The following is a 115,343-nucleotide window of genomic DNA, read 5'->3' on the forward strand; positions in this document are numbered from 1 at the left end:
CTGCCAGCTCTCGGCGATCCGGGTCCAGAGCCTGAGTACGACCTCGGCGAACAGTTCGATCGCGCGGCGAGTTCCTGCACCGGGCCTGCGTAGGAATGACAGCAGGCCGGCGCGGCGGAACTCCGCCTGCGCATCGGTGCTGCGCTCGAGTTCCGCCCAGACCGCGGGGTCTGCTCCCCACACTCGTGCGTCGTGATCGGCTACCTGCTCGCGAGTGCGCTGCAGTCCCGCGTAGATCAGGTGACCCGTCACGACCAGCGCGCCGACAAAAATGACCTCGTGCAGCGGGCGCACAGCGCCGTTCGGCCAGTGGTGAGAGTAGGCGCCTGTCGCGGCGAGGCCGGTCGACAACCAGAGATGCACTGTGGCAGTGGGTAGGACGACACCGAGGACGAACGTCAGCCACAGGGCGCGCGCACCGTATCCGATCATGATGTCCCGGTTGTGCACATGAGCCAGTTCATGGAGCACGACCGCCCGGAAGGTGTCGGGCCCGCGCTCCCGCCTGCTCTGTCGACTCCTGCCCAACCCCTCTTTGACCAGGCCCGCGCCGAGGCAGATCGTGGGTCGGCGCGCACGGCGGATGGTGACGGCATCCTTGCTGCGATCGAAGACCGCGACAACGAAGTTGGGTGGGCGCGAGGCGAGTCCGGCGATCTCTACGAGTGCGTCGAGCGTGGCCCGCATCGGAGCGGGCACTGCCCCGAACGCCGTACGTCGAGCCCACAGTGGTCCGATCCGGTAGCTTATCAACGCCACGATCAGCACCGCGGCAGTCCACCAGAGCGCCGGCCGGACCGCGTGGGACACGGTTTCCGGGTAACAATGCGAGTATCGGCCGATCTCGATGGAAAGCCGCAGAAACGCCACGTCCCATGGGGCGGCCGGATCGAATCCGGCTGCGTCCAGGCAACGTCGGTAGACGGCTTCACCCTGTAATGCCAGCAGCATCCGGGTGGACAGGATGAGCGACCAAGCCGGAATCACCGCCAGCAGCAGGACGAAACGGCGCCGGGAACCCCAGGCGAGGAAGCCGCGATGCCTACGCGAATCGTCGGCTGTTCTGGTCACTGCCCGATATCCGGCTCGATCTCCCGGAGTTGGGCGACGACCTCCTCGGCCAGTTCCTCCGCCCGCGCGCTGTCGAATCCGCGCGCGATCGCGCCATCGATGATTCGGTTCCGCACGCGCCGCAACGTCTCCGGGCTGACCGGAGATACTGTCCGATCCGGCACCGGCCGCCTGCCGATCATGGCGCGCACACGAGTACCGATTCTCTTCGTGGCGGCATCGACCGCCTTACCGGTCGCATGGTCCGAGAGTTGCTCCACCACCATCCAGACCAGCGGCACCACGAACGGTGCGGCGTCGGGAATGCCGAAGCGCAGCGGTCCCCGCCAGCGCGCACCGGCGCGGCGCAGCGAACGGCTCACCTGCTCGTCGTCCAAGGGATCCAAACTTTCCAGCAGCCACCGTTCTTCCGGAACCTTGCTTCCTACGACCTCCCACACGATCTGACGCACCGTGGTGACCATGAGCTCCCCCTGTTCGTCGAGTTCGCCGAAACTGCGATAGTACCGATCGAGCACATCGCCCGCGGTTTCGCCGATGACCGTATCGGTTCGGTGGAGAACGACGAGAAAGCCAGGCACAGTGTCGGATTCGAGCCCGTGTTCGGGGTGTCAGGTCCTGGATCGCTTCCGCGGGACGGCTCCGAGTGGCATCTCGGCAAGGGCGGCGGCGTGGTTGCGGCCGGAGAATCCGCAGATCGCCTCCGGGGCAGCGGCGGACGAAACGGGCACGGGCGGATGGCGGCATGGGCCGGTACCCTGGATTCAGGGTTGCCGCGAGAAACGTTAAGTTACTGCGAGTTTCCCTGATACTACCCGCGATGTACTCGGTATTGTGTACCGTATGTTATCGCAGGTTCGCCCCCTTCGGGGCGGGTCGGGGTCGAATGCGCGGCCCCGCAGAAGGACTCCGTTGTCCGTGCGGAAGCATTCGTCCCGAGACGCGGACGACGTCGAGGATTGGGTGTGGCCGAATGCGTGTATCTGCTCCGATAACGGTCTCGGCTTTGGTTGTTGCTGGTGCGGTGGTGAGTGGTTCGGGGGTGCAGGCATCGGTGCCTGCTCCGGCGCCGCGGGCGCCGGAAGTGCTGGCAGCGGCGAACAAAGGTGTGGAGAGCGAACAATCGCGGGTGGTGGGGTTGTTGCCGGTGGCGGCGGAGGGCCCGCGGCGGTTGCGGGCGGTGACGCCGTTCGCGGGCGTGGTCCCGTTGCAGGAGGTTTCGCTCCCCGGGGTGGGCGGTGCGTTGGGGATTCCGGAGGTGGTGTTGGCGGCGTATCGGAATGCGGAGTTGGCGTTGGCGTCCTCGACGCCGGGGTGTGGGTTGTCGTGGAGTTTGCTGGCGGGGATCGGGCGGATCGAGTCGGGGCATGCTCGTGGTGGGCGCATGGATGCGGCGGGGACGACGGTGGCGCCGATCTTCGGTCCGGCGTTGGATGGGAGTCTGCCGGGTAACGAGGTGATCAAGGCGGCGGACGGGGGGTATGTGCGGGCGTTGGGTCCGATGCAGTTCCTGCCCGGGACCTGGAGTGCTTACGGGGCGGACGGGAACGGGGACGGGGTGGCCGATCCGCACAATGTGTTCGATGCGGCGTTGGCGGCGGGGAAGTATCTGTGTTCGGGGGGTTCGGATCTGCGGGATGGGTCGCAGGAGTTGCGGGCGGTGTTGCGGTACAACAACTCGATGGCGTACGCGGCGAATGTGCTGAGCTGGTCGGCGGCGTATCGGACGGGGGGTTCGCCGACGCAGGTGCGGATCTCGCCGGATCTGGTGGCGCCGGGCACGCTCGCGCCGGTGGGTCCTGGTTCGGAGATGACGGCGGTGACCACGGCGGTGCCTGCACCGGTCGAGTCGCCGCGCGTGCCCGCGCCGCAGCAGCAAGCGCCGACGCAGGTGATGATCACGATCCCGGGCCTGCCGCCGATCCCGTGCGTCATCTTCTGCCCGCCGCCCCCGCCCGTGAATCCCTGTGTCGCGCAACCCGTTCCCGCGCCGATGCCACAACCGGGGCAGCCCGGCATCGCGCGCATCCCGCTCGCGCCGGGGCAATCCTACGGCGCGGCGCCCGGGCAGCTACCGAACCCCGGCGCGAACAGCCTCGATGCGTCCGGCAACCCGGATAGTGGCGCCGCACCAGCCGACGCCCGAGTGGCCGAATGCGCGCAACCCGAGACGGACGCCGCCACCGGCCCGGCAACTGGCGCGCCGGAGCAGGAAGCCGAACCGCACGAGCCCGAACCGCGTAACCCCGGACCAGCCGTCACCACACCGCCCGCGCCGGAACCCGAACCGGTTCCGGATGCCGCGCCCGCGCCGACGCCGCCGCCCGGGATCACCCTGCCGTTCGGCATCGTCATCCCGCTCCCGGCCCCACCGCAACCGCCGCCTGCCGGCTGATCCCACCGCGCCGGTCAGCCGTGTCTCGCCTTCGGGCTGCTGCTTCGGTGCAGGGCGGGCCGAGGTGGCGCAGGGACAGGCTGGGCTGCGGGGGCCTCCACGCCGACCGCGGTCCGGCCGAAGTCGCGGGCGTAGTCGAGGCAACAATTCGGAGGACAACCGGGGCCGATGCAGCGTGGCCGCCACGGCGGAGCCCGGCATGAGGGTGGCTGGTGCGGTCACTCGGGACCTACGAACTGGCCGACGAATGAACACCGCTCACTTCCCCCGACCCGAACGCGGCACGGTCCCGGTGTCAGGGGTCGTTCACCGCCGCCCAGTCATTTCGCCGAGATCGTTCTCGTATCCCGTCCGACGCTGCCTCGAAGCCGTATCCGGACCGCGAGAACAGACGTATTCTGATCGTTAGCTAACACGTGGCATCTACCAGCGGCGCCAAGGAGGCCAGGCACTTCTGAGCACGCCCGCACCTACCGGTCAGGGCTCGCTCTCGTGGTCTTCGACAGCGTCATCTCGTGCGGCGGGCGTTCGGCGAGCGTGTGGCCCGGATCCGAACCCGGACCGATCGCCGGCGGCCGCGGTGACGAATTCCGTCCGAGACCGGTCGAGCAGAGGTGATCTCATGAGGGCCACAGTCGGAATATCAGCTGAACAGGCCGTGGTGCGTGGCGTCATGATCGCGTCGACGGCGCCACGGGGTACCCGGCCGGACGTGCTGCGGGACATCGCACAGCCGGTCGAACACTCGACCGCCGCCGCGGTGGCCGCCGCGCTCGACGCGTTGACGGACGAAGCCGGGGCCGGTACCGACATCGATGACGTAGCCGTGGCCTACCGGACGGTGGCCGAGCGGCGGGCAATTGTCTCGCAACTGTCGTCGGTGTCGTGGCGATCATCGTCGCTCGTCTCGACGAAAACCGCGCTGCTGGCGCTGCTCCAGGACTTCCCGGACGTGGCGCGGTACGACACCCTGCTGGTGCTGGAGGTCGTCGGATACCACACGTCCTATCTCGTCACCGGCTCGGATCGCCACCAGATCCGCACCTCCGGCGCGTGGTCGTCCGGTGTCGTCGACGCCGATAGCGCGGATCTGGCGATCGACCGGATCCGGCCCGCGCTGGCGGCGGCCGAGCTGTCGCCGGATGCGGTGGTCCTCTGTGGCTCCTCGGCGGGAAACCCGGACGTCGTGGCCGCGGTGCGGCGCGGACTCGCCGTACCGGTCATCGTGGCGCCCGACCATGCCAACGCTGCCGCCTACGGCGCGGCCTTGGTCGCCGCGGCTCCGTTCCGGAGTACATCGGCGGCGCCGGCGGCGTCGGATCGCCGACATCCCGGACGCGTCATTCTTGCCGGGGCAGCCGCGGCCGCGGTGCTGGGCGGAGCGGCGATCGCGGTCGCACAGGCACGGGAGGGCCGACCGGCCGACGCCGAGGTCCGCGGTCCCGGGCAGGCGCCGATCTCCGCCGCCCAGCCCGTCGTCCCGAACCCGGCGGCGGCCCCACCTGCCGCCGCGGGCGAGCAAGCCCCGATCGCCGTCCTGCCCGGCCCGGCAGCCCCTCCCGAGCCGTATCCTGGACCGCCCGCGCCACCTGCGCCCGCGCCGTACCCCCTCGACGACGAGGCGCAAGCGCCGGCCGCGCAACCCCTGCCGCCGGCTCCGGTTCCACCGCAGGTCGAGCCGCAACCTTCCCAGGAGCGGCACCGGCCGACCACCACCACATATTCGCCCGAACCGCCCGGCCCGTCGCCGACCACCGCCGCGGTCCCCGATGACACCTACCTCTTCCCCGGCGAATCTCCGCCGCCGCCGTGGAACGCCGACCCCGCGGCCGTCCAGGCATGGTGGGACAACCACTGGAAACTGAAGGAGAGCTGGCTGCACGGCCGCTGACACCGGCTCGTCAGCACCCGCGGCGAGTCCGCATACCGGGACCGGTACACCCGTCCGTGCCACTGCCTGCGTCGGCGAGCATGGGGACGGCACGCCCCACCATGGCGCCGCGCACGTCGTCGCGGCCGGCCACTCACCAGTGGCCCAGCCGTTCTCCCTCGCAGGGCCGCCACTGACCGCGATCCGACGCGTGGCCAACCCGTTCGACCGCGACGGCGCACGGCTGTACCGATCCGGGGACTCGGGGCCGGTGGCGGAAGTCGGCGAGCGGGCCGGAGTTGGTGGATGGCGGCGGCGCTCAGGTGCGAGGTCGCTGCACAGGGGAGTCGCTGCGCCCTCTTCGGCCGCTCGATGCGCGAGGCTGCCGACGCGGCCTCGACGCGCGCTCGAGTTCGACGCGGCGTGTCCTGGGACCACCACACCGCCCAGGACCTCTTCGACCAGTGGTGGCAGTCGGCGCCGCTGTGAGCCGTGTTCGACGCCCACCCACGTTCGATTCGTGTCGCGGGGAGAACCTTTTGCCGCAGTGCGGGCTCTTCGGCGCACCCGGCCGGTTGGCAGCGCGGGTATGAGCGGCATCAGCGACGGACCCTCCGGCAGATACCGCTCGTGGTGTCGACACCGGCATCGTGATGAGGAGCGCCGCTGGCCCTGCCCGACTGGCGCCCCGCGCACGCCGATGTCACCACCGGCCCTCCCGCCTCCGCGCGCGCCGATGCACCGGGCCGATGCGCAATCCCGCACCGTTCGTGGCGTCGAGGTCACCTGGCCCGGAGTGACCGGCGCGATCGTCGGAGCCCTGATGCCCCGACCAGGGGGACTTGTTACCGTGGCTTATGACCAGCGAATCCGTGCCGCGACGCCGTGAGTTGCTACGTGACTTCCTGCGCGCCAGGCGGGCGCGGCTGAGGCCGGAGGATGTCGGCATCCCGGCGACGGGCCGGCGGCGCACGCCTGGGTTGCGACGGGAAGAGGTCGCCGTGCTGGCCGGGGTCGGAGTGTCCTGGTACACCTGGTTGGAGCAGGGGCGCGACATCACCGTCTCCGACGAGGTGCTCGATGCGATCGCCCGGGTCCTGATGCTGAGTGAACCGGAACGGATCCATCTGTACCTGCTGGCAGGACTCAATCCGCCTCCTGTCGACTGCGCGCCGGGAACAGCCGTCACGCCGGAAGTGCGGCAGCTGATCGATGCTTGGGACGGTCGGCCTGCGGTGCTGCGCGACCGGTACTGGAATGTGCTCACCTTCAACGACACCGCGCGGGCGGTATTCGGCTACGGCGACGGCGAACACAATTGCCTGCTCACCTATTTCACGAACCCTCGCTATCGCGCGATGGACGAAGTATGGGCGGACAATGCCCCCGCTATCGTCGCCGCTTATCGGGCAAGTGCCGCTATTTGTCCTGGTGACACCGATTTCCGCAGGGTGGTGGACAGTCTCCGGTCGGTGAGCCCGGAATTCGCCGCACTCTGGGAGCGGCAGGAAGTCGGAGTGCCGGCGCAGGCGGTGAACGCGCTGCGTCATCCCGACCTCGGTGAATTGTTCTTCGACGCGACGACGCTGACGGTCGCAGACCATCCCGAATGGCAACTGGTGCTGTACAACCCGCGGCCGGGCACCGCCACCGCGGAGCGCCTGGAACGGTTGCATCGCTTGCGCGTCGCGTCGTCCGCCTGACGCCGCAGCGTGGTGGTGCCACACCCCCCATAAATGCGCACTGTTCGCTCCGGGGCAGCGTCGGCACGCTGGAGCCATGACGCACGACAGTTCCCGATACCACGGCAAGATCGCACTCGTCACCGGCGGCACCAGCGGCATGGGCCTGGCCACCGCGCACCGGCTCATCGCCGAAGGAGCGCGGGTGATCGTCACCGGGCGCGACATGGCCCGGCTCGACGCGGCGGTCGACGAACTCGGGGATCAGGCACTCGGAATTGCCGGTGACGCAGCCGATCTCACCGATCTCGAAACTGTGGCCAGCACTGTCCGCGCCCGGTTCGGCCGGCTGGACGTGGTGTTCGCGAACGCCGGCATCGGCGCGTTCCAGACCCTCGATGCGGTCACCGAAAGTGAGTTCTACCGCGTCCTCGACATCAATCTCAAGGCCGCGTTCTTCACCATCCAGAAGACGCTGCCCCTCCTGCCGGACGGGGCGGCGATCGTCATCAACGCATCCTTCGCCGCGTACCGCGGCGCGCCCGCCGCGGCCCTCTACACCGCGAGCAAAGCCGCGGTGCAGAGTCTGGCCCGAACCTTCGCCGCCGATCTGACGGCCCGGCGCATCCGCGTCAACTCGGTGAGCCCGGGGTACATCGACACCCCGGCCTTCCAAGCCGAAGCATCCGCCGAGGTCAAGTCCGCGATCGCCACCACGGTCGCCGTCGGCCGGGTCGGAACTCCGGAGGACGTCGCGGCGGCGGTCGCCTTCCTCGCGTCGGACGAAGCGTCCTACATCAACGGGCAGGACATCCTCGTCGACGGCGGACTGATCTCGGTCATCCCGGCAGCGATGCTGTAGCCGACTCGACCCCACACTCGCTGCCCGATCCCGGCCGGAGCACACCGTCTCCGTCCGGGAGCCCGGTTTCCCGGCCGGCTGGTCGGTAGCGTGCACGCCTGGTCGGGCCAGGTATGGCCGGGCAAATCTCTAGACCGGCCGGCACTTCGGTTCCCCGGTCATCGGCGGATGTGGCCTGCGGTGACCCGAGCGGCATTGCCGGTCGTTTTCCGCCCTCGCCGCCGCTGAACCCTGTGCAGGGCGCAGATCGGCGACAGGCCGGAGCGGAACGGCGGACGGCCCGGCAACCGGTGCCGGGCCGTCGCGCTGCCTGCGCGGCGATTTCGTGCGGTGTGGGCCCGGGCACTGAAAGCGTCCTGACCAGCATCAAGAATCGCGCGGCCGCGGTCGTAGAATGACGAGGTGCGGCGCCTTGCAGTGACCGATGCCTCGCGTGTCGTGGTTCTCGGGTCCGGGTTCGCGGGTCTGTGGGCGGCGCTCGCGGCTGCCCGGCGGCTCGACGAACTCGGAGTGGCGGTCGGAACCGTGGATATCACGACGATCAGCGCCACGCCTTATCACGACATTCGCGTGCGCGACTACGAAGCCGATCTGAGCACATCCCGTATCCCGCTGAGCGCCCTTCTCGATCCGGTCGGAGTCGAGCACATCGTCGGCGAAGTGACCACGATCGATGCCGCGGCGCGGGTAGTGGAATCCACTGCGGGCGCGCACGGCTACGACCGGCTGGTGCTCGCGTTGGGCAGCCAGGTGGTCAAGCCCGATATCCCCGGCCTGCGAGAATTCGGTTTCGACATCGACACCTACGACGCGGCGACCCGACTGCAAGCCCACCTGCGCCGGCTCGCCGAGGGCCCCGCCGACCCGGCGGCCGCGACAGTAGTCGTCGTCGGGGCGGGTTTGACGGGGATCGAGGAGGCGACCGAGCTGCCCGCGTTGCTCGCCGAGACCTTCGCCGCGCGTGCCGTCGCACCGCGGGTCGTCCTGATCGACCGTAACCCGTTCGTCGGCTCGGACATGGGCGCATCGGCGCGCCCGGTCATCGAGGCGGCGCTGGCCTACGCCGGGATCGAAACCAAGGTGGGCGTCGGGGTCGTCGCCGTCGACGGGCGCGGCGTGACGCTCTCCTCGGGTGAAGTGGTGCCCGCCGCTACTGTCGTCTGGTGTGCCGGTATGCGGGCCAATCCGATAACCGCGGATTTCGGGGTCGACCGTGACCGGCTGGGCCGACTCCCCGTCGACGATTATCTGCGGGTCCGCGGTGTTCCCGGGGTGTTCGCCGCCGGTGACGTCGCTGTCGCGAAAATGGACGACGAGCACATGTCGGTGATGTCCTGCCAGCACAGCCGCCCGATGGGACGATACGCGGGATACAACGTCATCGGCGATCTTCTGGGCGAGCCGATGAAGCCGCTGCGGATCCCTTGGTATGTCACGGTTCTCGATCTCGGACCGGCAGGAGCGGTCTATACCGAGGGCTGGGACCGCCACGTGGTCGCGTCCGGCGAGCAGGCCAAAGTCACCAAGCGCGCCATCAACACCCGGCGTATCTATCCTCCGTCGAACCGTGACCGCGACGCATTGCTGGCCGCCGCCGCACCCGAATTGCAGGCCGCGCCCGGGCGCTAGTCCGCCCACGCGCTCCGCGACGGAGGTTCTCGCACCTGTCGGTCAGTGCCTGGCTGCCGCGGATGGGACCGCGGGTCGGCGCTGTGCGATATCGCGGCGGCAGTGGCGCGTTCGTCGGCACCCTGGTCGATCGCGATGATGAGCGATCGGAACCCGTAGCACGCCAGCCTGCCGACGGTGTCGGCGTGCGACGCGGCGGCGGTGTGCGGCTGAGGATTGTCGTCGACGTTTCGTTACGCCGTCTGTGCAGCTCTGGAACGGCGAGATCAGCCGACGCCGTGGTGGCCGGAGCATCGCCATTCTTGTCGTCAGTTGACGGCGAGCCCGCTCAGTAGCGCCCGTGCGAGGGCGGCGGCCTCGGCGCGGCCTTTCTCGGTGTCGTCGGATTCGGCGATGGTCAGTGACATCTCGGTCAAGGCGCCGTAGAAGGCGCTGGCGAGGAGTGCCGGTGGATGGGGCTGGATCAGGCCGGCGTCCAGCAGGTCGCGGGCAGCCTCGAGTACCAGGCTGCTGAGGTGGCGCTGGTCCACTTCTCGCCAGCGGCGCCAGCCCAGCGCGATCGGGCCTTGGAGCAGCACGATGTGGCGGTAATCGGGCTCCGCGCAGATGTCGAGGAAAGCCCCGAGGCTGCGGTCGACGCGTTCGAAGGGGTCTGTCGCGGAGTCGATGGCAGCTCTGATGCGTTGCGCCGCACGGTCTTCCAGCTCGTCGACGACGGCTTCGAACAGTCCTTTCTTGCCGTCGAAGTGGTGGTACAGCGCGCCTCGGGTCAACCCCGCGGCGCGCACCAGCTCCTCGGCGGACAGGTCGGCGTATTCCCGCTCGGCGAACAGCCGGGCCGCGGTCTCGAGCAGCGTCCGGCGGGTGTTCTCGATGTGCCTGTCACGCAGCGACTCCATACTGTATGTTTATCACATACATGATGTATGCTAGATGCATAGCGTACGAACCCGAAGGATCGAGATGGGCAGAACAGTGGATGTCGTCACCGTCGGTGCGGGCATAGCGGGCCTTGTCGCCGCCCGCGACCTGATGCGCACCGGCCATGAGGTCCTGGTGCTCGAAGCGCGTGACCGGGTGGGTGGGCGTCTGCTCAACGCCGAGTTGCCCGGTGGTGAGCTCATCGAGGTCGGCGGGCAGTGGGTCGGTCCGACACAGCATGCGGCGATGGCGTTGATCAATGAACTCGGCTTGCAGACTCATCCGACCCATACCGCCGGCCGCCACATCGCCGAACTCGGCGGATCTCGTTCGGAGTACGCCGGCCGGATTCCCCGGATGAACCCGCTGGCCTTGGCCGACATCGCCCAGGCGCAATGGCGGTTGGACCGCATCGGACGGCAGGTGTCGCGGACCGAGCCGTGGCGGGCGGATCGTGCCGAAGCGCTGGACTCGCAAACCTTCGACACCTGGCTGCGCCGCGCCACCCACACCGCGCAAGGGCGGGCGTTCTTCCGGGTGGTCACCGAGGCGGTGTTCTCCACCGGACCCGAGGACATGTCTGCGCTGTGGGCGAGCTTCTACCTCGGTGCGGGTGGCGGGCTCGACTCCATGATCGGTGTAGCGGGCGGAGCCCAGCAGGATCGGGTAGTCGGTGGCACCCAGGCGATCGCGCTGGCTCTGGCGGAGCAGCTCGGCGATCGGGTGGTTCTCAACAGTCCCGTAACGGAGGTGGACTGGGACGATGCCGGTGTCCGTGTCCGAAGCGGCGGGACCGTCGTGCGGGCGCGTCGCGCGGTGATCGCGGTGCCGCCGCCACTGGCCGCGCGTATCCGCTTCACCCCCGGCCTGCCCGGCGACCGCGATCAGCTCGTCCAGCGGATGCCGATGGGCCGGGTCATCAAGATCAACGTCGTCTACGACGAACCGTTCTGGCGAGCAGACGGGTGGAGCGGTCAGGCCAACAGCGACCATCGACCGCTGGGGACGGTGTTCGACAACACCCCACCCGCAGGATCACCCGGCGTGCTCGTCGGTTTCCTGGAAGGCCGCCACGCCGACGTCGGCTCACGATTGGACCTGGCCGACCGGCGCGCTCAGGTGATCGACGACCTCGTGAGCTACTTCGGTCCGCGCGCCCGTACAACGATCGACTACATCGAAAAAGATTGGGCCGAAGAGGAATACAGCCGCGGCTGTTACGGTGCGTTCACCACACCGGGCACCCTCACCCGATTCGGGCACGCTCTGCGCCCCGCGATCGGCTCGCTGCACTGGGCGGGCACCGAAACCGCCACCCGTTGGGCGGGTTACATCGACGGCGCCGCCGAATCCGGTCACCGCGTCGCCGGGGAGATCGGACTCGCCTTGGTTCCGGCCGCGTCGACGAGCGATTCGGCATGACCGGGTGGCAAGCCGTCTCGCCATATCGTGGATCGGGCGCCCCGTCCGTAGAAGCTACGGAAATCAACGGCCTACCCTTACAGTTCGCTGCGAGTCACGAATCTGGCCACGCCCGCTCCGGCGGCCACATGCATATGAAGATGCCTGTTGTGTTGCTCGTCGCCGAGAGTCGTCAGGACCTGGCAACCGCCATGCTCATGCACGACCTGCTGAGCAACGGCCTGGACAACCTCCAACAGGCGCGCCCCCAAAATTGGATCCAGTTCCAGCAGGGATCGAACGTGCTTCTTCGGCACCACGATCACATGTTCGGCTCCGAAGCCGGGATCGGTGGCCGAAAGGCCAGAACCTGGTCCGTCTCAACCACGATATCCACCTCGGCCAGCTGGGGAATCACTTCATCGCAATACCAATCGGGCTCCCGCACCGCAACGACTCTACGGTTGCATCGGCCGAACTCGGTCGCCGACCATCTGCCGATGGGTGGTGCTTGCCGAGCCCGGACGGGCGCCGAGTCGTCCAGCCACGACAGCAAATCCACCCACGAATGGCTCGAGGGTCACCCCCGGATCAAACATGCCTTCATCCCAGTCGGGCATGCGGGCTCAACCTGCAAGAGCCGTGGTGGCGGATCTTCCGGCGAGAAGCCCTCGCAGGCTGGATCTTCGCCAACCACACCGAGATCGACCAGGCCACCCGCCAAGCCACCGCCGCCCTCAATGCCCGCGCACGACCATGGGTCTGGGAGCGACCAGCCCCGAGACCCAGGACCCTACGCCGCCGTTTTATCTACCACCTTTGAGGGAACGCGGCATTAGCACGAATAGTTAGAGGCGGAACCCGTCTGCGTCGATCGGCAGTGGAATCGTCGGCATCGAGTCCTCCCCATGCGCAACGGCGAGCAGGGCGGGGAACGAGGCAAGTTTGCGCCTCGGCCGTCCCTGAACCGCGCCGAGGTCGCGCTCGGTCCGATCGATCGCCCTCCACTCGTGCACACCGACGGCGGTGGGCTGGCGCTGCCGGACCAGTGCGTCGAGGTCCTGCGGGGTGGTTGCCGGGGTGGGTAGCAATCCTGCGGAATGGTCGGCGAGGAGTGCGGCGACAGTGTCCAGTGCGCATTTCTTGTTGGCGCCGATGCCTCCGGACGGGCCCCGCTTGATCCATCCCGCCGTGTAAACGCCGGGGATGGGTTCGCCGCTCGCGGCGAGGACTCGGCCCAAGTCGTTGGGCAGTACACCGCGGTCATGGTCGAAGGGCAGCCCGGACAGCGCAGCGCCGCGGTAGCCCACCGCCCGGAGTACCAGGCCCGCCTCGATGGTCTCTTCGATTCCGGTCGGGACAGCGCGGACGTCGCCGCCGGGGCCGTGTTCGAGCCGATTGCGAGTCACACGCAGTCCGGTGACTCGTTGATCGCCCAAGATCTCCAGCGGAGAACACAAGTAGCGCAGGACAATACGGCGCGACGCGCCGCGGTGGCATGTGGTGAGTTCCGCGGTGGCCTGCGCTTTGGCCAGCCCGATCGGATCCGATCGAAGTGCGGCGAGCTGGTCGGGATCCACCCTGGCCTCGTCGGACAAGGCGAGAACATCGGCGCCGTCGAGATCGGTCAGTGCGAGCAGCTCGGGAGTGGTGTACGCGGCCTGCGCGGGGCCGCGCCGGCCGAGCACCACGACTTCCTCGATCGTGCCTGCGGCCAGGGCGGCCACCGCGTGGTCGGCCATATCGGTGGCGGCGAGCTCCGCGGGATCGGCGACCAGGAGGCGGGCGATGTCGAGGGCGACGTTGCCGTTGCCGACGACGACCGCACGGCGACAGGAGAGATCGAACGTGCGGTCGATGAAGTCCGGGTGGCCGTTGTACCAGTTCACGAACTCGGTTGCCGACGCGCTGCCCGGCAGGTCCTCGCCGGGAATCCCCAGGCGGCGGTCACCGGAGGCCCCATAGGCATAGACGACGGCGTGGTGCGCTGCGGCCAGCTCGTCGTGGCTGATGTGGGTACCGACCTCGACGTTGAGGTGGAAGCGGAAGCGGCCATTGGCGGCGGCGCGCTCGAATATCTCGGTGACGGATTTGGTGGACGGGTGGTCGGGGGCCACCCCGCCTCGCACCAGACCCCACGGTGTGGGCAGCCGGTCGAACATCGTGACTGTCGCGCCCGGATGCTCGAGCAGCTCGAGTGCGGCATACGCGCCCGCGGGCCCGGAGCCCACCACCGCGACTCGAAGCTCCTCGATCTCGGCCCGCGCAGCGGGCGGCGAGGCGTCGGGGATGCCGGGCGGCAGCGGGTTTCGCTGGTAATAAGCCTCCGCCAGGTCCAAGAACCGGCCTGCGGCGGGCGCGGTGTCGCGGGTGATCGCCCCGACCGGGCACTCGGCGACGCAGGCGCCGCAGTCGATGCAGCCGGCGGGGTCGATGTAGAGGGCTTCGGCGGAGGCGAAGCCCGGTTCGTCGGGGGTGGGATGGATGCAGCCGACCGGGCACACCGGCACGCAGGAGGCGTCGTTGCAGCACGGCTGGGTGATGACGTGGGGCATGGCGTTCCTTGCTAGCGGGAGTCGGGGAGCGGTTCCACGGTGACCGGGATTCCGTTGAGGGCGGCGTTTCCGCTGACGGTGTCCAGGAACAGCGGGTCGGTGACATCGTTGGCGCTCGCGCCCGCGACCCGGGAGGCCACGGACAGCCGGCTTTCCGCCGCCGCGTGCCCGTACCCGTGCGGCAGGCTGACCGTGCCCGCCATGATGTCGGTGGTCTGCCTGACGTCCACCCGCACGGCGCCGGTGCGCGAGCGCAGCACGGCGGGCCCGTCGGCCAGTCCGAGGCGGGCCGCGTCGGCAGGATGCATGAGCAGATGGTGTCGCTGCGGACCGGCGACGAGGCGGGCGTAGTTGTGCATCCAGGAATTGTTGGAGCGCAGGTGCCGTCGGCCGATCAACAGCAGCGACCCTGGATCCGCCGGAGCCGTACCCAGGTCGGAGCGCAGAGTGTCGAGGGCGTCCGCGATCTCCGGTGGCACGAGGTGTAGTCGGCGGTCAGGAGTGCGCAGGCGATGCTCGACGCCTGGCCGCAGCGGGCCCAGGTCGAGCCCGGCCGGGTGAGCGAGCAGTCGCCGCACGCTCAGTTTGTAGCGCCCTGTGCGCAGGAGCAGGTCCACCAGTCGGCGCGGCGGTGTCCGCAGCCGAATCTCGGTGGCCAGGGCGGGCCTACTGAGGCGACGGCGCAATACCTGCATCCGGCCGCCTCCGAGGTGGCGTTGGTAGGCCGAGCCGAGGTCGCGGAAGATCTCCCAGTCGTGCCGCGCGCCGCGCGGCTTGGGCAGCACCGCGGGCGAGTATTTCGCGGTATTGCGCACGGCGAAGGACCGGAAAACCAAGTCGTAGTGGTCTCGTTCCAGCGCGCTGGTCGGCGGCAGGATGACGTCGGCGTGGCGAGTGGTCTCGTTGAGGTAGAAGTCCACGGCCACCATGAAGTCGAGGCCGCCGAGGGCCGTGCCGAGTGCGGCTCCGGCAGGAGTGGACAGCACCGGGTTTCCCGCGATCGTCAACAGCGCCCGGACCTGCCCCTCGCCCGGCGTCGTGATCTCCTCGGCAAGGGCGGCGACCGGAAACTCCCCGGCGAAGGAAGGAAGCCCGCGCACACGGCTGCGGCGGCGACCGAAATGGCCCGGGCTCAGCAGCCGTGTCATGTCGATGGCCGGGTCGGTGAACAGCGTCCCGCCCTCGCGGCCCAGGTTGCCGGTGATGATATTGAGCACCTGGATGGCCCACTGGCACACCGTCCCGTGACGCTGGGTCGACACGCCGAACCTGCCGTAGCAGGCGGCGGGGCCCGCATCGGCGAAGGAGTGGGCGAGGCGGGTGATCGTGGCGGCGGGCACGCCGCTGAAACGGCCGGCGGCTTCCGGCGTGAACTCGGCGACCGCGTCTCGGAGCGCGTCCGCACGCGTGACGTATTCGGGCAGGCGCGGTGCCCGGTCTCGCAAGACGACGTGCACCATGGCCAACAGCACCGCGGCGTCCGTGCCGGGCCGGATGAACACGTGCTCATCGGCGTCCGCGGCTGTCTCCGTGCGGCGCGGGTCTATGACGGTGACCCGCCCGCCGCGCTCGCGGATCTCCCGCAGCCGCCGCGCCATATCCGGCGCGGTCATCAGGCTTCCGTTCGACGCACGCGGGTTGGCGCCGAACATGAGCAGGTGCTGTGTCCGGTCCAGATCCGGCTCCGGCAACAGGAACTGGTGGCCGTATAGCAGTGCCGAAACGACCTGGTGCGGCAACTGGTCGACCGAGGATGCCGAGAAGTGGTTGTGGGTTCGCAGCAATGAGGCGAACGCGGACCCGTGGGTCATCGCGCCGAGGCTGTGGACCGAGGGGTTGCCCAGGTAGACCGCCACCGCATTCGCGCCGTGCCGCCGACGGGCCTGAGCGAGTCCGCGGGCCGCCGCACTGATCGCCTCGGACCAGTCCACCTCCACCCATTCTCCGTCGATCTTGCGCAGCGGCCGCCGTAGCCGGTCCGGGTCGCTGTGCACGTCGGTCATCGCTACGGACTTGGGGCACACGTGGCCGCGGGATAGGGGGTCGTCGCGGTCGCCGCGCACACCGACGGCCCTCCCGCTCTCGATGGTGATCTGGATCCCGCAAATCGCCTCGCACAAGTTGCACGCGGCCTTCGCGGTGCTGCCGCCCCCGGAGCCGCGTATCGCCCGCCCCGCCTTGGTCAACGCATCGACGGCTGCCCCGGTCGCGCTCATGGTGTAGTCGCCTCCGCAAGAGATCCACTGGAACATGAACATGACGTCATGTTATTTTTTTCGTGTCTACCATGGATGCCGTGCCCGACGCCAGCCCCCTCCGCCGCGAACCGGTCCAGCAGCGCAGCCGCGAGCGCGTCCAGCGGATCTTGGACGCCGCCGTGGAGATCATCACGGCGGAGGGAACCGACGCGGCGACGGTCCGTTCCGTGGCGGAACGTGCTGGTGTCCCGGCCGCGACTGTGTACCAGTTCTTCACCAACCGCGACGCCATCTTCGAGCAGCTGCTCGCCCGCGAACTCACGCGCCTCGACAGCGAACTGGAGGAGTCCCTCGCCACCGCCCGGCCACATCCGGACATCGCGGCCGCCGTCGAGGCGTTCATCGCCTTTCACGGCCGCCACTACATGTCCCACCCGGACTTCGTCGCGCTCTACTACGCCTCCCGGCACAACGAGGCTCTCCGCGACGACATCAGAAAGCACCTCGGCAGGCTCACCGACCTGCTTCACCGCCACCTGCTTGCCACCGGCCTGCTCGCGCCCGGCACCAGCCGACGCGTCGTCGAAGTGGCCGTAGAGCTGGGTGACCACGTCTTCGAACTGGCCTACCAGCGCGGCGACGAGAGTGACGCGCTGACCGACGAGGGTCGGATCGCCATCACCCGCTACTTGCAGGTCTATGCGGCCGCCCGCCAGCACGACGAGCCGATCGGGCTCCGTGAGCAGGTGGTCCGTGCCGAGCCGATGGCTGTTTCACAGAGCGCGCAGGCGTCGTCGTAGCGGCGCGCATGCACCGTATGCGCGCCGACACTATTCTCCCTGCCCAGCGGCTGGAGTCGCGCGGCGCGTGGTCCATCGACCACGCGCCGCGCTCGGACGGCAAGCTATTCCCGGTCCGCGCCATGGGAGTGATGCGGTGTCCTCGTCGGCGGCTGCTCACCGACCGATGAGGACTACCCGGGAAACACGTCAGGCACGGTGCGATGAGTTTTCGGCTGACCGGGATCGTCGTCTACTCCGCCTAGTTTGCTCTCCTGACCAATCCTGGCGATATTCCGATATTGATCGACCGACCCGCGACTGTCATGCTCAGCCCCCGATCGGATCAGAGGAGGTCACGCGTGGGCACATGGGGCGTGGTATGCGCGTTCGACGAAGAGAAGTTCCGGACGGCTGTCATCCCGGCCCTGAGGTCGGGGCCTGACCACCCAATCGTCGCGGATGGCATTCGTCGCTGGCGAGCTCACTCCCTCGTGGCGCTCAGCGCGGAGACCCCGGGTGATTTCGAGGGACTGGCTACGGTGATGACCCATGTCGACGACTCGTTCTCTGTCTGCGATCTCGGACGTGACTTCCACGTCGTGAACGGGACGCTCGCCAAGGGGTTCAAGCCGGTTGGCGACGGATCGGATTATGACGGGTCGGTATGGGATTACGTTGATTTCGTCGACCTTGTGGAGTGGATCATCACCCGTGAGTCGCTGCGCGCCTACGCGTGGCTCGGCAGCTGGGGGTCGTATGTCTCGCGGGTCTTCAGTGAGTACCCGCGTCGAGAGCCCACACCTGCCACTGAACTCGACAAACTGCTCGAACGACTGGACTACGGCGCAGCTTACTTGATCGAAGGTGCCAGTGGAGAGGGTATCCACGGCTGGCTCGACGCCGCCGAAACCCGACGCTTGGCCTCCCTGATACCACCGAAACCCGAGGGCGATGTCAGCGAGCTCTCCACGACCGACAAACGCTGGATGCAGGCGCAATTATGGGCGGTCTTGGACTGGGCGATCGACCGCGATCTCGGCCTGCTGTGGGGACGTGACCTCGCGATCCTCTACGACAAACATCCTGAGGCAACATTCTTCGACGAAGGCGACACGATACCGAAAGAGCTATGGCCGTGACCGCCCGAAACGACTCTGAGCCCCTGGCGTCGGCTCCTGGCCGGACTGCGCTGAGCCGCCAATAGCGACGTTATCCGGGCGGCGAGTCATCAGTGGCCGGGCTTTCGTCCATGAAACCGGCAATCCGGAAACCGGCACAGCTGTTTGATCCCGGACAACAGAACCTGATCGTCCGGCGTCTTCGTCAGAATGAGGCGCCCCAGCCGCCCGAGTGACGTCACTTTTCGTCTGGATCGCTCACTGCTCTAGGCAGTCCGTGACGCTCGAATTCGTCTGGAACCAAAACCAGAATCCATCTGCGTGGCCACACTTTACGGCCTCGGTCGCTTTCACCACCTTCCGGCCGCTCCACGCGCAGCCGCGTGAACCTGCCGCTATCTCGAAATCTCAGGAGACACCACGGCTCTCGCGCTCGAAGGGAAGGTCGCCCTCATTACCAGAGGAGCCTCCGACGTCGGTCTGGGGCATTGCCCAGGAATTCACCGACGAGGGCGCGACGGTGGTCATCACCGACCTCGATCGTCGTACGCTCGATGCGGTGACGAAGATCGGCGGCGGTTGTGATTTCAGCGAGCTGCGCATCGCGGTCGAGGGCATCAGCCACAAGATGCTCACCCAGAATCTGCGCATGCTCGAACGCAATGGTCTGGTCAAACGCTGTGTGCATCCGACGGTGCCCCCGCGCGTGGAGTACACCCTGACCGACTCGGGGCAGGCCCTGCGTGTGACCATCGGCGGAATGTGCGAGTGGACCCAGCGCTACCTGGGTGAAATCGAAGCTTCCCGACGGCGTTTCGGCACCTGAGCGCAGCGCGTTCGCGGGATTGTGGGCGGCCCCCGGCACGACGGGGGCCGCCGGAGTGTCACGACAGGGCCGCGACCATGGCGCCGGTGTCGGCGACCGTCTCGAACGAGATCGGCGCACCGTCGGCGAAGCACCAGTGGTGGGTGAACCTGGCGCGCATCGCCCGGCCGGTGGTGCGCGAGACCGCGGTGTAGTGGCCCGTCGCGAACACTCGGTCGGCGACGCCGACGACTTCGTCCGGCAGTACCCGCAATTGGTCCCAGACCACGGTCATTCGGGTGAAGATGTCGGCCACACCGGAGTGCCCCACAGAGATTCCCCCGTAGGGCAGGCCGGGCGGCACGGTCCAGACGATGGAAGGGCTGAACGCGGCGACGAGGGCATCGACGCGGCCCTCGGCCAACAGGGCGTACAACCTGGATGTCAATGCGCTCTCCGGTGTCCCCGGCTTGGTGGATGCGGTGGTGTCGGTCATGAATCATGTCCTCCTGCTGAATGTTTGCGATTCCGACTATCAGCACTCGGGCTCGTCCCCGCATCGGCCGAACAGCCTACGGAATCGGGAGGTGGGGCCGATGGCACCTGGATGCCCGCCATCGAGTGCGAGATGGTCGGGAGGTTCGGTAGGTCGTTCGGCCGATGACGAAGGCGTGCGGGGATCGAGATCATCGAGCCGACGAGCAATCAGGAGGAACGTATGGGATTCGAATCCGCGGAACGGCCGCCGCGCATCGAGGAACCGCCGCTGCGGGTCGCGGAGGTGCTCGCGGCGCTGTCGCTCACCACGGATCTGGCCGCGGGCATGACCTTCGAGAAGGGTTTGCGCGCGTGCGCGGTGGCGACCAGGTTCGCGCAGGACCTGACCGGCAGTGATCCCATCCTGCGCCGCACCGTCTTCGAGACGGCGCTGTTGCGGTCGGTCGGATGCATCTCGTACGCGCCCGAACTGGCTGCGCTGTTCGGCGACGACGTGGCGGTGCAGGCCGCGCTCAAGACGCTCGACCCGGGAGACGAGGCGGTGCTCGCCGGACAGCTGGCCGGATTCGGCGCGTGGGCCGGAGCCGACGCGCCCAGGCAACCGCAATCGGCGGGCGGCGGCCGCGTCGAGACTCACCGGCACCGCACCAATATCGGTCAGCACCGTCTGGGACGTCCAGCCGTTGCGGTTGTTGCCGAACCGCGGTGGGCCGAATCGCCGTTCTCATACCCCCAGATGCTCGGTCAATTCCGCGTCCAGTGCCCGGTTGAGCACTCTCTGGGTCAGCTGCCTCAGCAGCCCGTCCGGTCCCAGTAGCTGCGCGGAATCGGCATCGGCTCGATCCAGCAGCTGCTCGGCCAGAGCATCCACATCCGGCGTGCGCGGGTCGTTGGTTTCGTGCGCCAACGTTGCGGTCCTTCCTGGGCAGCAAGGCATTTCGCCATGCCACCTTGCCAGACCACGAGATCAACTCAGACAAGATCTCGTACACGCCCGACCAGGTGGTGCTTCCGGGGGCGACAGGGTCAAGGGTGAGGGTGAGCGCCGGGGGTGTGGCCGAATGTTTTGCGGAAGGTGTCGATGAAGGCGCTGGCCGAGGCCCAGCCGCAGCGGTGGGCGACGGTCGTGACGGGAGTTTTGTCGGCGAGCAGGATCAGTGCGTGGTGTAGGCGTAGTTGGGTGCGCCATTGGGGGAAGGTCAGGCCGAGGTCGGTGCGGAACAGTCGGGACAGGGTGCGGTCGCTGGCGCCGACGTCGCGGCCGAGTTCGGTCAGGGTGCGGGTGTCGCCGGGGTTGTCGAGCAGCATGCCGCACACCGCACGCAGCAGTGGTGTGGTGGGGGTGGGCAGGTGCAGGGGTTGTTGGGGTGAGGCGCGCAGCTGGTCGAGCAGGACCGCGCGCAGCCGGGTGCGTTCGGGGCTGTCGCCGGTGTCGCGGGTGTAGGCGATGATCAGTTCCCGCAGTAGCGGTTCGACTCTCAGCACGGTGGGGGAGGTCAGGCCGAGGGGGGTGTCGGTGGTGGGCAGGCCGAGCATGTGCAGGTGCAGTTCGCCGTAGGCGCGGTGGGCGTGGACGGTGCCGGCGGGGACCCAGATGGCGTGTGTGCTGGGTGCGACCCAGGTTCCGGCGCTGGTAGTGATCGAGAGAACGCCGTGGCCTGCGTAGATGATCTGGTGGTCGTCGTGGCGGTGGGCATCGATCTCCTCGCCGGGGGCGAGGAGTTGGGCGCGAGTCGGCGCGACGGGTTGATGGCGGATTTCCATTACAGGCTGTCAGTTTATCGGAAGCGCGACAGCGCTCGGCTGGTGAGCATGGAGTCCGTGCGACGAAACACTTCTATTTTTCTGTTGTCCAGCGGTCATGCCTCTGTCGATGTCTACCAGGGCGCGGTCGCCGCGCTCGTGCCGTTCTTCGTCGCCGAGCGCGCCTACACCTATGCCGCGGCTTCGGGGATCGTGCTGGCGGCGTCGTTGCTGTCCTCGGTGGTGCAGCCGTTGTTCGGTGCGTTGACCGATAAGTGGTCGATGCCGTGGCTGCTGCCGGTTGCCACCGTGGTCGGGGGTGCCGGGATCGCGGTTACCGGACTGTCGGGCTCCTATGCATTCGCCCTGGTGTTCGCCGCGATCTCGGGGATCGGGGTAGCGGCCTACCACCCGGAAGCCGCCCGGGTCGCGCGCGCCGCGAGCGGCGGTAGCCACACCGCGATGGCGTATTTCGCTACGGGCGGCAGTATCGGGTTCGCGCTGGCGCCGCTGCTGGTCGCGGGCACGGTCGCGGTCGGCGGATTGAGCTGCACGCCGTGGCTGTTGACGCCGGCGCTGGCGGGGGTGGCGGTGACGGTGCCGGTGCTGCGGGCCCTGCAGCAGCGCCAGGTGGCCGGGGTCGAAGAGTTCACGCCGACCGGGCACGACGATGTCGCCTCGTTCGTGCGGATGTCGCTGGCGGTGGTGTTCCGTTCGATCGCGTTCGTCGGGTTGAGCACCTTCATCTCCCTCTACATCGCCGAGCGTATGGGCGGGAGCTCGGCCGCGGGCACGGTGGCGTTGTTCGTGCTCTACCTCGGCGGCGTGGTCGGGGCGGTGCCGGGCGGGTATCTGGCGAAGCGCTGGGATCGGGTGACGGTGTCGCGGTGGTCGTATGTGCTGACCGCGGTGGCGATCGCCGGGGTGGTGTGGGTGCCGGGCCCGGGTGTGTTCCTGTTCCTGGCGTTGACCTCGGTCGGGTTGTATGTGCCTTTCTCGCTGCAGGTGACCCTGGGCCAGGACTATCTGTCCTCGCGGGTCGGCACCGCCAGTGGCGTCACCCTCGGGCTCACCGTCTCCATCGGCGGCTTGGCCGGCCCGGTGCTCGGCCGACTCGCCGATGCCACCTCCCTGCAGGTCGCGTTGATCCCGCTGGTTGTGATGCCCGTGCTCAGCTGGCTGCTGTTGCGCACCCTGCGCGACCCGGCCGTCGCGCGGACTACTACCGCGATGGCCGCCGCCCCGGCCTGACCGTTTGTGCGGGCTGCCCGGTCCCGGGCAGCCCGCACAGCGTCGGGTGAGTTGCCGTGGGCCGAACCCTGGGACCGCGCAATGGAGTTCAGGCAGGTCGAGCACTTCCTCGCGGTTGCGCGCGCCGGAAGCTCCATCGCCGCAGCCCACGACGTGCACGCCGTGCAGTCGGCGCCCAGCGCCTTGATCACCCAGATTCGCTGTCCACCGCAGTCGATGTCGTCGAGCAGCAGGCCAAGCAGTTCACTGGCTCGGGCTTTGCTGGAAACGTAGAACAGCGGCAGCGCTCGATCCCGGTCGCATCCCATCTCGTCGAACAGTTCGTCCCACATTCGCTCGGGAATCTACCTCGGCTGCGCTTCGGGAACTCGTTGTCGCAACCGTGCCCGGCGGACAACGGGCTTCGGCTCCAGTGGGGCTGTGGTGCGCCATGGCTCGCCGCCTGGCCGCCGACTGCGGCACCGGGTTGAGGACCGGGGCGCGACCGAAGCCGGCCCGGTCTGTGCTGACAGGTCGGCGACGGTAAGCCCGAAACGTTCCATCATCATCTGGACGGTGGCGATGTCGGCCGCGGCGCGCGTTCATGCGCTTGCTCCCTCGGCGAAGCGGCGCGCGAGGATTTCGTCGAGCACATGCGCCGGGTACACCACCAGCAGAGCGTGCTGGGGGTCGGCGGCCAGCAGGACCCGGTCGTGGACTCGGATACCCGCGCCGCGACGGATCGCCGCCGGCAGGGGCAAGTGCCCGTATTTGGTGACGCCGCGGCGGCCGTAGCCGGGGCGGGTGATCACGATCAACCCAGCCGCGATCGCCACGACAACTGGTCACCAGGGCGCCAGTCCGGCGCAGTGAGGACGGTCTTGTCGACGACATGGCCGTTGGCATCGACGGGACGAATGCTGTGCGCCGCTGTGCGCTGCGGCGGTTGCTCGACATTCCCAGAGGCAGCCCGTGCGCGCCGGGCATCGTGTCGAGCCCCGCTGCGGGCCGTGGTCTAAGCGAAGGAGGAATGACCGGGGTGAGTGTGTCATCGGTCATACTTCTCACCCCCGAGTCGGACCGAGCAAAGTACCGCGTTGTTCGTAACCACCACTGGGGACCGAGTTGGAACGCCCGTACGAGGTCTATGTACGTGGCAGGCTGAAGTTCCGCGTCAAGCAGATTGTCTACGTGTCGTTCTCCCTCGACGAGACCGTGATGGGCTTCGCGTTCCCCAGGGAGGAGCGAGCGGCGCTCATCGCGAGCGAGCCGCACAAGTTTCAGATGCCATCGGCATCGGACATGCGCTTCAACTGGATCGAGTCCGACCTCGCGGCCCTGGACCCGACCGAGGCCCGTGAACTCGTCATCGATGCATCGTTCGCGCTCGGGCTTGTCCAGGATCTCCCGGCTCGCGTCTCCCGCTTCCTCCGCGACTGCCAGTGCAAGCGAGTCGGCACGCCGTGATGTGGTGCGCTCGCCCGACTGGATGACTTCACTCCCCACCTGCCGCCGGGCAGGCAGCAGTCATAGACGTGGCCTCGGCGTAACGCCCCCGGGGGATAGCCGATAAGACGTGCAGCCGGGCCGGTGTTCGCGAACGTCCGGTGGCGAGGGCCCGGCCGCCGCGCATCCGGGCATGCCGTTCAGTGTGCAGACTCAGAGGGGAAGTTCATGCGCTCAGTTACCAAATTGGCCACGACCGCCGCTGCCGCCGTAGTGGCCTGCGCCCCGGCGTTCGTGTTTGCCGGTACCGCCTCGGCTGAGGCTGTGAACCTCCCGGTCCTCTACACCACGGCAACGGAAGCGGGCCTGTGCTACGGCACGGTTCGCGGGAACGTGGACCAGGACTCCTCCCAGGGACTTCACCTCACCAGCGCCTTCGAGGGCATCGGCACCTGCGCGACCACCGCCTACGTCTCCTGGCACAACATCGACACCGGCGCGCGGGGGAACACTACGATCAAGCTGGTCGGCTCCTGGTACAACTCCGCCACCATCCCCTCCGGCCCCGGCCACGTCGAGTTGTCCGTCACCACAAAGGAAATCTTCCACTCGCCCGATTCGGTTCAGGTGCAGTACGTCATTCCCGGGTGATCGGTAGTGAAGCTGGGCATCACGGCCGCGGCAAGTCGCCTTGGCGGTCTCGAGCGCGGCGGGTAACTTCGAGCAAATGGATGCTGGCGTAGCCTACTTCCCGACCCACGACGGCATCGGGCCTGCGGAGCTCGCTCGAACCGTCGAGGAGCGCGGCCATCGGTGGCTGATGTGGGCCGAGCATACGCACATCCCGGCGGCGCGGGACACGCCATGGAACGGCGAGAAAGGCGCGCCGCCGCTGCCGCGAAAATACGCGCACACTTACGACCCCTTCGTGGCGAGCGCCTACGCGTTGGGCGCCACGAAAGCGCTGCGGGTCGGGACCGGTATCGCGCTCGTGGCCCAGCGTGACCCGATCATTACCGCCAAGGAGGTCGCGTCGCTCGACCAGCTGTCCGGTGGGCGGTTCGACTTCGGCATCGGCGCAGGCTGGAACCGCGAGGAGATGGCGAATCACGGCACCGATCCGCGGACCCGCATGCGGCGCATGGGCGAGTACGTCCGGGCCATGCAGGCGATCTGGACGCAGCACGAGGCCTCGTTCCACGGCGAGTACATCTCGTTCGACCGGATCTGGAGTGATCCCAAGCCGATCCAGCGGCCGCACCCGCCGATCCTCGTCGGCGGCAATGGCCCGACGGTGCTGGATCGCGTGCTCGAGTACGGCGACGCATGGATGCCCAATCACGGCCCTGGGATCATCGAGCGGATCGCCGAGTTGCGGACGCGGGCCGACCGCCCGATCTACATCGTTGTAATGGGCGCACCCGCCGATGACCTCCAGGTTCTCGAAGCCTACGAGCAAGCGGGAGTCGACCGCGTGCTGTTCTGGTTGCCCTCGGCCCACCGCAGCGTCGTCGAGCGCGAGCTCGATCGAGTCGAGGCGACGATGGCCGAGCTGCACGACCGCCCGGTGTGAAGCGCGACCGGCCGCATCGTGTCCCAGCCGTGGCGTCGAAATCCCCATATCAGAGCCGAATCAGCGATTTGCCCGCCGGGCGCCGGGTGCGGACGACCCGAAGCGAGTGAAGCTGAACCAAGGTTTGCCGGATAGCTTGCTCGTTGCTTCACCATCGCTCGCAGCAGGAGGTCACGGTGACTGATCTCTGATGTCCAGCAGTACCGCAGTGGCGACGAGAACGCCGCTGAGCACACTCATGGATATCTGGGATCTGTCCACTACCCTGACCAATGCCGATGCCACGACCGCCTCGGTGAGGCCTAGGCCTACTGTGCCGACAGTGGCAGGCCGCAGATGACGAAGCGCGCGCCAGTACAGCACAAACCCGTCGCCGCGATGGCCTGCGGCAGCGGACACGCTCACTTCGTATGTACGACGATCAATCCGCCCCGCCCGCATGGCTCGGCCAACAGCGCCCGCTCACCGATCTCCAGGTTCTCCAGTGGGATGTCGAGGTATTGTGTTCCGGCGAACCCACCGGCGGTGAGATCGCCGCAAGCGTGGACGGTAACGAGGTCGACACCGCGTGCCGCCGCTTCGGCGAAAGCGGCGGTTATCGCCGCTTTCGCCGACTTCGCTGCCGTCGGCGCCGACCACTACCGCAGCGGACGCGAACTCGTGCGAATTCGTGCCGCTCAGCCATGTCGCTGCCCTTTGGTATGCGGATCCGTCATTTTCGGTAGGGATCGACACCTTCGGCGACTGCAAGCGAATCCGTGGCCGCGTCGGCTGCTCGGACGTCACCATGAAAGAGTTCGCATCGCCGCGAGGGCGGGGAGCCTACAGCGCCCGCAACACACGCGACTGCGGACACGAGACAGCGAACGTGACCCAGTACTGCACCGGCGTTCTCGGGCATCCACTACAAGGTATTCGGTCTAGATCGGGACGGTTGACCGCACGAGCGAGCGGCTCTGGGATGGCGGCCGCTGGCGTGGCGTTCACGCCGTGTGCGCGACCAGGACGGGGCAATGCGCGTGCTGGACGAGAAAATTGCTGGTCGAGCCGAGCAACAGGCCGGTGAAACCACCGCGGCCGCGGCTGCCGACCACAATCAACTGCGCGGTCTTGGACCAATATTCGAGGCGTTGAGTCGCTCCGGTCGAGTACACTTTACGGGTCACGCGGACATCGGGATATTTCTCCTGCCACCCGGCCAGACGTTCAGCGAGAATCGCGTCTTCGGCGGTTTCCAGGCCGGAACCCATGAAACCGGTGTCGGCCTCGCCCGCGAATTCCTCGAAGTGCAAGTCACTCCAAGAATGGGCAGCCACCAACTCGGCACCGCGCTCTGATGCTTCGGTGAAGGCGGCGGCGATAGCGGCCTCGCCGACCGGGCTGCCGTCGACGCCGACCACCACCGGGCCTTGCTGTTCGATACGCGCTTCCGCGCCGGTGTCGCGGACCACGACGATGGAGCCGCGGCCGTGACTGGTGACCGCGAGCAGCGTGGAGCCGAGATGAGCGAAGACGCCGGCGTTGCCGGTGGCGCCGACCGCGACGAGATGCGCGGATTGCGAGCGGTGGATCAGCAGCCTGGACGCGCTCGCCTCGGAGACTTCGATTTCGATTTCCAGGCCCGGCGCGACCTCGCCGGCCAGCCGACGTGCGCTGGCGGCGATTCCCGCGCCGCGCGTTCGTATGGCTTCGATGATCGATGGAGGTATGGCCATGTGGCTGCCCGTCATGGAGCGCAGCCCTGCGATGTCGAGCCCGTGCGCGATGAGCAAAGTGCGGCCACGCCGTGCCGCTGTCTCGGCGGCCCAGCGGACGGCCAGTTCACTGCCCTCGGAACCGTCTGCGCCGACGACCACTGGCGCCGACGCCAGCAGATGCGGGTTCTCACGGTATGGCATGTCCATGTCCTGCCTCCGGAATTCGGAAATCAGCTGTCGTTCGTAGCGTAAGAAGTCGGGAGTCGATCGGCTGCTGTCGTTGGTCATGGTCTCGCAGGCCGAAAGGGCCGCAATGCCGATGACCCGAGCTGGTCGAAGCGCACGCATCCCATGGTGGAAGCCGGCGATCCGGTCGGCAGCGGGGCTGGGCGGGTGATTCGAACGTGCCCGCGCTAACTCACAGCGAATTTTCAGCACTAATCGACGCATAAACGATGCATTCGAGTGCGTTCGGTGCAAGACTTCCTGGAGTGAGCATCCGCTCGTGCGGGCCTCCCGCACAGCGCGCGTTAACGCGGCGGTGGCTGTTGCGGCCTACCGCAGCGGTGCGGTATTCGCGCGTGATGACAACTACGACCGCTGAGGTCAACCTGAAGGAAGCAACCCAAGATGCGAAACGCGAAACGATCACTTCTGCTGGCTACGGCCGTCACCGCCGCCGTCCTGGGCGCGTCGGCCTGCGCGGATGACAACGACACACCCTCCGCTACCTCGACCACCAGTCCGGCCGTCAAGACGACGACGGCCACGGGAACACCTGCGGCGGCTCCCGTCGGCCCCGGCTGCGCGGCATACGCCGAGCAGGTGCCGACTGGGCCGGGCTCGGTGACCGGCATGGCGACCGAACCCGTGTCGGTCGCCGCGTCGAACAACCCGCTGCTCACCCAGCTCGTCGCCGCGGTATCCGGTCAGCTCAATCCGCAGGTGAACCTGGTCGGTACCCTCGACGGCGGACAATCCACCGTGTTCGCACCGGTCGACGCGGCCTTCGCCAAGGTCGATCCCGCGACGATCGAAACGCTGAAGACCGATTCGGCCGCGCTCACCAAGCTCCTGACGTATCACGTGGTGCCAGGAAGGCTGGGGCCGGGAGAGATCGCGGGGGACCATCAGACCGTCGAAGGTTCCACGGTCACTGTGACAGGCAGCGGTGACAATCTCGAAGTGGCTGATGCCAAGGTGATCTGCGGCGGACTCCAGACCGAGAACGCCACCGTGTACTTGATCGATACGGTGTTGACGCCCCCTGCGGCGTGAGACGGCCGACCTCGGTCGGGCCGTCCCCGCCCGTCCAGGAAGCCATTGCGGGTCCGGACTGATGGACATTCCCGGCTGGGCCCGACCACCGGCTCGGCCACGCCGGTTCGCCGCGATCATGTGTCACGTACACGGTCGCCAACTCGGGGATCGGCGACCGTTCCCTACAGCCCCGTGGGGTAGGTTTCCGGCGTCGCGCCGGAGATCCAGTGGCGGCCGGGGTCCAGCGGCGCCAGAGGCGTGGTGTTATCGATGTGGATGACGGCGTCGTACCGGTCGGCGAGCCGGGTATGGAAATAGTGGCTCTGACGTTCGGTGCGGGGCTGGTAGATGACGCCGATGGCGCGCTCGAGGCGCGGATGACGCAGGATCTCCCCGGCGCCACCAGGCAAGTCGGTGCGAATCATGAATGCGGCGATTCCCGTGTCGTGCAGCAGTTCTTCCGCACTGCTCGGAAGGGGCGGCCGCACGAGTTTGAGCTCGGCGGGACCGTCCCACCTGCTTGCCGCCGTCACCATGCCACGACAGGTGGTGAATCCGATGGTGCGGCAGGCGCTGGTGTGGCGTTCGCGCACGAGCTGCCCGAGCGAGAGCTGCCCCTCGGAGGCCAATTCGGTCGCGCGTGCGTCGCCGATGTGGGAGTTGTGCGCCCACACGACGATGCGGGCCGGAGCGTCGGGACGTCCGAGGTGATCGGCGAGAGCATCGAGGGTGTCGGCCATGTGCTCGTCGCGCAGGTTCCACGACGACACCCGGTCGCCGAACATGGCGCGATAGTATGCCTCGGCATTGCGTACCGTCCAGGCGTTGCGCAACGCGTCGAAATAGGCCTCGCCGTCGCGTACCTCGATATGTTCGGCGGCGCTGCGTTGCATATCGACGAGCTGGCGCACGACATCGGCTTGGCAGGACTCACCGGCGCCGAACGCCGCAGCGAAACCGTAGGCTTGGCCGTCATTCTCGGAGGTGCGGTCGAAACAGCTGTAGCGCCGCCTGGCTCGCTCCGCCGCGGCGGGGTCCGCCGTCTCCAGATACGTGATCACCTGTCGCATCGAGCGGTGCATGCTGTACAGATCCAGGCCGTAGAACCCGGCGAGCGCGCCACCCGCGCGGCGCTGCTCGTCGTTGTGCAGGCGCAGCCAGGAGATGAACTCGCGGACCACGGTGTTGCGCCACAGCCAGGACGGAAACCGTTCGAAGCTGCTCAAAGCGTCGGTGGCCGATTCATCGGTGCCCACACCGCGCACGTATCGGTCTACCCGATGCGCGTCGGGCCAATCCGCTTCGGCGGCCACGCCGGCGAAACCCTTCTCCGTGATGAGCCAACGGGTGATGGCGGCGCGTGCCGCGTAGAACTCGTATGTACCGTGCGAGCTCTCGCCGATCAGCACGAACCGGGCATCGCCGATCAGATCTTCGAGAGCATGCTCAGGGGGAATGCCGTCGGGCGCCTCGATCGCCATCTCACGGAGGACTTCGACAGGATCGGTCATTGCGATTCGCGCACCGACCGTCGGAGCCGCAAGCAGTTCCCGGACCTCTTCGTCGGTCACCTGGGTGAAATTCCAGAACGAGTTGCCCACCGCGAGGAACGGTGACGGCATGGTCGCGCACACCATTTCGTCGACCAAGGCTCCGAATTCGCGGCAGGTGGATTCCGGAGCCGACGGAACAGCGACGACGATCCGCTTCGGCTCGCCCATGCCGATCGCGTCGACGGCGGCGGACATGCTCGCGCCGGTGGCCAGTCCGTCGTCGACGAGAATCACGGTGCGGCCCGCGACATCCAGAGGTGGCCGGCCGCCCCGATAGGCAGCCTCGCGACGGGCCAATTCACGTGCCTCGGCACGGGCGATGCCGCGCACCTGTTCGGCCGTGAGACCCAGCCCCCGGACCACGTCGTCGTTCACCACCATCCGGCCGCCGGTGGCCAGTGCGCCGAGTGCGAACTCCGGATTCCCCGGAGCGCCGAGTTTACGCACGATGAGTGTGTCCAGCGGTGCGCTGAGTGCGGCGGCGACTTCCCAGGCGACGGGCACACCGCCGCGGGCGAGGCCGAGCACGATCACGTCCGGATCGCCTCGATAGTGCTCGAGCAGCCCGGCCAGCACGTGACCGGCCTCCCGACGGTCGCGGAAGATCGGCTGCGGTTCGTCCCGGATGACCGGTGCGGATGTCATGGCGTTCTTCTTTCGTAGAGGGCCGACGCAAGAGGCCGGTGCTCACCGATTCGCAGCGGCAGGCCGAGGACCGAGCGATCACAGGCGAGGACCAGATCGCTGGAGGTGATCAACCCCGTGAGCCTGCCGTCGGCGTCGATGACGGCGACGGCGTCCAAGTTGGGCCGCAGCACCCCCCGAGACGCGACATCGCTGAGCAGCTCGTCTTCCCGGGCGATCGCACCGGTGGGTAGCGCGCGGGCGGCGCGTCCGACCGTGGTGGTAGCGCGTGCGGGTTCGGCGACCGCGGCCAGATCGGACCAGGCCACGACAGCGGTCGGATGACCGGCGTCGTCGACGACCGGAAGACCCGATGGCCGGTGGCCACCGCGTTCGAGTGCAGCAGTTCGGTGATCGACCATGCTGCCGGAATCGCCATCGGACTGGCAGTCATCACGTCCCGGACCTTGCTGTCGCCCAGCCGATGTCGCAGTCCGGCGACCGTCAGTTCGGCGAATGCCGCGGACTGCAGGAACCAGCCGAGCAACATCAGCCACACACCGCCGAGATGTCCGAACAGGATCAACTCGGCCAGACCGAGCATGAGCAGGAAGGTGCCGAGGACCTGTCCGCTCCGCGCGGCCCAGGTCGCCGCCCGCAACCGGTCGCCGTTGCGCCGCCAGAGCACGGCGCGCAACACGCGGCCTCCATCGAGGAGGGGCACCGGGGAGCAGGTTGAACAACCCCAGCACCGCATTCATGACAGCCAGCCATACCAGGACAGCGGTGATCGGTCCGTCCGGGTCCGCCGCCGCAGTGGCAGCGGCCCCGGCGAAGGCGACGAGCGCGATCGCGAGGCTGGTGACCGGTCCGGCCGGTGCGATGCGCAGATCGGCCCGCGCATCCCGCGGCTCGTCGGTCGATTCGGAAACACCACCGAGTAGCCACAGCACAATCCGTTCGACCCGAATCCCGTTGCGTCGCGCGACGATCGAATGCGCGAGCTCATGTGCTAGTAGCGCCGCACACAGCATGACAGCACCGGTGATCGCTGTCGCCCACACTACGGCCGTCGTGGCCGTGCCGGTCAGGTAAGTGCCCAGGATCCAGGTGAACAGTCCGACCGTGACCAGAGCCGACCAGTGTGCGCCGAGGAGGATCCCGGAGATCCGGCCGAGCGGAATCGTTCGACGCATCATGCCACACCGTCCCGCGTCGTAGTGGTAGACCGGTCTCGAATGGTCACGAGACACCTTTCCGGTGTCCAGGTCGATTCACGTGGGCGTCTCGGAACCGGTCAGTCCTTCGGCGAGGAGAATCCGGTGCGCCCGTCACGGGTGGATCGTTGTGAAGCGGGGCCACGGCAGCCGCAGACTCTGGGCGATGGTGTCCGTCCACGTGCCGGTCGCGGCCAAGTCGCGCAGGCCCCCGAGTGGCGGCCGCCCGGAAGACGGTAGGCGTGGCCGTTGTCGGTTGCGGCGGAAAGGAATCCGATGCTACCCGGTAGGACTGTGTCGAAAGAGGACAAGTCGGGGGCAGGGTCGAAATCGGCGAGCTCGACAGTCGCGTCGCAGCCCGCCAGTTCGGAGCTGATGAACTCGGCGATATCGGGGGTCGATCCCTGTTCGGTCGCGGAGACGATCCCGATGCGGGGTTCCTCCTTGGTCATATCCAGAAGCCTCCTCGTACGCGTCCCGCTCGGTGAGAGGCCTCATGCCCGGGTTGATGGGACCATGGTCACCGTCGGCTCCGTTGCTCCATTCCACCGTGACGAGTCGCGCTGAGCGCCTGAGGAAGCAGTCGGCCGACGTCGGTCCGCAGCCATGGGACCGAGCATGGTGAAGATGGGCAGCCGCATGAGCGGGCAGTGCTGATCGGTCGGCCCTGCCCGTCGACGACCGGCAGCGCGGCGAAACCATGTGCGGTCAGCAGTGCGGTCGCCTCCAGCGGTGTCTCCGCCTGTCTGAGGACGTCACGTGCGTACATCGGCATCGCTCACGGATGCGGGGGTGCGGGACGGCCTGCCTTCGGCGCGCGGGACCGACGTCCTCAGCGCGAGTCCGATTTCGGGTCTTGCGGAGATCACAAACGGTCGCCGGATAGGTGACTTTCGCTTCTGTGGGAGCGCGTGTACGCCGCGAACGATCGAGATGGGAATCTGATCCGCTGCGCCGGGGAGGTGTTCGTGACGATCACCAGATACAAGAGGCCAGGACTGGCCGCATCGGCGCTGTTGCTGGCATTGCGACCGCCGGTCTGGATTACAGCAGACGATCGGAGAGTTGCGGTACCGAGGGCGATCATCCGGGCGGTATATCGCCCTGCCGGTGTCGTATGTGCGGGTGGGCGACAGCGTAGTCGTCCGAGTGACGAACGCCGCCATGAAGACGTGGTGGCGGAACTTCCGGTCACCGCATCCGGCGTCGATCAGGATCGACGGATTCTGGCCGACAGGTATCGGGCACGTTATGGCGCCCGGATCGCTGGAACACGAAGGGGTGGCGGCGGTGTATCAGAAGGCGCATCCACGGCATCGGATCCACATGAATGATCCGTACGTGGTGATCGTCGCAGGTGCGGAGACGACGACGCCCTCGCGCCGGGAGTTGAGCCGTCGCTGGTTCGTCGCGGTCACCGCCGGTGAAACTCTCGGCTTCGCCGCACCGGCTGCGGCGGGTGCGCTGACCGTCGACTCGGCGCCTGGCGCGATCACGGCCGCGCTGCTGATCGCGGCCGTGATCGAAGGAAGCGTGCTCGCCTTTTTTCAGAGTCGCGTACTGCGGTGGTGGCTGCCCGGATTTCCGATCCGCGACTGGATCATGGCCACGGCGGCCGGTGCGCTCGTCGCGTGGACCGTCGGGCTGGTGCCGGTACTCTACGGAGACCGATTGGGCAATTGGCCGACCGCGGTCCAGGTGCCGGCGGTCGCCGCGGGGGCGCTTGTGGTGGTGTTCGCGATCGGCGTCGCGCAGTGGTATGTGTTACGGCGCTGGTCGGATCGTGCGGTGCTGTGGATCTGGGGCAACGCGGTCGGTTGGATCGCGGGGCTGGCCGCCTTCACCACGGTCACGACTCCGTTGTGGCGGGCAGGGCAGTCGACGATTACCACGGCCGTGATCGGGGCGCTGGGAGGCGTGGTGATGGCCGCGGTAGTGGCGGTGACGACCGGAATGTTCCTCGTGCGTATCCTTGTGCCCGGGCATCTACGGCCTTCCGGGTGACCGCGTGCGGGGAACTCACGAAGGCGGATACGGTGGGCCCGTCAGATCTGGACCAGAGCACTCCGGTCCGCGCCCCTTCACACTGGTCAGAACCGCCAGACAGAGGAGTTCGACCGCCGCGATACACAACCGATCACACGGATGTCGAGCGCGGTGCTTCGGCGGGAAAGTCGGTGCCGCCTTCTGATGCGTCCTCGGCGCTGAGACGAAGCACAGTGGCGAAACCGGCGGCGAGGCAGTCGGTCAACATCGCGATGTCGGGGATCGCGGCGGTATCGACGTTGATCGCGATGTAGCAGGTGCCGGCATGCGAGGTCAGGGTGACGTTGACGGCCGTGCCGATGGTGGGACCGAAAGCGTACATCCGGTCGATCCGCGCCCCGGCGATATACAGCGGCACCGGGGAACCCGGGACGTTGGACGCGAGGAAATCGATATGTTTGAGCATATCGGTGAGCAGTCCGGAGGGCAGCCGGTTGAACGCCGCGGCGACGGCGCCGGACAGCGGTATCGCCGGCTCGCGCCGCCAACCGGCGACCGCGGCGGCCACGGCGCGCATCAGGTCTGCGGTGTCCGGGATGTCGGCCGGCAACGCGAAACGAGCGAGTGTGATCCGATTGCCGCCGAGCGGATCGTCGGCTGTGCGAAGGCTGATCGGCATGGTCACCCGTAGCTGGTCGACTCTCGCCCCGTGCCGATAGTGATAGGTGCGTAGCCCGATGACCAGCGCGGTCAGGAACGCATCGTTCATGGTGCAGTCAACCGCCCGCGCGGCGCGGCGTAGCTGCTCGACGGGAGCGTCCAGTACTGCCAGCCGGCGACGGAGACTGCGCTCGATCATCACCGGCGACAGCGTCGCGGTGACGGGCTGGGCCAAGCGGACCAACGAGGTCGCCAGCGCGGCACCATCGCGCGCCGCCCGCGCGGGATGAGTGACAGCCCGCCACGCGGTCCGCGGCGTGACCCGCACACCGCCACGAACAAGATCCGAGCCCACCGACCAGTTCCACGCCACGATGTCGCGGAACGCGCCGTCACGGTCCTGCGGCGGCTCGGGGGGATGGCCCCGGTCGGTTCCCGCCCGATCGAAATCGAGCAGCGCTGTAGCGATCTGAATACCGCCGATGCCATCGGTGAGGCTGTGATGCAGCGTCATCACCAGCGCGCATCCCGCGCCGTTCAAGCCGCTGAGCAAGGTCGAGCGCCAGAGCGGCCGGGCCGGATCGAACGCGGTCATCGCTTCGGTTCGGGCGAACTCGAGTACCGCGGAGAGGTCCGCCGGTGCCGGCAGCGCGGAACGGCGCAGGTGCCAGGACAGGTCGAAATCCGAATCGAGCACCCACCGCGGCGGGGCGAGGCCGAACGGCACGGCGACCAGCCGATGCCGCAACCTCGGCACGATGCGGGTGCCGCGATCGATCGTCTCCACCAGACGTTCCCAGTCCGGATCGGTATCGAGAATCAGGACCGAGACGATCGTCGAGCGCAGCGCCGGATCACGTTCCATGTTCCAGGAGAACAGGTCCGATTGGGACATGTGGGATTCGCGAGTGGCCATCGCCTGCTGCCTTCGAACCAAGCCGGCGCGCCTCAGGTGGATGGGGCGCTGTTGAGGGTTTTCAATCGACGGGTGTATTCCTCCTCGTCGATCTCGCCACGGGCGTAACGGTCGGCGAGCACCTGCTGCGGAGTGGGCCCGTGTGGCACCGTGCGCTGCCCCTGCGAGGGGGCCGCGGTGTAGCGGACCAGTGCCAGGATGCCGGCGATGACCAGCACCCAGAAGATCACCATGCTGATGGCCATCAGACCGTATCCCCATCCGGTCATTCCATTGCTGTACCAGAACATCACCGCAGGCTCTCCTTCCCTTCGGAGTGTTCGGCTCTTTCACTGTGCGCGCTGTACACCGGTGGGGATACGGCCGAATAGCACTGTTCGGGCGGGACGAGAGTCCTCTGTCACCAGTCGTGGCCGTCCGCCGGTACCGCCCCCCGCGCCGCTACCCGACGCGCCGGCGACCGACATCGAACCACTCGTCGAAACCGGTGGTAAGGACCGGAACAGCGACAGTGGCCCGCGGCGCAGTGACAGCGTATCCGGGACCAACGGCACCCGACTCGGCGACGATCGGACCTGCCGCCACACCGTATCGCGGCTGACGATGGAGAAATCCGTGAGGAGGTTTCGTGATGCTGTTCGATGATCGCCGTGACGCCGGACGTCGGCTGGCCGAGCCGCTGAAGTCTCTCCCGGACGAGGATGTCGTCGTGGTCGGCCTGCCACGCGGCGGTGTTCCCGCCGCCAACGAGGTCGCGCGAGCACTGGGTGCGCCGCTGGATGTGATCGTGGTACGCGAACTCGGTGTGCCGTGTCAGCCGGAGTTCGCTTTCGGCGCGATCGGCGAAAACGACGTGAAGGTGACCAACGCCGTCGTCGCCTACACGCAACTTTTCCGCGAGGAGATGGCGAGTGTGGAACGCCGTGAACGCGACGAACTCGCACGCGGGGTCGAGCGGCTGCGGCGCGCGCACTTGCGTGTGCGACGGGCGGGTCGCACGGTTGTCGTCGACGACGGCGTCGCGACCGGCGCGACCGCCCGCGCGGCCTCTCAGGGGGCGTGGGCGCATGGCGCGCGGCGCGTCATGCCGGCCGTCCTGGTGGTCTCCGACGTTGAGGTCACCGGACTGCTGCAGCGGGCCGCCGGTGAGGTGCGGTCATGACCTCGATGCGCGTTCTGTCCGGCAGTGCGAATCCGCTGCTCGCCTCCACTGTCGCGGAGCTGCTCGACGTCGGGCCCGCCGCCTGCCTGATCGAACGTTTTCCCGACGGTGAAGTGCGGCCGGTCGTCGATCATGTCTGCGGGAACGACGTGTATGTGGTGCAGCCGACCGCACCGCCGGTCGGCGACCATCTCGTCGAGTTGTTGCTGTTGCTCGATGCGTGCCGGCGAGCCCGAGCCGCCCGGGTGACGGCGGTCGTACCGTACTTCGGGTATGCCCGCCAAGATCGCCGCACACGCTCCGGGCAGGCTTTGGGTGTACGGGTAGCCGCCGATGCGATCGCGAACGCGGGCGCCGAACGCCTTGTGGTGGTCGATCCACACACGCCCACCATGGAAGCGGTCTGTTCGATGCCCGTGGAGACGCTGACCGCGGTACCGCTGTTGTCGAGCAGGATCTCCCCAGCTCGGTCCGAGCTCACCGTTGTCGTGGCCCCCGACCTCGGTGCGGCGAAACTATCCGAGCAATACGCGGCCGCCATTCCGGATTCGATTGCGGTGGTACGCAAATTCCGCGAGAGTGGCACGGCTGTCACCGCAGTCGAGGTCCTCGGTGACATCGACGGTCGTCAGGCGGTGGTCGTCGACGACATGATCTCCACCGGCGCCACCATCGAGGCCGCGGTCCGACTGCTGCACCACCATGCCAGAGACATCGTCGTGGCCGTCACGCACGGGCCGCTCACGCTCGACGCGACAACGCGCCTGCGTGACGTCGGCGTACGTCGCGTCGTAGTGACCGATTCCGTCGCACATCATGACCCTGCCGCGCCGATCGAGGTCTGCTCGATCGCTCCGCTGCTGGCGGATGCCATCACCCGCCTCCATAGTGATCAGCCGCTGCGCGAGCCGCTCACTCACGCCTGACAGCGGCGGGAGGCTGGGCAACGCGGTCATGCCGGGCACGCAGCGCCGTGGCGACCGAGTCGTCGACCGGATGTGTGGTGTCGAGCACGGTGGTCGATGGCGATGCCGCGGCACATTCCTGTACATACCGGCGCTCGCCCACCTGCTCGACCAGTCCGGCCCGACCGGAACCGGCGCGCTGGTCGCTATACCCGCCGTTCTGGCGGCCGACGCTCTACAGAAGCACTGCTCGCGGGCGGGCGGTGCCCCGGGTCGGTGCTCCGGCCTGGCGCCTCGAGATCGAGGAGGCTCCATGAACAAAGGCAACGGCGCGGCGACTATTTCGTGAGGCGATCCTCCTCGCCGTGATCGGTCGGTGCGGTGCGGCCGGGCTGATCGCACGTCCGTTCAGCGGGGCGGTCGCGATGCTGTGGCTCGCGGCCATAGCGGTCGCCCCGTGCCCGCGGCAGTCTGGGTCATCCTCGACGCAGGATTCTATTCAGGGACCGGAGTCCTCGGAGGAAGGACCGTAGGCCCTACTGCTCGGCGCGGGCGCCGCGTGGAATCGAAGGGTCATCAACCACTCTCTTCGCTGGAGTCGCGCTATGAGCATCCTTTCCTCTCGCCAGGCATTACTACCGACCTGGCCCGCGCTGCCGGATTGGTCCGATCTGATGGCCAGGTTGGAGTCACGGCCTCCCTGGACCTCGCTCGAGGGCCACATGATTCGAGTCGAGGAGAATCTCGAGAAGGGCCGGTACACCTTGCGGGCCGAATTGCCCGGGGTGGACCCGGCCAAAGACGTCGACATCAGCGTCCGGGAAGGACAGTTGACGATCAAGGCCGAACGCACGGAACGCAAGGAAGAAGGCACCCGCTCGGAATTTCGCTACGGCAGTTTCTACCGGTCGATTCCGCTACCGGTCGGCGCGAAGGAAGACGACATCGACGCGTCCTACACCGACGGGATCTTGACGGTGACCGTGCCGGTGTCCGAGTCCGAGACCCCGGAGAAGCACATCGAAATCAAGAAGACCGGAAACGGACACAGCTGACCGCTGCCGGACCCGGGATGGCCCAGGCACACGGGCCGGCCGACACACCGCCATACCGATCGCTGCTGCGGGCCAGCGTCATTCGAGGCCTGCGGAGGGTGTCGGCCATAGGCATACGCTGAAACAGCCGCCTCCGCCATCGCCGCCTTGGCCGGCGTTGGCACTCGAGCTGGTGATCCACGCCCTCGGCAGGGCGGCGATGCATCGCCGATCGACGGCACACGCCACGACGACCGTCGGGAACTCCCTCTGTCCCCGTTGTCACGTCGATGTGCTCCGCGCTCGGACGGCCTTACTCGGCCATTGACCGATCGGCGGCCGGTCGGCGGATTCGCGGAAGATGGTCAGCTCTCATGACGGGAGTAACCGCATGACCACACACGGGCATCCCCCGATCGTGGTGACCGTCGACCGACCGTCGATCGGGCGCGACGCCGCCTTATGGTCCGCCCGCCTCGCCGAACGACTGCACTGCACCCTGCGGGTCGTCTACATCGCCACCGCCACTCCTGACGTCTCGGCGGGCATCCCAGCGACCGGCCCCCAAGCGGCGGCTCGGACGGAAACCAGCGCGACAGCAGTCGTCGACGACACCGTCGCGGTCGTGCGCCGCGATCACCCCAACCTCGAGATCAGTGGCGAGTCGATCGACGGACCGGCTGCGCAGGCGTGGGCCACAGTAGGAGAGGACGCCCGGATGGTCGTCCTCGGTCATCCCGACGTGGGCGAGCTCGACGTGCCGACGGCCATAACGATGGTCACCGATCACGCCACTTGCCCGGTAACCGTCTGGCGCGGAGAGCCCGGCCAGCTTCCAGACCAGCGCCCCGTGCTTCTCGCCGTGGACGCCGACGCCGCCGACGCCGCACTCGCCGCGTTCGGCTACGCCCACCTTTTCGGTGCATCGGTCATCGCCGTGAACGCTCAACCGGAGCAACTCGAAACGACCGCTCCGGCCACTTCGAGGAACCGGCACTCCCTCGATGCCCACCTGGCCGTAGCACGCGACGCCTTCCCCGACGTCACCGTGTCCGCCCTTGCCGACATCCCATATCGGTCGTTGAGCGAACGCGCGACGGGTGCGCAACTGGTGGTCACCGGAACCGACGGTCGCGCGTCTGTTCCGGAAGTATCCGGTTTCGGTTCGTACTTGTTCCGCCGCAGCCGGTGCCCGGTCATGTTCTGTCCGTCGCGAATGGCCCCGGTCGGCCTCGGCGCGGATCCGATCGCACCAACCGCCGGTACCGCACCGGCACCGTCTGCCCCGCTGATCTCCGGGATAACCGTCCGCGCACTGACGCCTGAGGACCGGGACGCGGTCGCGTCGCTGCACGAGCAGATGTCGGCCCACGATGCCTATCTGCGGTTCTTCAGTGCCGTTCCGAAGCACATCGACGAGTTCGCGGAAAAATTGTGCCGGCACGACTCCACCCACCTCGCGCTCGGCGCTTTCGAAGGTGACGACCTGGTGGGGGTCGCCAATTACGTCGTCACCGACACCACCGCGGGACACGTCACTGCGGAGATGGCGCTAGCGGTCAACGCGCACGACCAGCAACACGGTATCGGCACATTGCTCGTGCGGCGCCTGGGCACGGCCGCTTACCTGCAGGGGGTGGCACAGCTGACGGCCGAAATACTCGCGGAGAACACTCTCATGCTCGCGATCATCGCCGAACAAGGGTGGAATGACGGGCTCCGATACGAGGGCGCCACCGTGCACTTCGATCTCGATCTCGAAAACGAGGCCCACGAACAGGAAGATCCGGATACGCCTTTACCCCCACGTGAGGAAAATGTCGGCCGAGCAATCCGAAAAGGTCGATAGGGGACGAGCGCCGCGTCCGGACGGATTCCGAGAATCATGCCGGGCTTTCCGGAGGCACGTTTTTCTCGTCCGAGTGCCTCATCGGTCGGCCGAAGACTACGTAGAATGAAGTGATGACGTTCCTCCGGGAAGCCGAGGAACTTCCCGATCGCAGCAAGATCGAGCACCGGGCATCCTCGGTCGCCCAGATGCTTGTCGACCGCATTGCCGTGACTCCGGACGCGGAGGCATTCCGATTCCCTGACGGCGAGCGCTGGACCAATGTGTCCTGGAAGCAGTTCGGTGACCGCGTCGACATCCTCGCCGCCGGGCTGATCGCACTGGGAATCCAAGCCGAGGACCGGGTCGCCCTCGTGTCGTCCACGCGGTACGAATGGGTGCTCGCGGATTTCGCCGTGATGTGCGCCGGTGCGGCCACCACCACCGTGTACCCCACCACCAACGCCCCCGGTGTGGCGTTCATCGTCGGCAACTCGGGCAGCCGTGTCGTCGTCGCCGAGGACCAGGCCCAAGTGGACAAACTGATCGAGCACCGCGCCGAGTTGCCCGACGTGCGACAGGTGGTGATCTTCGATGGCGAGGGCGACGGAAACTGGGTGATCAGTCTCGACGACCTCGAAGAGCGCGGACGCGCGTTGCTCGCCGAATCGCCCGACGCGGTGGCCGACCGCATCCGCGGCATCCGGCCCGAGCACCTCGGCAGCATCATGTACACCTCTGGGACGACCGGCACCCCGAAGGGGGTCAGGCTGCCGCATTCGGCATGGACGTACAGCGCCGCGGCAATCGACGCGTTGCATGTTCTCGGCCCCGACGATCTGAACTTCTTGTGGCTGCCGCTGTCCCACGCGTTCGGCAAAGTGATGCTCGCGCTGTCACCACTGATCGGCTATCCCACGGCGATCGACGGCCGGGTGGAGAAGATAGTGGACAACCTCACGATCCTGCACCCCACTATCGTGGCGGCCGCCCCGCGCATCTTCGAGAAGGCGCATGCCCGTATCGAGGGCATCATGGCCGAAGAAGGCGGGATCAAGAAGAAGCTCTTCGACTGGGCCGTCGGCGTCGGCTTGAAAGTCTCGCGCGCGAGACAGGCCGGCAAGGAACCGTCGTTGCTGATTTCACTGCAGCACAAATTGGCCGACAGGCTGGTGCTTTCCAAGGTCCGTGAGCGCTTCGGTGGCCGTCTACGGTACTTCGTTTCGGCAGCGGCCCCCTTGGACCGTGATGTCGCGCAATGGTTCGACGCGATCGGCATCATCGTGCTCGAAGGTTATGGCCTGACCGAGACCGCGGCTGCCTCGTTCATCAACCGCCCGGAGGCATACCGGTTCGGGACGGTGGGCAAGCCGTTCCCCGGCACCGAGGTGAAGATCGCCGAGGACGGCGAGATTCTGCTCCGAAGCCCGGGTGTGATGAGCGGTTATCATGACCGCCCCGACGCCACCGCCGAGACTTTCGACGCGTACGGCTGGTTCCGCACCGGTGACATCGGCGAGATCGACGCAGAAGGCTTCCTGCACATCACCGACCGCAAGAAGGACTTGTTCAAAACCTCGCAGGGCAAGTACGTCGCGCCCTCCGCGATTGCCGCCACATTCAAGGGGATATGTCCGTACGCGGCGGAGTTCATCGTCTACGGAGAGACACGGCCCTATTGCGTCGCATTGGTCGGGCTGGACACCCAGAGCATCACCGAATGGGCCCGCAAGCACGGCCTGGCGGACAAACCGCTCGCCGACATCGCGCGGGACGACAAGACCCACGACGTGATCGCCGGCTACGTCGACCACCTGAACACCCAACTCAATCGCTGGGAACAGATCAAGAGATTCGACATCATCGATCACGAACTGTCCGTCGAGGCAGGTGATCTCACACCGAGCATGAAACTGCGCCGCAAGATAGTCGTCGACAACCTCGCCGCCAGCATCGACGCCCTCTATCGCTGAAGTCGATCGCTGATCGTCACTTCGCATTTCGACCGCGCAGTGTCGGCGCGGTCATCATGTGGCGACCGTCTTCGGGACATCCGCCGGAGCGGTGTACCGGTCGGCGGCGCCGCGGCCGATCCCGCTGCCCCCCGGCCCGATCGAACGCTATGACGAGGGGCGACTTGATGGCTCGAGCGCAACGGTGTGATCGAACGGGTGGTGTTGCGCCCGCTGATGAGCCGCGCCGCCACCCGGCTGCGGCGGGACGACCTGGCATACGCCGAGCGCCGGTATCAGCAGCGTTCCCGCCGGCAGGAGGGACGTGGTGGACAACAGCCCTGAAGCAAAGGCATGAATCCCATCCGGTCGGTATCCTTTATGACTACGGAAGTGTTGATAAGCGGGTATCCGGACGGCGAGTCCGGTGAGGAGGCGCGGCCACCGCGCGTCGCGCTTGGAGTACACATCGACCCTCAGCGGTTCAGCGGAGCTGGGGGTAATCCATCCAGGCTCTGGAGCCCCGATCCGATCGTCATCTGCGCGGAGTAGGTGGCGTGGATCGGTCCCGGGCCCGGGACCGCAGATGAACGGCGAACCGAAGGTTCTCCGCTTCGGAGGTGGATGATGACCAGCAAATTCGGAGGACGAATAGCGCTCGACATCCGTGATTCGGTCGCAGACTGGACGCCTTTCGCCGAGCCGACCGCGCCACGGGGCGCGCCGAACGTCCTATATCTGGTATGGGACGACATCGGAATCGGCACCTGGGACTGCTACGGCGGGCTGGTCGAGATGCCCACTATGAAGCGCATCGCCGAGCGTGGTATCCAGTTCACGCAGTTTCATACCACGGCGCTGTGTTCACCCAGCCGCGCCTCGCTGCTGACCGGAAGAAATGCGACCTCGGTCGGTATGGCGACCATCGAAGAGTTCAGCGATGGTTTCCCGAGCATGTGCGGTCGGATACCGGATGACACCGCCTTGTGCTCGGAAGTGCTCGCCGAGCGTGGGTGGAACACATACGCGGTGGGCAAATGGCATATGACGCCCCTGGAGGAGGAGAATCTGGCGGCGTCGAAGCGGCATTGGCCGCTCGGGCGTGGCTTCGAGCGTTTCTATGGTTTCCTCGGTGGAGAGGCCGACCAGTGGTACCCGAATCTGGTGTACGACAATCACCCGGTCACACAGCCCTACCCGCCGGAGGACGGGTATCACCTGTCGAAAGACCTGGCCGACAAGTCGATCGAGTTCATTCGTGACGCGAAGGTGATCGCACCCGACAAACCGTGGTTCTTGTACCTCTGCCCGGGATGCGGCCATGCGCCGCACCACGTGGCGCGGGAATGGGCCGACATGTATCGCGGCCGGTTCGACATGGGCTACGAGAAGTATCGCGAGATAGTGCTGGACAACCAGAAGCGCATGGGTCTGGTGCCGGAGAACACCGAACTTTCGCCCATGAACCCGTATATGACGGCCACCAGCGCGGATGGCAAGCCGTGGCCGGCGCAGGACACGGTGCGAGCGTGGGACTCACTGTCGGACGACGAGAAGCGACTCTTCGGCAGGCAAGCCGAGGTGTTCGCGGGATATCTCTCCTACACCGACGCGCAGATCGGCAGACTGCTCGACTACCTCGAGGAAAGCGGCCAACTGGACAATACGATCATCGTGGCTCTCTCGGACAACGGCGCCAGCGGCGAGGGCGGGCCGAACGGCTCCGTCAACGAGATGAAGTTCTTCAACGGCTATATCGACACGATCGAAGACAGCCTGGCGAAGATCGACGAACTGGGTTCGCCGACCACCTACAACCACTACAGCATCGGGTGGGCGATGGCGTTCAACACTCCCTACAAGCTGTACAAACGGTATGCCTCACACGAAGGCGGTATCGCCGACTCGTGCCTCATGTCCTGGCCGGCCGGGATAGCGGCCCGGGGTGAGCTGCGCCATCAGTACCTCAATGTCTGCGATATCACCCCCACCATCTACGCACTGCTCGGCATCACGCCCCCGGACACGGTGAAGAACGTGGTGCAGCGTCCTTTGGAAGGGGTGAGTTTCCGGGCTCTGCTCCAAGATGCGAACGCTGACGTGGGCAAGCACACCCAGTTCTATTCGATGCTGGGCACGCGCGGCATCTGGCATCGCGGGTGGTTCGCCGACACCGTTCACGCGGCATGCCCCTCCGGCTGGGGACATTTCGACAGCGACCGCTGGGAACTGTTCCATCTCGAGCGGGACCGCAGCCAGATGCACGACCTGGCCGAGGCTTATCCCGAGAAGCTCGAGGAGATGAAGGCGCTGTGGTTCTCGGAGGCGGAGAAATACAACGGCATGCCGCTCAACGATCTCGACATCGTCGCCACGATAATGCGCTACCGCCCGGGATTCGCCAAGACGCGGGACCGGGCTGTCTACTATCCGGGCCTGGCGGAGGTGGGGCCCGGTGCGGCGCTCGAGATTCAGGGCCGATCGTTCGCGCTGCTCGCCGAGACGACGATCACCAGTACGGACGCGAAGGGGGTGCTGTTCGCCCACGGTGGGCGGCTGGGTGGGCATACGCTGTTCATCCAGGACGGCCGTCTGCATTACGTCTACAACTTCCTCGGCGAAGAGGAGCAGGCCATCGTCTCCGATCGCCCCGTGCCACTCGGCGATCACATTCTCGGGATCCGATACGAACGGCACGGAACCCGGCCCGACAACTTCACACCCACCGGCGAGGCCGTTCTCTACATCGATGAGGACCCGGTGGGCTCACTCGACGACATGCGCATTCAACCCACTGTGTTCTCCGGTGTGGGGGAGGGAGTCCGGGTCGGCCGTGACAGCGGTCAGTCCGTCACCGCGCGGTACAGTTCCCCGTTCCCGTTCATCGGAGGCACCATGCACCAGGTCATCGAAGACGTGAGCGGCAAGCCATACCTCGATTTGGAAATGGCGGCGGCAGCGGCCTTTTCGCGAGATTGAGGCGCCGGTTCATGGCCACCGTGAACACTGCCGAGGTTCGCCGCGGCATGGTCCGGATATCCGGCGGCGATTTCGCGATGGGATCGGACGACTTCTTCCCCGAGGAGCGCCCGGTGCATCGGGTGTGGGTCGATACGTTCTGGATTGATGCGCATCCGGTGACCAACGCCGCGTTCCGGCGCTTCGTGAAACAGACAGGATATGTCACCGTCGCCGAACGGACTCCCGTGGCCGAGGACTATCCGGACGCGGAGCCAGGGAACCTGATCGCCGGTGGGCTGGTGTTCCGTCCCACACCCGGCCCGGTGCCACTGGACAATTGGCGACGATGGTGGCGGTATGTCCCGGGCGCGAGCTGGCGGCACCCGCACGGACCCGGCAGCACGCTCGACGGGCTCGACCGCCACCCCGTCACCCAGGTCGCCCACGACGACGCGGTGGCATACGCCATCTGGGCGGGCAAGCAACTACCCACGGAGGCCGAATGGGAGTACGCGGCCCGTGGCGGACTCGAGTCGGCCACCTACGCGTGGGGCGACGACTTCGAACCCACCGGTCGGCGCATGGCCAATGTCTGGGTCGGAGCCTTCCCGTGGCAATTTCATCCGGGCCGGGGACAGACACGCACGCCCGGCACCACGGCGGTCGGCACCTACTCACCCAATGGGCACGGCCTTTTCGATATGACCGGCAACGTCTGGGAGTGGACCGTCGACCACTTCCGCTCGCGCCACCCGTCACCGACCTGTTGCGCCCCGCGAAACCCGCTCATCGATGCACCTGAACAATTAGTGGCGCAGCGATTCCCGCGCCGTGTTGTCAAGGGCGGCTCGTATCTGTGCGCGGCCAACTACTGTCTGCGCTACCGTCCTGCGGCCAGGCAGGGGCAGACCGAGGACACGGCCACCTGCCACCTAGGGTTTCGTTGCGTCGTACGCGACAAGGGTTCATGATGACCGATAGCGATCGGAGGGTGTGCGCGCTCCCTGAACTTCCGGGTCCAGGGAACATCGAGTGCGACCCCGGCTGCTCCGCGACGTCACCGGCGAGCCCGCTGGGGCCTTCCTCTTCCGGCACCACGGTGCGGCCGACTCCGGTGACGATGCCACGACCGTCACCGCGCGCCCAGTGCGCACCGTGATCGGCCCCTTGATCGACGCTGGGCGCCACCGGCCCGGCGATCCGGTCCTTCGGATCGTGGCCGACGCCGGATATGAGCTTCCTGTGAGCATCGGAGGGAGGACGCCTCGGCCGCGCCGGCCGCATGCGGCGTGACGAGAAATCTATTGCTGCCCAGCGCCAGCGGTCCAAGAGGATCGGTTCGGTCCGAAGGCGCGGGAACGTGTAGGCGATTGCGGGTGCAATGGCATCAGATCGCGTGTGGTTCGAGCAGCACGGGAGGGTGAGGGGTCCGCTGGTAATGAATTGCGGGCTGTGCGGAATCAGGGCGGGGTCGCATCCTAGGGTCATGCGAGGAAACGCGTCGAACAGCGCGGACAACGCGATCCGGGTTTCGAGCCGAGCCAGCGGTGCGCCGAGGCAGAAGTGTGGTCCGTAACCGAACGCCAGTTGACCTTGATGATCGTGATCGATGTCGAAGACATCGGCGTCGGGATAACGCCGTAGATCCCGCCCTACCCCGGCGAACCACCCGACGATGGCGCCGGCGGGGATGTCGACCCCGGCGATGCTGACATCCCGCAGCGCGTAGCGGTTGAACATCACGCAGGCTGACGAACGGTAACGCAGTGCCTCCTCCACCACATCCGTCCACCTGTCCTCGGTGCGGGCCTTGGCGAGTTGCTCGGGATGAGTGCACAACGCGATGACCGCGTTGCCCAGCAGGTGCACTGTCGTCTCGTGTCCGGCGATTATCACCAGCCCCAACGTTTGCGGGGACCAGATCGACTTCGGGCTCGCGACAGCGCAGGCCGTCGAGGAGTTCGCCGGTGATCTGCCGGACTCGCGGTTCCAGCGCCGCTATGCGGCCGGGGGTGAACGCCTGGCCGATGGTTCTGCGCACCCCTGAGGCCGACGTCGTCGTGCCGGGCCCGCGCGAGGTCGTGGCGCCGCCTGCGACGCTGGTGGCTCGACAGGGGACAGCGGGCTGCGGGTGGAGGGGTTGTCGAATGAGGCCCCGACCGCGTCAGGCGGGTGTGCCGACACCGTTGAGCAAAGTGCGGACCGCGCGATCGGCGATGACGTGTGTCGGCTCGCCGCCCGTCTGCGCGGCTTCCGCGGCCACGTAGATGTGCGCGTTGAACACTCCCTCGATCCACGCGGCGGGCAGCACCGGGTCCAGGTCGCCGTCGGCTTGGGCCGCGGCGATGAGTGTGCTCAATGGCCGGTCGCCGACCGGCCGCCAGTGCGGATTCCCGGTGAACCGATCCGGGTCGGCGTACAGGAAGATCAGGCGGTCGCCGACCTCGATGAAGGAGCGCAGCATCATGGTCAACTGGTCGAAGGCTCTCGGCGCGCTGCTCGCCGCCTTGGCGACGACGGCGTCGAGGACCTCGAGCGACTCGACCAGGACCGCGTCGAGCAGGCCCTGGCGTTCCGGGAAGTAGCGATGCAGGGTGCTGCGGCTGACCTCGGCGCGCTCGGAGATATCGGCCAGCGGCGCGGAGAACTCGCGGGCCCACACCGCCAGCGCGGCGTCCAGGATCGCGGCCCGGGTCCGGGTACGGACACCACCGCTCGAGCTTGCCTTGGTGCTGGGCGCACGGTCCTGCCTTGCCATGTCCGGACGGTAACACTCGCGCTCCGAAAAACAAGTGGACATCGAAATAGGACATCGATGTACCATTTTCGATGTAGCCTGTATCACATGGAGGGGAGAGTATGCGCGAGAGAGCAGCTGGCGGTTGGTCGCACCGCGGTCGGCGCGACTCGGTGCCCACGGCCGATGCGGAGCCGAGGGCGTCCCACACTCCCCGTGGCAGGTGATCCGGGCAGGCGGCGTCGCGTTATGACGGCTGTGCTCGTCGTGCTGCTCCTGGTAGCGACGTGCATTTGGCTCGCGCTGCGGAATACTTCCCCTGTCGGCCACTTCACCTCCGCTCGCGGACATGACGAGTACTTCGCCGCTTATGAACGCGCGTTCGCCGAACTCCCGCCGCCTAGTGCGACTTCGGACCTGCGCACCGACTACGGCGTGGTCCGGGTATACCGCTTCGACGGAGGGAATCCGGAAGCCGCGCCGCTACTTTTGCTGCCAGGGCGCTCCGCCGCTGCGCCGATGTGGGCAGACAATCTGCCCTCCCTGCTGCGGTTGCGGACGGTGTACCTGATGGATCTGCTCGGTGAGCCAGGCGCGAGCGTGCAGAGCAAGCCGATCGTCGGCCACGCCGACCAAGCCCGATGGCTGCACCAGGCGATCGATCGGCTGCCCGAACCTCGTGTCGTCGTGGTCGGATCGTCGATCGGTGGTTGGACGGCGACCAACCTCGCTGTCCGGGAGCCTCAGAAGATCGCTGGGGTGATGGTGCTCGATCCGGTGATGACCTTCGCGTCGATATCGACGCGCGCGGTGCTCCGCTCGCTCCCCGCCTCGGTGCGCTGGTTTCCCAAGCGCTGGCGTGACGACTTCAACAGTTGGACCGCCGGGGGCGCACCGGTCGAACGAGTGCCGGTGGCCGACATGATCGAGGCCGGAATGCGGCACTACGCTTCGGCGTCGCCCACGCCCACCCAGTTCGACGATGCCGAATTGAGCCGTCCGGCAATGCCGTTCCTGGTGATCATGGGGGGTAGGTCGGTCATGCACGACAGCGTGGCGGCCGCCGAGCGCGCCAGGCGGATACTCCGCGACGGCACTGTGCTCGTCTACGAGGACGCGTCCCACGCTGTGAACGGCGAGTATCCCGAACGTATCGCGGCGGATGCCGCCACATTTCTGGATCGTGTCGGCTGAGCCGACCGCACCGCGCCGTGTCCCTGGAGACGTCCTTGTTGTACTGGTCGAAGACGAAAGGATCTTCGCGAATGCAGAACATGTTGCGCCGTGCCGGCCGCGGCGGTGTGCGAGTGGTCGTCGTGGGCGGTGTCGTTCTGGCCGCGACGCTGGGGCGGCAAGCCACCGCCTCGGCCGGGACCACCACGGTCTTCCAAATTCCCGCGCGCGTGCTGACCCAGTCCTGGGGCGTGCCCAGCACGGTGAGCGTCGCGGTGACCGCGACGGTCGGCGACACGCCGGGCACAACGGTGTTCTCGGTGGCCCAGCCTGTCGAGTTCGGCGGAAGCGACAGCCTGACATCTCGTACGCGGGTGCGGTGGCTCAACCTTGCGACGGGAGGTTCCGGCAGCGTGGAGGTTCCGGATCGGTATACCGCGCGGCAGCCGTGTGATTGCGCGCCCGCACCTGTGCCCGTGGTGACCGGGGCAGGGCAGGTCGTCGCGATCGTGACCGCAGGCGGGCCGTTGGCGCCGGTCACGGTCTTTCCTGGATTCGGAATGTTCTCGGTGCCATAGCCGAGGCGACGTTGCGGGTGAGCCTGCCACCCGGCTGCCGAGTCCGCACCTTCCGGTTGTTGTGCGCGGCCCGGCCGAACCACGGGCGGGACAACGTTATAGCGGCTTTGAGTTATTCGACGCCGTCGATCGAACACCACCGCATAAGACCGCCACACGCCGCACGAACCGCACACCCACCATCGAGCCATCCTCACCGACCGACCTCGACGGCGGTCATAGGGAAACCCAATTCAAGCTTCGACTCGCTTTCGCAACCCGTTGAGCGTGCTGTCCACCAGCCCCTTGATCACCCGATTGCGAATGAAGCCGGGTAGCGGCAGGTTGTGGTGGATGGTCAACTGGTAGGTGACCGAGGTGATGTCCGGCCCGGCTTCTTCGAGCTGGTATCGGCCTTCCTGACCGGTCTGCATGCGGCCTTCCACCATCGACCAGCTCATACCGTCGCCACGGTGGCGGTAGGTCAAGGTGTAGGTGTCGGTGCCGACCGTCGCCGACGCCTTGAACCGGGCGGTCACCGGCAGGCCGGTCTCCTCATCCACCTCGAGCACGTTGACTTCGAGGATCTCGGGAATCCACTCCGGCTGACTTCTCAGGTCGCGGATGGTCTCGAGCACCCGCGCCACCGGCGCGCGCAGGCGCACGGTTTCGGTGGCGCTGTCAGTGGGCATGACCGCCGTCCCCGGCGTCGTTCACTATTCTCGGTGCGGTGTCGGAATCGGTCATGAGAACGATCTCCCTCGCGGTGGAGATGTCGCTGTTCCTCGAGCCGAGGGCGTCTGCGTGTAACAGTACTCTCGCGCGCGGCGTCGCTGGCGGACCGCAGGCGATCCATGTCGCCGATCGCTGACATCTGTGGAACGTGCGCCGTGCGGGGGGATAGGCCAAGGTATGCCAGAAACCGGCAACAAGATGATCTCGAGCGGGATTTCCTGCTCATGAGGTGGGCTTGGTAGTTCCTCGAGTTTCCCCGCTTCGCCGGATGGGTGATAGCCGGCCCAGCTTCACCGCTTGCGGCCAACCCGCATGCCGCGCCGCCGCAGCATCTGACCCACCCGCGGCGACCCGTAGGTGCCACCCGAGCCGGTGTGGATGCCCACGATCTGCCCGGTCAACTCCTCGTCCGCCAGGTGCCGCTTCGGAGGGTTCTTCGCGCGTTGCAGCCACCCGTGGAAGGTGGAGGACGCGATACCGAGAACCCGTAGTACGAGCTCGACCGGGTGCTGGGGATGTTCGTCCACGAACGCCGCGATCCACCTCCGGGTCTGGCCGAGCTCGGAGGCGAAATACGCACTCGCATAAAACAATACAGCGTTGACCCGTTCCGGCTCAGCCGCCCGCTTGGAGTGATTCGCCGCGGCCTACGAGAGCGGCCGTGCGAAGGTCGCCGATGAGCGCGTAGTCTTCGATGCGCATCAGCGGACAGCTACTGTTCGGTGGGGGTCGTTCATGGAACCAAGACGATCTTGCCCCGGGACGCGGTGCTCTGCAGAACCTCGTGTGCGTGGCGGGCATCGGTCAGGGGATGCGCTCGGCGACCACCGGATGGGCTCGTCCGCGAGTTACAGCATGGTAGAGCGCGGTTTCTCCGGGCTCTGCCCTCGCCGCGCGGTGAATGAGCTGGTAGGCGGTCATGTAGGGGAAGATCACGCTCACGAGCGCCGCCGGGTCGACACAGTCGGGAACCTTGATCGCCAGGGACTCTCGCACGCAGACCATCTCCGCGTATCCGCCCCACACGACGAGCGCCGCCACATGGTCTCCGGGCTGGAGTGTCGAGCATCCCGGCCAGACCCGCTGGACTATGCCCGCGAACTCGTAGCCGGGGGTGAACGGCGGCTTCGGTCCACCCGGATAAGTCCCGGCCCGAAGCAGGCTGTCGGTGAACGAAACGCCCGAAGCCAGCACACGGACGCAAACCTCGCCGTGACCCGGCACGGGCTGGTCTTCCTCGACAAGGGTGAGAACTTCCGGAACGCCGTAACGGGGACAACGACACGCTTCATGTCCGCATGCGCCCCTCTGTCGTCGGCATCATCCACTCCTCAGGGAGCAGGAGCCGCCGGTGGCTCCATTGCTCAATACGACACCGCGGCGAGTGCACCGGGACAGGGGCGAACGGTCGGAGCCATGGAGCCGTTTGCCCCTTCGCAGTTTGACGCCATCGCCGCCGAGCGGGCCACGGCGATTCCGCCATCCGGAGGACTCTTCGATCTGGATCAGCCCCGCCGGTTGGGGAGGGCGTCGAGCAGGCGTTCGAGGCTCTGTTCGAAGTCAAGTCCAGGTAGATGGCGTATCAGAGCGGTCACCGCTGATCCGGTTGTCGGTCAGGCGGTGAATGTTTCGGGGTGGCGCCCTCTGCTCGTCAAGACCGGTGGAGAGAGTGGTGATGGCTCGTGTTCGGGCAAGGACGCTCGGCACACCGGGCGCGGTGCCGTCACTCGATCAGCGGATGTCGCTCACCCGCTCAGGGCAGGCCGGCGACCAGCAGCAGCACCGCCGCGGTGGTCAGCAGCACGGGGCAGATCCTGAACCAGACGACGCGCGTGCGGGCGCCGGTGAAGGTCGTCAGCACTGCCAGGGCGAGCAATGCTGCCGCGGTGACGCGGTAGGTCCAGTGCGCGGCGGACGTCCCGCCGCCCGCCGCGCTCACCACGATGACCAGCGTGGCGAATGACCACATGGTCACGGCTTCGGCCAGCCATTCCTGAACCAGCACCCGGCGATTGTCGGCGGAGATCCCGCCGAACCCGGCGACGACGGCTCGCGTCGGAATCGCGTGCGCGACCCCCCACAGCCCGACCAAGCCCGCGGCGACGTAGGCGAGAACCTCTTCCATAAAGCCATGGTCCGGTCGTCGCCTGATGCGCGGTAGAGGCCTTCGTCCCGATCGACATCGCCGGCGCCGACCGGGCAGCCACCACAGCGCGAGATGACCGTACTGGCTCACAGTGACCGTTCGCGGACAATTCGCGCGATATCGATGCGACGGATTTGGCGAAGCGATGGGAATTGGACGAGGAGAGCAGCAGCGAAGACGGCGGCCGCCACCAGCGGTGGCGTGGTCGCGCGCATCGCGAGTTCGAGGTGGGCACCTTGGTTCTCGTAGGTGGACAGCAGCCAGCGGGCGAGCAAAATCCCACATCCGACGCCGACAGGTATGCCGATGAGGGCGAGGGTGAGGTTCTCGGTGGCGATCAGGCGCGAGAGCATGCCCGAGCGCATACCGGCGGCGCGCAGGGCGCCGAGTTCGCCGAGTCGTTCCCCGATATTGGCCGACATCGCGTTGAACAGCAGCGCGGCGGCCATGATCGCGGCGAAGAGGAGCAGGACGCCGACTACCGCGTTGTACATGGCGAAAGCTTCTCGCATGGCCGTGGCCAGGGTGGCGGTCGATAGGTAGGCGACCGCACCGGGTATCGCGGTGAGCCGGTCTGCGACGGCTTGCTCGTCGGTCACGCCGGGCCGAAGTCTCACCAGTACCCCGGTGTCGGGAACGGGTCCGACGGTCTGCCGCAGAAAGTCGGTAGAGACGTAGGCGACCGGTGACAGTGGTTCGTCGACGAACCCGGTCACCGGCGCGGTGAAGCGCTGCCCGGTCGCGGTCTCGGAGATTTCGACCGTGTCGCCGACGGCGAGGCCCAGTGTGCTCCGCAGTCCGGAGCCCAGCAGTAGACCATGGTCGGACAGCTGGTTCGATCCGGATTTCGCGGTGAAGCGGTGCATCTGGGTCGAGGTGGGCAGGCTGATGACGAGGGTGTCGTAGTGCCGCTCTCCGGTGGACAGGACGACGTCGTAGCGGCCGACGGGTTCGGCCGTGGCGACATCGGGGTCTTGCCGAACACGTTTCAGCACAGAGTCGGTCGTGCCGGGCGCGGTGGCGATCTCGCCGTCTTGCAGCGCGACGCGGCCGTATTGGCGATCGATCAACGTGATGACGGTGTCGCGGAGTCCGGCGAACACCATGACCAGGCTCATCGAGACAGCCACGCCGATCACGGTGAAGATGGCGCGGCGGCGGTTACGCAGGACGGCTCGCAGCGTCATCCGCCAGCGTGCCGGCGCGCGATTCAGCAGCGGCAGGGCGCGTTCGACGATACTGCGGCCCCCGCGGCGCGCGGGTGGGGTGATGCGCATGGCTTCGGCGGGCGGCATACGCGCCGCGGCGCGTGCCGGTGCCCACGCCGCCACTGTGGTGGCGGCCAGTGCGGCGGCTGTGGCGGTCAGCAAGGTGGTCGGGTGCAGCGCCGTGACGTGCAGCGGTAGCCCGAGTGCCCGGGTGTAGCGGGTGGTGATCCAGCCACCGAGCAGATAGCCGCCGGCCAGCCCGGGGGCGATACTCAGAAGTGCGCAGGCCAATCCATACCCGAGGTAGTGCTTGCGCAGCAGACCGGGCGAGAAGCCGTTGGCCACCAAGGTTCCGATGATGGCGCGCTGCGCTGCCACTACGCGTGACAGCAGCACGTAGGTGCCGAGTACGGCTGCGGCCAGAAACAGCCAGGGCAGCAGGCTGGCGAAGGTGCCGAATGCGTTCACGTCATCCTGCAGGGCCCGATACGACGGCTGTTGATCACGGGGGAGCACCTGCAGCCCGCTGGCGCCGGCCGAACGTTCGGCGGAGGCCACCAGCTCGGGTGCCGCCGAGCGGTCGCCCGCGTACAGCACGATCTGTTCGGTGGGGTCCGGCAGTGTCCGGGCGAGGTCTTCGTCCGGGACGAACACGACTCCGAAGTGCTCCGGCGTTGTCATGATCTCCTGGCTGGAGCGGGCGGGCCAAAAGTATTCGGCCGACAGCGCCGAACCCGCGACACGAACCGGTTGCCAGCCGCGAGCGCTCAACAGGTCGACTGTGTCGCCCGGGTGGAGGTCGTAGTGGTCGGCGAGATGTTGTTCGACCACCAGCTCTCCGGCCGACGGCAGCGCACCCGACCGAATCGCCAGGCGGGAAACCGCAGGTTGTCCGGTGTCCGGGACACCGACCGCGCGGCCGAGAAAAGCGCGCCCGTGAATGCGGATGCCGATGTCGGCCTGGTGGCGCACCTCGACCATCGGTTCTCCAGGTAGTCGCTGAATTTCCGTGGCCAGCTCGGCGGCGCCCGGCCCGGAGACGATCGCGTCGGGAAGACGTTGGGTGTTGTAGGCGCGGGCGAAGGATTGGTCGAGATTGCGGTAAGCATCGGTCGCCGCGACGAACACCGACACTCCGATGGAGAGGATCGCGGCGATGGCGAGGAACTGCCAGCGTTGCCGCCAGAGGTCGCGCCGTAATTTGCGCGACAGTATTCGAGTCACCATCGCAGCTCCGATGCCTCGATCGGATGAGGCACCGATTCCGATCGGCTGATCGCACCCGAGCGCAGCCACAGCACCCGGTCGGCCATGCGGGCGATCTCGGAGTTGTGGGTCACCAGCACGACCGTGTGGTGGCCCTCGCGAGCCAGATCACGCAACACGGCCAGGACCTGCCTGCCGGTGGTTAGGTCGAGGCTGCCGGTGGGCTCGTCGCACAGCAGTAACGGCGGCTCCTTCACGATCGCTCGCGCGATGGCCACCCGCTGTTGCTGACCGCCCGACAGTTGTCCCGGGAATCGATCGGCGACGTCGCCGACACCGACCAGTTCCAGCGCCGCCCGGCTGCGGGCGGCGGCACCGGGCCCGGTCAGCTCCGCCAAGATCTCTACGTTCTCTTGCGCGGTCAGGGTAGGGACCAGATTGAAGAACTGGAAGACGAAGCCCACCCGCTCGCGCCGAAAGTCGGTGCGCTGCCTGTCGTCGAGAGAACCGATATCCAGGCCGGCGACCTCGATGACGCCGGTGGACGGCTCCTCGATCCCGCCGACGAGATTCAGCAACGTCGTCTTGCCCGATCCCGACGGCCCCAGCAAAACCACGAACTCACCGGGTCGCACCTGCAGGTCCACGTCTCGGAGCGCGACGACCCGCGCGGCCGCCGCGCCGTAGGTCTTACCCACCCGCACCATCCGCAACGCCGGAGCCCCCGACGCCGCGGCCGCCTCCGCAGCGATGACCGGATCGACACGACCGTATCGGCTCATTCCCTCAGCATCGCGACTCCGCCGCGACGTGAGAAGGGCCGGTTGTCACAGATGCCGACGACGATCGGATAGTGGTATCACCTGCGCGCATCGCTGGAGAACGCGCAGAGCGAAATTCCACTGCGAAGACCGAAGTCATCACAGATCAGGAGTCACCCGAACCGGGGGCAGGCCCGACGTTGAGGTCCAAGTGTCGTGTCCCGGCGTTTCCCTGTTGGCCACACCTGCAGATTTCGCGGCTACGCAATCGCACGGCCACCCATCAGGCGCGACTGCCTCGCGCTCGATTGGTTGCCCGCCAGTACCGGCGTCATCAGCCATGTGCACCAGCATTCGATGCCCGGCAATCCGCTGGCGATGCTCAGCGACACGGCGATCTCAGCATGGTTTGCCTTGGGGAGCGACCAAAAACGGGCCTTATGCGACCGTTCCGCGCCCAGAGTGAGCGCGCGGCTTGGCGCGCGATCGACCTTGCGCCGCACTGCCGTTGCGACGGCCGCTGCTCTGGCGCGGTCCGCCGCTGCCCCTGCGCGGGCCGCCACCGCTACGGTACGGTCCGCTGCTTCGTCGGTCGTCTTCACGTGCCGCCCGCTCGCTGTAGGAGGGCGCGACGAATGGGGCAATCGTGCCGACGAGCTCGGCCACCACGGGCGAATCGGCGGTGACGCGTTGCGGGGTTACCGTGATCTCGGCCTTGCGCATGAGGTCGGCCAGGTCGCGTCGTTCCCCGGGCAGCACCAGGGTGATCACTTCACCGGAGTTGCCTGCCCGCGCGGTACGGCCCGAGCGGTGCAGGTACGCCTTGTGTTCGGCGGGCGGATCAACGTGCACGACCAGCTCGACACCGTCGACGTGCACGCCGCGGGCGGCCACATCGGTCGCCACCAGCACCAGGGCATCACCGGCGGCGAAGACCGCGAGGTTGCGGTCGCGGGCGCTCTGCGACAGGTTGCCGTGCAGATCGACTGCCGGAATTCCGGCGAGGGTCAGCTGCTTGGCCAGTTTGCGAGCCTGATGTTTGGTGCGCATGAAGAGGATGCGCCGACCCGAACCCGAGGCGAGCCGGTGTACGACCTCGCGCTTGGCTTCGACGCTCGCGGTTTCGAAAACGTGATGGGTCATGGCGGCGACCGGGGAGTTCGCCTGATCGACGGAATGTAGCTCGGCATCCGGCAGGAAGCGGCTGACCAGCTTGTTGACGCCGTTGTCCAGGGTGGCCGAGAACAGCAGGCGCTGACCGTCATTCGGGGTGGCCGCGAGAATGCGGGTCACGCCTGGCAAGAACCCGAGGTCGGCCATGTGGTCGGCCTCGTCGATCACGGTGACCTCGACGGCATCCAGGGAGATCAGACGTTGGTTCATGAGATCCTCGAGCCGGCCGGGGCAGGCGACGACGATGTCGACCCCGGCGCGCAGCGCCCGGACCTGCCGGTTCTGCGGGACCCCGCCGAAAATCGTGGTGACGGTCATGCGATAGGTCGCGGCGAGGGGTTCCAGCGCGGCCTTGATCTGGGTGGCCAGTTCCCGAGTCGGCGCCAGCACCAGGCCGGTCGGGCGGCTCGGTGCGCGCCTACCGGCGAGACCGCCGCCGAGTCGGTCGACCATCGGAATGGCGAAGGCGAGCGTCTTGCCGCTGCCGGTCCGGCCACGGCCCAGCACGTCGCGTCCGGCCAGGGAGTCGGGCAGGGTGTCGGTCTGGATCGGAAAAGGTTCGGTGATCCCGGCGCGAGTCAACGCCTTCACCAGCGGTGCGCTCACGCCGAGCGCGGCGAAAGAGATGTCAGCAGAACTCATGGGTGTTGCGGTGCCTTTCGGACATCAGGTGGTGCCCGAGCCGTCTGTGGACCTTCCGGGTCCGCGTCGGGGGCACGAAGTGGCGAGATTGCCGATGGGCAAAATCGATCGCCGTAAGAAGAGCGGATGCGGCAAGCGCTAATTGCGAAGCGAATGCGATCTACGACGCTTGGCGTGACATGTCACGCACTCGATCGACAATAGCCTGTGATGGGTGGTTGGTACTCATCGGGTGAGGTTTCTCGCATCTAGGCGCTGGTGGTGGCCACTCTGCGAACCGTCCAACGCCACCGTCATCCTCGACAAGCTCCAAACCCTGCGACTGATCGCGCGGCAAACCCATCCCACTGATCGCCGGGCCGAACAGCCGACACTCGCACCCGAATGCGCCGAACTCCGGAAGTGGGGGGCCGTGGCCCCGGCGGCCCCCGACCCGGCTGCTGCTCGTGCGGGCATTCCCCGACTGGATGTCCGGCGCCTGCGAGAACTGGCGTCGCGGGCCCGGCCTTCGAAGTCGGTGCTGATCAGGCTGTCGACCTTAAGCGTTCCCCCATGCGGAACGCACGGGACCTTCACCGTCGTAGCCCTTGTCGCCGCCGCCGCCGACCTGGCGGTCGTCCCCGCCTTTCGGCTCAGCCGATTCCGAATTCCGCTCTGACCGCGGCGAACAGCGCGTCCACCTCGCGGCCGAAGACCAATCCGGTGGCGTACAGGGCCGTCATCGCGGCATCGAGGGCGTCGGGTTGGTACGCGTCGATGACGGTCGGCAGCGCGAAGGACGGGCGGTGGATCGGGCCCAGATCGAAGGGGTTCGCCGCCGCAGCGGCCGAGCCGGGGACGATCGTTGCTTGGATGGCGCCGACGTGCTCGTGGTCCGGCGGGCCGAAGTCCTCGTCGTGCAGGCGGGTCATGGCCGCGTCCATGTCATCGAACGGGGGCGGCAGCGGTCGGCCGTCCCGCAGCGCCGCCAAAGCGGGCCGCACCCACGGCCGGTCGGTGAGCCCGGCTTTCGCGCAGGCTTGGGTCGCCGACCAGCGCGCCAATCGCCGCAACTCGGGATCACCCATTGTGGCGATGGCCTCGGCGATCGCGCGGTCATGGCGTGCGAGGTCTTCCGCGCCGGGGTGATCTTCGAGCCGGGGTATGGGTTCCCCGCCCCAGCGCCGCCGCTGGAAAGCGGCCGCTTGTTCTCGCAGTTCGGCGATGCGCAGGCGACGAGAGCCTTTGTCGTCGACTACGACGACCCATTCCTCCTGGTCGTCGACCGCCGCCGTGCCGTCGGGCAGTGGAATATTTTCGGGCACACCGTATCCGGGCATGTCCCACTGCACAGCCGGTAGCGGTTCACTGCCGTCGTCCGGCCAGAGCCGGATACGCCACACATCGCCGGGTTCGGTCGACCCAGGCCAGCCGTAGGTGATGAATCCACGGCCGCTGATCTCGATCAGATACCGGCCCTCGGGAACCGGGCAGTCGACCGCGCCGTCGGTCGGCGACGACAGGCACAGTGTGCCCTCCGGTCCGACTCGCAACCTCGTCTCACACACCTGCTGCCACTCGGCGCGATCGCCGGGCGGCCGCTCGTCCCACACCTGAACCGTCACCGGCATACGAAAGTTGTTCTGATGCGGGCTCAGCACCATCACCGCCAGACCATCGGAGGCGAACGGATGCGCCGCCAGCGCGCGGTCGAGGAGTTCGAGCTCCACGACCGGACTCTCGATGCCGCCGTCGATGCGGAACTGCCCGTAATCCATGAACAGATACACGGTTTCCTCGCTGGCCGGTTGCCTCGACACGCTGCTCATCGCGTCATCCTGGCACCCGAAGCACGCCATCGCCGAGGGCGACCTTCTCGATCAGGGGGAGCTCACGTGCTGGATTGCCTCGACTCGCTATCCACGCCGGCCGATCAACGCGATTCTGGACGAACCGAACCAGGGAGTGTCTGCTCGATTGTCGGAAGCCTCGGTTCAGAACTTGCCGGTGTGGTGTTCGATTCGGTGCCCGAGTCGGGCGGCGAAATCGGTGACGAAGGCCTCGGTGAGGGGCGGCCAACCCCAGAAGTCGAAGGCGAGAGCGCCCAAGGCGAAGCCGTCTGCCCATTGCCAGGTGGTGATGGGGCTCGGTGTGGTGCAGGCGGGGCACATCGCCGCGCCGGTGCCTGTCTGCTTCCAGGCGTCGATCGCGTCCGAGAATGGCTGCCATACAGCCGCATCGGCCTCCCATCGGTGCGGGTAGTCGATGATCACGGTGGTGGCCTGGCAGCGTGGGCATACCGCGGAGGCCGGTTCGATGCCGCCTTGCCCGGGATAGTGGTCGTGGCGGCCGACGATGACGGCGACCGGACCGGGAATCCAATCGGCGCCCCATTCCTGGGTGATCTGCGGCCAGTCGGGGCCTGGCACATAGCCTTCGTCGACCTGGAGGCTGTACATCGCCTCGCGCGAAGTCTGCCGAAGCAGCCATCGTCGCGACACCATCCAGCCCACCACGTGCTCGGCCAGTGTGCTCGCGTCGGCAGAGGCTACGTCGAGATCGATTATTCGTTCGAAATGGTCACCCACACCCGCATCCTGCCATCGAGGATCGACGCTCGTATTCGAGCCTGCGTGGTGCCGAGTGACCTTCGTGTGATGGGCGAACACGCTGTCGCCGTTGCGGGCCGGACTTGTAGAAAGATGTGGCGGAACAATTCTCGCCGGAACCGATGGACTTCACGAGTGCCGTCCTATCAGGTGAACGCGCTAGGCCGATCCGCCAGATCGTCGGGGTAGAGCGCCCGGTGCCGTGCCCCCGCTGGAGCCGCAGCCCGCGCCACCGGAGCGTGTGGCACCGCCGACGTCGCCGGTGAGTGATCGTCCGGATGCCGGCTCGGCGCCTCACCGTGGGGATGACCGCTTGGCGATGAAGTGGAAGAACCTGGCCAGATGGATGTAGGGCGTGCGGGTGGCCAGCGCCAATTCGAGGCGTTCGAGCCGGCGGTAGAAATCGGGATCGGACTTGCGGTCGTCATCGCGGATGTAGTCACAAACGGTCCGGATGCCGCGATGAGCGATGACCTCGAATCCGGCAGCGGCCAGTTCGGCTTTGATGTGGTCGGGGTAGCAGGCGCGGGTGCTGGTTTCGTAGGCGACGCTGTAGCGGGAGGCAGTGTCCAGCATTCGCAAGGCCCCGTCCGGGTCCAGGCCCCGCACTGCGGTCAACACCGGGTCGGCGTCGGCGTTGGGCGCGATCACCGACAGCACTCCGCTCGCCCGCAGCGGTACCGCCAGTGCTGCGATCACACCGGCTGGGTCAGGTAGGTACTGGATTACGTTGTGGCACAGCAGAACGTCGAAACAGTCGCGACCGAATTCGGCGCCGAGGGTATCGAGGCTCGCGTGCCGGGTAGAAACACGGTCTTCCAGGCCGCGTTGTGCGGCCGCGGCGCGCGCCTCGGCGAGGGACTGATCGGAGATGTCGGCGATCGTGACGCGATGGCCCCGTGCGGCGAGTTCGAGCGCGTCAAGTCCGTTACCACCGCCGACATCCAAGATGGTCAGCGGGCCAGCGGGTAGATGGGCAGTGAGGTTCACGGCAGCGGTGGTGTATCGCAGCCGGCCCCACGGGCTGGCCTGCCACCGCTGGAACTCACCGAACTTCTCGTCGAACACATCGGCTCTCGACTCGTGCACCGCACCGTGCCCTTCGCAACAGGGGTCGATTCGAGTGTTCGATCGTACGGAACCCCCAGCGCGAGAGTCACTGAGCGTCCTTTCGCTTTCGCTCGACGCGGAGCTGACCGAGATGCTGCCGTTCGCGCCGAACGTGTCGCCGCTGATCGGGCTGGACACATGAACCCGTAGTCCAGGTGCAGCTTCTGGTGGCAGTGCAGCACCGCGCGGCGCACGCGGTCGATTCTCGACAGGCTACAGCGGCTCGACGGAGCCGACGCCAGAGACAGAGCCGCCCGACAGGCATGGCTCACTAGGCTGGCTGGGTGGAGTTCACAACGGATGTCGAGCGTGGCGGGTGGCTGCTGGCGCGCGTCGGCGAATACGGGGTCGGCGACGTCGCCGGTACCGGCTTCGAGGCTTACGCGCGGATCCTGCACCCGGTCCAGGCGACCCGCCGCGACGTCACGGTCACCGACGAGTGGGGGAATCCCGAGATCGTGGAGGAGGCGATGTGGCCGTGGGCCGAGGTCGCCGTGCGCAACGGCAGAGTGATGCATCCGCTGGTGCAGTGGCGCAACCTCACCGACGGTGAGGACGAAGCGGCGATGTTGTTCGACGACGGCTGGAGAGTCGGCCAGACGGTCGAGGGGTGGTTCGACCCGAGTCTGCTGGCCGCGCTCACTGTCCACCTCCGCGCAGCCACCGAGGCACCGGAACAGGTGACGGCCGGCGTTTGGAATGGATTCGGCGAGCTGAACACATCCTCGGGCGCGGTGTTCGTCGCTTCTACCGACGGCGATCAGCAGAACCTGGAGCGCGAGCGAGCTCGAGTCGACGCCGAGCTGGCTGCCTCGGTCGCGCCGCAGGTCCGACGGGCGATCGAGGCAGGGCCTTTCCTGCAGTGGCCGGGACGCGACTTCCTGCTGTTCGACACAAGTCTTTCCGAACTCGCCGACCCCAGCTGGGTGCATGCGGCGGGCCTGGGATGGACGACCGACTTCCCCGGAGTGACGCCCCAGCTGCTCTGGCCCGCCGACCACGCATGGGTCGTGGCCAGCGAGATCGACTTCGACTCCACGATCGTCGCCGGCTCACGGGCTCTGATCGACGCGGTTGTGGCCGACGATCGCTTCGAGGCCTTCGAGATCGCCGAGGAATCGGATCTGAGCTGGGATGGCGACACGATCAATCCCGCGCCGAAGAACTGAGATGATCCTGTCATCTCAGCCCTCGGTGACGACCGAACGCTACCCACATTCATCGGCCGCGAGCGTGTGTGACCCCGCTGGTTTCGCTATGCGTGGGCCGCTGCTTCCCGCCGACGCATCAGCAAAACGGCGCAGGTGAGATAGACCGCCGCGACAACGAGGTTCAGGATGCCCTGGGGTGTGTTGTCGCGGTCGAAGCGGTCGAGGGCGGCGACCGTGATGACGCCCGCGCCGAAGAGGAAGCCGGTGATCAGGGCGGGGACGGCTGGGCGGGTGGGTAGTGCTGCGGCGATGAGTAGTAGCAGTGAGAAGGCGGCGTCGGGTAAGGCGAAGATGTTGTCTGCGCGGTAGTCGGAGTTGACGGCGAGAGCGGCGATCAGCCAGAGACTGACCGGGACGGCGATGACGCGAGCGAGCAGGATCGGCATGTCGGCTCCCGGAGAAGTGTCGATCGGCAGTGCCCAGGGTTGTCGAATTCGGTGTCAGCGGCAACCGGGGAGGGCGGCGGCGGGTCCGCCGCGGCTCCGAGCAGCGCGTCGGCGGCAGGGCGCGGACGGTGGATAAGCTGGCCGGGTGAGCGCACCAACGGCTGGAACCGTGCCGATCGTCGACGACTTGGAGGCCGTGACGACCCGGGGCCCCGAAGACGATCCCGCGGCGTCGGGGCTCAGCCGCGCCGACGTGGAGTCTGTGTGGGAGTCGGTGCAGGCGTGGTACCGCCTGGGCACCACCCCCGCGATCCAGGTCTGCCTGCGCCGGAACGGCAAGATCGCGCTGAACCGCACCATCGGCCACGGCTGGGGAAACGCCCCGGGTGACGGGCCGGACGCGGCCAAGATCCTGGCCACTCCGGACACGCCGTTCTGCGGGTTCTCGACGGCGAAGGGCGTGGCCGGTGCGCTGATGTTCATGCTCGTCGAACAAGGGGCGTTCACCCTCGACGAGCCGGTGTCGCGCTACATCCCCGAGTTCGCGGCCAACGGCAAGGCGGCGATCACTATCGGCGACGTGCTCTCGCATTCGGCCGGGATACCTTTCGTCCCGCCGCCGTATCAAGGCGTCGATCTGGTGCTCGATGAGGAACTGGCCGTGCAAGCGCTGGCCGACCTGGTGCCGAGCTGGAAGCCGGGACGTTTCCGCGTGTACCACGCGCTGACGCTCGGACTGATCGTGCGCGCGCTGGTGCGGCGCGCGACGGGCAAGCCACTGCGCGAGCATCTCGCCGAGCAGGTGCTCGAGCCGTTCGGATTCCGCTGGACCAATTTCGGTGTGCGGCCCGAAGACCTGGACAAGGTGGTGCCCAGCGTGAAGACCGGTCCGGCGCCCTCCCGCACCGCGAGCTTTCTGGCGCGCAAGGCGGTGGGTGGACGGATGGACCGGGCGTCGCGTGCGGCGACCGACGGGTTCCTCACCGCCGAACTGCCGTCGGGCAATCTGATCACGACCGCGTCCGAACTGTCGCGGTTCTACGAGATTCTCACGCGCGGCGGGCCGGACGGCCGCCGCGTAATCCGCCCGGAGACGCTGGAGGACGCGGTGCGCCCGGCGCGCTGGATACCCGGCGTCGCCGGACGTGTCAGCCGAGCGGGTTTCGAACTCGGCGGGCGCCGGTCGAAATTCGGCCGCGACACCGGATCCCATTTCGGGCGCAGCGGATTGACCACCCAGTACGGCTGGGCCGACCCGGCGCGCGGGCTGTCCGGGGCGATCCTCACCAGCGGCAAGGCCACGACCGATACCGAACGGCCGTGGCGGCTGGTCGCCCAGATCTCCGCTACCGTGCCTGCCGACCGGTAGCCAGGCGCCGGCCCGGCCGTCCGCGCAGATCGCCTCCACCAGTGAGAACACCTTAGCCATCCGAACCATTTAGTCTGTTAACTCGGTCGTTGCCAACCCGTGGGGTTGTGCTAGCGCTAGCGGAACGGACTGACCCGTCGGCTCTTTGGCGGTGAAAGCGTTGGTGTTGATGAGGATTGACCTTGACGTGGCGGTGCGCGGATACCGGCACGAGATGTTCCCCGACGAGCGCGGCCGGTTCGGCGTGTTCGGCGGCAGATTCGTCCCCGAGGGCCTGATGGCCGCGCTGCTGGAACTGGAGGACGCCTACCACCTGGCCTGTGCCGACCCCGGCTTCGTGACCGAGTACCGCGAGCTGCTGCGCGATCGGGTCGGCCGGCCCACGTTGCTGCACCAGGTACCCCGATTCGGGGAGTTGCTGGGTGTGCCGGGCGCCCGGGTGTACCTCAAGCGCGAGGACATGGCCCACACAGGTGCACACAAGATCAACAACGCCCTCGGGCAGGCGTTGCTGGCCCGCCGGATGGGCAAGAAACGGATCATCGCCGAAACCGGCGCGGGCCAGCACGGCGTCGCGGTGGCGACCGTGTCGGCGATGCTCGGCTTGACCTGCGTGATCTACATGGGCACCGAGGACATGCGGCGCCAGGCGTCGAACGTGATGCGGATGAAACTGCTCGGCGCGGAGGTGCGGCCGGTCGACATCGGTTCGCGGCGGCTGAAGGAGGCGATCACCGAATCGGTCCGCGACTGGGTGGCCGCGGTGGACAGCACCTATTACCTGTTCGGCACGGCGGCCGGGCCCGCGCCGTACCCGCGGATCGTGCGGGACTTCCAGACGGTGATCGGCGCGGAGACCCGGAACCAGATGACACGCCTCGAAGGCAGGCTGCCCGACTACGTGATGGCCTGCGTGGGCGGCGGCAGCAACGCCATCGGCGTCTTCCACCCGTTCGCCGATGACCCGCGGGTGCGGCTGGTCGGAGTGGAAGCGGCCGGGCTGGGCGTGGACACCGGCGCGCACGCGGCCACCCTGTGCATGGGCAGCCCCGGTGAGATCGACGGCTCCTACAGCTATCTGCTACAGGACGAGGACGGCCAGATCGCACGCACCCACAGCATCGCGGCGGGACTGGACTATCCCGGCGTCGGCCCCGAGCTCAGCCATCTGAAAGACAGCGGCCGGGTGACCTATCGAGCCGCCACCGACGCGGTCGCCCTGCGCGGCATGCAGGCACTCAGCCACACCGAAGGCATCCTCGCCGCACTCGAATCCGCTCACGCCGTCGGCCATCTGATGGAGATGGCCGATCGGGGCGAGATTCCCGACGGGTCCCTGATCGTGCTGTGCCTGTCCGGTCGGGGCGACAAGGATCTCACCGTGGCCGCCGAGCGGCTCGGTGTGGCATGACCGCTGCTATGGTCGACATCGCCCATGGCGCCGGAGAGGGACCGCGCGCTACACCCGCGCACGAGGACGAGCCCTCTTGAAGTATGTGCCCCGCCTGATCTTGTTCCTGGCGATTCCCGCCGTCTTGTTCCTGCTGCCGTGGTGGACGCTCGTGGCGGCGCCCACCGCCGAATCCGGCCCGCTGTTCTGGCTCGGTTCGGCACTGTTCCTGCTCGGGTTCGTGAGCCTGCCCGCGTCGATGTTCCTCGGGCACGGGCCGGCCCAATCGGATGCGGCCTCGATCGTGGGCGACACCCTGCTCGGCGTGATGTGGGTGCTGTTCAGTTGGTCGGTGCTGGGCAATCTCGCGCGCGCCGGATTGACCGTCGCGGGCGTGGCCGATCCGGCGCGCTCCGGGATCGTCGCGGTCGGCGTGCTCGCGGCCACGACGGTGCTGGTGGTGTGGGGCGTGGTCGAGGCGCGCCGGGTGCCGCGGGTGCGCACGGTGGAGGTAGGCATTCCCGGGCTCGGCGCAGCGCTGGACGGACTGCGCGTGGTCGTAGTGACCGACACCCATTACGCCGCACTGGATCGGCTGCGCTGGTCGGAACGCGTGGTGGAGGTGGTGAACGCGCAGCGTCCCGATATCGCCTGTCACGCGGGCGACCTCGCGGACGGATCGGTGGCGAAGCGGCACGCGCAGGTCGACCCGCTCGGCAAGGTCGAGGCGGAACTCGGCCGGTTCTACATCACCGGCAATCACGAATATTTCGGCGATGCCCAGGGCTGGATGGATCACATGGCCTCGCTGGGCTGGCAGCCGCTGCACAACCGGCACGAGATCGTCTGCCGCGGCGAGGATCGGCTGGTGATCGCGGGCATCGACGACCCCACCGGCATCGCCTTGCCCGGCCACGGTCCCGACCTGCCCGCCGCGCTCGCCGGGGCCGATCCGCAGGCGCCGGTCGTCCTGCTCGCCCACCAGCCCAAGCAGATCGCGGAGGCCGCCGCCGCGGGTGTGGCGCTGCAGATCTCCGGCCATACCCACGGTGGCCAGATCTGGCCTTTCCACTACCTCGTCCGCCTCGATCAACCCGTCGTGGCCGGGCTGAGCCGCCACGGCGAGCGCACTCAGCTCTACACCAGCCGCGGCACCGGGTTCTGGGGGCCGCAGCTGCGGGTGTTCGCACCGAGTGAGATCACCGTGCTGATCCTGCGTTCGGAGCAGGCGGCCGCTCGCGCCTAGAGGTCAGCGGTGGCCGCGGTCGGCGTCGGCCTGGCTGGCGGCATCCGGCGCGGGCGGCGGGGCGGGCGGGTTTACGGAACGCCATGCTTCGGTCACACCCGGAATCCCGTTCTGGACGACATAACTGGCGCGCGTGTGGATGGGCGCGCCGGGGCGGCGCACATAGGGCACGACGCGGAAGTCGTTGCGCCACAGCTGATGATCGAGTTCCACCCGGACATAGCCGCGCTGGGCGTTGAAGAACTTGACGTCCGGGTTCGCTGCGAGCAGCCTGCGGCCTTTGTCGCCGAAGTCGGCCCCGTCTCCGTTGCTGGTGATCGAGGTGCCGGTGAATTCCGCCGCGACGACCGGTGAACCGGGATCGGAGTAGTCGCGCCGCAGGTCGGCGGCCTGGTTCTCGTGCCGGTCGCCGGTGATCACCACCAGGTTTCCGGCGCCGCGCGCCGCGGCGGCGGCGAGCACGGCGTTGCGGTCGGCGACATAGCCATCCCAGGCGTCGGTGGAGACGGCGACCTCGGGGCCCGGATCGGAGTCGTTCTGGCTCATGCCCACCTGGTTGCCGAGCACCTGCCAGCGGGCCGGCGAGTGGGTCAGCCCGTCGATCAGCCAATTTCGTTGTCCAGCGCCGAGGATCGTGCGCTCCGGCGCGAACCGCTCGATGCACCCGCTGACCACGCCGTCCGAACACACCTGTGGTGTGCGGTATTGGCGGGTGTCGAGCATCGTGATGTCCGCGAGGTCACCGAACCGGAAGCGGCGATGCAGCCGGACGCCCGCGGCCGACGGCAGCTGTGCCAGGCGCAGCGGCTGGTGCTCGTACATGGCCTGGAAGGCGGCGGCCCGGCGACGGCGGAACAGGGCAGGCACGCGCCAGACGTCCAGGCCGATGCCGGGGGAGTCGGCGGCCCAGTTGTTGTCGACCTCGTGATCGTCCATGGTGACCAGCCACGGGAACGCCGCGTGCGCGGCGCGCAGCGGCTGCTCCGATTTGTACAGCGCGTAACGCAGCCGGTAGCCGGGCAGGTCAACGGCCTCGTCACGGAAACGCGGCCCCATGGCGACGCCCGCTCGCCCGCGCAGCCAGGCCCGCTCGTAGATGTAGTCGCCCAGATGCACGACCAGGTCCAGATCTTCCCGGCTCATGTGTTCGTAGGCGGTGTAGTAGCCGGAACTCCACGATTGGCAGGAGGCGAACGCGAACCGCAGCCGCGCCAGAGCCCCTCCGGGTTCCGGGGCGGTGCGCGTGCGCCCCACCGGTGACAGCGTGGAGCCCGCCCGGAACCGATAGAAATACCAGCGGTCCGGCGCCAAGCCGTGTACCTCCGGATGCACGCTGTGGCCGAGTGCGCGGGTGGCCACCGCCGACCCGCGGGCCACCACCTGGCGGAACTGCTCGTCGTGCGCCACTTCGTAGTCGACGGTGACCGGATCCACCGGCATGCCGCCGAGACCGTCCGGCGCCAGCGGGTCCGGCGCCAGCCGCGTCCACAGCACCACGCCGTCGGGGGCCGGATCGCCGGATGCGACGCCGAGGGAGAAAGGGTCGCCGAGCCGCCGCGGGGCGGGAAAGCGGGCGCTGCTCGCGGCTGCGGTGCCCGCCAGGACCGCCATCGACCCTGCGGCGCCGACTCGGAACAGGTCGCGACGTGAGAGGGCCATATCTCAGCGTAAGACCGCGCTCAGCGGCGGGAAGGCGCCGCGGGCGCCGGTAGTCAGAGCAGGCCGCCGCGGCGTGCGTGGTCGAGCGCGTCGACCCGCGAATTCGTACCCAGCTTGCCGTAGATGCCGCGCAGATGGGTTTTGACGGTGTTGACGGAGACACCGAGGTCCTCGGCGATCTGCTGGGCGGTGCGGCCGGAGGGCAACTGTTTGAGCACGGTCATCTCGGTGTGGGTCAAGGCGGGATAGGCGGGCCTGCGGCGCGCGGCGGGATGCCGCCGGATCGACTCCGCGAAGCTCTCCGCCCGGCCGAGACGGCCCGCGTAGCTGTCCAGCAGCGGCATCGCGGCGGGCACGTCGAGGAACGGGCGCAGGAGCCGGTGCGGCGTGGCCGACCCGAGCGCGTGCTCGAGCGCGGTGAGCGCTTTGGCCGGAGCCCTGGACTCGTGCTGCGCCGCGGAGTACAGCAGCCAGCCGGTCACCGCGCTGACCGGACGCAGGTCGCCGGCGCGATCCAGGAGCGGTTCGAGGACGGCGCAGGTCGCCTTGCGGCGATCGGCCACCGCGTGCAGCGCCGCATCGGCCAAGCGCACCTCGGGGACTTCCCCGACGATGCCGCGGGCGCGTTCGACCAGCAGTTGCGCCGTCCTGGCATCGTGCACGCGCAGCAGCGCCCACACCACCGGCAGGATCAGACTGCCCGTGGCGGCGGGTACCGCCCGGTGCTCCAGCAGGGCCAGCAGGCTGCGGCGCAGCGCGTCGACCGCGGCGGACTGCCCCTCGGCTCGCTCGAGCTCCAGCAACCGGCCCACGACATGGCCGCGCCAACCGGCGACCGGTCCGCAGGAACCGTCGTGATCGACTCCTTCGGTGAGCAGGGATTCGACCTGAGCCGCGTCGGGCGTCTCGCCTTGCAGGTAGGCGCCGTAAGCGGCCACTGCGGTCGCCTGGACGGCGTCGGTGGTCTCCCGCAGGCCGTGTTCCTCCGCGATGGCCAGTGCACGCGCCGCGCGGTCACGCATCGCGGTGGCGGCGTCGACCGCGTCGGCGGCGAACGCCAACCGGGTCAGTGCCCGCAGTACCAAGCGGGGACGGGTCGCGTGCTCGGCGAGTGCGAGTCCGGAATGCAGCAGCTGTTCGCCGCGTTCGACGGCGCCGCCCGCTATGAAGGCGGTGCCGATCTGGATCTCGGTGTAGGCGTCCAGATCGGGGTCGCCGGTCGGCGCGACGTCGTCCGGAATCCGGGACGGGACGGCACCGGTGGTCGCCGCGACGTCGATCGTCGCGGCGAGCGTGAGCGCGTCCAGCCGTTCGGGGGAGGCGAAGGAGACCTTCGCGGCGCGGCGCGCCCGCGCGGTGTCCAGGCAGGCCACCGCGGCGGCGGTGCTGCCAGCCACCAACGCGTCGACGACGCGCACCAGCCACAGGAACGGGTCGTCGAGCAGGTCGGGCGCCGAGCGGGCGAGTTGATCGAACAACGTCGCGCCCATCCCGTCGAGGACCATGCGCAACGCGCAGGTGGACAGGAATTCGCGGAGCTGGTCCGGGTCCGCGCCCGCGAGCTCGTGCGGCAGCGCGGCAGCGGGCAGCCCCGCCGAGCACAACCAGCGGGCCGACTGGCGGTGCAGTTCCCCGCACAGCTGCGGCCCCAGGCGGCGGGCCTCGGCGAGGAAGAGAGCGCGCACCAGCGGATGACAGGAGAACCACACGTCGCCGTCGCGGACGACGGAAGCGATCGGGAAGTCGATGCGATCGAGCTCGTAGAGATGATGCCCCGCACCGTCGCCGACGAGTTCGTCGGCGAGCTGCTCGGTGAACGCGACGGGAACGCTGGTGTAGGTGAGGAACTGGCGCAGTGCGGGCGGCAGGCCCGTGACGAGTTCGCTCGTCAGGTAGTCGGCGATCGCGCGCGCCGGGCGCGCGAGCACGGTGAGCGCCGCGCCGCGGTCGTCGGACCTGGCGGCCACCTGGGTCGCGGCGATGCGCACGAGGGCGGCCCAGCCCTGGGTCAGGGTGCACAGGGTCTCGAGTTCGGCGCCGGTGAGTTCGCAGCCGTGATCCCGGCACAGCGTGTCGACCTCGGCCGGGGTGAAGGCGAGTTCGCCCGGACCCCACCGGGTGAGCCGGGCATGCAGGTCGAGGACGTGCCAGCGGATCGGCGGAGCGAAGCGGGCGCACAGCACCGTCGTGACCGTCGGCGGGGCGTGGTGCAGGAAGTATTCGACGCCGGCCAGCGCGAGCGGATCGGTGAGCAGATGAGCGTCGTCGAGCACGAGGACCGTCCGCGTCGTTCGTGCCGCCAGGGCTTCGACGAGCGCCGCGGCCTGGGCGATCGGCGGTCCGGGGCACGCGGTGACCACGATGTCGAAGCGCGCGTGCAGCGCGGTCCACAGAGCCGTCGCATCGTCGAGCCGGTCGGTGACGGTCAGCCAGGCGATGTCGGATCCGTTCGCGGCGCGCCGGGCGGCCCAGTCGGCCGTCAGCACGGATTTCCCGGTCCCCGCGGGCGCGCAGATCAGCAGCACGTGTCCGTCGCGAGCGGACGACAACCGGTCGGCGTCGGCGTAGAGCGTGGGCCGGGGAATCGGAGTGAACGGCAACGCCGGTATCTCGGCAGCGGATTCCGCCGCGGCGGGGATGCGGCGTAGAGCGGGGACGTGCGAGGTGGTCACCGTGCCTCCCGGGCCGTGTGCTGACAGATCACTACCGCGCCTCGGTAGCGGAACATACCCAATGGGAAGTCGGCTCGATCCCGTCGTGTGCCGTCGTTATGGAATTTTCATTTCGCAAGGCCGCGAAATATCGGAGTCACCCGAAACGGGTGAAGTGCCGGACGGTGTGACTGGTGGAGATTCGGAAGGCGTCCGTCCACTACTTCCCGAGAAAGGGGGCGACCGATGACGCACATGACCGAACCGGAGCCACACCCCGTCCGCCGTGGCATGGCGGCGGGCACGTCCATAGCGGCCGCGATCCTGCTGCTGACCGTCGGTGTGCTGTCGATCTTCGAGGGCATCTCGGCCGTCGCCGAGGACGAGCTCATCATCGTCGGCACCGAGTACGTCTACAAGTTCGACACCACGGCATGGGGCTGGATTCATATCGTGATCGGCATCCTGCTGGTCATCGCGGCGTTGGGCTTGATGACCGGCGCCACGTGGGCGCGGGTGGTGGCGATCTGCCTGGCGGCCCTGTCGATCATCGCGAACTTCATGTGGCTGCCGTACTACCCGGCGTGGTCGATCCTGGTGATCGCGTTGAACATCGTCGTGATCTGGGCGGTGGCCACTTGGCGGCCGGAAGTCGTCTGACCGGACGGACTTTCGCGCCCGCGCGCCCGCGGACGGCACACTGGAGGGCGTGCCCAACCTGAGCAAAGGGGCGAACGCGCCCGTCGCCGCGCCGGCTGTGCGCGCGGTCCTGGAGTGGTCGGCCGGCCCGGCGTGCCCGCACCCGACCTGTCGGCGCTGTTGCTGAGCGCGGCAGGTCGGGTCCGGTCGGACGCGGACTTCGTGTTCCACAACCAACCCGAACACCCTCGCGGCGCCGTCCGATACCGCGGCGGGCAGGGTGTTGCCGACGCGGTCGAGGTCGACTTGGCTCGAGTGGAGCCCGACGTCGATCGCGTCGTGGTGTGCGCGTCCGCTGACGGCGCGGGGTCCGATGACCGGCCTGTACCGGTCCGGCGTCGTACATCGCGTCGTGGAGCGCATGGCCGCCGTCGCGGCGCAACTGGACGACAACGGCGCGAGGCGCGCGTGGATTTTCGCCGGCAATCCCGCCCGCCTGCCCGATCTGCGCGTCGGTGAGCTGCCGCAGTGGCTGGAGCTGCGCGTGCGCTGCGGTCAGTCGTCCTTCGACGAGGGTGCTCCGGTGTATCACGATGGCTTGCTCCGTGGAAAACATTGCGGCGCTCGCCTACTCCGGTGCTCGGGAAATCGGAGCGTCCGCCGCGGTGTGCCTGCGATACCTGCGCGGCGAGTAGCGTTCCGGCGAGCAAACTTCGCCGATCGATCGGCGAAGTCGGCCTTTCGGCTGTCCCCATAGGCGAGGTTGTGGTATCCACCTTCCGGACCGCACTACGAAATCGAAGGGACGCCAATGCCCAGCAAGCCCCCGCTCGTTCTTCTGCACGGTGTCACGATGTCCGAACGGGTGTGGGATGACGTCACGCCCTTGCTCGCCGCCCGGCACGAGGTGATCACACCGACTGCGCTGGGCCATCGGGGCGGCCCGCCCGCCCTGCGGCGACCGGCGCGGGTCGAGCATCTGGTGGACGACATCGAACGACGGCTGGACGGGCTGGGGCTGCGCCGGGTGCACATCGCGGGCAATTCGCTGGGTGGCTGGATGGCGATCGAATTGGCCCGTCGCGGTCGAGCCGAGACCGTCTGCGCGCTCTCACCCGCCGGGCTCTGGGAGTCCGGCGACCGCAGCCGCTCGGCCGCGACCCGCCGCATCGCCCGCGAGGCGCTCACCGGGCAGCTGCTCGGCTTCCTCGCCCCGCTGGGGCTGCGCAGCGCGGTGGTGCGGCGGATCGCGTTGCGCAACATCGCCGTGCACGGTGATCGCCTCAGCCCGGCGCAAGCCATGACCTGCTTACGCGACCTGCTGGGGTGCACCGTCACCGCCGACTTGCTCGGCACCGACGAACAGATCGCTCCGCTCACCCCGTTGCCGTGCCCGGTTACCGTGGCCTGGGCGGAACACGACCGGGTGCTGCCCGAACCGATCCACGGCCCGATCGCCCGGATGCGACTGCCCGAGGCCGTGTACTCCGTACTGCCCGACACCGGTCACGTGCCGATGATCGATGACCCGCGGTTGGTCGCGCAGACGATCCTGACCACCACGAGCAGCGCCGCCGCCGAGGCGTCCTGAGCGCCCCGGACGGACATCCCGCGATGCCGCCCGGTCACACGTCGAGCAGGTGGGGCAACCCGGCGCGGTAGCGGTCGGCGTCGACGCGTTTCCACGGCTCGAACACCGGCAAGGACACCAGCGGGAAGATCGGCACGCGGGGCGCGGGGTCGTCGGCGGCATCGAGGATGGCGTTGGTCGCGGCGCGTCCGGATTCGTTGGCGCCCTCCATCGTCGCCAGGTCGATGTTGTTGCGCACATGGTCGCCGCCGAAGAACAGATTCGGAACGGCGCAGCGCGCCTGCGGTCGGTGGTCGTAGGAGCCGACCGTGTTGACCAGCAGCGGCGTCGCGTTGTGGATGCCGCTCGGACTCCAGCTGATCCCGGGGTCCAGATGCCAGGAGCGGATGTCCTCGGGACGAAGCCAGCCCGTTCCGGTGTTGAGCCATTCGCTGAGCTGTGCCCACACCTCTTCGGCGATCTCGGCGGCGGTGCACTGTTTGGCCGGACGGCGGAAGCGGATGCCGGGGGAGTCCCAGTCGGAGATGTCCACCGAAAGGCATTCCCGCACGGTGCCGTCGCCGTAGCGGGCGGCGAAATCGCCCACCCACATCGGCGCTTGTCGCAACGCGGTGAGCGCCCACGGCGAGCCGAGCGCCGCGATGTGACCCTCCGGCAGCTCGGTGGGACGGGCGAGGTAGTACTGGATGCCGACCATCCAATCGGTACGCAGCTCCCGCATGCCGGCCAGATGCGGGTCGGCGTCGAGGATGTCGTCGCTGAGCAGCGGGACGGCGTTGTCCACCGGCGTCGCGCACAGGTACCAGTCCGCGGTGACCGTGGTGGCGCGGCCGCTGGGATCGGTCACCGTCGCCGAGATGATCCGGCCGTCGCGCAACTGCAGCCGCGTCGCCCGCTTGCCCATAGCGAACTGCACGCCCCGTGACCGCAGATAAGCCACCCAGGGGTCGATCCAAGCCTCGTTGGTGGGGCGGTTGAGAATCCGGTCGATGCCGGCGGAGTACTGCGGGATCGCGCCGCTGCCCGCCAGCACCAGCGCCTCGCCGATGGTGCCGATCGTCCGGGCCGAACTCACCTGAGGTTTGGCCGCCACGGTGATCCGGGTCAGGGCGCTGACCAGGTATTCGCGATAAGCCGGTGATTTGCCCTCGGCCCCCAGGATCTGTTCCCACGTCACGTATTCCCACTGTCCGAAACGCCGTTCGGTACAGGAGGTGAACCAGACGACCATCTGTTTGGCGAAGAACGCCAGTTCGGCCGGTGGTAATTCGGGGATGAAGCCGAAGGCGCCGACCAGGGTGTTCTGCAACCGCTGTGGGTCGAGCTGGTCCAGGCCGCCGAATTCGACCGGCGCGTAGATCGGCGGCCTGCCCCGGAAGCCCGCGACGGTGCCCTCGACCCGGACCAGGTTGCCCGCGACGCCATCGGGGTTGCCCGGGAAGGGAATGCGCCGCATGGTGTCCGGAAGATTCTGGTAGCAGCCGGGGAAGAATCGGAAGCCGTGCTCGCCGGGCAGATCGGCCCGGCCGCCGGTGCCGGTGCCGGGCACGCCCATGCTGCGGGCCTTGCCGCCGAGGAACGCCGGTTCGTAGATTGTGACCGCGTAGCCGCGTTCGATCAGTTCGTGTGCCGCCGACAGCCCGGCGACTCCGCCGCCGAGGATCGCGACCGACTTGCCCCCGGTGCGCGGCCCGGGCGTTCGGCGTGCCGCGGGGGCGGCGTGCGCCGGTGCGGCGGCGACGGCCAGGCCGGCCGCGAGCGAGCCGCGCAGCAGGTCGCGGCGGGTGAGGTCGATGGTCGGCCGAGGACGCGAGTCATGCATGTCGATCTCCTGAAGATGCCGCGAGAACGCGCCGCGGCGGCCGGGACTGGATGGCGTCGGCAGGATCGGGGCGCGTGAAGGCGCAGGCCTCCCTCCGTTCGGAGACCGCGTCGCGGCATTCGCCCACCAGGTCCGCGAAAACCGGCCAGGGAGCCCGCCACGAGGCGCGCAGCGCGCCCGCCGCGAACGTCGCGGCGCGGGCGGGAGTGAAGATCTCCGCGGGAGTCACGGTGCGGGAGAAGATTTCGGTCACCGCGTCCGCCAGCGTGGGATCGGTTGCGGCCCTGCGATAGAGCTCGATCTCCAGGGGTCGCATCGCCGTGCCCCGGGCCAGCCGGTTGGTCCACTGGTAGACGCCCAGGCATTCGCGATCGCGCAGCCGTTCCCACGCGGCCGATGCGGTGTCGAGGTGCTCGGGGTCGTCGAGGGCCACCGCGGTGAGCTCGCCGAGCAGCCGGCCGTAGCGCAGAGCGTCGCGGATGCCCTGCGCGGTCACCGGATCTTTGAAATGGCCCGCGTCGCCGGGCAGCGCCCATCCCGGGCCGGTGGAGCGCCGGAAGTAGGAGGCCAGGCGGGTGGCCGAACGCACTCGCCCGACGCGGCGGCAGTCCCGCAGGCGCCGCTGCAGCCCGGGCAGCTGCTCGATCGCCTCCTGATAGCGGCGCTCGGCGCGCCCCGCGCCCGGTTCGCCGGGGTGCGCGGGCGGCTGGACGAGGCTCAGCAGCAAGCCGCCGTCGCAGGGGAAGGCGGTGCCGAGATCGGGACCGGACCGCCATTGAGCCGCGATGTGCCGCTGATCGGCCGCGCCGTCGTGCCAGTACGCGAAGTAGCAGTCCCGTCCGCTCGGCGCGGACAGCCGGGGGCGGTCGACGCCGACGAGCCGGGCCACCGTGCTGCGACGTCCGTCGGCTCCGACGACCAGGCGGGCGCGCACCTCACGAACGCCATCCCCGTCGGCATAGCGGACGCCCACGCAGCGACCGCCGGACCACAGCAGGCCGGTGACCCGGACGCCTTGGCGAACCCGCGCGCCGGCGTCCACAGCGGTGGCGACGAGCGCGGCGTCCAATCCGGTCCGCCGCACGCACATCGCGTAGTCGACGCCGTCCACCGGCGTGAACGAGGACCGGACCTGGTAGCCGCCGCCGTCGGCGAAGGCGGTGGTCAGCGGGGGCGCGCCGAGCCCGAGGACACGCGCGAGGGCGCCGACTCGGCGCAGTTCGGCCAGGCCGCCGGGCCACAGCAGGTGCGTCGAGAGTGTGTCGGAGGGGAACCGCGCGGAGTCCAGTACGAGGACGGCACGCCCGGCCCGCGCGAATGCGACGGCGGCCGCGGAGCCCGCGCAGCGTGCGCCGACCACCACCACATCGGTGTACTCGATTGCCGGAGAAGGGGATCCGCGCATGCCCGAACACCTCGGTCGCATAGTCTCGGACACTGTGTCCGATCCGATGGTGAGCGGTGGCCGCCCGAATGTCAATATCGGTGCCGTGTCGGCAGAATGGGAGCACGCACCCGACCCGGCACAGCCGAGCAACGCGGCCCCGTGCCGCAGAGAGGAGCCGGATGCCCTCGTTGACCCGCGTCCCCAGAAACGCGCGCAAACCGGTCGACGATCGGCGCGCGGAGTTCGAGCGACGCGTCCTCGCCGCCGTGGAGGACCTGCTCGCCGACGGCACGCCCTACACCGAGATCGCCGTGCACCGGATCGCCGCCGCGTCGCAGTCGGCGCGGTCGACGTTCTACCGGTACTTCCCGGACAAGAGCCGGCTGCTGATCCGCATGGCCGAATTGGCCACGGCGGATCTGTTCGAGGCCGCCGAACGCTGGTGGATCGCGGAGCACACCGGAGGGCAGGCGGGCGTGGTGGCGGCCGTTCGGACCATGATCGCGGGGTTTCGCGAGCACCGGTCGCTGCTGCTGGCGCTGAGCGAGGTGGCGGCCTACGACCGCGACGTCGGCGCGTATTGGCGCGGCCGGGTCGCCTCGTTCGTGCGGGTGGTGCGATCGCGCCTGGAGACCGACCGGGCCGAGGGCCGGATCAGCCCGGCTATCGACCCGCAAGCCACCGCCGTGGTGCTGACCTCGATGGTGGAACGCGCGATCGCCGCCGGATTCTCCTCCGGCTCGGGCGTCACCGACGACGCGCTCGCCGAGGCGCTGGGCCGGGCGATCTGGTTGACGGTCTACGGCGACGCACCGCAGCGCTGACGGAACCCACGGCCGCACAAACGGGTTCGTTGCTACAGTCGCGCCCATGACGCAACCCCTGCGGATCGGCATCCTGGGCGCCGCCCGCATCGCCCCCGCCGCTGTCGTGCGCCCCGCGCGAGCGCACCCGGACGTGGTGGTCGCCGCCGTGGCCGCGCGCGAGCGCGAACGCGGACACGCGTTCGCGCGCGAGCACGGCATCGAGCAGGTCTTCGACGGCTACGCCGCGCTGGTCGCCGCGCCGGATATCGACGCCGTCTACAACCCGCTGCCGAACGGCCTGCACGGCCGGTGGACGAAGGAGGCCATCGGGGCGGGCAAGCACGTGCTGTGCGAGAAGCCGTTCACCGCCAACGCCGCCGAGGCACAGGAGGTCGCGGCGCTGGCGGTGCGGTCGGATCGGGTGGTCATGGAGGCGTTTCATTACCGCTATCACCCGATGACCAGGCGGGCCGAGCAGATCATCGCCTCCGGGGAACTCGGTGAGCTGGTGCGGGTGGAGGCCGCGATGTGCTTTCCGTTGCCGCGATTCTCCGACATCCGCTACGACTACGCGCTCGCCGGCGGGGCGCTGATGGACGCGGGTTGTTATGCGGTGCACATGGCGAGGGTGTTCGGCGGCGAGGAACCGGAGGTCGTCGCGGCCACCGCGAAGCTGCGCGGCCCGCGCGTCGACCGCGCGATGAGCGCCGAACTCCGTTTCCCGTCCGGTCACACCGGCCGGGTGCGTTGCTCGATGTGGTCGTCGGACGTGCTGCGCATCGGCGCGCGCGTGGTGGGTGAGCGCGGTGAACTGCGGTTGCTCAACCCGGTGGCGCCGCAACTGCCGCGCAGGCTGTGGGTGCGTTCGGAGCGCGGCAGGCGCACGGAGAAGATCTCGCGCCGCAGCACCTACGCCTATCAGCTCGACGCCTTCGCCGCGGCGGTGCGCGACGGTGAACCGGTGCTCACCTCGCCGGACGACGCGGTGGCGACGATGACGGTCATCGATGCGATCTACGCGGCCGCGGGCCTGCCGCTACGGCAACCGGCCTGAGGAGGCCGCCGTGATCGCCTCGGCGTAAACCGCCACGAGGCGTTCGGTGAAGCGGGACTGCAGCGTCCGGCCGGCGTGGCGGGCGAGGACCTCCCGCATGGCGGCGAGCCGGTCCGGCTGCTCCACCAGCACGCGCAGCGCCTCGGCCAGTGCGTCGGTCGAAGAATCACGGGCACGCAATTCCCCGCCCTCCGGCACGGTTTCGGTGACGTCGGGGTCGCAGTGCAGCACCGGAATGCCCGCCGCGACCGCCTCCAGCAGCACCATGCCCTGCGTGTCGCACCCGGCGGACGGGAACAGCAGCACGTCGTGGGACCGCATGGCCGCCAGGCATTCCGCCTGGCTCACCTCGCCGTGCAACCGGACCCGCTCGCGCAGACCGAGCCGGTCGACCGCCGCGCGAAGACGCGTCTCCAGCGCTCCCGCACCGTAGATATCGAGGGTGCAGCCCGCGGCCCGGTGCACCGCCTCGACGGCGTCCAGCGGCCGCTTCTCCGCGGAGAACCGGCCGCACCAGAGCACTCTCAGCTGACGATCGCGGCCGCGGGAGTGCTCGGGAAGAGCGCGCACGAGATCGTCGTCGACCCCGTTGGACACCACGTGGATCGGCCGGTCCACGCCGTGCGCGGCCAGTCGCCGGGCGAAGTGCCGGGTCGGCACGACGACTTCGTCCGCGGCCTGCGCCTGGGCGACCAGCGGCCGCCATGCCTGCCGCGCGGTGCGGCTTTCCGGCAGGCGCGGCATCGCCTCGCGCAGACCGACGAACGCACCGTGCAGGAGACGCGTGGTCAGCGCGGCGAGGTAGGGGAACGGGGAATTGCGTTCGATGAACGAGTCGTCGCGGCTGTGCATGGACTGCACGACCGGAAGGCCGTGGCGGCGCGCGGCGCGCAACCCGGTGACACCCGCCCCGTAGGTGGTCTGCGCGTGCACGACGTCGAAGCCGCGCTCGGCGAACACCGCGTCGACGAGCCGTGCGTTGCGGCGGGTGGGCAGGGCGACCGGATAGCCGTTCACCGTCAATCCGCCCGTGGTCGCCAGCAGGACGATATCCGGGTCCGGCGGCGTGGATTGCGGTGCCGGAATGGTGAATACCGTGACGTGATGCCCCAGCCGCTGCAACGCCGCGCGCTGCGCGCGCATCGACGTCTGGATGCCACCGAGGGTGGCGGGGTGGAAGTCCGCGAACATGGCGATGCGCAGCGCACGGCCGTCGCCGTTCGGTTCGCTCACACGGTGCCCTGCGATCGGGGGACCGTCTGCCGACAGCCGTCGAGGAATTCGAGGATGTGCCCGTACACGTCCAGGGCCGCGCCGCGACCGAGGAAGGTGTCGAGATGACCGTAGGAAGGGATCTCCACGTAGCGGACGTCCAGCTGGGGATGCCGGGTGCCGAGCACGTCGTGGCACAGCTTGTTCGAATCGAGCCAGACCTCGTTGCGGCTGCCCGACAGCAGCAGCACCGGGCAGTCGATCCGATCGGCATGGTCGAGCGCGTTCTCCGGCAGCGCGCGGTAGCGGTCGTCGTTGTCGTTCCAGCGTTGCACCGCGTGCGCCAGCTCCATCCGCCGCAGCTGCGGAAGAACATGGACCGGGATCGGCCCGAACAGCTCGGCGAGCCGGTCGTGGGTACGCGGATCGAGATGGTCGTGTACGAACAGCTCCACACCCATGCCCCAGCCGCCGTGCACCATCCGGCAGGTGGGATCGGTACATTCGCCTTTCCGGGTGAGCAGGGCGTAGAGCAGCGTTTTGCGCGACCACAGCCCCACTTTGCGGAAATCGGACTCGACGTGGTGGACGCGGGAGCCGAGCAGTTCGCCGCCCACGAGTACCCTCATCCGCACCGAGCTGCTCACCTTGGGGGTGAGGAAGACACCTTGGGCGACGACCCCGGCGAGGCCCGGTACCAGTCCCGCGGCCAGGCTCATCGACAGCGCCAGGGCGCCGACGCAGTGCGCGACCACGAACAGCGGGCGGTCGCCGATGTGCGTGCGGATCTGCTCCACGGCGCCGGGTAGGTCGTAGAGGGCCACGTCGTCGAAGCTGAAGCGCGGACCGGTGGCGTTGTAGGGCAGGCGGCAGCTGCCGCGCCAATCCAGCAGCCACGGTTGGTATCCCGCGTCGAGCAGCGCGTCGACGACGTTGCGGATCTCGGGCAGCAGGAACATGTCCGAGGACACCCCGTGGCCGTGGACCAGCAGGACCGCGGGCCGGTCGGCGTCGTCGACGACGACACGTCGCAAGCCCAGCCGAATGCCGTCGGCGGCCTGGAACGGGATCTCCTCCACGGCGGGCGCGGCGCCCGGGCGGATGGGGGTGAGCATCAGCGCGACTCCTTCGCGTTCCGGCGCAGATCCAGCAGCTCGGTGCCCACCCGCAACGCCGGCTCCAGCAGGCCCTTGCCGAGCTGGGATCCGAACCAGCTCAGCCACAACAGTTTCGCGGTCCGCCGCTGCCGTTCGGACAAGCGCGGATCCACCTCGATGCCGTCGATCTGATCGCGCAGGTAGGTCTCCAGCGGGACGGCGACCTCGCCGGTGAGGCTCACCGGTTCGCCCGCGCGACCGAGTTCCACGGTGAGCGTGCGCGCCTGCCGGACGACGGTGCGGCGCGCCTCGGCGTATTTGTACCCGGACAGCCACCACGCGCCGCCTTCGGCATCGCGCAGCGACAGCCGGTAGTGCATCAGCGGATGCTTCCACCCGTGGCGCAGCGGAATGCCGTCGTGCGGGCGCACCGACAGCGCTCCGGATACGGTGAGCGGTTCGTCGTGCAGCCGGGCGCAGCGCATCTCGCCGCTGACGTCGACCGTGCGCCCGGCCACCAGCTGGTGGGTGCTCGCGATGGACAGCCGCAGCGCCAGCGTGCAGGAGGTGTCGGCGGCCGCGTCGGCGGGCCCGAGCGTGCCCACCAGCGTCTCGGTGAACCACAGATACGGCGTGTCCTCCGGCCGGGGCAGTCGCGCCAAGCCGCCGCCCGCGAGCATCTCCAGCGTCTTGCGTTGCGACTGCGCGCCGTAGCGGACCGGCTCGGGCAGCTTGTGGGCGCGCAGGAAAGCGCGGGTGCGCTCGTCACCCGCGGCGGGCGCGGAGGCCATCGTCTCCAGCGGGTGCCGGGCGACGGGGCTCTGCAGCACCTGCGCCAGCGATTCCAGCTCGGGCACCGGCTCGGTGCGGATGCGTTCCACCACCTCGTCGCACCAGGCCGCCCAGTGCTGCACCCGCATGTCCATGCCGATCGCCGCCGACTCGCCGAGCATCTGCTCCAGCGTGGTCGGCGTGCCGGTGAGATGGTAGTTGCGGCCCCACGCGTCCGGCGCGCACACGATCGCCGCGGCGACCTTGCTCACCCAATCCACCGGGGCCACATGCAGATTGCGCAGTGCGGGGACGGTGCCGAACCGCGACAGCGCCGCGATGATGCCGCTGTTGAGGTCGCGGGGATTGTGCGCGCCGGTCTCGCGATGCCCGCCGATGCCGCCGGGGCGCAGCACCGTGACGACCACCCCGTGCTCGCGTGCTCGCCGCAGCACGGCCTCGGCGGCCCATTTCGTCCGGTCGTAGCCGATCACGAGTTTGCCGACGTTCGCCACCGGGTCGTCCTCGCCCATCGCGGCGATGCCGAGCTCGTTGAACACCGCGATCGAGGAGACGTGGTGCAGCGGTTTCGGCCTGCCGGTCGCCGCCAGCCGCGCCAGGGTCAGCGGGCCGAGGACGTTGCCGCTACGCAGCGACGGGTAGCCGCGCAGGAAGTCGACCGCGGCGGCGACGTTGACGATCGCGTCGATCTCCTCCGCCAGCGTGGCCCAGCGTTCCTCGGTCAACCCGAGACTCGGCTCGCGCAGATCGCCGGTCAGCACCGTCACGCGCCTGCGCACCTCCGCCGACCACGGCAGCAGGAACCGCGTGAGCGCCGCGGCCAGCCGGTCGAGGGCGGCCGCCTCGTCCTGGGCGCGGATCAGGCAGACGACGTGCGCGTCGCTGCCGCGCAACAGGTCCAGCAACAGATGGCTGCCGAGGAAGCCGGTGGCGCCGGTGAGCAGCACACGACGCGGGACGACGCGCTGCGGCGGGTCCACGAACGGCAGCCGGTCGGCGCCGGCGACATCGGACATGATCTGCGCGAGCTGCTCGTCCACGGTCTCCGGGACCGCCACGGCGGTGGCCTGCGCGGTCGTCGGGGACCCCAGCCAGCGCTGGGCCAGCCTGCGCGGACGGGCGTCGGCGAACACGTCGTCCAGCTCGAGGTGCACGCCGAGCTCGCCGGCCAGCGTCGCGACGAACTGCACCGCGGCGACCGACGTGCCGCCGCCGTCGAAGAAATCCGTGTCCGGCCCGACGGTCTCGGCGGTGAAACGGTTCGCGACCTGGGTGACCGCCGCCGTGAGCGACTCGACGTCCCATTCCCGGGGACGCTCGGCGGCCGCCGTCGCGGTGCGCGCCGCGCCCCCGGCCCGCGCCAGCAGCGCGGCCACGTCCAGACCGCCGCCGCGTTCGATGGCCTCGGCGAGGTCGCGCCGATCCGCTCGCGGGTGCTCACCGTTCACGCTGCGCACAGGAAACTCCTTGTCGGCCATAATTATTGCGCCCACGATCGGAACGTCCGCAGGCGATCCAACGGCACTTCGGGTTCGAGCCGCTCGGCGTCGACGTCGCCGCCGCCCAGCGCGGCGGCCAACCGGCGCGCGGGCACATTGCGCGCGGTGCGATGGACGGTCATGCGCACCGTCGCGCAGCCCAGCGCCGCCGCGCGGTCCGCCAGCCAGCTCAGCAGGCGTTCCTCGACGCCGCGGCCGAGCGCGCGGCAGCTGAGATGCCAGCCGAGCACCCGCAGCGCGGTCCCGTCGGCGTGCAGGGCCAGCACGGCGATGGTTCCGTAGTCACCGAACCGGTCCCGCGCCGCGGCCGTCCACACCTCGCCGTCCGCGCGCCAGCGGTCGACATCCTGCTCGGTACCGGCGCTGAGAGCGAATTGGCTGGTGCGCCGGACCAGTTGGGCCGCGCGCGCCCGCGTGCGGTCGGTAAGACGCTCGACGGTCACCGCCAACTGCAGACTGTCTAGGAACTGCGCGAAGTCCAGTTGCTCGCGGGCCAGGTCGCGCTCGCGTTCGCGCCGGTAGAACTCCGCCCGTTCGGCGTCCTCCGCGGTCACCGCCACCGGCGTCACCGGCCACAACCGGGTCAGAAACGCCTCCAGCTCACCGACCGGCGGACAGGTCACCGCCAGCACTTCCGGCAGCCGCGAGCGCATCTTCGCGATCTCCACCGGGTTGTCGTCGAGATACACCACGTCGTCGAGCGCGAGCCCCAGAGCGCGCGCGGCCTGCGCGAGCCGTCCGGCCTTGTCCTCCCATCCGGTGGAGACGACGGTGAAATCCGCGGCGCGCAGTGGACTGTCGAGGCGGTCCAGGACCGCGTGGACGGAATCCTCGTCGTTGTTGCTGATCAGCACGAGCAAGGTCCCGGCGGCGCGCCATTGCCGCAACCGCCGCGCCAGCGCGAGGCGCGGTGCCTCGAAACCGACGCCCGCCGGCCCGATCTCGCCCACGACGCCGCTCCACAAGGTGTCGTCGCCGTCCACGGCGACGACCTTCGGCGCGGGCAGCAGGGCGACGCGGGCGACGGCGGCGAGCGTCAACGCCACCGCGGCCTGGAACTCCTCGGTGAACGGCAGGTGCGCCAGCGCGTCGGTCCGCTCGTCGAAACGATGCGCCACCCGGTGATCCCGGGTCCAGTCGGACTCGGTGAGCACCGCGACTCCGGGAATCTCCCGCATCTGCTCGGCGGTGCGCCGCTGCCACCGCGCCAACCGCTCGTCGAGGGCGGGCGCGGGGAGGAATCCGACGATGATCGGTACCCGGGCGCGCTCGGCCGCTTGCCGGACGGCGGCGGGATACTGCGCGGCCAGGTCGGTGAGCGCGTCGTCGGACAGGACGCCGAATCGCTCCAGGTCCGCCGCCCGCACCAGGACGATGCCCAGCGCGGTCGACGGCTGGGCGAACACTCCCGACGGGTCGCGCAGCCCGGCCAGGACGTGGTGGTAGGGCGCTTCGAGCACGGTCGGCCCGTCGGCGCCGTGGCCGTGCGCGGACGCCGCGCTGTACAGATCCGGCAGCTTGCCCAGCGCGAACGTGGCCCCGAACGCGACACCGCGCGGTACGTCGGGGCGCGCTGCGCTCGACTGCGGGCGCACCGGCAAGCCGGCCTGTTCGACGACTTCGCCGAGCAGCGCCAGGTAGTCGTGCCCGAGGCGGATGCACGACGCGTCGTCGATGATGTCGGCGTTGTAGGTCAACCAGATCCGACCGGTGTCGGCCAGCACGGCCACCATGAGGTCGAGATCCGAGTACCCGGTTCCCACCGGGACGATCTCCGCGCGCCGGCTCGGCGCGCCCGCCCGCAGGTAGTTGAAGTACACCTCGACCAGCGGCGCGTTGTCCCGGTACAGGCCCTCCGCGGCAAGCGCGGCGAGCACGCCGGAGAACCCGGCTCCGGGCACCAGCAGCCTGCGCAGCCGGTCGCCGGTCCGGCGCAGCAGGTCGTCGACCGACTCGCCGGGCTCGACGGTGGCCGGATAGGGCACCGGCACACCGAAATAGCCGACGGCTGTCGGCGCGTCGGCGTGGATACGAGTGTCCACGGGGACGGCGAGCGCGAAGCGATCGGTGTCCTGCCGCCGGGCGAGCAGGACGGTCAGCGTGCCGAGGAACAGCGCGGCGGGCGTGATGCCGAGTTCCCGGGCGCGCCGCGCCGCCTGATCCTGCAGCCCGGAGGGCAGTTCGAGCAGTACTTCTCCGGCACGGTGACTGCGCTGCGCGGGCCGGGGCCGGGCGAGGGTGAGGTCGAGGCGGCGGCAGCCCGCGAACTCCGCACGCCACTCGGCATCGGGCTCGGCCTGCGGCGCCTGCGCGGCGAGCAGATCGTGGATGTCCTTGTTGGACGGCATGTCCGGGTACGGCGTGCCGGACAACTCGGCGTCGATCTCCCCGGCGACCAGCACCATCGATTGGACGTCGCACATGCCGTGGTGCGCGCCGAAGATCAGCGTCTGCTCGCCGCTGTCGGAGCTCAGCAGCTCGAATCGCCACAGCGGCCCCTGCGCCAGGTCGAACGGCTCGCGCATCAGTTCGCCGAACCTGGTGCGCGCGACGGTGTGATCGAGCCGATCGACGGTCGTGCAGCGCAGCAGCGCCCCACCCGGCCGGGCGCGCACCTGCAGCCGGGTGCCGTGCTCCTCGCTGGGCACCACGACCGTGCGCAGCGCCGCATGCCGCCCGGCGAGGCGGGCGAGGATCGCGTCCAGTTCGGCGGGGTCGACGGCCCGCTGCAGGCGCATGGCCAGCCCGCCGGTCTGGGCGGCACTCGGAATCCCTTGCTGCGCGGTGCGCAGCAGCCGCATCAAGTCCCGGGTGACGGGCAGAGTGACGACCTCGGGGACGTCCTGCTCGGCCGGGCGTGCGGCGGGCTCGACGGTGTCGGTGCGCGCTGCCTCACCGACGAGGTATTCCGCCAGCGCTACGGGACTCTGATGGGCGAAGATCTCGCTCAGCGGCACCAGGATGCCGGTGTCGTCGCGCAACCGGTTGCGCAACTCCACCGCCATCAGCGAGTCCATGCCCAGCCCTTGCAACGACCGTTCGGGCGTGATGGCGTCCACGCCGGTATGTCCCAGCACGTCGGCGGCCCGGCGCGCCACCACCTCCACCGCGAGCGCGGTCGCCTCGCCCGGCGGCAATCCGCGCAGCCGCTCGGCGAACCGCGTCCGCATCGACGGATCGCCTGCCTCGCGATGGACGGCGGTGCGGCGCGACGACGGACGAATCAGCCCGCGCAGCAGCACCGGGACGGACGGCGCGCGCCGCAGCGCGTCGGCGTCGATCCGCATCGGCGCCAGCACCGGCTCGGTGCGCCGCAGCGCCGCATCGAACGCGGCCAAGCCGTCGTGCGCGGACAGCGGCCGCACGCCGGAGCGTTCCATGCGGCGAATGTCGGCCGCCGCCAGCACCTCGTGCATGTCCAGGCTCCACGGACCCCACGCCAGCGACTGCGCCGTGCGTCCCCGCGCGACCCGATGCGTGGCGAGGGCGTCGAGGTAGGCGTTGGCGGCGGCGTAGCCCGCCTGGCCGGGATTGCCGAGAACGCCCGCGACGGACGAGAACAGCACGAAGCAGGCGAGATCCATGTCCTGGGTCAGCTCGTGCAGATGGTGGGCCGCGTCGACTTTCGGGCGCAGCACTGCCGCGAGCCGTTCGGGCGTGAGCGAACCGAGCGTGCCGTCGTCGAGCACCATCGCGGCGTGCACGACGCCGCTGAGTGTGCGTCCACGCAGCACCTCGGCCAGCGCGGCGCGATCGGCGACGTCGCAGCGGGCGAAGACCACATCCGCTCCGAGACCGGTCAGTTCGGCGCGCAGTTCGCCGGCGCCGGGGCCGTCGGCCCCTCGGCGGCTGACGAGCAGCAGCTTGCCGACGCCGTAGGCCCGCACCAGATGCCGGGCCAGCAGTGACCCGAGCCGTCCCGGCGCTCCGGTGACGAGCACGTAGCCGTCACCGAAGTCCGCGCGGCCCCGCACATCGCCCGTCATCGGCGGCCGCGCCAGCCGCGGCGCGGAGAGGGCGCCGTCGCGTACGAGCACCTGCGCCGCACCGGAGGCCAGCACCGCGGCGATATCCAGGTCGGCGTCAGCACTGTCGACCAGCACGATGCGGTCCGGATTCTCCGACTGCGCCACCCGAGCCAAGCCCCAGACCGCGGCCCCCGCAGGGTTCGGGACGTCCTCGCCGGGCAGCGCCATCGCCCGGCGGGTACGCACCACGATGGTCGCCGCCGCCAGACGCGGATCGTCCACTGCCGCCTGTAAGACTTCGAGCGTGTGCCGGACAGCCGCGTGCACCGCGTCGATCGAATCGCCCTCGGCGACTTCGATGAGCACCGCTTCCGGGGTGGGGTGTTCCGGGCCGAGCGCCGACCAGGACACCGCGGTGACCGGCCGGACCGTCGCCGGTGCCGGAAGGGCCGTCCATTCCGGGCGGAACAAGGTGCGGTGCGCGACGGACAGCGCCCCGTCGAGCAGTTGAGCCACGGGCGCGGGCCGCAGCACCAGCGATCGCACCGACACGACCGGGCGGCCACTGGAATCGCTCGCCCGGACCCGCACCCCCTCGGAGCCGTCGTGCGAGATCCGCACCCGCAGGGCCGTCGCGCCGGAGGCGCGCAAGCTCACCCCAGCCCACGCGAACGGCAGCAGCGCCGAATCGCTTTCGTCCGCGCTCAGCAGCAGCGCCGCGTGGAGTGCGGAGTCGAGCAACGCGGGATGGATCTCGAACCGCGCGGCGTCACCGTGGGCGGACTGCGGAAGGGCCACCTCCGCGAAGACTTCCGCGCCGCGCCGCCACGCCGCGCGCACCGACCGGAACATCGGCCCGTACCGATGCCCCCGCCCGGACAGCCGCGCGTACATATCGTCCACGTCGACGCTCGCCGCATCGGCCGGCGGCCATACGGCGGCGTCGAGATGACCGGCGTCGGCTTCCTGTACCTGCGCCAGCACCCCGCGAGCGTGCAACGTCCACGACGTGTCCAGATCTCGTTCCAGGCGCGAGTGGATCGAGACGGGACGGCCGCCGGTCGCGTCGGCGTCCCCGACCGTCACCTGGAGCTGCACCGCCGCGTCCTCCGGAAGCATCAGCGGGGCATGCAGGACGAGTTCGCGCACGTCTCCCGCGGCCACTTCGTCACCGGCGCGGATCGCCAGTTCCACCAGACCGGTCCCGGGCAGGATCACCGCGCCGGGCGCGGCGTGCTCGGCCAGCCACGGATGGGTCCGCAGCGAGATCCGGCCGGTGAGCGTCACGCCGCCGGAATCAGGGTGCGGCACAACGGCGCCGACGAAGGGATGGCCCGCGGACTGCAACCCGAGCGCGGCGGCGTCCTCGGACGCCGATTCGGTCCAGAACCGCCGCCGGTCGAAGGCGTAGGTCGGCAGGTCCACGCTGCCCCGCGCGGGCACCAGACGCGACCAGTCGAGGTCGCGGCCCGCCACCCAGAGCGCGGCCTGGGCGCGGGCCAGGCTGCGCGGCCCGTCCTGCTCGCGCACCAGCGAACCGACCGCGACCACCTCGCGACCGGTCTGCTCCGCGACGGCCCGCACGGCGGTGGTCAGCAGCGGATGCACGCCCAGTTCGACGAAATACCGGAACCCGTCGCCGAGCATGCGCTCGATGGTGTCGGCGAACCGGACCGGTTCCCGGGCATTGCGATACCAGTAACCGCCGTCCGCGGAATCATCCGTCAGCTGCTCACCCAGCACGGTGGAGTACCACGCGGCGACCGGTGACGCGGGGGTCAACCCGGCGAGTTCGTCCAGCAGCGGCTCGCGGATCGGTTCCAGCAGCGCCGAATGTCCTGCCAGCGCCGGTCCCGCGGCCAGTACCCGCACCTCGACCTGGTCGTCTTCCAGTTCTCCTACCAGCGCCTCGACCGCGTGGCGGGCTCCGGCCACGATCGTGGAGCCGGGAATGTTGACCGCCGCGACCGACACCGCCACGTCCGCGGCCAAGCGTGGCGCGAGGTGCTGCGCGGGCAGGCCGACCATCGCCATCGCGCCTTCCTCGGCGATGCCTGCCATCAGGCGGCTGCGGGCCACGACGACCTGTGCCGCCTCGTCGAGCGTCAGTGCGCCGGCGACATAGGCGGCGGCGATCTCGCCTTGGCTGTGCCCGATCACGGCATCCGGGTCGACGCCCGCGTGCCGCCAGGTGGCCGCGAGCGCGGCCATGGTGGCGAACAGCAGCGGCTGCACGAGGGTGAAGTCGCCCAGTTGCGGCGGGGTGAGTCCGAACAGCGCGGTGGCCAGCGACCATCCGGTGCGGTGGCGGAAAGCTTCGTCACAGCGGGCGAACTCGGCGCGGAACACTTCGGACCGGGCCAGCATGTCCCGCGCCATCCCCGCCCACTGCACGCCTTGGCCGGGGAACACGAACGCCGTCTTGCCCGCGGTGAGCGCCGCTTCCGCGGCCACCACGACGTCGGGCGCCGTCCGCTGCTCGACCAGAGCGCCGAGGCCGGACAGCATGTCGTCGCGGTCGCCCGCGACGACGACGGCGCGCCATTCGAACGGGGTGCGCTGCACCGCCAAGGAGCGGGAGACGGGTGCGGGCGTCAGAGCGTGGTCATCGGTGACGCGCTCGAGCAGACGGCGCGCCTGACCATGCAGCGAGGCCCGGTTGCGGGCCGAGATCGGCAGCAGGGCCACCCGGATGTCCTCCGGCGCGTCGTCGAACTCGCCGGACGTGTCGTCGGGTGCGGGCGCCTCCTCCAGGATGAGATGGGCGTTGGTGCCGCTGAGCCCGAACGCGCTGACTCCCGCGCGGCGCGGCCGGGAGCCGTGCGGCCACGGCATCGGATCGGTTCGCACGGCCAATCCGCTGCCGTCCCAGTCGATCTGCGCGGTGGGCGGCCCGTCGTGGGCCATCCCCGGTATGCGTTCGTGGTGCAGCCCGAGAACCAGCTTGATGACCCCGCCGATGCCGGCCGCCGCCTGGGTGTGGCCGACATTGGATTTCAGCGAGCCCACCCCCAGCGGACGCTCCGGCTCCCGGCCGGGACCGAAGACGCGGGCCAGCGCGCGCGCTTCGATCGGGTCGCCGAGGGCGGTGCCGGTGCCGTGCGCTTCCACGTAGTCCACGTCCGCGGGCGTCAGTCCCGCCGAGCGCAACGCCGCGTTGATGACCTGCTCCTGCGCGAACCCGCTGGGGGCGCTGATTCCTTGGCTGCGGCCGTCCTGGTTGATCGCGGAGCCGCGGAACACCGCGAGCACTGTGTCGCCGTCGCGCCGGGCGTCCTCGAGCCGCTTCAACAACACCAGACCGGCGCCCTCGGCCCAGACCGTGCCATCCGCGCCCGCCGAGAACGGCGCGCAGCGTCCCGACGGCGACAGCACACCGAGTTTGCACAACTCCACGTGCGCGGTCGGGCCCATCAGCAGTGTCGCGCCACCGGCCAAGGCGAGATCGCAATCGCCCGCGCGCAAGCCCTGCGCGGCCAGATGCATGGCGACGATCGAGGAGGAGCACGCGGTGTCGAGGGTGACGGCGGGGCCGTGGAAGCCCAGTGTGTACGCGACCCGGCCGGAAGCCACGCTCGGCGAGAGACCGGTGCCCACCTGCCCGTTGAGCTGCTGTGGTGCGGGGTCCGCGAGATAGCCGGTGCTGTACACCCCGAAGTAGACGCCGGTCAAGCTGCCCTGCAGCTGTCTCGGGTCGCGGCCCGAGCGTTCGATCGCCTCCCAGCTCAGTTCCAGCATCAACCGTTGCTGCGGGTCCATCACCGCCGCTTCGCGCGGGCCGATGCCGAAGAACGCGGCGTCGAACTCGTCGACCTGACCGAGGTACCCACCTCGGAAGGTGTACGCCTTGCCCTCCGCCGCCGGGTCCGGGTCGTAGAGCCCGTCGACGCTCCATCGTCCCGGCGGCACCTCCGACAGTCCGTCGCGTCCCTCGTCCAGCATGCGCCACAGCGATTCCGGATCGTCGGCGCCGCCGGGGAAACGACAGGCCATCGCGATGATCGCGATGGCGTCGTCGGTGCGCTCCTGGCGCGCGACGGGCGCGGTCTCGGCTTCGGTGCGGTGCAGCGCCGCCACCACTTGCGCGATGGTGGGATGCTCGAAGAACAAGTTGGTGTCCAGCGTCCGTCCGACCTGGTCGGACAACTCCACGACGAGCTCGACGAGATCCGCTGAGCCCAGGCCGAATTCGACCAGCGGACGGTGCACATCGATGCGGGCGGGATCGAGGTAGGCCAACCGGGCGATGATCTCCACCAGCCGGTTCCGCAATTCCTCGGCGGTCATCGCGGCACCGGCCGGCGCGCCCGCCGGGGCGCCGAAGTCCTCGAACTCGCCGCCTGTGGGCAGCACCGGGGAGAACTCGCCGTCGAGATACGCCGCGCGGCAGGCTTGCCGCTGCACCTTGCCGCTGCTGGTCTTCAGGAGCGCGCCGGGCCGGATCAGGACCACCGACCGCAGCGTGAGCCCGTGCTCGGCGCCGATCGCCGCGCGGATCGCGTCTTCGGCGTCGGCGAGTTCGGCCGGATCCTCGCTGCGCACCTCGGCGACGACGACAGGCCGTTCCCCCTCGATGCCCTCGTCCACGGAGAACGCCGCCACACACCCCGCGCGGACGGCCTCGTGCGCCGTTTCGGCCGTCAGCTCCAGGTCCTGCGGGTAATGGTTCTTGCCGTCGATGATCAGCAGATCCTTACGCCTGCCCGTGACGAACAGCTCGCCGCCGGACCGGAAACCCAGATCCCCGGTGCGCAGGAAGGCGCGGTCATCAGCGTCGAGCCGGGCGTGGAAGGTCTCGGCGGTGGCCGCTTCGTTGCCGAAATACCCTGTCGCGACACTGGTGCCGGAGACCCAGATCTCGCCTTCGACGCCGTCGGCGCACTCGGTGCGGCGCTCCGGGTCCACGACGACGATCGACAGTCCGTCGGCCGCACGCCCCACGCCGACCAGTTCGGACCGGCCCGGCGGCAGGAGCACCGTCGGCCGCGCGCCGAGTTCGGCGGCGCTGACGATGAGCGTCGCCTCGGCCAGGCCGTAGACCGGCTGGAACGACTCCGCCCGGAATCCCGCGCTCGCGAAGGTGTCGGCGAACCGGCGCACGGTGGCCGCACGCACCGTCTCCGAGCCGTTGAACGCCACCCGCCAGCCACGCAGGTCGAGCCGAGCGATCTGCTCGGACGTCATCCGGCGCAGGCACAGCTCGTAGCCGAAATTGGGGCCGCCGCTGGTGTGCGCGCCGAACGCCGACACCGCTTGCGGCCAGCGCTCGGGGCGTTCCAGGAAGTGCCTTGGCGACAACAGCACCGCGTTCGCCCCGACGAACATCGTCTGCAACACCGGCGCGATGAGCCCCATGTCGTGGTACATCGGCAGCCAGCTGACGAACAACGCGTCGGGCAGCGACGCCAGCACCTCCGGCGTGTGGCCCAGCGCCGTGGCGATGGCGCCCTCGTTGTGCAGCAGGTTCGCGTGGGTGACCACGACGCCGCGCGGCGCGCTCGTCGACCCCGAGGTGTATTGCAGGAAAGCGACCGAGTCCGGGCCGACGTCGGTCCTGCGCCACGCGGCCGCCGCGTCGTCGGGGATCTCGTCGGTGGCCAGCCAAGCGGGCGCCCCCAGCTCGGGGAGTTGCTCGACCGCCGCGGCGGCGTCGGCGCGGACCCGGCCGGTGGTGAGCACCGCGTCGACGCCCGCATCGGTGACCATGTGCCGCAACCGCCGCAGGGACCGCGCGTCCAGCTGCGGCAGCGGTGCGGGCACGGCGACGACGTTCGCGGCCAGGCAGCCGAAAAAGCTCGCGATGAAATCCAATCCGGACGGATACAGCAGCAGCGCCCGGCGGATGCCGCGATCCTGCAACGCGGCGGCGATCGCCCGCGCCCGGACCGACACGGCGGCGTAGGTGATCTCGTCGACGGGACCGTCGGCGTCACCCGTCCGCAGGAAGCGGTAAGCCGTGCCGGCCGAGTGGGTTTCGCCACGGCTGAGCAGGACATCGACGAACGAACGGTATTCGGTCATGCGGTTCCACCTTCGGAACTCGACGGTCACGGTTGTCGTGCGCGCGCCGGACGACGCCGGTATCGCCCGTGGGCCGACCGGCGGCTCATGGTCGGGTGGTCGCGGCAGCGAGTTTCTCCACGGCGTCGACCGCCGCGAGCACACCGTTCTCCGCCGCGACCGTGCGGCCGATCTCCGCCGCTCGCTGCCGCACCCGCGGCGTGCGGACCTGCGCCAGCGCGCGATGCAAGCGGTCGGTGGTGATCGTCCGATACGGGAAGGTCGCTCCGATACCGAGCGCGGCGATGCGCCATCCGTAGAAGAACTGGTCGCTGTGCACCGGGATCACCACGGCCGGGATCCCCGCCCGCACGACGTCGTGGGTGTTCCCGCTGCCACCGTGGTGCACGACGGCGCTGCAGCGCGGCAGCACGCGGTCGTAGTCGAACGAATCGATGATCAACAGGGAGCGGTCGGCGCTGAATCCTTTCGGGAATCCCTCGCCTTTCACCGTGACCAGCGCCCGTGCGCCCGAGCGCGCGCAGACCGTCGCGATCATCTCGCGGCATTCCACCGGATCGAGCACGGGCATTCCGGTCATGCAGAAATAGATCGGTGGCTCCCCTTCGTCGAGCCACGCGTCGAGTTCCGGGTCGACGACTGCTTCGCCCCAGGCGTCCCGCAGCGCCGGCGGCAGAATGGACGCGCCGACGATCGTCGCCCGTTCCGGCCAATCGTGCGGCTTCGGCAACAGCACGGGACTGACCATGTGAACCAGCGGTATCTGCTCGGCACGCAGTCGACGGAACGGATTGCGCGGCCTGCCCGGCAGACCCATCTGCTGCCGCAATTGCCGGTCGACCTTGCGGTACAAGAACGTGTAGGACAACTCGAAGAGGCTGTAGGTCGCCCGCGACAGCAGCCGCGAGGAGGTCATGTTCTTCGCCATGAACGACGACGGGAACTCGTCGGTGCGTTCGAGCGGGTAGGGCAGGCAGCCGAGCACCGGCGTCCCGGTCTGCTCGCGGAACTCCATCGCCCACGGCAGCGTCGACGCGCAGGCGACGACGACATCGGCGGCCGCGCAGGTCTGCGCGAGCACTTCGTGCATGGCCACGCCCCGCTCGCCTTCGATGATCTTCACCGTGTCGAGCATGATGCGCACGAACGGCAGCGTCTTGCCGGAGGCCAAGGCGCGTTTGGCCGCGGGCGTCTCGAGCAGTTCCGCGGCGTCGAAGGGAATCACCTGGGGTTCGAAATCCGCGTTGCGCACGATGTGCGCCTGATTGCGGGTGGCGGTGATCGCCACGTCGTGCCCGCGGGCGCGGAATTCGTGCGCCAACGCGAGATACGGTTGATGATCGCCCCTGGTACCTGCGGGCAACAAGGCCACACGCATACTATCGACTTCCGCTCGTGCGCTGGGCTCGTCGGGCCGAGTCCGGTGAATCGGCCGACATCTGGTTCGTTGTGGGGTCCGCCTCCCGCGGATGTCCCACTCGCTCGACAGAGTTCGGAACGGTACTCGGCCCCCCGCCGTCCTCAACGGGCCGATTGCCTGCCTGCAGAATCGAGAGTTGATCCTTTCGTCCGAATGGTGAACCGACCGGCTACCCGCACCCGGCATGGTCGGCTCCTGCGAAACCGGCGCAGGCCAGTATTCCGGCTCGACCGGGCGCCGTCCAGACTAGGCGGGGGAGGAGTCGCGGCCTTCTCAGCGGTGGGAGCCGGAATGCCCCGAAAAACAGGGGGCCCAGGCGATTTCGGCACGCTACGGTGCCCGGGTGCGGGATCCCATTCCGCTACGTGTGGCCCGCCGAGCTGGACCTGATGGCCCAGCTGGCCGGTCTGCGGCTGCGTGAACGCTGGGACGGATGGGCCCGCGAGCCGTTCACCGGCGAAAGCCGCGGGTACGTCTCGGTGTGGCAGAAGATCGCCGACCGAATTCGACCGGCCGCAGGTGTGGACCGGCTCCGGTGAAATGCGGCTGGGTCGGTGCGGGGCCGGATTCGGCAATTCGCCGAGGGGCCGTTTGCAGTCGCGGCGGGTGCGCGGGCAATATGTGGAGGCTCGAAGGTCGCCGGTGCTGCGTCGCCGGATGCGACGCACTCCGTGCCGCGGTGGGGACCCCGCTGTCCGGTGGGCCGAACTGATCTGTTATCTACTGGCTACGAATTTTTTCGACTGCACGCGCTCGGTAACCGTGAAGGGATTATCTCTATGGCACGCAAGGTCGTCGTGACACTGGTCGATGACTACGACGGCAAGTCTCAGGCCGAGGAAACCGTGTCTTTCGCCGTGGACGGCGTGGCCTACGAGATGGACTTGTCGACGGAGAATGCCGGCCAGTTGCGCGGATTCTTCGAACAGTGGGTTCCGTATGCCCGCAAGGTCGGTCGTGCGCGCCGCGGCCGCGGCGGTGTCCTGCGGTCGGCGACCGATCGGGAACAGGCCACGGTGATCCGGGAATGGGCGCGCAAGAACGGCATCGATGTATCGGCGCGGGGACGGATCTCCGCCGAGGTCGTCGAGGCGTACAAGAAGGCGAACGGATAAGCGATAACGTCGCCGGGCCGGGGTAAGCGACCGGTATGACGGTGATGATCGACCCCCAGCAGCAGGATCTGCCCCGCCCGCGTGGCGAGCTGTCGGAGGCGGTGGTGGAACTGCTGCGCGGCAGGCCGGGCGACCCGGTGCCGGGGCTGGGTGCGGTGGACCCGTACGGCGAAGACCTGCATCTGGCCCTGCACACCTGCTACGAGCTGCACTATCACGGTTTCGGTCCGGTCGATGCCGGGTGGGAGTGGGACCCGGGTCTGCTGGGTCTGCGGGCCGCGATGGAGCAGCGGTTCCTCGGTGCGCTGCGCGACGATGTGCCGGGGGGAGCGGATCTGGACGCGGAACTCGGCCGGCTGCTGGTCACCCCGGCCGAGCCGGACGGACTGAACGGTTTCCTGCGCGACGAGGGCGAGTGGTGGCAGATGCGCGAATACTTCGTGCATCGTTCGATCTACCACCACAAGGAAGCCGACCCCTACGCCTGGGTGATCCCCCGGCTACGGGGCCAGGCCAAGGCATCGCTGGTCGCCGTCGAGTTCGACGAATTCGGCGGCGGGCGCGGTGAACGGGTGCACGCGCAGCTGTATGCCGATCTGCTGGCCGGCGCCGGTCTGAATCCGGAATACCTGCACTATCTGGACGCGGTGCCCGCGCCGATGCTCGCGCTGGTGAACATGATGTCGCTGTTCGGGCTGCATCGCTCGTGGCGCGGCGCGCTGGTCGGCCATTTCGCGACGGTGGAGATCACCTCCCCGCCCGGCGCCCAGCGTCTGGTGGAGGCGTTGGAGCGGTTGGACGCCGATCCGGCATGTGTGCTGTTCTACCGCGAACACGTCGAAGCCGACGCGGTGCACGAGCAGGTGATGCGCACCGGCGTGATCGGTGACCTGCTGCGGCGCGAACCCGCGCTGACCGGGTCGGTGGCCTTCGGCATCCAAGTGACGAATCTGCTGGAGGACCGATTCGCCGATCATGTGCTGGCGAGCTGGCGCTCCGGGGGCAGCTCGCTGCGTGAGACGAGCAGCGGCCCGCGCGGCGCGGGGGATTAAGCAGCGCTGGGCGGGCTATCCGCTGGATGTGATGTTGATTCGACCACCCGGCGTCTATCCGCCGCAGCTGGACACCTGGTTGCTCGTCCGTGCCCTGTCCGAGGCGGGCATACCACAGGGCGGGCATGCGCTGGACGTGTGTACCGGCACCGGAGCCTTGGCCGTCGCCGCCGCGTACACCGGAGCCGCGCGGGTGACGGCGGTGGACGTTTCCCGTTCCGCTGTCGTGTCGGCCTGGTTGAACTGCCGGCTGCGCGGGATCGACGCCGAGGTGCTGCGCGGGGATTTCGGGGCGGTCCTCGGCGGTCGCAGTTTCGATCTGGTGCTGGCCAACCCGCCCTATGTGCCCGCTCCCGAAGGCACCGACAGCCGCGGCCTCGCGCGCGCGTGGGACGCCGGGGCGCAGGGCAGGGCGATCCTCGACCAGTTGTGCGCGGCGCTGCCCACGCTGCTGAAGCCGCGGGGCGTCGCGTTGATCGTGCATTCGGTGTTGAGCGATCCCGACGAGACGTTGTCCCAGTTGCGTGAGCGGGAGCTGAAGGCCGCGGTCGTGGCACGGGCGACCGTGCCGTTCGGGCCGGTGCTGCGCCGCCGCGCGGAATGGCTGGAATCGGCCGGGTTGATCGAACCCGGTCAGCGAATGGAAGACCTGGTGGTGATCCGTGCCGACCGCATCCGGCAATGAGCAGTGGCGGCGGGTGACGCTCACCGCCGACGGCCCCGCGTTGATCGAGGGCCCGGTCGAATTCGTCACCGCGGACGGCCGGACCGTGCGGTCCGACCGGTTCGTGGTGGCGCTGTGTTTGTGCAAGCGCTCGAAGAACTACCCGTTCTGCGACACCAGCCACCGCAAGCGGCGCCGCTCGTCGTGACCGCGGTCACGACGGCGAGCCGTCCGGGCCCAGTGACCGGACGGTGTCGAGCAGCGTTTCGGTGGCGCAGGCGACGGTCTGCGCCACTACGTCCGCGGGTTCGCCGTCGAACTGACGGTGCCAAGCCCGCACGCCCTGCTCCCCGGCGATCGCGAACCAGACCGACCCTGGCGGCTGGCCGTCCTGTGGATCCGGCCCGCCCGCGCCAGTGACTGCCACGGCCACAACCGCTTTCAGCAGTGTCCGGACGCCCGTGGCCATCGCTTCGGCCGCGGTTTGCGACACCACCGGCACATCGGGCACCCCGAGAACGGTCCGCTTGACCTCGGTGCTGTAGGCCACGAGGCCGCCGCGAAACCACTCGGAGGAATTCGGGGCGGCGCCCAGGGTGGCCGAAAGCCGTCCGGAGGTGAGCGATTCGGCGACCGCCACGGTGATGTCCGCCTTCTGCGCCAATTCGGCCAGTTCCTGTGCGTAGTCGTCCGCGTGGGGCATCGTCGTCCTTTCCTGTGTTCGCTGCCTGTTCACCATACGGCCGGCGACGAGGTGGGCCGCGCGGCGCACACCACGGTTTCGGCGTCGCGGCGCCGGGAATGTCGGCAGAAGACTCGGCCCCCGACGCAAGGAGAAAGCGATGACCACCGACGCGATCGTGCTGCTTCGCGACGACCACAAGGCGATCCGAAAGCTGTTCCGGCAGTTCGAGAAGGCAGGCGACGACGCCGTCGCCACCAAGGGCGACGTGGTGAAGAAGATCATCGAGGCGCTCACCGTGCACACCTATCTCGAGAACGAGTGCATGTACCCGGAGGTGCGCAAACTCGTTCCCGACCTCGAGGAGGACATCCTGGAGTCCTACGAGGAGCATCACGTCGCCGACGTGCTGGTCACGGAGCTGGCCACGATGAAGCCCGACGACGAGCACTTCACCGCCAAGACCACCGTGCTGATCGAGAACGTCGACCATCACATCGACGAGGAAGAGAACGAGTGGTTCCCGAAGGTGCGCGACCAGCTGGGACGCAAGCAACTGCAGGAGATCGGCGCGCGGATGCAGGAACTCAGGAAGAAGGCGCCGACATCGCCCGCGCAGCCCTCGGCCTTGAAGAAGACCGTCGACGCCGTCCTCGCCTGACCACGCGAACGCGTCGGCACCCGGGGGGAGGTGCCGGCGCGAGCGGGTACGGGGATCATCCGGCGGGCGGGTACTGCCGGGCGCTGAGCACCCCGGCCAGGTGTGCGGCGTTGCGGGCCAGCGCCGCGGTGGCCGAGGCGACCGCCTTGGGCACCGAATCGAGATCCTGGTAGTCGGTGCCGCCCATGGCCTGATCGTTCCAGTACGTGCAGCCCTGCGCGGGGATGGTGAATCCGATGTCGTTGAGTCCTTGGTACAGATCGGCGACGATCTTGTGCGCGCCGTCCTCGTTGCCGACCACCGCCACCGTGGCCACCTTGCCGACCATCGCGGGACGCCCCTCGTCGTCGGTCTCCGACAGCTCGGCGTCCAGACGCTCCAGCACTCGCTGCGCCACCGAAGACATGTGCCCAACCCACGTGGGGGTCGAGATCAGCAGGATGTCGGCGGCGGCGATCCGCTCCCGGATCGACGGCCATTGGTCGCCGGGCCCCTCGTCGCCGGTGACGCCGGGCAGCACGTCGTAGTCCACCACGCGCAGTGCCGTGCCCGGCACGTCGTGCTGGGCCAGCTCGTCGAGCACCTGCCGGGCGATGAGGTCGCTGCTGGATTCTGCGGGTGACTTCTTCAGCGTGCACACCAGCGCGAGGGCGGTCGGTCCGGCCATGAAGGAAACCTCCTGTTCGACATCAACTTCCGCTTCGGTCGCGGGCGACGACACGGATCGTGCGCAGCCGCGAGTCCGCGGCGTCCGGCACGTTCATGCCCGCGTCCAGCCCGGTGCGCAGGTAGTCGACGACCGCGGCGTCGATGCGTTCACCGGGCACGACCACCGGTATGCCCGGTGGGTAGGGCGTGAGCTGCTCGGCGGCGATCCGGCCGACGGCCTCGTGCGCGTCCACGGTCTCCACCGGCCCGAAGAACGCGTCGCGCGGCAGCATCACCGATTCCAGCTGCAGATCCTCCGGTGCGGGCAGGTCGATGCTCGGCGGGTGGGGGTCGTCCAGTTGATCGCGCCAGGCGGCGATGCCGTCGATCAGGGTGTCGACGGTGTCCTTGTCGTCGGCCGACGACAGGGTGGCGAGCAGACGGCGGTGATCGCTCAAACCCAGGTCGAGGCGCCGGTGCTCGCGCAGCCAGTCCGCGGCCTGATAGCCGCTGGCCCCGGTGCCGGACACGTCCATGAGGACTTGGAGGCGGTCGAGGTCGTGGGAGGCTTCCGTGCCGAGCAGTTCGTTTTCCAGCACCCGGATACCGGGGATCTCCCCGAGCTGCCGCCTGGCCTGGTCGGCGACCAGCAGCGCGTCACCGAGCAGTTCCCGGCCACGTTCGACCATCTGCCTGCGCCAGCCGTCGAGCGCGGCGTAGACCAGCACGTTGGGGCTCGTGGTCATCAGCAGGTCGGCGCATTCGCTGAGCCGGATGGGGTCGATGAGATCACCTTGCAGGTGGAACACCGAACCCTGTTCGAACCCGGCGCCCATCTTGTGCACGCTGACCACGCACAGATCCGCGTCGGCGTCCATGGCCCAGGTCGGCAGGTCGTCGTGGAACGGCAGATGCGCGCCCCACGCTTCGTCCACGATGAGCGGCTTGCCCCGCTCGTGGCAGACCTCGGCGATGCCGGCGATGTCGGCGCAGGTGCCATACGGACTCGGGCTCACGATCAGCGCGCCCGCGGCATCAGGGTGGGCGTCCCAGGCTTCGCGGACCTGTTGGGGGGAGGGCGGGTGCGCGAAGTGCATCTCGGTATCCCAGCGCGGCGTGATCCACTGCGGCTGGACGCCGGAGAAGATGAGCCCGGCGACGATCGATTTGTGACTGTCCCGCGCCACGAGCAGGCCGCCGTCGTGGCCGCCCGCTACGGTCATCATGGCCGCCTTGACCGACAGGGAACTGCCGCAGGTGGAGAAGAACGCCGATTCCGCCCGCACCGCGTCGGCCATCAGTGCCTCGGCACGGGCCAGATAACCGCCGCGGGAGAGCCGGTCGTCCAGCCCGGCGACGGCCAGCACATCCGAGCCGAAGGCGTCCCGGCCGATCACATCCAGGACGCGTTCGTCGGTGCCGCGTCCTTGCCGATGTCCGGGGGGCGTGAAGCCGTAGCGGCCCAGCCGGTGATAGTCGGCAAGCGCTTCCAGCAGAGGAGCTCGTGTATGGTCCACGGCTACCGCCTACCCCGAATCAGTGGCGGCACACCTACGGCTCACGGTGGCCGTCGGATGCGGGCCGCCGCGGTCTCGAACAGCGGCTGCTCGCACGCGGGGTCGACATCGGCGCGTCAGCTCGTTCGCCGCCCGATCGTGCGCGCCGTCGCCGCGATCCCGGGAGCGTTCGCCGTCGACTCGCACCAGCGGTGTGGTCAGCCGATCCACGGAGACGTCGGCCTGCCGGCCGTAGCGGTTCTTCGGATCCAGCCGGTCGCGGTCGAGCCGGTCGCCCGCGCGCCCGCGAACGCCCACGATCCACCGGCCACGCCCCGCGATGTCGCACGCGTCGCCGTTGGAGTGCAGGACCGACGCCGAGGGAACCCACCGTTCCACGTCGTCGGCGGTGATCGCCTCGGCCAGGTGCATGTCCACGCGGGGCGGCCACTGCTCGCCGGGACTACACGGTGTGCGCGCGCCCCAGGGGTGGGCGATCCGGTCTTGCTCCCACACGGTCCGCGCCTACCCGGACGGGGGTGCGGGCAAAGCGGCGGCGGTCGTTTCGGGCACGGGCCTCCGGGTAGGACCGGGACTGTATCGACCCCGACCCGAGGAGCGCCCGGATGAAGGCAGTGACCTGGCAAGGACGACGCAAAGTCGCCGTGGAAACGGTGCCCGATCCCCGCATCGAGGCCCCGACGGACGCGATCATCGAGGTCACCTCCACCGGGATCTGCGGTTCGGACCTGCACCTGTACGAACTGCTCGGCGCCTACATGAGCACCGGCGACGTCCTCGGTCACGAAGCCATGGGACGGGTGGTGGAAACCGGCTCGGCGGTCACCGGGCTGTCGCGCGGCGACCGTGTCGTGATCCCGTTCCAGATCAGCTGCGGCGCCTGCTACATGTGCCGCACCGGCCTGCCCACCCAGTGCGAGACGACCCAGGTCCGCCGGTACGGTTGCGGCGCAGCGCTGTTCGGCTATTCGAAGCTCTACGGGCAGGTGCCCGGCGGCCAGGCGGAGTATCTGCGGGTGCCGCACGCGGACGCCACCCACATCACAGTGCCCGAGGGACCGGCCGACGACCGTTTCCTGTATTTGTCCGACGTGCTGCCCACGGCTTGGCAGGCGGTGGAATACGCCGGGGTGCCCGACGGTGGATCGGTGACCGTGCTCGGTCTGGGCCCGATCGGGGACATGGCCTGCCGGGTCGCGGCGCAGCGCGGCTATCGCGTCATCGGCGTGGACCGGGTGCCGGAGCGGCTGGCGCGGGTGGCCGAGCGCGGCGTGGAGGTGATCGACCTCGCCGCCGTCGACGAGCCGGTCGGTGACATCATCCGGGGCTGGACCGACGGCCGCGGCACCGACGCGGTGATCGACGCGGTCGGCATGGAGGCCCACGGGTCGCCGATCGCGTCGGTGGCCCAGCGTTCGGCGGCGTTCCTGCCGGACGCGGTGGCCCAGAAAGTGATGGACACCGCGGGCGTCGACCGGCTCGCGGCGCTGAACTCCGCGATCGACATCGTCCGCCGCGGCGGCACGATCTCGGTGATCGGCGTCTACGGCGGCATGCGGGATCCGCTGCCGATGCGGGTGTTGTTCGACAAGCAGATCCAGCTGCGGATGGGCCAGGCGAACGTCAAACGATGGGTGGAGGACATCATGCCGTTGCTGCGCGACGGCGACCCGCTGGGTGTGGACGGCTTCGCCACCCACCGGCTGCCGCTGAGCGCCGCGGCGCAGGGCTACGCCGACTTCCAGCAGAAGACCGACGGCACGATCAAAGTCGTGCTCGACCCGACCGCCACGAACTGACCGGCGCGGCGGGTCCCGGACCCGGTCGCGGTCGTCCGAGACCGCGGCCGCGGACGGTTTGCTCTGCTCGGGCCTGGGTAGCTGCCGTGTATGAGCTTCTTACTACGCGCAACCGTCTCGCCGTGGTGGCTCGAGGCGCCGACTTCCGTCGCCGCCGAGATGGCCCGCGCAGGGGTGGAGAAGGCCGTCGGTCTGGGCGCGAAAGCGGCACAGGCGCCGGTGCAGGCGGTGGTGGCGGGCGCGCGGGCGGGCGCGTCGCTGCTGAACCTGGGACGCGACGAGGAGTTGCGCGACGAACTCGCGGCGCTGATCGATCCGCATGCGCTGCGCACCCGCCGCCGGGTGGCCCTCTACGAGGACCGGGCCACCGTGGAGGTGCGCGGCCTGGACTCCGGCAAGAGCGGCGACGTCACCCAGGCGCTGCACCGGACCCTGGACCGGCGCCGCGATGTGCGCTGGTGGCGGGTGAACGCCGTGACCGGGCGCGTGGTCGCCGCCCTCGAGCACGGCGCGGCCGACCTGCCCGCCTTGGTGTCGGCCATCGAATCCGTCGAGGCCGATACCGCGGTCGGCGAACTGGACTGGAGCCGCGGCTGCGAGCACCCCGGCGATCGGGAGCCGTTGCTGGCGGCGGGGATCCAGGTCGCCGGCGACGTGGGCGCGATCGCGCTGTCGACGGTGGCCGCGGTGCTGCCGTTGCGCAAGCCCGCGCGCGTGCTGCGCGCGGTGGCCGCCTTCGTCGACACCCAGCCCCGCCTGCGCAAACCCCTGGAGGAACAGCTCGGCCGTCCCCGCACCGATCTGGTGCTCACCACGGCCAACGCCCTCGGCAACGCCCTGGGTAACACCGCGGCGGCGGGCACGGCGAACCTGGTGATCGACGCCGTGCACCGCGGGCTCACGCTGACCGAGTCGCTGACCCGGTACGCGCAATGGCGCGACTGGGAAGCCGACATCGACCGCCGCCCGGCCGAAGTCTGCGAACCGCTGACGCCGCCCGCCCGCGTGGTCGAGATACCGCAGGGACCGATCGAGCGGGTCGCCGACGAAACGGCCGCGGGCGCGCTGGTGGGCGCGGTCACCTCCGTGCTCGGCGGCCGTGGCCTGTTCGGCGCGGCCGACGCGCTGGAACTGGGAGCGCCCAAGGCGGCGCGGGCCAGCCGCGAAGCCTACGGGGCGCTGGTCTCGACGATCCTGGGCCGGGCGGGCGTGCTGACGCTGCACCCGCGTGTGTGGCGGCGGCTGGACCGATTGTCGGCGCTGGTCATCGACGGAGAGTCGCTGTTGACCGCACGCCGGTTGATCCTCGACGCCGAAGCCACGGATCCACGGTGGTCGGTCGCCGAAGTATGGAGCGCGAGCCAGCGGCTGCTGTGGGAGCAGGAGGCCGGGGAAGGCGACGAGGACGACTTGCTGCCCGACGACACCGACCGCTACCTGTCGGCAGGCGGCCACCGGCGGCTGGTGCACCCCGCGACCGGAAGGCCCGACGACGGTGACACCCGCCGCGCCGTATGGCGCGAACTCCACGACAACGGCACACCGGTGGGACGGGTGCTGGTCGGACGCGAACTCGACCGGCGTGCCCACGCCCTGCTGGCCCGAGCGCGCAGCGCGGGCCTGCGGGTGACCCTGGCCGCGGGCGCCGACGCCGCCGAACTGCGGTCCATGGCGGACGAATTCATCTCCCCATCGCGTTCGCTCAGCGAGCGGGTGCGCACCCTGCAACAGGACGGCCACGTCGTCGCCGTGCTGAGCCCCCGCGCGCACAAGGCCCTGGCCTTCGCCGATGTCGGCATCGGGATAGCGGTGCGGGAGGACAACGCGCTGCAGATGCCCTGGACCGCCGACGCGGTCTGCCGCGATCTCGGACAGGCCCACCGGGTGCTCGCCGCCATCGCCCCGGCCCGCCAGGTGAGCGAACGCGGCCGCTCACTGGCCCTCTCGGCGGCCGCGCTGGGCGGACTGCTGCTGGCCGTCGCTCCGAACAGCGGGGGCCGCTCCTCTCCGATGACCGCCGCCCACTACACCGGTCTGCTCACCGGCGCCTACACCGGCTGGCGGACCGCACGCACCGAGCCACCGGCCACCCTCGCGCCGTTGCTGCCCTGGCACGCCCTCGAACCCGGTGAGGTGCTGAGCCGGTTGCCGCGGCCCGTTCCGGTCGACGAGCGCGCCGCGCCCAGCCCGGCCGCCCGCATACCCGGGGCGAGCGTGCTCGCCTCGGCGGCGTCGTTCGCGGGCCAATTGCGCCGCGAGCTGGCCGATCCGCTCACCCCGATTCTCGGGGTGGGCGCGGTCGCCACCGCCGTGCTCGGCGCGCCGTCGGACGCGGTGCTGCTGTCGTCGGTGCTCGGGGTCAACGCGCTCGTGTCGGCGTGGCAGCGGCAGCGGGCCGAAGGCGCGCTGCACCGCCTGTTCGAGGGCGAACGGCTCACCGCCCGCGTGATCGATCGCGCCGACCTCGACGCGCGCGAACCGCGCGAACGGCAGGTGCCCGCCAACCTTCTCGCAGTGGGCGACGTCATCGTGCTGCGCGCCGGGGACGTGGTCCCCGCCGACGCGCGACTGCTGCGCGCCGACGATTTGGAGATGGACGAATCCGGCCTCACCGGCGAGTCGATCACCGTCGACAAGCAGGTGCACGCCACCCCGGGCACGTCGGTGGCCGACCGCGCCTGCATGGTCTTCGAGGGCAGCACCGTGGTCAACGGCACCGCGCGGGCGATCGTCGTGGCCGTCGGCCCCGATACCCAGGCAGGCCGCGCCGCGGCCGGGGCCATCCCGCCGGAGAAGGCAGGCGTGCAGGCGCAATTGCGCCGCTTGACCGACCGCGCCCTGCCGCTGACCTTGACCGGCGGCGGCGTCGTGACCGGGCTGGGCATCCTGCGCGGCAGGCCGTTGCGCACCGCGATCGCCGACGGTGTGGCAGTCGCGGTCGCCGCGGTCCCCGAGGGGCTGCCGCTGGTGGCCACGGTCGCTCAGCTGGCCGCCGCCCGCAGGCTGTCGCGGCACGGCGTGCTGGTGCGCGCCAGCCGCACCGTCGAGGCCCTGGGCCGGGTGGACACCTTGTGCTTCGACAAGACCGGCACCCTCACCGAAGGGCGGCTGCGGCTGACCACCCTCGCCGATCTCGACAACCAGTGGTCCCCGGACGCCGATTCGGAGGATGCGCGTCGCCTGCTGCGCGCCGCGGCCCGCGCCTGCCCCGATCCCGCCGAGGGCCCGATCGTGCACGCCACCGACCGCGCGGTGGTCGACGCCGCGGCCGAAGCGCTCGGCGACGACGCACGCCGCTGGGATCCGATCGAGGAGATCCCGTTCGAATCCAACCGCGGCTACGCCGCCACACTCGGCCACACCGCCCACAAACTGCGGTTGATCGTGAAGGGCGCGCCCGAAGTGGTCCTGTCGCGTTGCACCCGGGTGCGCACCGACGACACCGACCATCCCTTCGACGAGCACATGCGCGAACGCGCCGAGAAGGCGGTGCGCGCTCTCGCCGAGCAGGGCCTGCGGGTGCTGGTGGTGGCTCGCCGCGATCTGCCCAGTGAACCCGACGACGTCGAGGCGGCCGTCGAGGAACTCACCTTGCTCGGCTTCCTCGGTCTCGCCGACGCCCCGCGCCCCCAGACGCTGCCGCTGGTCACCGCGTTGCAAGGCAACGGCATCAGCGTGCGCATGATCACCGGCGACCACCCGGTGACCGCCGCGGCGGTGGCCCGCCAGCTCGGCATCGAATCCGGCCAGGTGGTCACCGGCGCGGATCTCGACCGTCTGGACGAGACCGCGCAGACCGAGCTGATCGAGCGGAGCACCGTCTTCGCCCGCGTCGACCCGGAACAGAAGGTGCGCATCGTGTCGGCGCTGCGCCGCGCGGGTCACGTGGTCGGCATGACCGGCGACGGCAGCAACGACGCCGCCGCCATCCGCACCGCCGATGTCGGAATCGGCTTGGCCGCCCAGGGTTCGATCGCCGCCCGAAACGCCGCCGACATGGTGCTCACCCACCCCGATCCGCTGGTGCTGTTGCACGCCCTCGTCGAAGGTCGCGGCATGTGGCAGCGGGTCACCGACGCCGTCGGCGTGCTGGTCGGCGGCAACGCGGGTGAAGTGGCCTTCACGCTCTACGGCACCGCCGTCAGTGGCAGGGCGCCGCTGGGCACCCGGCAATTCTTGCTGGTCAACATGCTCACCGACATGTTCCCCGCCATGGCGCTGGCGCTGTCGCGCGAGCGGGACGCGGCCGATCCCGACGACGCCGACGATCCGCGGGCGCAGGCGGAGCGGGCCGGACAGCGGCTGGCCGAACTCCCGCGCGCCGACCTGGGCACCGACCTGCTGCGCACCCTCGGCGTCCGTGGTGTCGCGACGGCCACCAGCGCGTCGGTCGCCTGGACCCTCGGCCGCATGACCGGCACGCAGCGGCGTGCGGCGACGATCGGCTTGGTCGCGCTCATCGGCACGCAGCTCGGGCAGACGCTCGTCTCCGGGTACCGCAGCCCGCTGGTGTGGCTCACCACGGCGGCCAGTGGCGCGGTGCTCGGCGCGGTGGTGATGACGCCGGGGCTGTGCGGCTACTTCGGTTGCCGCCCGCTGGATCCCGTCGGGTGGGGGATCGCGACCACGTGCGCGACGACCGCCACCGCCGCCGCCGTGCTGCTTCCGCGGCTGCTACCCGCGCAAGAGACCGCCTAGCGGCGGCCGCGCGCTGATTGGCGCCCGAGCGCCCGGGTATCCGCCGGGCGACGAACCCTGCCACCGGCACACGGACAGGAGGAACCCTATGGCTCAACAGGTCGGTGACTACGTCGTGCAACGTCTGCGGGAATGGGGCGTCGAGCAGGTCTTCGGTTATCCCGGCGACGGGATCAACGGCCTGATCGCCGCTTTCGGCCGCGCCGAGGACAAGCCGGCGTTCATCCAAGCCCGCCACGAGGAGATGTCGGCGTTCCAGGCCACCGGATACGCCAAATTCAGCGGCAAGGTGGGCGTGTGCACCGCGACCTCGGGGCCGGGGGCGATTCACCTGCTCAACGGGCTGTACGACGCGAAGCTCGATCACGTTCCGGTGGTGGCGATCGTCGGGCAGACCGCGCGCAGCGCGATGGGCGGCAGCTATCAGCAGGAAGTCGATCTGCAGAGCCTGTTCAAGGACGTCGCGTCCGACTATCTGGTCGAAGTGAACGTGGCCAGCCAGCTACCCAACGCGCTGGATCGCGCCTTCCGGATCGCGACCGCGCGCCGGGCTCCGACCGCGGTGATCATTCCCTCGGATCTGCAAGAAGAGCAATATCATCCACCGCAGCACGCCTTCAAGCAGGTGCCGTCGAGCCCACCGGGCTCGACCTCCACGCGCGTGGTGCCCGCGCACGAGGACATCCGGCGCGCGGCGGAGGTGCTCGAGGCCGGATCGAAGGTCGCCGTCCTCGTGGGTCAGGGCGCCCGCGCGGCCGCCGAGGAGGTCGTCGAGCTCGCCGAGCGCACCGGAGCGGGCGTGGCGAAGGCGCTGCTGGGCAAGGACGTGCTGCCCGACGACCTGCCTTTCGTCACGGGCGCGATCGGATTGCTCGGCAGCAGGCCCAGTTACGAGCTCATGCGTGACTGCGACACGCTGCTGATCGTCGGCTCGAATTTCCCCTACAGCCAGTTCCTGCCCGAGCCGGGGCAGGCGCGTGCGGTGCAGATCGACCTCGACGGCGCCATGATCGGCATGCGGTACCCCACCGAGGTGAACCTGGTCGGCGACGCGAAATCGACACTGGCGGAGTTGATCCCGCTGGTACGGCGCAAGGACGACCGCAGCTGGCGGGAGCGGATCGAGAAGAACGTCGCCCGCTGGTGGCAGACCGTCGAACGCCAATCCTTGCTGGACGCCGAACCGGTCAATCCGATGCGGGTGGTGTGGGAGCTGTCCGAACGCATTCCCGAGGACGCCATCGTCACCGCGGACTCCGGCTCCTCGACCAACTGGTACGCCCGCTGCCTGCGCTTCCGGGGACGGATGCGCGGATCGCTGTCGGGCACCTTGGCCACCATGGGCCCCGGTGTGCCCTACGCCATCGGAGCCAAGTTCGCCCACCCCGACCGGCCCGTGATCGCGTTGGTCGGCGACGGCGCCATGCAGATGAACGGCATGGCCGAACTGCTCACCATCGCCCGCTACCGCCCCCGCTGGCGCGACCAGCGCCTGGTGGTCTGCGTCTTCCACAACAACGATCTCAACCAGGTCACCTGGGAGCTGCGGGCCATGGGCGGCGCGCCGAAATTCGAGCAGTCGCAAACCCTTCCCGACGTCTCCTACGCCGAGGTCGCCCACAGCGCAGGCCTGACGGGCATCACCGTACGGACACCCGAGGACCTCGGGCCCGCCTGGGACAGCGCCCTGCACGCCGACGGCCCGGTCGTGCTCGACGTGCACTGCGACCCCGACGTGCCGCCCATCCCGCCGCACGCGACCTGGGATCAGATGAAGGACACCGCCGAAGCCGTGCTGCGCGGCGACCCCGACGCCTGGCACCTGGTGGCGCAGGGCGCGAAAGCGAAAGTGCAGGAATTCATTCCGTAGCGACAGAAACGAGTGTTGCGATGACCGACCAGGATGTCGTCGACCTGCTCACCGCCCAGCACGCGAAGATCCGCGAGTTGCTGGCGCGACTGCAGGCGGGTCCCGACGCGAAACAGGATCTGTTCACCGATCTGGTGCGGTTGCTGGCCGTGCACGAGAGCGCCGAGGAAGAGGTCGTGCACCCGGTGGCCGGGCGCGCCCGTTTCGGCGCCGACGCCGACATCGTGCAACCGCGATTGGAGGAGGAGAACGCGGCCAAACGCGCGCTGGCCGACCTCTACGACCTCGGTGTGGACCATCCGGAGTTCGATGCCAGGCTGGCCCGGTTCGCCGCCGCCGTCGACGAGCACGCCACGCACGAGGAAGCCGAGGAGTTCCCGCTGCTGCGCGCACAGTTCTCCAGCAGCCAGCTGAAGCGGATGGCCGGATCGGTGCGAGCCGCCGAAGCGGTGGCGCCCACCCGCCCGCATCCGCACACGGGCGAGTCCGCGCTGGCGAACCTGCTGGCCGGCCCGCCGTTGGCGTTGTTCGACCGCACGCGCGACGCGGTGCGCGACTGGCGGCAGCAGCAGGACAGCTGAATCACCCGGAGCCCCGAAGCGCACAGGAGGAAGAGGACGACATGGGTTTTCCCGAACAGCAGCAAGACGTCCCTGGCATCCAGGCCAGGATGAACCCGGTCCCGGACTGCGGTGAGGACAGCTACCGCGGCTCCGGGAAGTTGACCGGTAAAGCCGCCGTCATCACCGGCGCCGACAGCGGGATCGGACGGGCGGTGGCGATCGCCTACGCGCGCGAGGGCGCGGACGTGCTCATCTCCTATCTCAACGAGGACGAGGACGCCAAACAGGTCGCCGACCTGGTGACCCAGGCAGGACGCAAAGCCGTGCTGGTGCCCGGCGACCTGTCCGAGGCCGCGCACTGCCGCGCCGTCATCGATCGGGCGGTGGGTGAATTCGGGAAGATCGACGTCCTGGTGAGCAACGCGGCGTTCCAGATGACGCACGAGACGATCGAGGAGATCAGCGACGAGGAATTCGAGCACACCGTCAAACTGAACATCAACGCTTACTTCTACCTGGTGAAGGCGGCGCTGCCGCACATGCCCCCGGGCTCGTCGATCATCGGCAGTTCCTCGGTCAATTCCGACATGCCTTCCCCCACCCTGGCTCCGTACGCGGCGACCAAAGCGGCCATCGCGAATTTCTCCGCCAGCCTCGCGCAGTTGCTGGGCGAACGCGGGATCCGGGTCAACAGCGTCGCGCCGGGGCCGATCTGGACCCCGCTGATCCCGGCCACGATGCCGGTGGAGAAGGTCGCGAAGTTCGGGGACGACACCCCGCTGGGTCGTGCCGGTCAACCGGCCGAACTGGCGCCCACCTACGTGATGCTGGCCTCCGACGACGGCAGCTACGTCTCCGGCGCCCGCATCGCGGTCACCGGGGGCAGGCCGATCCTGTGAGGGTGGGCGCACGATGAACCCACGGTCGGCCGCACTCGGGGCGGCCGACCGTCGGGGGCGCCGGTCACAGCATCGACACCACGATGCCGACCGCCGCGGCGACGAAAAGCAGGATCACCAGCGCCCCGATGAGCATCGCCACGACCCCGGTGACGGGGAAGTGGTGTCTGGTACTCGGCTCCGGCGCCGACAGCCCCGAGGTCTGCGGCGTGTCCGGGGGCGTGGAACCGGGTGGTACGCCGCCGCCCGGTTCCAGATCGGGGGTCTTCGCGGGGTCGGGATCCATCGCGCTCATAGCCGCTCCCTACTCGCCGTCGTTGCCGGGTACCTCGGGTGCGCCGGGCCGTTTGCCGGTCCTCTTGCGATACAGGATCACCGCGCCCACGAGCACCGCGAGGCCGAGAATCACCAACAGTTCCATGCCCGGGACCTACCCGGTATCCGCGAGCCCAATCGGCGCGACCGTCGGCCGGCTCCGTACGAGGACGTAGTGACCGGCGGTCTCCTGGAACGCGACCGCCTGATGGATCGCCGCGTCGTCCAGGGCCGGATCCGCGCTCGGGACGACGACCAATCGTCGTCATCGTCGTAGAGCCGGTGGGATGATCCCGGCGCAGCGTCCCCGCGCGAAGACCATCGGTTCGGCCGGTCCGAGAAAGTAGCCGTCGAGTTCCTATCCATCCGGCGCTCGGGTGAGGGGCACGGAGCCGTAGTTCGCGAAGTAGCGGAAACCGCACCGCGGCGGTGCGCCCGGCCGGGACGAGCCGGGTAGCCGGACGGTAGCGGGGGCATTGCGTGCGGGGGCGGGCTGGAGGAAGGTGAATATGTCCGGTGGCGCCACCGGGGCGCCACCCTGACAGGCGGGAGGTGGCCCGTGTACGCACGTTCCAGCACCATCGCGGCCCAGCCGTCCTCGATCGACGACGGGATCGCGTATCTGCGGGATGAATTGATGCCGAATCTGCCTGAGATCCAAGGGTGGGTCGGTCTGTCCCTGATGGCCGACCGGTCGACGGGACGTTGCATCGCCGCGACTTCATGGGAGACCGAGGAGGCATTGCACGCCAGCAGAGGACGCGTGCAGCCGTTGCGCGAGGGCCTGGCCCGGCGGCTCGGCGGGCGGGTCGAGCGGGTGGAGGAATGGGAGATCGCCGTGATGCACCGCGACCATCCGGCCGGGGACGGCTCCTGCACCCGATGCACGTGGGTTCAGGTGGATCCGGGCCAGATCGATCGGCTGGCCGACACGTTCAAGAACGAAGTGCTGCCGCAGACGGAAATGCTCGACGGTTTCTGCAGCGCGAGCCTGTTCATCGACCGGAACAGCGGCCGAGCGGTGGGCGCGACGGTGTGGGAGAACCGGGCGGCGATGGAGGGCAGCCGCGAGCAGACCAATCGGATCAGGGCGACGGCGACCCAGCGGGTCGGGGCCAACGTCCTCGAGGTGGGGGAGTTCGATCTGGCCTTCGCGCATCTGCGCGTCCCCGAGATGGCCTGACCGCAAGCGCATCCCGGCCGGAAGCATTCCGGCCGGTGACGCGCGTGCCCGCGCGGCACGCGGTCGACGAGCGGCGCCGCGACCTGCGGGTAGCGCTGTCGATTACCCGCGAGGTAATGGCCACACCGGGTGACCGTTCGTAGGATCGGGGCGTGAGTACCCCGACGGCAGGTGACCTGCTGCGACATTGGCGCCTGGAACGCAGGCTGAGCCAGCTCGAGCTGGCCGGACGAGCCGACACCTCGGCCCGGCATCTCAGCTTCATCGAGACCGGACGCGCCACCCCCAGCCGGACGATGATCGTGCACCTGTCCGAGCATCTGGAGATCCCGTTGCGCGAACGCAACCGCCTCCTGCTGGCCGCGGGCTACGCCCCGGCCTACGCGCAACCCGGCCTGGACACCCCGGCCATGGACGCCGTCCGCGGCGCGATGCGCCAGATCCTGGCCGGCCACGAGCCCTATCCCGCGCTGGCCATCGACCAGAACTGGACGATGATCGACGCCAACAGCGGCGTGGCCGTTCTCCTCGCCGGCATCGACCCGGCACTGACACAACCCCCGGTGAACGCCCTGCGGCTGAGCCTGCACCCCGACGGCATGGCCGGGCGCATCCGCAACCTCGCCGAATGGCGCGGCCACATCTTCGCCCGCCTGGCGCGCCAGACCGAGGTCACCGGATCCCGGGACCTGGCCGACCTGCTCGAGGAACTGCGGTCCTACCCCGGCGGCGAAGTGGAACTCGCCGTCCCCGAACCCGACCAGGCGGTGGTTCCCCTGCGGATCGACCACGACGGCGCCGAGTTGTCGTTCCTCAGTGTCACCACCGTGTTCGGCACCCCGATGAACGTCACCGTCGCCGAACTGGCCATCGAATCGTTCTTCCCCGCCGACGAGGACACCATGAAACGGCTCACCGCGGGCGTCCGGTGAGCTACGCCGCCCATCTGTCGGCCCTGCTGTCGGCGCGGATTCGCACCGTCACCGATCTCGGCGCCAGCCATGCCTGGACGCTGCACCGCGCCGAACTGGCCGACGGCCGGATCGTCTTCGTGAAAGCCTCGGCCGATCCGACACCCGTCTTCGCGGCCGAGGCGGCGGGACTGACCTGGCTGCGCAGCGGCGCGCCGCGCCCCGCAGGCGACGGCGGCTTACTGCCGCGGGTGCTGGCGGCGGACGAGCGGATGCTGGTGCTGCCATGGCTGCGGGAGACCGGCCCCACGCCCGCGACCGCCGAACGGCTGGGCCGGGAACTGGCCGCGCTGCACGCAGGCGGATCCGAACAGTTCGGGGCGCCGTGGGAAGGCTGGATCGCCAGCCTGCCGTTGCCCAACACCCCGACGGACGGACCGTGGCCGCGGTGGTACGCCGAACATCGCCTCGCGCCCTACCTCTCCCGAGCGGCCGATGTGCTCGGCGCCGACGGCACCCGCCTGATCGAGCGCGTCATCGACCGCATCGACGAGCTGGCCGGACCGCCCGAACCACCGGCCCGCATCCACGGCGACCTGTGGTCGGGCAACATCCTGTGGACTCCCGAACGCGCGGTGCTCGTCGACCCGGCCGCGCACGCAGGCCACCGTGAGACCGACCTGGCCATGCTCGCCCTCTTCGGCGCCGCGCACCTGGACCGCATCCAGGCCGCCTACCACGAGACCCGTCCGCTCACCGACGGGTGGCGCACCCGCACGCCGCTGCACCAGCTGCATCCGCTGCTGGTGCACGTCGCGCTGTTCGGCGCCGGTTACCGGGCGCAGACCCTCGCCGCGGCCGCCGCGGCGCTCGCGGCGTGACCCACGGCGGTCCTCACCCGTCGACCCGCGCGATGACCTTTTCGGCGAAGCGCGACAGGTTGGCGATCTTCGTCTCCAGCGGCTCGGTGTCCTGCTCGGTGGTGTACGGCAGCCGGAAGCCGACGATCACGTCGGTGACTCCCTTGTCCTCGAGGCGTTTGATGCCGTCGACGGTGAACCCGTCCAGCGAGATGACATGCACCTCGAAGTCCTCGCGGGTGCCGTACTCCGCACGCAGCGCGTCCAGTTCGGCCAGCAGCCGGTCCAGTTCGGCTCCGTCGCCGCCGGCGTGCATCCACCCGTCACCACGCTGCGCGGCCCGCCGCAGCGCGGGTTTGCTGTGCCCGCCGACCAGGATCGGCAACGGTTCGGTCGGCACCGGACTGATCTTGATCGGCGGAATGTCGTAGAACTGCCCGTGGTATTCGAAGTACCCGCCCGCCGAGAGCCCGCGCACGATATCGATGCACTCGTCCATCCGCGCGCCACGCTTGTCGAACGGCACCCCCATGATCTCGAAGTCGTCCGGCCACGGGCTGATGCCGACACCGAGCCCGAACCGGTTGCCGCTCAGCGCGGCCACCGAGGCGGCCTGCTTGGCCACCAGCACGGGCGGCCGGATCGGCAGCTTCAGCACGAACGGCGTGAAACGCAACGTGGTGGTCACCGCCGCCATCGCCGCGCTGAGCACGAACGCCTCGACGAACGGCTTGTCCTCGAGGAATTCGCGGCTGCCGTCGGGGGTGTAGGGGTACTTCGCGTCGGATTCCTTCGGATACGCCACGCTGTCGGCCACGGCCATGGAGGTGTAGCCCGCCTCCTCGGCGGCTTTGGCCAGAGCGAGGTAATACGACGGATCGGTCATCGTCTCGGCGTAGGTGAAACGCATGATGCTCGCCTTCCCGGCGCGCCGTCACCGGAACGTGAGAGGAAAGGCCGCAAGCGGACCCGGGCCGCCTCGACAGTGCCGAGGCCGCCCGGGAGATCACCGCCTACTGCCATGGGTTGGTGAAGCCTTCCGGAATCAAGTGGTCGAACAGGGCCTTCATCTCCGGTGACAACCGCAGTAATTCGATGTGCGAGCCGATCGGGCCG

Annotated in this window: 93 protein-coding genes and 3 pseudogenes (2 of these 96 running past the window's edge); 49 read left to right on the forward strand and 47 right to left on the reverse strand. The window is 69.0% G+C overall.

The annotated features are described in order from the left end of the window. Window positions 1-1,071 carry the 5' portion of a M48 family metalloprotease gene (locus tag ACWEKR_RS04200; protein ID WP_452353221.1) on the reverse strand. It extends 366 nt beyond the left edge of the window, so only the first 1,071 of its 1,437 coding nucleotides appear in the window; its start codon is at window positions 1,069-1,071; the stop codon falls past the left edge of the window. Beyond that, on the reverse strand, window positions 1,068-1,652 hold the full coding sequence (locus ACWEKR_RS04205) for a hypothetical protein (protein WP_452353222.1): 585 nt from the start codon (window positions 1,650-1,652) through the stop codon (window positions 1,068-1,070). The genes ACWEKR_RS04200 and ACWEKR_RS04205 overlap by 4 nt, the downstream gene beginning before the upstream one ends. A gap of 446 nt (window positions 1,653-2,098) precedes the next feature. Here ACWEKR_RS04205 and ACWEKR_RS04210 point away from each other — a divergent pair, with 446 nt between their 5' ends. The 5 genes from ACWEKR_RS04210 (at window position 2,099) to ACWEKR_RS04230 (ending at window position 9,509) form a co-directional block, all read left to right on the forward strand. Continuing rightward, a complete protein-coding gene (locus ACWEKR_RS04210; RefSeq protein WP_452353223.1) occupies window positions 2,099-3,466 on the forward strand; it encodes a lytic murein transglycosylase in 1,368 nt (455 codons plus the stop codon). A gap of 622 nt (window positions 3,467-4,088) precedes the next feature. Further along, on the forward strand, window positions 4,089-5,357 hold the full coding sequence (locus ACWEKR_RS04215) for a hypothetical protein (RefSeq protein WP_452353224.1): 1,269 nt from the start codon (window positions 4,089-4,091) through the stop codon (window positions 5,355-5,357). 836 nt (window positions 5,358-6,193) lie between these two features. Further along, on the forward strand, window positions 6,194-7,039 hold the full coding sequence (locus ACWEKR_RS04220) for a helix-turn-helix transcriptional regulator (RefSeq protein WP_452353225.1): 846 nt from the start codon (window positions 6,194-6,196) through the stop codon (window positions 7,037-7,039). A 76-nt stretch (window positions 7,040-7,115) separates the two neighbouring features. Beyond that, on the forward strand, window positions 7,116-7,880 hold the full coding sequence (locus tag ACWEKR_RS04225) for a glucose 1-dehydrogenase (RefSeq protein ID WP_452353226.1): 765 nt from the start codon (window positions 7,116-7,118) through the stop codon (window positions 7,878-7,880). A 417-nt stretch (window positions 7,881-8,297) separates the two neighbouring features. Then, window positions 8,298-9,509 carry an NAD(P)/FAD-dependent oxidoreductase gene (locus tag ACWEKR_RS04230; RefSeq protein ID WP_452353439.1) on the forward strand — a complete coding sequence of 404 codons (1,212 nt, stop codon included), beginning with the start codon at window positions 8,298-8,300 and terminating at the stop codon, window positions 9,507-9,509. A gap of 308 nt (window positions 9,510-9,817) precedes the next feature. On the opposite strand, the gene ACWEKR_RS04235 is transcribed toward ACWEKR_RS04230, so the two are convergent. After that, the gene (locus tag ACWEKR_RS04235) at window positions 9,818-10,408 is read right to left on the reverse strand and encodes a TetR/AcrR family transcriptional regulator (RefSeq protein ID WP_452353227.1); all 591 of its coding nucleotides are present in this window, start codon (window positions 10,406-10,408) and stop codon (window positions 9,818-9,820) included. 64 nt (window positions 10,409-10,472) lie between these two features. On the opposite strand from ACWEKR_RS04235, the gene ACWEKR_RS04240 reads away from it, so the two are divergent. After that, window positions 10,473-11,852 (forward strand): flavin monoamine oxidase family protein, encoded by a 1,380-nt coding sequence (locus tag ACWEKR_RS04240; protein ID WP_452353228.1) that lies wholly within the window; start codon window positions 10,473-10,475, stop codon window positions 11,850-11,852. 77 nt (window positions 11,853-11,929) lie between these two features. Here ACWEKR_RS04240 and ACWEKR_RS04245 read toward each other — a convergent pair whose 3' ends face one another. The 4 genes from ACWEKR_RS04245 to ACWEKR_RS04260 all read right to left on the reverse strand — a co-directional run bounded on the left by ACWEKR_RS04245 (window position 11,930) and on the right by ACWEKR_RS04260 (window position 16,644). Beyond that, window positions 11,930-12,151 carry a hypothetical protein gene (locus tag ACWEKR_RS04245; protein WP_452353229.1) on the reverse strand — a complete coding sequence of 74 codons (222 nt, stop codon included), beginning with the start codon at window positions 12,149-12,151 and terminating at the stop codon, window positions 11,930-11,932. A 2-nt stretch (window positions 12,152-12,153) separates the two neighbouring features. Then, window positions 12,154-12,279: a hypothetical protein gene (locus tag ACWEKR_RS04250; protein WP_452353230.1), complete on the reverse strand. Its 126-nt coding sequence runs from the start codon at window positions 12,277-12,279 to the stop codon at window positions 12,154-12,156. 400 nt (window positions 12,280-12,679) lie between these two features. Continuing rightward, window positions 12,680-14,386, reverse strand: a complete 1,707-nt coding sequence (locus tag ACWEKR_RS04255; protein WP_452353231.1) for an FAD-dependent oxidoreductase — start codon at window positions 14,384-14,386, stop codon at window positions 12,680-12,682. 11 nt (window positions 14,387-14,397) lie between these two features. Further along, on the reverse strand, window positions 14,398-16,644 hold the full coding sequence (locus ACWEKR_RS04260; RefSeq protein WP_452353232.1) for a molybdopterin-dependent oxidoreductase: 2,247 nt from the start codon (window positions 16,642-16,644) through the stop codon (window positions 14,398-14,400). A 38-nt stretch (window positions 16,645-16,682) separates the two neighbouring features. Between ACWEKR_RS04260 and ACWEKR_RS04265 the strand changes: the two genes are divergently transcribed. From ACWEKR_RS04265 to ACWEKR_RS04275, 3 genes are all read left to right on the forward strand, one after another. Then, window positions 16,683-17,384 carry a TetR/AcrR family transcriptional regulator gene (locus ACWEKR_RS04265; protein ID WP_452353233.1) on the forward strand — a complete coding sequence of 234 codons (702 nt, stop codon included), beginning with the start codon at window positions 16,683-16,685 and terminating at the stop codon, window positions 17,382-17,384. A 341-nt stretch (window positions 17,385-17,725) separates the two neighbouring features. Further along, window positions 17,726-18,505, forward strand: a complete 780-nt coding sequence (locus tag ACWEKR_RS04270) for a hypothetical protein (RefSeq protein ID WP_452353234.1) — start codon at window positions 17,726-17,728, stop codon at window positions 18,503-18,505. A 256-nt stretch (window positions 18,506-18,761) separates the two neighbouring features. Beyond that, the gene (locus ACWEKR_RS04275) at window positions 18,762-19,310 is read left to right on the forward strand and encodes a winged helix-turn-helix transcriptional regulator (protein ID WP_452353235.1); all 549 of its coding nucleotides are present in this window, start codon (window positions 18,762-18,764) and stop codon (window positions 19,308-19,310) included. 58 nt (window positions 19,311-19,368) lie between these two features. Here the strand turns inward: ACWEKR_RS04275 and ACWEKR_RS04280 are convergent, their stop codons facing one another. The 3 genes and pseudogenes from ACWEKR_RS04280 to ACWEKR_RS04290 all read right to left on the reverse strand — a co-directional run bounded on the left by ACWEKR_RS04280 (window position 19,369) and on the right by ACWEKR_RS04290 (window position 21,551). Next, entirely contained in the window at window positions 19,369-19,785 is a 417-nt protein-coding gene (locus ACWEKR_RS04280) for a nuclear transport factor 2 family protein (protein WP_452353236.1), read from the reverse strand. Window positions 19,786-20,418: 633 nt separating this feature from the next. Then, a pseudogene (locus ACWEKR_RS04285) lies at window positions 20,419-20,724 on the reverse strand (transposase); the annotation flags it as partial. 89 nt (window positions 20,725-20,813) lie between these two features. Then, window positions 20,814-21,551, reverse strand: coding sequence for an AraC family transcriptional regulator (locus tag ACWEKR_RS04290; protein WP_452353237.1), 738 nt, complete (start codon window positions 21,549-21,551; stop codon window positions 20,814-20,816). Between the two features lie 57 nt (window positions 21,552-21,608). On the opposite strand from ACWEKR_RS04290, the gene ACWEKR_RS04295 reads away from it, so the two are divergent. Beyond that, window positions 21,609-22,781, forward strand: a complete 1,173-nt coding sequence (locus ACWEKR_RS04295; RefSeq protein ID WP_452353238.1) for an MFS transporter — start codon at window positions 21,609-21,611, stop codon at window positions 22,779-22,781. A gap of 581 nt (window positions 22,782-23,362) precedes the next feature. Here the strand turns inward: ACWEKR_RS04295 and ACWEKR_RS04300 are convergent. Then, window positions 23,363-23,596: a hypothetical protein gene (locus ACWEKR_RS04300; protein ID WP_452353239.1), complete on the reverse strand. Its 234-nt coding sequence runs from the start codon at window positions 23,594-23,596 to the stop codon at window positions 23,363-23,365. Window positions 23,597-23,885: 289 nt separating this feature from the next. Between ACWEKR_RS04300 and ACWEKR_RS04305 the strand changes: the two genes are divergently transcribed. From ACWEKR_RS04305 to ACWEKR_RS04315, 3 genes are all read left to right on the forward strand, one after another. After that, complete coding sequence (locus tag ACWEKR_RS04305) at window positions 23,886-24,227, forward strand: MmcQ/YjbR family DNA-binding protein (protein ID WP_452353240.1); 342 nt, start codon at window positions 23,886-23,888, stop codon at window positions 24,225-24,227. Window positions 24,228-24,530: 303 nt separating this feature from the next. Beyond that, window positions 24,531-24,857, forward strand: a complete 327-nt coding sequence (locus ACWEKR_RS04310) for a hypothetical protein (protein ID WP_452353241.1) — start codon at window positions 24,531-24,533, stop codon at window positions 24,855-24,857. A 76-nt stretch (window positions 24,858-24,933) separates the two neighbouring features. Next, entirely contained in the window at window positions 24,934-25,779 is an 846-nt protein-coding gene (locus ACWEKR_RS04315; RefSeq protein ID WP_452353242.1) for an LLM class F420-dependent oxidoreductase, read from the forward strand. A gap of 983 nt (window positions 25,780-26,762) precedes the next feature. On the opposite strand, the gene ACWEKR_RS04320 is transcribed toward ACWEKR_RS04315, so the two are convergent. After that, window positions 26,763-27,956 carry a universal stress protein gene (locus ACWEKR_RS04320; RefSeq protein WP_452353243.1) on the reverse strand — a complete coding sequence of 398 codons (1,194 nt, stop codon included), beginning with the start codon at window positions 27,954-27,956 and terminating at the stop codon, window positions 26,763-26,765. A gap of 150 nt (window positions 27,957-28,106) precedes the next feature. Here ACWEKR_RS04320 and ACWEKR_RS04325 point away from each other — a divergent pair, with 150 nt between their 5' ends. Continuing rightward, window positions 28,107-28,754, forward strand: a complete 648-nt coding sequence (locus ACWEKR_RS04325; protein WP_452353244.1) for a fasciclin domain-containing protein — start codon at window positions 28,107-28,109, stop codon at window positions 28,752-28,754. A 164-nt stretch (window positions 28,755-28,918) separates the two neighbouring features. Here the strand turns inward: ACWEKR_RS04325 and ACWEKR_RS04330 are convergent, their stop codons facing one another. The 3 genes and pseudogenes from ACWEKR_RS04330 to ACWEKR_RS04340 form a co-directional block, all read right to left on the reverse strand. Next, complete coding sequence (locus ACWEKR_RS04330; protein WP_452353245.1) at window positions 28,919-30,934, reverse strand: erythromycin esterase family protein; 2,016 nt, start codon at window positions 30,932-30,934, stop codon at window positions 28,919-28,921. After that, on the reverse strand, window positions 30,931-31,335 hold the full coding sequence (locus ACWEKR_RS04335) for a CBS domain-containing protein (protein ID WP_452353440.1): 405 nt from the start codon (window positions 31,333-31,335) through the stop codon (window positions 30,931-30,933). The genes ACWEKR_RS04330 and ACWEKR_RS04335 overlap by 4 nt, the downstream gene beginning before the upstream one ends. Window positions 31,336-31,746: 411 nt before the next feature. After that, window positions 31,747-32,112 (reverse strand): annotated as a pseudogene (locus ACWEKR_RS04340) (site-2 protease family protein); the annotation flags it as partial. 1,344 nt (window positions 32,113-33,456) lie between these two features. Here ACWEKR_RS04340 and ACWEKR_RS04345 point away from each other — a divergent pair. After that, on the forward strand, window positions 33,457-34,134 hold the full coding sequence (locus ACWEKR_RS04345; protein ID WP_452353246.1) for a hypothetical protein: 678 nt from the start codon (window positions 33,457-33,459) through the stop codon (window positions 34,132-34,134). A gap of 133 nt (window positions 34,135-34,267) precedes the next feature. Here the strand turns inward: ACWEKR_RS04345 and ACWEKR_RS04350 are convergent, their stop codons facing one another. Continuing rightward, entirely contained in the window at window positions 34,268-35,671 is a 1,404-nt protein-coding gene (locus tag ACWEKR_RS04350) for a wax ester/triacylglycerol synthase domain-containing protein (protein WP_452353247.1), read from the reverse strand. A gap of 53 nt (window positions 35,672-35,724) precedes the next feature. Next, window positions 35,725-35,961 (reverse strand): SHOCT domain-containing protein, encoded by a 237-nt coding sequence (locus tag ACWEKR_RS04355; RefSeq protein WP_452353248.1) that lies wholly within the window; start codon window positions 35,959-35,961, stop codon window positions 35,725-35,727. A 362-nt stretch (window positions 35,962-36,323) separates the two neighbouring features. Here ACWEKR_RS04355 and ACWEKR_RS04360 point away from each other — a divergent pair, with 362 nt between their 5' ends. The 8 genes from ACWEKR_RS04360 (at window position 36,324) to ACWEKR_RS04395 (ending at window position 46,505) form a co-directional block, all read left to right on the forward strand. Then, a complete protein-coding gene (locus ACWEKR_RS04360; protein ID WP_452353249.1) occupies window positions 36,324-36,854 on the forward strand; it encodes a phosphoribosyltransferase in 531 nt (176 codons plus the stop codon). Next, a complete protein-coding gene (locus tag ACWEKR_RS04365) occupies window positions 36,851-37,780 on the forward strand; it encodes a ribose-phosphate diphosphokinase (protein WP_452353250.1) in 930 nt (309 codons plus the stop codon). Before ACWEKR_RS04360 ends, ACWEKR_RS04365 begins: the two co-directional genes overlap by 4 nt. Before the next feature lie 584 nt (window positions 37,781-38,364). Beyond that, window positions 38,365-38,814 (forward strand): Hsp20/alpha crystallin family protein, encoded by a 450-nt coding sequence (locus ACWEKR_RS04370; RefSeq protein ID WP_452353251.1) that lies wholly within the window; start codon window positions 38,365-38,367, stop codon window positions 38,812-38,814. A 370-nt stretch (window positions 38,815-39,184) separates the two neighbouring features. Further along, window positions 39,185-40,642: a GNAT family N-acetyltransferase gene (locus ACWEKR_RS04375; protein WP_452353252.1), complete on the forward strand. Its 1,458-nt coding sequence runs from the start codon at window positions 39,185-39,187 to the stop codon at window positions 40,640-40,642. 113 nt (window positions 40,643-40,755) lie between these two features. After that, window positions 40,756-42,594: an AMP-dependent synthetase/ligase gene (locus ACWEKR_RS04380; protein ID WP_452353253.1), complete on the forward strand. Its 1,839-nt coding sequence runs from the start codon at window positions 40,756-40,758 to the stop codon at window positions 42,592-42,594. Between the two features lie 186 nt (window positions 42,595-42,780). Continuing rightward, on the forward strand, window positions 42,781-42,918 hold the full coding sequence (locus ACWEKR_RS04385; RefSeq protein WP_452353254.1) for a DUF5914 domain-containing protein: 138 nt from the start codon (window positions 42,781-42,783) through the stop codon (window positions 42,916-42,918). A gap of 282 nt (window positions 42,919-43,200) precedes the next feature. Then, window positions 43,201-45,552 carry an arylsulfatase gene (locus ACWEKR_RS04390; RefSeq protein WP_452353255.1) on the forward strand — a complete coding sequence of 784 codons (2,352 nt, stop codon included), beginning with the start codon at window positions 43,201-43,203 and terminating at the stop codon, window positions 45,550-45,552. 11 nt (window positions 45,553-45,563) lie between these two features. Next, window positions 45,564-46,505: a formylglycine-generating enzyme family protein gene (locus ACWEKR_RS04395; protein ID WP_452353256.1), complete on the forward strand. Its 942-nt coding sequence runs from the start codon at window positions 45,564-45,566 to the stop codon at window positions 46,503-46,505. A 535-nt stretch (window positions 46,506-47,040) separates the two neighbouring features. On the opposite strand, the pseudogene ACWEKR_RS04400 reads toward ACWEKR_RS04395, so the two are convergent. Together ACWEKR_RS04400 and ACWEKR_RS04405 are read right to left on the reverse strand one after the other, a co-directional pair. Then, window positions 47,041-47,430 (reverse strand): annotated as a pseudogene (locus ACWEKR_RS04400) (cytochrome P450); the annotation flags it as partial. Window positions 47,431-47,698: 268 nt separating this feature from the next. Further along, window positions 47,699-48,292 carry a TetR/AcrR family transcriptional regulator gene (locus ACWEKR_RS04405; RefSeq protein WP_452353257.1) on the reverse strand — a complete coding sequence of 198 codons (594 nt, stop codon included), beginning with the start codon at window positions 48,290-48,292 and terminating at the stop codon, window positions 47,699-47,701. 228 nt (window positions 48,293-48,520) lie between these two features. On the opposite strand from ACWEKR_RS04405, the gene ACWEKR_RS04410 reads away from it, so the two are divergent. Together ACWEKR_RS04410 and ACWEKR_RS04415 are read left to right on the forward strand one after the other, a co-directional pair. Further along, window positions 48,521-49,465 (forward strand): alpha/beta fold hydrolase, encoded by a 945-nt coding sequence (locus ACWEKR_RS04410; protein WP_452353258.1) that lies wholly within the window; start codon window positions 48,521-48,523, stop codon window positions 49,463-49,465. A 71-nt stretch (window positions 49,466-49,536) separates the two neighbouring features. Continuing rightward, the gene (locus ACWEKR_RS04415) at window positions 49,537-50,022 is read left to right on the forward strand and encodes a hypothetical protein (protein ID WP_452353259.1); all 486 of its coding nucleotides are present in this window, start codon (window positions 49,537-49,539) and stop codon (window positions 50,020-50,022) included. Between the two features lie 233 nt (window positions 50,023-50,255). Here the strand turns inward: ACWEKR_RS04415 and ACWEKR_RS04420 are convergent, their stop codons facing one another. From ACWEKR_RS04420 to ACWEKR_RS04465, 10 genes are all read right to left on the reverse strand, one after another. Then, on the reverse strand, window positions 50,256-50,693 hold the full coding sequence (locus tag ACWEKR_RS04420; RefSeq protein WP_452353260.1) for an SRPBCC family protein: 438 nt from the start codon (window positions 50,691-50,693) through the stop codon (window positions 50,256-50,258). A 333-nt stretch (window positions 50,694-51,026) separates the two neighbouring features. Then, entirely contained in the window at window positions 51,027-51,263 is a 237-nt protein-coding gene (locus ACWEKR_RS04425; RefSeq protein ID WP_452353261.1) for an IS3 family transposase, read from the reverse strand. A 277-nt stretch (window positions 51,264-51,540) separates the two neighbouring features. Then, the gene (locus ACWEKR_RS04430; protein WP_452353262.1) at window positions 51,541-51,960 is read right to left on the reverse strand and encodes an alcohol dehydrogenase catalytic domain-containing protein; all 420 of its coding nucleotides are present in this window, start codon (window positions 51,958-51,960) and stop codon (window positions 51,541-51,543) included. 529 nt (window positions 51,961-52,489) lie between these two features. Then, entirely contained in the window at window positions 52,490-52,861 is a 372-nt protein-coding gene (locus ACWEKR_RS04435; RefSeq protein ID WP_452353263.1) for a hypothetical protein, read from the reverse strand. 107 nt (window positions 52,862-52,968) lie between these two features. After that, a complete protein-coding gene (locus ACWEKR_RS04440) occupies window positions 52,969-55,317 on the reverse strand; it encodes an FtsX-like permease family protein (protein ID WP_452353264.1) in 2,349 nt (782 codons plus the stop codon). After that, on the reverse strand, window positions 55,311-56,078 hold the full coding sequence (locus tag ACWEKR_RS04445; protein ID WP_452353265.1) for an ABC transporter ATP-binding protein: 768 nt from the start codon (window positions 56,076-56,078) through the stop codon (window positions 55,311-55,313). The genes ACWEKR_RS04440 and ACWEKR_RS04445 overlap by 7 nt, the downstream gene beginning before the upstream one ends. A gap of 417 nt (window positions 56,079-56,495) precedes the next feature. Further along, the gene (locus ACWEKR_RS04450; RefSeq protein ID WP_452353266.1) at window positions 56,496-57,872 is read right to left on the reverse strand and encodes a DEAD/DEAH box helicase; all 1,377 of its coding nucleotides are present in this window, start codon (window positions 57,870-57,872) and stop codon (window positions 56,496-56,498) included. Between the two features lie 632 nt (window positions 57,873-58,504). After that, complete coding sequence (locus ACWEKR_RS04455) at window positions 58,505-59,680, reverse strand: hypothetical protein (RefSeq protein WP_452353267.1); 1,176 nt, start codon at window positions 59,678-59,680, stop codon at window positions 58,505-58,507. A gap of 165 nt (window positions 59,681-59,845) precedes the next feature. Beyond that, entirely contained in the window at window positions 59,846-60,439 is a 594-nt protein-coding gene (locus ACWEKR_RS04460) for a hypothetical protein (protein ID WP_452353268.1), read from the reverse strand. 315 nt (window positions 60,440-60,754) lie between these two features. Then, window positions 60,755-61,549 carry a methyltransferase domain-containing protein gene (locus tag ACWEKR_RS04465; protein WP_452353269.1) on the reverse strand — a complete coding sequence of 265 codons (795 nt, stop codon included), beginning with the start codon at window positions 61,547-61,549 and terminating at the stop codon, window positions 60,755-60,757. Window positions 61,550-61,854: 305 nt separating this feature from the next. On the opposite strand from ACWEKR_RS04465, the gene ACWEKR_RS04470 reads away from it, so the two are divergent. Continuing rightward, window positions 61,855-62,739, forward strand: a complete 885-nt coding sequence (locus ACWEKR_RS04470; RefSeq protein WP_452353270.1) for a hypothetical protein — start codon at window positions 61,855-61,857, stop codon at window positions 62,737-62,739. 86 nt (window positions 62,740-62,825) lie between these two features. On the opposite strand, the gene ACWEKR_RS04475 is transcribed toward ACWEKR_RS04470, so the two are convergent. Beyond that, window positions 62,826-63,167, reverse strand: a complete 342-nt coding sequence (locus ACWEKR_RS04475; RefSeq protein ID WP_452353271.1) for a hypothetical protein — start codon at window positions 63,165-63,167, stop codon at window positions 62,826-62,828. Between the two features lie 145 nt (window positions 63,168-63,312). Between ACWEKR_RS04475 and ACWEKR_RS04480 the strand changes: the two genes are divergently transcribed. From ACWEKR_RS04480 to ACWEKR_RS04490, 3 genes are all read left to right on the forward strand, one after another. Continuing rightward, a complete protein-coding gene (locus tag ACWEKR_RS04480; RefSeq protein ID WP_452353272.1) occupies window positions 63,313-64,536 on the forward strand; it encodes a serine hydrolase in 1,224 nt (407 codons plus the stop codon). 169 nt (window positions 64,537-64,705) lie between these two features. Continuing rightward, a complete protein-coding gene (gene trpB, locus ACWEKR_RS04485; protein ID WP_452353273.1) occupies window positions 64,706-65,947 on the forward strand; it encodes a tryptophan synthase subunit beta in 1,242 nt (413 codons plus the stop codon). A 76-nt stretch (window positions 65,948-66,023) separates the two neighbouring features. Next, on the forward strand, window positions 66,024-67,172 hold the full coding sequence (locus ACWEKR_RS04490) for a metallophosphoesterase (protein ID WP_452353274.1): 1,149 nt from the start codon (window positions 66,024-66,026) through the stop codon (window positions 67,170-67,172). A 3-nt stretch (window positions 67,173-67,175) separates the two neighbouring features. On the opposite strand, the gene ACWEKR_RS04495 is transcribed toward ACWEKR_RS04490, so the two are convergent. Further along, window positions 67,176-68,831 carry an alkaline phosphatase D family protein gene (locus tag ACWEKR_RS04495; protein WP_452353275.1) on the reverse strand — a complete coding sequence of 552 codons (1,656 nt, stop codon included), beginning with the start codon at window positions 68,829-68,831 and terminating at the stop codon, window positions 67,176-67,178. Window positions 68,832-68,884: 53 nt separating this feature from the next. Then, on the reverse strand, window positions 68,885-71,503 hold the full coding sequence (locus ACWEKR_RS04500) for a LuxR C-terminal-related transcriptional regulator (RefSeq protein ID WP_452353276.1): 2,619 nt from the start codon (window positions 71,501-71,503) through the stop codon (window positions 68,885-68,887). A gap of 225 nt (window positions 71,504-71,728) precedes the next feature. Between ACWEKR_RS04500 and ACWEKR_RS04505 the strand changes: the two genes are divergently transcribed. The 4 genes from ACWEKR_RS04505 (at window position 71,729) to ACWEKR_RS04520 (ending at window position 73,712) form a co-directional block, all read left to right on the forward strand. Beyond that, complete coding sequence (locus tag ACWEKR_RS04505; protein WP_452353277.1) at window positions 71,729-72,142, forward strand: DUF7144 family membrane protein; 414 nt, start codon at window positions 71,729-71,731, stop codon at window positions 72,140-72,142. A 201-nt stretch (window positions 72,143-72,343) separates the two neighbouring features. After that, on the forward strand, window positions 72,344-72,640 hold the full coding sequence (locus tag ACWEKR_RS04510; RefSeq protein ID WP_452353441.1) for a TerD family protein: 297 nt from the start codon (window positions 72,344-72,346) through the stop codon (window positions 72,638-72,640). Further along, entirely contained in the window at window positions 72,543-72,878 is a 336-nt protein-coding gene (locus ACWEKR_RS04515) for a hypothetical protein (RefSeq protein WP_452353278.1), read from the forward strand. Before ACWEKR_RS04510 ends, ACWEKR_RS04515 begins: the two co-directional genes overlap by 98 nt. 96 nt (window positions 72,879-72,974) lie before the next feature. Continuing rightward, complete coding sequence (locus tag ACWEKR_RS04520; RefSeq protein ID WP_452353279.1) at window positions 72,975-73,712, forward strand: alpha/beta fold hydrolase; 738 nt, start codon at window positions 72,975-72,977, stop codon at window positions 73,710-73,712. Between the two features lie 34 nt (window positions 73,713-73,746). Here the strand turns inward: ACWEKR_RS04520 and ACWEKR_RS04525 are convergent, their stop codons facing one another. Together ACWEKR_RS04525 and ACWEKR_RS04530 are read right to left on the reverse strand one after the other, a co-directional pair. After that, window positions 73,747-75,534, reverse strand: a complete 1,788-nt coding sequence (locus tag ACWEKR_RS04525) for an FAD-dependent oxidoreductase (RefSeq protein ID WP_452353280.1) — start codon at window positions 75,532-75,534, stop codon at window positions 73,747-73,749. Then, window positions 75,527-76,939, reverse strand: coding sequence for an NAD(P)/FAD-dependent oxidoreductase (locus ACWEKR_RS04530; protein ID WP_452353281.1), 1,413 nt, complete (start codon window positions 76,937-76,939; stop codon window positions 75,527-75,529). The genes ACWEKR_RS04525 and ACWEKR_RS04530 overlap by 8 nt, the downstream gene beginning before the upstream one ends. A 161-nt stretch (window positions 76,940-77,100) precedes the next feature. Here ACWEKR_RS04530 and ACWEKR_RS04535 point away from each other — a divergent pair, with 161 nt between their 5' ends. Continuing rightward, window positions 77,101-77,745 (forward strand): TetR/AcrR family transcriptional regulator, encoded by a 645-nt coding sequence (locus tag ACWEKR_RS04535; protein WP_452353282.1) that lies wholly within the window; start codon window positions 77,101-77,103, stop codon window positions 77,743-77,745. Between the two features lie 46 nt (window positions 77,746-77,791). Further along, complete coding sequence (locus tag ACWEKR_RS04540; RefSeq protein WP_452353283.1) at window positions 77,792-78,781, forward strand: Gfo/Idh/MocA family protein; 990 nt, start codon at window positions 77,792-77,794, stop codon at window positions 78,779-78,781. Here ACWEKR_RS04540 and ACWEKR_RS04545 read toward each other — a convergent pair. The 5 genes from ACWEKR_RS04545 to ACWEKR_RS04565 all read right to left on the reverse strand — a co-directional run bounded on the left by ACWEKR_RS04545 (window position 78,764) and on the right by ACWEKR_RS04565 (window position 94,748). Beyond that, window positions 78,764-80,014, reverse strand: coding sequence for a glycosyltransferase (locus ACWEKR_RS04545; protein WP_324198256.1), 1,251 nt, complete (start codon window positions 80,012-80,014; stop codon window positions 78,764-78,766). The two genes, ACWEKR_RS04540 and ACWEKR_RS04545, sit on opposite strands and share 18 nt — an antisense overlap. Then, window positions 80,011-81,108, reverse strand: a complete 1,098-nt coding sequence (locus ACWEKR_RS04550; protein WP_452353284.1) for an alpha/beta fold hydrolase — start codon at window positions 81,106-81,108, stop codon at window positions 80,011-80,013. The genes ACWEKR_RS04545 and ACWEKR_RS04550 overlap by 4 nt, the downstream gene beginning before the upstream one ends. After that, window positions 81,108-83,339, reverse strand: coding sequence for a thioester reductase domain-containing protein (locus ACWEKR_RS04555; protein WP_452353285.1), 2,232 nt, complete (start codon window positions 83,337-83,339; stop codon window positions 81,108-81,110). The genes ACWEKR_RS04550 and ACWEKR_RS04555 overlap by 1 nt, the downstream gene beginning before the upstream one ends. 23 nt (window positions 83,340-83,362) lie before the next feature. Next, entirely contained in the window at window positions 83,363-93,370 is a 10,008-nt protein-coding gene (locus ACWEKR_RS04560; protein WP_452353286.1) for an HAD-IIIC family phosphatase, read from the reverse strand. 85 nt (window positions 93,371-93,455) lie between these two features. Beyond that, on the reverse strand, window positions 93,456-94,748 hold the full coding sequence (locus tag ACWEKR_RS04565; protein ID WP_452353287.1) for a glycosyltransferase: 1,293 nt from the start codon (window positions 94,746-94,748) through the stop codon (window positions 93,456-93,458). Window positions 94,749-95,155: 407 nt separating this feature from the next. Here ACWEKR_RS04565 and ACWEKR_RS04570 point away from each other — a divergent pair, with 407 nt between their 5' ends. The 5 genes from ACWEKR_RS04570 (at window position 95,156) to ACWEKR_RS04590 (ending at window position 97,829) form a co-directional block, all read left to right on the forward strand. Continuing rightward, window positions 95,156-95,329, forward strand: coding sequence for a hypothetical protein (locus tag ACWEKR_RS04570; protein WP_452353288.1), 174 nt, complete (start codon window positions 95,156-95,158; stop codon window positions 95,327-95,329). Between the two features lie 240 nt (window positions 95,330-95,569). Next, window positions 95,570-95,905: a histone-like nucleoid-structuring protein Lsr2 gene (locus ACWEKR_RS04575; protein ID WP_039798258.1), complete on the forward strand. Its 336-nt coding sequence runs from the start codon at window positions 95,570-95,572 to the stop codon at window positions 95,903-95,905. A gap of 35 nt (window positions 95,906-95,940) precedes the next feature. Beyond that, a complete protein-coding gene (locus ACWEKR_RS04580) occupies window positions 95,941-96,957 on the forward strand; it encodes an iron-containing redox enzyme family protein (protein WP_452353289.1) in 1,017 nt (338 codons plus the stop codon). Window positions 96,958-96,988: 31 nt separating this feature from the next. Continuing rightward, window positions 96,989-97,642: a HemK2/MTQ2 family protein methyltransferase gene (locus ACWEKR_RS04585; RefSeq protein WP_452353290.1), complete on the forward strand. Its 654-nt coding sequence runs from the start codon at window positions 96,989-96,991 to the stop codon at window positions 97,640-97,642. Beyond that, window positions 97,620-97,829: a CDGSH iron-sulfur domain-containing protein gene (locus ACWEKR_RS04590; RefSeq protein ID WP_159843796.1), complete on the forward strand. Its 210-nt coding sequence runs from the start codon at window positions 97,620-97,622 to the stop codon at window positions 97,827-97,829. Before ACWEKR_RS04585 ends, ACWEKR_RS04590 begins: the two co-directional genes overlap by 23 nt. A gap of 6 nt (window positions 97,830-97,835) precedes the next feature. Here the strand turns inward: ACWEKR_RS04590 and ACWEKR_RS04595 are convergent, their stop codons facing one another. Continuing rightward, entirely contained in the window at window positions 97,836-98,324 is a 489-nt protein-coding gene (locus tag ACWEKR_RS04595) for a CinA family protein (RefSeq protein WP_452353291.1), read from the reverse strand. A 139-nt stretch (window positions 98,325-98,463) separates the two neighbouring features. On the opposite strand from ACWEKR_RS04595, the gene ACWEKR_RS04600 reads away from it, so the two are divergent. Next, complete coding sequence (locus tag ACWEKR_RS04600; RefSeq protein ID WP_195087563.1) at window positions 98,464-98,964, forward strand: hemerythrin domain-containing protein; 501 nt, start codon at window positions 98,464-98,466, stop codon at window positions 98,962-98,964. A 55-nt stretch (window positions 98,965-99,019) separates the two neighbouring features. Here the strand turns inward: ACWEKR_RS04600 and ACWEKR_RS04605 are convergent, their stop codons facing one another. Genes ACWEKR_RS04605 through ACWEKR_RS04615 form a run of 3 tightly spaced genes read right to left on the reverse strand, consistent with a single transcriptional unit; the run spans window position 99,020 to window position 101,624 of the window. Beyond that, window positions 99,020-99,631 carry a flavodoxin family protein gene (locus ACWEKR_RS04605; RefSeq protein ID WP_452353292.1) on the reverse strand — a complete coding sequence of 204 codons (612 nt, stop codon included), beginning with the start codon at window positions 99,629-99,631 and terminating at the stop codon, window positions 99,020-99,022. 22 nt (window positions 99,632-99,653) lie between these two features. Beyond that, the gene (locus ACWEKR_RS04610; protein WP_452353293.1) at window positions 99,654-101,129 is read right to left on the reverse strand and encodes an aminotransferase class I/II-fold pyridoxal phosphate-dependent enzyme; all 1,476 of its coding nucleotides are present in this window, start codon (window positions 101,127-101,129) and stop codon (window positions 99,654-99,656) included. Between the two features lie 9 nt (window positions 101,130-101,138). Then, window positions 101,139-101,624: a hypothetical protein gene (locus ACWEKR_RS04615; RefSeq protein ID WP_452353294.1), complete on the reverse strand. Its 486-nt coding sequence runs from the start codon at window positions 101,622-101,624 to the stop codon at window positions 101,139-101,141. Window positions 101,625-101,734: 110 nt separating this feature from the next. On the opposite strand from ACWEKR_RS04615, the gene ACWEKR_RS04620 reads away from it, so the two are divergent. From ACWEKR_RS04620 to ACWEKR_RS04640, 5 genes are all read left to right on the forward strand, one after another. Continuing rightward, window positions 101,735-102,928, forward strand: a complete 1,194-nt coding sequence (locus ACWEKR_RS04620) for an alcohol dehydrogenase catalytic domain-containing protein (RefSeq protein WP_452353295.1) — start codon at window positions 101,735-101,737, stop codon at window positions 102,926-102,928. Window positions 102,929-103,018: 90 nt separating this feature from the next. Beyond that, window positions 103,019-107,626, forward strand: coding sequence for a cation-translocating P-type ATPase (locus ACWEKR_RS04625; RefSeq protein ID WP_452353296.1), 4,608 nt, complete (start codon window positions 103,019-103,021; stop codon window positions 107,624-107,626). Window positions 107,627-107,714: 88 nt separating this feature from the next. Continuing rightward, complete coding sequence (locus ACWEKR_RS04630; RefSeq protein ID WP_452353297.1) at window positions 107,715-109,496, forward strand: thiamine pyrophosphate-requiring protein; 1,782 nt, start codon at window positions 107,715-107,717, stop codon at window positions 109,494-109,496. A gap of 20 nt (window positions 109,497-109,516) precedes the next feature. Then, entirely contained in the window at window positions 109,517-110,077 is a 561-nt protein-coding gene (locus ACWEKR_RS04635) for a hemerythrin domain-containing protein (RefSeq protein ID WP_452353298.1), read from the forward strand. A 41-nt stretch (window positions 110,078-110,118) separates the two neighbouring features. Continuing rightward, window positions 110,119-110,958: an SDR family oxidoreductase gene (locus ACWEKR_RS04640; RefSeq protein ID WP_452353299.1), complete on the forward strand. Its 840-nt coding sequence runs from the start codon at window positions 110,119-110,121 to the stop codon at window positions 110,956-110,958. 64 nt (window positions 110,959-111,022) lie between these two features. On the opposite strand, the gene ACWEKR_RS04645 is transcribed toward ACWEKR_RS04640, so the two are convergent. Then, window positions 111,023-111,253, reverse strand: coding sequence for a DUF6480 family protein (locus tag ACWEKR_RS04645; protein ID WP_452353300.1), 231 nt, complete (start codon window positions 111,251-111,253; stop codon window positions 111,023-111,025). 9 nt (window positions 111,254-111,262) lie between these two features. Continuing rightward, complete coding sequence (locus ACWEKR_RS04650) at window positions 111,263-111,379, reverse strand: LPXTG cell wall anchor domain-containing protein (protein WP_159843771.1); 117 nt, start codon at window positions 111,377-111,379, stop codon at window positions 111,263-111,265. A gap of 453 nt (window positions 111,380-111,832) precedes the next feature. On the opposite strand from ACWEKR_RS04650, the gene ACWEKR_RS04655 reads away from it, so the two are divergent. The 3 genes from ACWEKR_RS04655 (at window position 111,833) to ACWEKR_RS04665 (ending at window position 114,248) form a co-directional block, all read left to right on the forward strand. Next, window positions 111,833-112,456 carry an antibiotic biosynthesis monooxygenase gene (locus ACWEKR_RS04655; RefSeq protein ID WP_452353301.1) on the forward strand — a complete coding sequence of 208 codons (624 nt, stop codon included), beginning with the start codon at window positions 111,833-111,835 and terminating at the stop codon, window positions 112,454-112,456. 152 nt (window positions 112,457-112,608) lie between these two features. Next, window positions 112,609-113,388 (forward strand): helix-turn-helix domain-containing protein, encoded by a 780-nt coding sequence (locus ACWEKR_RS04660; RefSeq protein WP_452353302.1) that lies wholly within the window; start codon window positions 112,609-112,611, stop codon window positions 113,386-113,388. Then, window positions 113,385-114,248, forward strand: coding sequence for a fructosamine kinase family protein (locus ACWEKR_RS04665; protein WP_452353303.1), 864 nt, complete (start codon window positions 113,385-113,387; stop codon window positions 114,246-114,248). Before ACWEKR_RS04660 ends, ACWEKR_RS04665 begins: the two co-directional genes overlap by 4 nt. A 13-nt stretch (window positions 114,249-114,261) precedes the next feature. Here ACWEKR_RS04665 and ACWEKR_RS04670 read toward each other — a convergent pair whose 3' ends face one another. Both ACWEKR_RS04670 and ACWEKR_RS04675 read right to left on the reverse strand, forming a co-directional pair. Next, window positions 114,262-115,137: a TIGR03619 family F420-dependent LLM class oxidoreductase gene (locus tag ACWEKR_RS04670; protein WP_452353304.1), complete on the reverse strand. Its 876-nt coding sequence runs from the start codon at window positions 115,135-115,137 to the stop codon at window positions 114,262-114,264. 103 nt (window positions 115,138-115,240) lie between these two features. Then, window positions 115,241-115,343, reverse strand: partial view of a VOC family protein gene (locus ACWEKR_RS04675; RefSeq protein ID WP_452353305.1) — the end only. 401 nt of this gene lie beyond the right edge of the window; only the last 103 of its 504 coding nucleotides appear in the window; its start codon lies off the right edge, out of view; the stop codon is at window positions 115,241-115,243.

The sequence above is a fragment of the Nocardia sp. NPDC004573 genome (genome assembly GCF_053602135.1).

What these genes read in the sequence shown, in the direction of transcription:
- ACWEKR_RS04225 (WP_452353226.1), top strand. Translation starts at nt 7,116, where the DNA reads ATGACGCACGACAGTTCCCGATACCACGGCAAGATCGCACTCGTCACC.
- ACWEKR_RS04515 (WP_452353278.1), top strand. Translation starts at nt 72,543, where the DNA reads ATGGCCGCCGTCGCGGCGCAACTGGACGACAACGGCGCGAGGCGCGCG.
- ACWEKR_RS04600 (WP_195087563.1), top strand. Translation starts at nt 98,464, where the DNA reads ATGACCACCGACGCGATCGTGCTGCTTCGCGACGACCACAAGGCGATC.
- ACWEKR_RS04415 (WP_452353259.1), top strand. Translation starts at nt 49,537, where the DNA reads ATGCAGAACATGTTGCGCCGTGCCGGCCGCGGCGGTGTGCGAGTGGTC.
- ACWEKR_RS04640 (WP_452353299.1), top strand. Translation starts at nt 110,119, where the DNA reads ATGGGTTTTCCCGAACAGCAGCAAGACGTCCCTGGCATCCAGGCCAGG.
- ACWEKR_RS04455 (WP_452353267.1), bottom strand. Translation starts at nt 59,680, where the DNA reads ATGAGCAGCGTGTCGAGGCAACCGGCCAGCGAGGAAACCGTGTATCTG.
- ACWEKR_RS04420 (WP_452353260.1), bottom strand. Translation starts at nt 50,693, where the DNA reads ATGCCCACTGACAGCGCCACCGAAACCGTGCGCCTGCGCGCGCCGGTG.
- ACWEKR_RS04365 (WP_452353250.1), top strand. Translation starts at nt 36,851, where the DNA reads ATGACCTCGATGCGCGTTCTGTCCGGCAGTGCGAATCCGCTGCTCGCC.
- ACWEKR_RS04215 (WP_452353224.1), top strand. Translation starts at nt 4,089, where the DNA reads ATGAGGGCCACAGTCGGAATATCAGCTGAACAGGCCGTGGTGCGTGGC.
- ACWEKR_RS04370 (WP_452353251.1), top strand. Translation starts at nt 38,365, where the DNA reads ATGAGCATCCTTTCCTCTCGCCAGGCATTACTACCGACCTGGCCCGCG.
- ACWEKR_RS04620 (WP_452353295.1), top strand. Translation starts at nt 101,735, where the DNA reads ATGAAGGCAGTGACCTGGCAAGGACGACGCAAAGTCGCCGTGGAAACG.
- ACWEKR_RS04535 (WP_452353282.1), top strand. Translation starts at nt 77,101, where the DNA reads ATGCCCTCGTTGACCCGCGTCCCCAGAAACGCGCGCAAACCGGTCGAC.
- ACWEKR_RS04435 (WP_452353263.1), bottom strand. Translation starts at nt 52,861, where the DNA reads ATGGAAGAGGTTCTCGCCTACGTCGCCGCGGGCTTGGTCGGGCTGTGG.
- ACWEKR_RS04605 (WP_452353292.1), bottom strand. Translation starts at nt 99,631, where the DNA reads ATGGCCGGACCGACCGCCCTCGCGCTGGTGTGCACGCTGAAGAAGTCA.
- ACWEKR_RS04645 (WP_452353300.1), bottom strand. Translation starts at nt 111,253, where the DNA reads ATGAGCGCGATGGATCCCGACCCCGCGAAGACCCCCGATCTGGAACCG.
- ACWEKR_RS04550 (WP_452353284.1), bottom strand. Translation starts at nt 81,108, where the DNA reads ATGCTCACCCCCATCCGCCCGGGCGCCGCGCCCGCCGTGGAGGAGATC.
- ACWEKR_RS04345 (WP_452353246.1), top strand. Translation starts at nt 33,457, where the DNA reads ATGAATGATCCGTACGTGGTGATCGTCGCAGGTGCGGAGACGACGACG.
- ACWEKR_RS04325 (WP_452353244.1), top strand. Translation starts at nt 28,107, where the DNA reads ATGCGAAACGCGAAACGATCACTTCTGCTGGCTACGGCCGTCACCGCC.
- ACWEKR_RS04585 (WP_452353290.1), top strand. Translation starts at nt 96,989, where the DNA reads ATGTTGATTCGACCACCCGGCGTCTATCCGCCGCAGCTGGACACCTGG.
- ACWEKR_RS04520 (WP_452353279.1), top strand. Translation starts at nt 72,975, where the DNA reads ATGTCCGAACGGGTGTGGGATGACGTCACGCCCTTGCTCGCCGCCCGG.
- ACWEKR_RS04380 (WP_452353253.1), top strand. Translation starts at nt 40,756, where the DNA reads ATGACGTTCCTCCGGGAAGCCGAGGAACTTCCCGATCGCAGCAAGATC.
- ACWEKR_RS04355 (WP_452353248.1), bottom strand. Translation starts at nt 35,961, where the DNA reads ATGACCGGATGGGGATACGGTCTGATGGCCATCAGCATGGTGATCTTC.
- ACWEKR_RS04350 (WP_452353247.1), bottom strand. Translation starts at nt 35,671, where the DNA reads ATGTCCCAATCGGACCTGTTCTCCTGGAACATGGAACGTGATCCGGCG.
- ACWEKR_RS04335 (WP_452353440.1), bottom strand. Translation starts at nt 31,335, where the DNA reads ATGGTCGATCACCGAACTGCTGCACTCGAACGCGGTGGCCACCGGCCA.
- ACWEKR_RS04475 (WP_452353271.1), bottom strand. Translation starts at nt 63,167, where the DNA reads ATGCCGATCCTGCTCGCTCGCGTCATCGCCGTCCCGGTCAGTCTCTGG.
- ACWEKR_RS04395 (WP_452353256.1), top strand. Translation starts at nt 45,564, where the DNA reads ATGGCCACCGTGAACACTGCCGAGGTTCGCCGCGGCATGGTCCGGATA.
- ACWEKR_RS04635 (WP_452353298.1), top strand. Translation starts at nt 109,517, where the DNA reads ATGACCGACCAGGATGTCGTCGACCTGCTCACCGCCCAGCACGCGAAG.
- ACWEKR_RS04240 (WP_452353228.1), top strand. Translation starts at nt 10,473, where the DNA reads ATGGGCAGAACAGTGGATGTCGTCACCGTCGGTGCGGGCATAGCGGGC.
- ACWEKR_RS04290 (WP_452353237.1), bottom strand. Translation starts at nt 21,551, where the DNA reads ATGGAAATCCGCCATCAACCCGTCGCGCCGACTCGCGCCCAACTCCTC.
- ACWEKR_RS04580 (WP_452353289.1), top strand. Translation starts at nt 95,941, where the DNA reads ATGACGGTGATGATCGACCCCCAGCAGCAGGATCTGCCCCGCCCGCGT.
- ACWEKR_RS04525 (WP_452353280.1), bottom strand. Translation starts at nt 75,534, where the DNA reads ATGCATGACTCGCGTCCTCGGCCGACCATCGACCTCACCCGCCGCGAC.
- ACWEKR_RS04575 (WP_039798258.1), top strand. Translation starts at nt 95,570, where the DNA reads ATGGCACGCAAGGTCGTCGTGACACTGGTCGATGACTACGACGGCAAG.
- ACWEKR_RS04260 (WP_452353232.1), bottom strand. Translation starts at nt 16,644, where the DNA reads ATGTTCATGTTCCAGTGGATCTCTTGCGGAGGCGACTACACCATGAGC.
- ACWEKR_RS04255 (WP_452353231.1), bottom strand. Translation starts at nt 14,386, where the DNA reads ATGCCCCACGTCATCACCCAGCCGTGCTGCAACGACGCCTCCTGCGTG.
- ACWEKR_RS04530 (WP_452353281.1), bottom strand. Translation starts at nt 76,939, where the DNA reads ATGCGCGGATCCCCTTCTCCGGCAATCGAGTACACCGATGTGGTGGTG.
- ACWEKR_RS04375 (WP_452353252.1), top strand. Translation starts at nt 39,185, where the DNA reads ATGACCACACACGGGCATCCCCCGATCGTGGTGACCGTCGACCGACCG.
- ACWEKR_RS04330 (WP_452353245.1), bottom strand. Translation starts at nt 30,934, where the DNA reads ATGACATCCGCACCGGTCATCCGGGACGAACCGCAGCCGATCTTCCGC.
- ACWEKR_RS04630 (WP_452353297.1), top strand. Translation starts at nt 107,715, where the DNA reads ATGGCTCAACAGGTCGGTGACTACGTCGTGCAACGTCTGCGGGAATGG.
- ACWEKR_RS04495 (WP_452353275.1), bottom strand. Translation starts at nt 68,831, where the DNA reads ATGGCCCTCTCACGTCGCGACCTGTTCCGAGTCGGCGCCGCAGGGTCG.
- ACWEKR_RS04360 (WP_452353249.1), top strand. Translation starts at nt 36,324, where the DNA reads ATGCTGTTCGATGATCGCCGTGACGCCGGACGTCGGCTGGCCGAGCCG.
- ACWEKR_RS04565 (WP_452353287.1), bottom strand. Translation starts at nt 94,748, where the DNA reads ATGCGTGTGGCCTTGTTGCCCGCAGGTACCAGGGGCGATCATCAACCG.
- ACWEKR_RS04440 (WP_452353264.1), bottom strand. Translation starts at nt 55,317, where the DNA reads ATGGTGACTCGAATACTGTCGCGCAAATTACGGCGCGACCTCTGGCGG.
- ACWEKR_RS04235 (WP_452353227.1), bottom strand. Translation starts at nt 10,408, where the DNA reads ATGGAGTCGCTGCGTGACAGGCACATCGAGAACACCCGCCGGACGCTG.
- ACWEKR_RS04560 (WP_452353286.1), bottom strand. Translation starts at nt 93,370, where the DNA reads ATGACCGAATACCGTTCGTTCGTCGATGTCCTGCTCAGCCGTGGCGAA.
- ACWEKR_RS04405 (WP_452353257.1), bottom strand. Translation starts at nt 48,292, where the DNA reads ATGGCAAGGCAGGACCGTGCGCCCAGCACCAAGGCAAGCTCGAGCGGT.
- ACWEKR_RS04445 (WP_452353265.1), bottom strand. Translation starts at nt 56,078, where the DNA reads ATGAGCCGATACGGTCGTGTCGATCCGGTCATCGCTGCGGAGGCGGCC.
- ACWEKR_RS04650 (WP_159843771.1), bottom strand. Translation starts at nt 111,379, where the DNA reads ATGGAACTGTTGGTGATTCTCGGCCTCGCGGTGCTCGTGGGCGCGGTG.
- ACWEKR_RS04410 (WP_452353258.1), top strand. Translation starts at nt 48,521, where the DNA reads ATGACGGCTGTGCTCGTCGTGCTGCTCCTGGTAGCGACGTGCATTTGG.
- ACWEKR_RS04280 (WP_452353236.1), bottom strand. Translation starts at nt 19,785, where the DNA reads ATGACCGACACCACCGCATCCACCAAGCCGGGGACACCGGAGAGCGCA.
- ACWEKR_RS04540 (WP_452353283.1), top strand. Translation starts at nt 77,792, where the DNA reads ATGACGCAACCCCTGCGGATCGGCATCCTGGGCGCCGCCCGCATCGCC.
- ACWEKR_RS04625 (WP_452353296.1), top strand. Translation starts at nt 103,019, where the DNA reads ATGAGCTTCTTACTACGCGCAACCGTCTCGCCGTGGTGGCTCGAGGCG.
- ACWEKR_RS04220 (WP_452353225.1), top strand. Translation starts at nt 6,194, where the DNA reads ATGACCAGCGAATCCGTGCCGCGACGCCGTGAGTTGCTACGTGACTTC.
- ACWEKR_RS04595 (WP_452353291.1), bottom strand. Translation starts at nt 98,324, where the DNA reads ATGCCCCACGCGGACGACTACGCACAGGAACTGGCCGAATTGGCGCAG.
- ACWEKR_RS04315 (WP_452353242.1), top strand. Translation starts at nt 24,934, where the DNA reads ATGGATGCTGGCGTAGCCTACTTCCCGACCCACGACGGCATCGGGCCT.
- ACWEKR_RS04505 (WP_452353277.1), top strand. Translation starts at nt 71,729, where the DNA reads ATGACGCACATGACCGAACCGGAGCCACACCCCGTCCGCCGTGGCATG.
- ACWEKR_RS04390 (WP_452353255.1), top strand. Translation starts at nt 43,201, where the DNA reads ATGACCAGCAAATTCGGAGGACGAATAGCGCTCGACATCCGTGATTCG.
- ACWEKR_RS04450 (WP_452353266.1), bottom strand. Translation starts at nt 57,872, where the DNA reads ATGAGTTCTGCTGACATCTCTTTCGCCGCGCTCGGCGTGAGCGCACCG.
- trpB (WP_452353273.1), top strand. Translation starts at nt 64,706, where the DNA reads ATGAGGATTGACCTTGACGTGGCGGTGCGCGGATACCGGCACGAGATG.
- ACWEKR_RS04670 (WP_452353304.1), bottom strand. Translation starts at nt 115,137, where the DNA reads ATGCGTTTCACCTACGCCGAGACGATGACCGATCCGTCGTATTACCTC.